The following is a 115,343-nucleotide window of genomic DNA, read 5'->3' as shown; positions in this document are numbered from 1 at the left end:
TGCCATTGCCGCACGAAACGTACTGAACTGAAACAGACTTGCTCCAGGCAGTTGGTATTCTTTTTCTAAATATTCGAACAAATAGGTTAACATTTCTTATTTCAATTCTGATTCAATCACCGAGTCCACATCAAAAAGATGGACTTTCCTGTATTTTTGAATTCTACAATTATCTTTTACTACTTTATTACTTCTAAAAACGCTGTCACAGCATTACTTGTCCATCTGATTCAATAGGTCTTTGACCATTTTAAAATCATCGAAATCCACTCTTTCCCCGTTAGTTTCCTGATAGGTCTCATGACCTTTGCCGGCAACAAGAATAATATCGTTATCCACAGCAAGCTGGCAAGCTGTTTTTATGGCCTGCTCCCTATTTTCTATGGAAAGAATCTTCTTAGTGTTTTGCGGCTCCACTCCTGCCTCCATCTCCGATATAATAGCTGTAGGTGATTCGGTTCTTGGGTTGTCCGATGTAAAGATAATTTTGTTGCTCATCTCGGAAGCGATATTGCCCATTACCGGACGCTTAGATCTGTCTCTGTCGCCACCACACCCCACAACGGTGATGACGTTTTCATTTCCAGTCCTCAATGTGTTGATTGTCTCAAGCACATTTTTTAAAGCATCCGGCGTATGGGCATAATCAACTATAGCCGTAATTTTCTTTTTCGATATATAATATTGGAATCGGCCATCTACATTGTCCAATTCACTCAATAGGCGTAGCGTTTCCAACCTTTCCAGGCCTAACAAATCTGCCGTTGCGTAAATAGCCAGGATATTATAGGCATTAAAATGCCCGATTAGCTTGGTCCACAACTCGTTATCATCCACTTTAAGCAACTGCCCATCAAATTGGTTCTCTAAAATTTGAGCCCTGTAATCCGCATAGTTCTTTAAAGCATAGGTGTTTTTTCTTGCTCTTGTATTCTGCAACATGACCAAACCATTCTTATCATCGATATTGGTCAGGGCGAAAGCTTTCTTAGGCAGATTATCGAACAGTATTTTCTTGGTGTCCCGATATTCTGCAAATGTTTTGTGATAATCGAGATGGTCATGGGATAGGTTCGTAAAAATAGCACCCTCAAAGACCAAACCTTCCGTTCTTTTCTGATGTATTCCGTGGGAACTCACTTCCATAAAGCAAAATTCCACTCCAACACTGTTCATAAGGTGAAGGTGATAGTTTATCGTCAATGCATCGGGAGTGGTGTGACTTGTATCGTACTCCTTATCATCGACCATAATCTTTATGGTAGACAACAAGCCCACTTTGTATCCTGCTTTCTTGAACAGCTGATATAGGAGACTAGAAACGGTTGTTTTTCCATTGGTGCCCGTAACACCGACCAACTTTAAATTTTTGGAAGGGTTATCATAGTAATTGGAAGCCATTATGGCCAAGGCGCTGTTTCCGTTAGCTACTTCTACATAGGTTACTTCATTCACCAAATCGTCGGGAAGCGACTCACAGATAATAGCTTTTGCCCCTAAATCAATGGCTTTTCTAATATACTTATGTCCGTCCGTGATGGTTCCTTTAATAGCCACAAAGACATCGTCCATTTGGACCTTGCGCGAATCAAAACAAACGGCATTGACACTACAATTTGTAGTGCCACTGACCGCTGTTAGGCTAACTCCAAATAATATGTCTTTTAGAAGCTTCATGAAAGTTGCAATACTATTTTTTTAACTTTTTTAATATCCGTTCCCTGAGATATGGATTGATGCCTTACCCTTCCATTACCGATAACCTCTACTTTAATGCCTAGGTTTTCCAATATTGAAACGGCGTCCATACCACTCATCCCCTTAAGGTTGGGTATTTCATTATATTCTTTTTGGGCGTTCGCGAAATAGCGTTGATACGCTTTATCTAAATCCGTGTTGAACTCTTCTTCAACATTCACCTCATCAATAAGCGGCGATGTGGCGTACACCTTTTGCGCTACTGACTTAAACACGGGGCCGGAAACATCCGCACCATAATACCCTACGCTTTTATCCGGCTTATGTATAACTACGATACAGGAGTACTTTGGATTGTCCGCAGGAAAATATCCCGCAAAAGATGAGATATACTCATATTTATCCTTGTCCTTAGATACATAATTGGTCTGCGTTGTACCTGTTTTACCGGCCATCGAGAAATTAGAGGAGTACATTCCGTGACCTGTACCGTGCTTCTTCTCGACTACGTTCTTCAAAATTTGCTGTACTTTACGTACGGTTTCCTGAGAACAGATAGCCGGGTTCAACACCTCTTTATCGAATTTTTCAATGGTCTTGTTCCACTCTTTAACCTCTTTAAGAAGTCTTGGCTTAATAAGCTCTCCATTATTGGCAATGGCATTATAGAAAGCTAGTGTTTGTAACGGCGTTAACGACACCTCATAACCATAGGCCATTTGCGCCAAGGAAAGACCGGACCAACCTTTATCTCCCGGATATCGAAGAACCGGAGTACCTTCTCCTTTTACCGGAAGTCCTAATTCTTTATGAATACCCATACTCATTAACCTGTTCACATATTTCTCGGGGTCATCCTTATACCCGTTATGAATCATCTTAGCGAAAGCTACATTAGAAGAAACCTCAAATGCCTCGGCAATGGAAAGCTCTCCATGACCACCGCGCTTGGTATCCCTTACTCGATGCCTGTAAATTTTCCAAGAACCTTTTTCCGTATCTATGACAGTGCTGGTATCAACAACTTTGTCCTCTAGGGCTGCGACTAAATTCATGAGTTTAAACGTGGAACCTGGCTCGTGAGATTCCCCAATGGCATAATTGAGACGTTCATAGTACTTGCCCTCTTTTGTTTGTCCTAAATTGGAAATTGCCTTGACCTCACCCGTTTTGGTTTCCATGACGATGACCGTTCCGTGGTCTGCCTTATATTTCTCCAATTGCCCCAACAAAGCATGGTGCGCAATATCCTGTATATTAATGTCAATAGTGGAATACACATCATAACCATCTTTTGGCTCAATGATATTATCCGTACCTGTTGGCTTCCATTGGTTTTTGGCAATCTTTTGCTTCCATCTTTTTCCGGCAACACCACTTAAATACTCACTAAAGGCACCCTCCATTCCTACACGGGTGCGGTAACCGTTCTCATCTACACGCTCATAGCCAACACTACGCTCGGCAATTTTACCTAAGGGATGTTCTCTTTTGGATTTTTGTTCTATAATGAGTCCGCCTTTGAACGCACCCTTATTGAACAACGGAAAATCCTTAACGGCCATGTAGTCGGAATAATCCAAGTTTCTGGCAATAAGCGCATACCTGTTCTTGTTCTGTTTGGCCTTGCGCAACACCTGCTGGTAGTGGGAGGAAGTCTTTCCGAATAGTTTTCCCAAGGCATCCGACAGCGGTTTTATGTTCTCCTTAAAATCTTCATCACTCACCGTAACGGCGTCAAAACGTATGGTGTATTTGGAGACGGACGTTGCCAAAAGGCTACCATCATCGGAATAAAGGTTACCGCGGTTGGGCTCAATAGTAAATAGTTTGGTGGTCCTGGTTTCGGCCAATGCTATATACTTTTGACCGTCAACAACCTGTATGGAAACCAATTTAAATAGCACGGCAGCAGCAAAAAGGACAAGGCCTCCTGCTACAAAATATAATCGCTTTAATATGCTTTTGTCAGTTGCTGGCATCTTTATTCAGAATCCTTTAATGATTTTACCCTAATTTTTTGTGGTGGCGTTTCTGACGGAAACAATCCTTTATCCTCTACCGTACTCGTAATCGTAGACTCTAACTTTAATTGTTGCAAGTCTGAACGCGCGTCTACAAATTCATTCTTCAACTCCTTTACTTCTTCGTTTAATGCCGCTATTCGATGCACTTTTTTATCGGCACTGTGCGAACTACTGATCATTACCGCAGCCAAAAAAGAAGCGAAAATGATAAACAGCCAATTCTTTGGAGCGTCGCCGCTGACCAAAAACTTACCTTTTAAAATGTCCAGTATACCTTTCTTAACCATGTTGTACTATTCTAGTTACTTTATAAGAGCGATACTTTTTAAATGCGCTCTGCAATTCTAAGCTTTGCACTTCTCGCCCTATTGTTATTTTTTATTTCTTCTTTCGACGGAACCACCAAGGGACCCACTTTCTTTAGGGGGACGTTAATGTTTCCATAAAAATCCTTTTCCGGCTCTCCTTCAAACTGTCCGGCCCTGATAAATCGTTTTACCAAACGGTCTTCTAAAGAGTGATAACTGATAACACTTAATCTTCCTCCTTTTTCCAAAAGACCGGGAACTTGGTTCAAAAACTCCTTGATTACAGCGATCTCCTGATTTACCTCAATACGTATCGCCTGATAGATCTGAGCCAAAATCTTATGCTTCTTGTGCGCTGGCAAAAATGACTTAAGCACTGTTTTCAGCTCCTCTGTGGTATTGATCTCCGCGAACGACCTGCTGTCTATGATTACTTTGGCCATCGCGTTTGCGTTACGTAAATCTCCATAGGTGAACAACACATCACGTAAATCGTCATATCTATAGGTGTTCACCACATCATGAGCGGACAAATTATTACGCTTGCTCATACGCATATCCAACTCAGCATCAAAACGTGTTGAAAAACCGCGTTCCGCCTTATCGAACTGATGGGACGAAACACCAAAATCCGCCAAGATTCCATCTACTTTCCGAATGCCATAGAACTTTAAAAATTGGGTGATATACCTAAAATTCTCCCCAATCAAAACAAACCTACTATCGCCAAGGGCATTGGACTGCGCGTCCTCGTCCTGGTCAAAAGCGAATAACTTTCCGTCTTCGCCCAATCTTTTCAATATCTCCTTGGAATGGCCTCCTCCACCAAAAGTTACATCAACATACACTCCATTTTCCTTCACCGCCAACCCATCTACAGACTGCTTCAGCAGCACTGCATTATGATACATTGCCACCTGGTTTTTCAGCATACTTTACATCATACGCCAATTGCTCCCTATCATCTGCCGTAGAATCTACCTCACCATCATACGTAGCCTTGTCCCATATCTCCAAGTGGTTATCCATGGGAGAAAGGGTTACTTCTTTCTTTATATCCACTAGGCCAATAATATCCTTAGGTATCAATAATCTGCCAGTGGCATCAATCTCTACCTTGCGTAAACCCGCAGTAAATTTTCTTTTAAAATCCCTATCCTTTCTACTGTCCCCTAAGCGTTCATTGAGTTTTTTTACTTCTGCCTTCCAAACTTCGGCGGGATAAAACTCCAGACATTCATCGTAGTAGGATTTCTTAATAAAGAAGCCATCATTAAGCATGGGCGCCATTTGATTCCTTAAGGAAACCGGCAACATTACCCGTCCCTTAGCATCAGCTTTGCAGTTGAAAACGCCTGAAAAATAGATTTCCAAAATTGTTGGTCTTTATTATATAACTCAAATATATAAATATTATTACCACATTTTACCACAAAAATCCACTTTGTTAATAAAATAAACAATTTTTGACAAATTTTAGACCTCAACTCACTAATTATGCCCTCGCACAACACTTTCCGCTGAAATTTAAAGTGAGGTGTCCATGAAGAAAAAGCTTTGTCTTAGCAGATAAAGCCCTATTATTGTATTGCATTGAAATGCCTATATTTGCGCAAATATCAGCACCATTTTGAATGGAAGACGAAATTATTAAGGACGGAAAATTCAGGTATATTGAGAAGGGCGAAGGTACCCCGATCATTATCCTGCATGGTTTAATGGGCGGATTGAGTAATTTTCACGGGGTTACCGACTATTTCCCCAAAAAAGGCTACAAAGTACTAGTTCCCGAACTTCCCATCTACGATATGCCGATGATCAAGACCAACGTAAAAAACTTTGCGAAATATCTTGAGCGCTTTATCGAGTACAAAGGACTAAAGGACGTTATTCTCTTGGGCAACTCCCTGGGTGGCCATATTGGACTCTTGCATACCAAATTATTCCCTGAAATGGTGAAAGCCTTGGTAATCACAGGAAGTTCCGGACTTTATGAAAGTGCTATGGGAGACGGTTATCCCAAACGTGGCGACTACGAATTTATTAAGAAAAAAGCACAAGATGTTTTTTACGACCCAGCCGTTGCCACCAAAGAAATCGTGGACGAGGTATTCGAAACCGTCAACGACCGCATGAAGCTGGTTAAAACATTGGCCATCGCCAAAAGCGCCATACGGCACAATATGAGCAAGGACTTACCAAAAATGCATACACCTACCTGTATTATTTGGGGAGAAAACGACTCTGTTACACCGCCAAAAGTGGCAAAAGAGTTTCACGAGCTACTACCGGACTCTGAACTTTATTGGATCAAGGAATGTGGCCACGCCCCAATGATGGAGCATCCCAAGGAATTCAATGCCATTCTTGATGCTTGGCTGGAAAAAAGAAAATTCTAAAACTCTCTTAGATGAAAATAAAGTCGGCAGACTTTGTCATGAGCAACAGCGATGTTGCCAAGTGCCCCAACGAGCCCATCCCGGAGTACGCCTTCATTGGACGGTCTAATGTGGGGAAATCTTCCCTCATAAACATGCTCACCGAGAAAAAAAGTTTAGCCAAAACTTCGGGCAGACCGGGTAAGACCCAGCTTATCAATCATTTTAAAATCAACGGGAATTGGTTTTTGGTAGATTTACCGGGCTACGGGTATGCAAGGGTATCCAAAAGGGATAAGAACATTTTTCAAAAATACATTACCAACTACTTTTTACAGCGGCAACAACTGGTCTGCTCTTTTGTATTGATAGATATTAGGCATGAACCGCAGAAAGTGGACATGGAGTTTATGCAATGGTTGGGAGAGCACGCCATTCCGTTCGCTATTATCTTCACCAAGGCCGATAAGTTGAAGCCCCAAGCCATAGAAAGACAGGTGGACCATTATATTAAGGAACTGCTTAGCGGTGCTTGGGAGGAAGCTCCGCAACACTTCGTCACCTCGTCTAGCAAGCGCATAGGTCGCAATGAAGTTCTTGGCTATATCGATGCCATTAACCTCGATTTTTTTGAGGCCAATAAGAAATAATACTATCGGCGCTGCATCTCTCTAAAGTCGCGCCTTCAACAGCGCAATCAATGCCGTTGCATCCTCTAATTGGTTTAACTCCTCCGTTTGTACAAAAATTTCTAGGTCGGTCGTGGTTTCCATCAATACAATGGGAAAGGTAAACTTATAGCCGAACTTAGAACGGTACGCCTTGGTAAATTCATCCTTATGAAGGAACTCCATTTGTACCGTATCCGCAAGTTGCAATCTAAACTTCTTCCAAACCGCATTTTCCGTAAAAGCACCAAAAGTTATATCGCATAGGCTGCAGGCATAGGTAGACGGACTCAAAATTTTGTGTGCACCATCCAGTAATAAATTCCGAAGACCGGAATCGGCATTATAGATGAAGATTAGTTTTTGTAGCGTATCTTTTTTCATAACAGCTTTCGAAAATAGTATATTTAAGGGAGTCATTGGTCCTATCCGGACACGAATACTAACAAAACCTTCCCATGAAAAAGATTATTCTGCTCGTTGTCGTTTGCCTTAGCTTTCTTAGCTGTGCCGAAAAAAAGAAAGAACAAGTACCCCCTGCAAAAGCACCCTTCTCCGATGTAGACACCTTGGCCATAAATGACTGGTGGAACAGAGCGGACAATCCTATCATCAACTTAAAAGTGAATCGGGACAGTGTTATCGCCTTTGGCATCTATACCGTTTCTGGCACCACGTTAAAACTGAGCGCACAATGCTATCCACTCTACCCGGAAGAGACCAGAACCGTACGTCTGGAAATAAAAGAGAACGGTACCTGGACGGAGGTACAGTCCCAACAACTAAACGATCTGGGGTGGTCCGCTCTTTTTCGTGTAGAAAATTGGGACAGCTCCCAAGATCTCAAATACCGACTGCGTCACGGAGAAAAGGCAAGGTACGAAGGTACCATTCGCAAAAATCCGATGCACAAAGCGGAAATCAGTCTGGCCGCACTCTCCTGCAACAGTAATCAAGATAGGGGTATGCGAGAGAATTATGTACGCAATATTAATCATCAGGACCCAGACCTTATTTTCTTTGCCGGAGACCAGTCCTACGACCATACGGAACATACCGCGGCCTGGCTCAAATTTGGGCTGCAATTCAGGGAAACCTTCCGCCATAGACCCTGCATTACCATCCCGGACGACCATGATATAGGACAGGGAAATCTTTGGGGCGAGAACGGAAAAGTTTCCGTGACCAAAGGTAGTCCCGATGGTGGTTACCGCTATCATCCGGAATATGTAAAAATGGTAGAGCGCTGCCAAACGGCACATCTCCCCGACCCTTTTGACCCTACTCCTATTGAGCAGGGCATAGGGGTGTATTACACCAATTTGGTATGGGGCGGAGTTGACTTTGCCATTCTGGAGGACCGAAAGTTTAAATCCGGGCCTGAGGGTAAAATACCGCAACAAGGCCCTCGCCCGGACCATATCCGAAACCCGGATTATGACCCCGCATCGATTGATTTGCCCGAACTAAAGTTGCTGGGCGAGCGCCAACTACACTTCTTAAAAACATGGGGAGAAACAAATACGGATGCCACCAAAGTAGTGCTTTCCCAAACCGGTTTTTGTGGTGGGGCACATATTCACGGTACTATGGACAACCGCCTGCATGCGGATTTGGATAGTAACGGATGGCCACAAACGGGACGTAAAAAAGCACTGGAACTTATACAACAAGCGAACGCCGTACATATTGCGGGAGACCAACATTTGGCCACCGTAATTAAACAGGGGATTAACGAATTCGGGGACGGCCCTTGGGCCTTTGTAGTCCCTGCCATTGTTAACGACTATTATAGCCGTTGGTGGTGGCCCGAAGATGAAAAAGCCGGAAACAATCCCAACCCCAACACCTCCTTACCTTGGACCGGAGACTACCTCGACGGGTTTCACAATAAGATTTCTATGAAAGCTTATGTAAACCCGGAAAGTCCCTCGCATGGTGGTGGCTATGGATTGATACGTTTTAATACCCAAACCCAGGACGTTACTTTTGAATGTTGGCCTCGAAATGCAGATGTTACCCAACCTGATGCCCAACAATTTGAGGGCTGGCCCATGACGGTGAGTTTAAAAAACAACTAATAGTTCCACAAGCTGAGGCGCTTATCTCCGTATTTTGTAAGTAATTACGAATAACTTATTAAGAGATTTTTTGATTCTTAAGTCCTTTTAGGCGAAATTTAGGGATACAGACTTATATACGAGTTGGCTTTAATTTCCCAAAACATCACGAAAATGGATAGTAACCCTAAAGGAAATGAAGGAGAATATTTTGTGAACACTATCGCAAACAATATTTTTCTCGAATATTGGTGCTACCCAAGTCCTCATGATGAAAAAGGGGACAAAAAAGAAATATGCGACTTACTGATAACTTTTAGAGACATCTTAATAATAATATCAGTAAAAAATTATGACTTCAAAGACAATTACGACAGGTATTTTAATAATACGATTGAGAAAGCCTTAAAACAAATCCAAGGAGCTGAAAAAAAATTATTTGGAAACAAAAAAGTTTTCATTAAACATCCGAAAAAAGGTTTGGAGTTATTTGATAAAACTAGTTACTCAAAAGTTTTTAGAATAATTGTAAATCTTGGTAAAGGTCTGAAATTTTATCATCCATCAAGCTACACCAAATCAGGAAAACATGTAACCATAATGGACGGAACAGCATGGTTTGCTATTACCAATGAAATGAACACTATTAAAGATTTGACAAACTACTTATCTGCAAGAGAAAAATTATTGAGTAGTAAGTCTGTTATAATGCTTTTCTGTAGTGATGATGAATATGATAAAAAAACTCACGAAAAATTTACTGAAAGAGTTGCAAAAACACAGTCTAAAAATGAAAAACACATTTTTATTTCAGGGAGCGAATTGGATTTATTGGCCACTTACATAAATAATTCTAATAGTTACCCTGAAAATTTGACCAGTAACAATTATGCTGGTTTATTCTACGACATAGACGGAACTTGGAAAAACTTTATTTCTAACCCAGTATTTTTTAAAAAGAAGAAAAAAGACCAACAAAGTTTCTTTATTGATAAATTCATAGAAAACGAAATCGAATATCGAAAGGAGCTTAAAAAATTAGCAGAAAAATTAATGTCCTTAAATAGGTTTGAGAGACGCATTGTATCTGAAAACTTTTTTTCGTTCTACGACAAGTATAAAAAAGGTTATGAAAAACAATTCGCAAGAGCTTTTACGGATGTTTCAGATTTTGGTTTTGTATTCGCAAAATACCCTAAAGAATTACAAGGAGAAGTGCTCGATAATGTTTTAATGTTAGCAATAGAAAGTTTTGCCGTTCACACTAAATATTTAAGAACTGACTTTATAATTATTGCTTACCACGACGATTTCAAAGGATTGAGATATAACAATTTTGAATTAGCAAGTAAATTCACAGAACAAGAAGAAAAAGAAATAATAGCCGACGCTAAATCTTTAGGTTGGTTCTCTGAATCGTTTAATTACAGAAAGATTAATGAAAGAGAATATTAAAAAACTATGCCCACCACCGACAACCGTTGCGCAAGCCTGTAATTTTCAAAATACAGTTTGAACACAAGCCCCTTTAAGAGACTTTTTTTGCTGAATGCCTATTGGAGATGTATTGTATAAGCGTTTGTAATTAGTTAAAAGATTATTGGCCGGATTTGTTGGTCGACAGCTACTTTTAGCCGAAATTTAGGGATACACATTTATACTAGAAGTTGTGCTTCATACTGAAAAATCAGACCAGAAATGGAATTTTCAGTAAATTTGAAAAAAGGGAATTGAAATGGACATCAAAACATCAAAAATAGAGCTCGTAAAATTGATATTGAATATCGACAACGATAAGTTCATCAAAAAAGTGACGGATTTCATAAACAATGAAAAATCGGACTTTTGGAACGAGTTGACCAAATCAGAGCAGGCCGAAATCAAAAAAGGAATTGAACAATTGAACAAAGGCAAGCGGACTTCTTACGAGGAAGTTCTCAAAAGGATTTCTTGATGGAGGTCTTCATTTCCGAACTGGCCGAGTACAAACTCAAAAAACTTACCGAATACTTGTTGGAACAATGGAGTTTTAAGGTCAAAAAAGATTTTTTGACCAAATTGACCAAGAAAATCCAACAAATACAATCCCAACCTGAAAGTTGCCCGAAATCAAATGAATTCGGGGGAATATATAAGTGTGTAGTTACAAAACAGACAACTTTTTTCTATCGCGTCAATTTCGAGCGTGAAGAAATAGAAATAATTACTTTGTTCGACACGAGACAAGACCCTGAAAGACTCAAGCAGCAATTGGATTAGCTTCAAAAACCGATAGTGAATGTTTGACGAATTAGATAAATATAAATCAAATGGACATTTCTTTTTTTCAGCCTATGATGAATTATCAACGGTCTGTAACGCTCCGAAAAACGGAGTTGGAATTTATATCGTTTACGCACTCAAAGGCGGTAAAATTGAATTCATTTACATTGGTTCTTCTGGAAAAATATTACAAAGCGGGCATAAAAAAGTTCGGATTGGCGGAATGTGCGACAGATTGGTAAATGGAAAACAATTTGGAATTAAAAGTTCAAAAATCTAAACACAGAACAGATAAAATTCTGAACTTTAAGTGTTAAAACATTAATTGTCGTTAGATTGGTTCGTTGTCCGATTTAAAGAAATCGAGAAATTTAAAAAAGTGAACCAATAATCAATTTTAAACTATCTTGTTATAAACTTAGATTAATAGGCAAATAGATATTTATCGATATATAATTTTTTCGGGATTATGGGTCGGACATTTTTAACGGTTATCGGATATATAACAAGACTATTCACTGGGGATTTAAAAAACAATTCCAAAAAAGACACGCTCATAGATTTCCAAGAAAATATCAACATTGCACTGCTACTATTAGCTCGTATTGGAATTTTAATAATTATAGGAATTGTTACAGTTAAAATTATTCAGAGCATCGCATAAAAAAGTAAGCGCATAACAACGGTAACCGTTGCACAAGCCTGTGATTTTCAAAATACAGATTGAATACAAGCCCCTTAAAGGGGCTTTTTTTGCTGAATGCCTTTTGGAGATGTACTGTATAAGCGTTTGTAATTAGTTAAAAGATTATTGGCCGGATTTGTTGGTCGACAACTACTTTTAGCCGAAATTTAGGGATACATACTTAGATACGAGTTGTATGCCATTTGAATGAACAGAACTTTGAATATAGAAGAAAGGAAACCAATTTGGATTGCATTATCTGATTTCTATCTTGATACGGAACTTCAAGAATCTGATTTCAGAAATATTGCATTCAAAATCATTGAAAGTCCTTATTCTCTTAAAGAGATCAAAGAAATAAACAAGTATGAGATTTTTCCGGTATTACAACCTAATTTAACGAGCGTTACAGGAGAATGGGCAGGCTTTCCAGAAAATTGGCTTGTAGAAAATATTTTAAAATCACTTAACCAACGGACAACTTTTAAAAAATTAGGAATTGAAACTTCATGGTTGACCTTTAAATGGATGCAAAAAGACTATTGGGTAAAGCTTGAAAAAACTTATTCGGAACTTAAAACCAACCCAGACTCTTTCATTTCTACTTGTAGAGAAATTTGGAAGCAAGGAATTGAGCCATTTGAGTTACAACAAAAAGACATTGAACTCTTTGAGAGATTAAAGGGAATTGCTCTGTCATTTAAGGTGCAAGATAAACAAACAGAATTTTACCAATATCTACAAGAAGGGCAGTATTGGATAGGTCTTTGGACAGCTTTCTTCCTTATAGAATTATTTGATCTAAAGAAATCAAACAAGCTAGTTGGACTAAATGATAATGAAAAGGCAATTGACTTCTGCTTGAATAAAATTGAAAGGAATCAAATGTATTTAAAGACTGAACAAGCAAGAAACAATTGCAAAAATTGGATTGAAAAGAAAAAAACTGCGTACAACACAGGTGACGGTTACACAAGTCATTAATTCTTTAAAACACAACACCATTTAAGCTATCAAAGAGGCTTTTCTTTTGCTGAAAGCATATTGGAGATGTACCGTTTAAGCGTTTGTAATTAGTTAAAAGATTATTGGCCTGATTTGTTGGCCAACAGCTACTTTTAGCCGAAATTTAGGGATACAGACTTATATATCATTACAACATAAAAATGGAAAATCTTATTAATTATATAAAATCAAAAATTACTTTAACTCAACATGATATTGATTTAATCAAAAATCATTTTGTTTCGGAGAATGTTCCAGCTCAAACTAATCTTTTAGAAGCAGGAAAAGTGGAACGATATATTTATTTCTTAGATACTGGTATTGTAAAAGGATATCAAAATGTTGACGGAAGGATTGTTGTACAACATCTTGTAGCTGATAAAGATTTTTTCACATCTTTAGACAGTTTTATGACAGAAACACCATCACTAGATTATTATGAAACTATCACAGAGTCCAGAGTTTCAAAAATATCGAAACCTGATTTTGATATTTTACAAAAAGAAACAAAATTTTGGTCAATATTAGTTAAAGAAATAACAAACGAACATTTAAGTTGCAAATTGGAGCGTGTCAAAGATTTTCAAATTTTGACCGCTAAAGAACGTTATATGAAATTTGTAAATCAGTACCCAAAACTAGCTTTGAATGTATCTATTGACAATATCGCCTCTTTTTTAGGAATGGAACCTCAATCCTTAAGTCGTATTAGAAAACAAATCACTTTCTAACAAATGTTATTTCTAGCTATATAAAGGGTTTTGAAATTTGCTCAAACAAAATTTAAGAATTATGAGCAATGAAATTTCATTGGTAACTGGCGGAAATGGACATTTAGGAAATAACCTAATTAGACATTTACTTTCCAATAACCAAAAAGTAAGAACAACCGTAAGAAACATAAATAAGACTGAGCCTTTCAAAGGTTTAAACTGTGAGGTTGTACAGGCTGACATTACAGATATTATATCATTAAAAAAAGCATTTCAAGGAGTTACCAACTTATATGCAGTTGCGGCAAATTTTAGTATGTGGGCGAAAAATCCTAAAGAGGAAATTTATGATAATAATATGCAAGGAACTCAGAATGTATTTGATATTGCTAAAGAATGTGGCATCGAAAATATCGTTTATGTAAGTTCTGTAGCCAGTTTAGATTTTACAAAATTACCTGCAAATGTTGACAATGGATATAATAAAGACCGAAGAAATTGGTATTATAACTCTAAAAACGATTCTGATAAACTAGCTTTAGAATTAGGGGAAAAATATAATATTAGAACTGTCCTTGTTCTACCTTCTGCGATGATTGGCTCTAAAGCTTATAAATTAAGTTACTCTAACAATCTAGTATTACAAGTTTTAAATGGAGAAATACCTGTAGACACCAATGTAACTTTAAATTGGGTTGATGTAAAAGATGTAGCCTCTGGTCTATATAACGCTATGCAAAAAGGCAGAATTGGAGAACGCTATATTCTATCTAATAAACAACACACTACGTTACAAGAAACAGTAAAAATAGCATCAGAACTATATCCTGAACTAAAATTAAAAATGCCTAAAAAAGTACCAAAATGTTTATTGTACTCTGTTGCAGGTTTAATGGAATTTAGCAGTAGACTTACAGGTAAAGAGCCTTTATTACAGAGACATTACTTGGATATGTTTTACGGATTAAAACAAGATTATGATATCAGTAAATCTAGAAAAGAATTAGATTTTAACCCCAAACCTTCAAGAAAAGCTTTGGAAGATGCTTTTAAATATTTGAAAACAGATTGGAAAAAAGAAAATGGTAGATAACAAAGGTAACCGTTGCACAAGCCTGTGATTTTTAAAATACAGGTTGAATAAAAGCCCCTTAAAGGGGCCTTTTTTCTCTTAGGTTCAGATGTGCAAAGACGATTTTTGATGCTTCATGAACCGACTGGCCAAGTAACCCAGGATACTTTTGACTTATGCTACCAAAGCAAGTTTGTTCCAATCACTTTTAATTCTATTCAAGATGATTTGGCATAGGCGTCCTGACAAAAGATAAGTTCATCAGACCTGCATTGACCATTTGGGCTGCTTGCTTGTTCACACGTAATCCTAGAATTTACTATATTTAATAAGAATAAGCAACATCTAAATAGACCAAGAATACTACAAAAACTAGGCATGAGCATATCTTAAATAGTGCGCATCACTAAAACAAAACATCATGAAAGTTACCGCTGAAAAAAACGAGAAAGTGGCCCAAATGATATTTGCATCCATTTATCCACTTTACCTGAACAGGTTAGAAAAAAATGGAAGAACAAAAGAAGAACTAGACCAAGTCCTAACCTGGTTAACCGGTTTTGACCAAGATACTTTGCAAGCGCTCATTAACGACAAAGTAACCTTTAGAACCTTTTTTGAAAAAGCCAACATGCATCCGAACGCACAACTCATTAAGGGTGTGGTCTGTGGCTATCGCATTGAAGAAATAGCCGATGAGTTTGAGGTATATAAGAATTGTAGGCGCATGGAAAAACTAATCGATGAACTGGCCAAAGGTCGTAAAATGGAAAAAATTCTCAGAAAAACCTGATACCCATATACTGCTCCAAGCAATCCTTAGGAGAAAATTGATATAACCCTTACGAACTTTACTTTACAGAAAGCATTATGAGAATACTAGTACTCCTTAGCATTTTTTTTTCCTTAACCGCAATACAAGCGCAGGCCTATAAGGATAGTATTATTGCCTTCCAAGACCATCTCAACGAAGAGTACCGTGACACTATTAAATCACCACTATCCCACGAGGATATCGAGAAGTTTCAAGGGCATACGTTTTTCCCCGTAGACGAGAACTTTAAGGTCACCGCGAATTTTCAGAGAGCCTTAAACCCCATACCCTACCAAATGAAAACAACTACCGACAGGGTGCCGGTGTACGATATTTACGGCATAGCTACTTTTACCATTAATGGAAAGGAAATGAAGCTAAACATCTATCAGAGTCATTACCTTAGAACAAAGGAAAAATATAAAAACCGCTTATTTCTACCTTTTACGGACCTCACCAATGGTATTGATACCTATACCGGTGGTAGGTATTTAGATTTAAAAATACCTGCTGGCGACACTATTTTAATAGATTTCAATAAAGCGTACAATCCATACTGTGCCTATAATATGGATTATTCTTGTCCTATACCGCCTAAGGAAAACGACATGCCCATTGCCATCCGAGCTGGAATACTTATGCAACCGGAGCCCGAATAAAAAGATAAGCTTACTTGCCCAATTCTAGCTTCTCGGCAAAATAATCACAGAAATCCTTCATGGTGGCGGTCATCTTTTCGTCTTGCGTGGCCTTCATAAAAGTATCGGTCAAAGAAACCAAGGTCTGATGAAAAAAAGTTTTCATTTCATCCACGGGCATATCCTTGGTCCATAAATCTATTTTAAGCGATTCTTGGTTCTTACTATCCCAAACGGAGAGTAACATCGCCTTTGCTTCCTCATTATCAATACCACCATCTTGTGCGGACCAAGATAATTTCTCCGGTACCCGGTTATCATCTAATCCTACGCGCAATGTTATTTCCGATACATGTAAATCTGCCATCTAATTTCTTGGTTTGTAGTTCGATTTTTTGAATAGTTCCTCCGCTGGCATCGCCAATAGTTGTTTGAGTTCTATGTCATTGTTTTCCATAAAAGCCCTCACAATTTGCCATCCTATGTAACGACCTAGCCTGCCCGGGGATTCATTATCCAGTTCCAATCCAAATTTTGAAAAAGGCGCTTGGTCCAAAAACCTTGGATTTAAACCATTTTCCGTGCTGTACAGATGCTCTTGCTCAATAAAGTTCCTCCAAATAGGCTCCTCATTGGCTATGGCCCAGTTAAGTTCCTCTTCCGTATACCCAATTTTTACGGTATCGTCCGCATTTGGGAGCAACTTATCCTTTAGGTATAGCTCTTTCCCAAAATAAATCATTCGCGCCAAAAAGGTTCTGTCCCTTGGCCGCGGCACCACTTTCTTGGCAAACGAACTTACGATATCACTGGCCAAATAGGCCCTATCAAGACTTTTAGCAATATAGCGCTGAAAACCGCCGTAGTATTTATGCGCTGGCCCTAGATAGTTGTCCAAACCTATGAGCAACAAGGTATCCGCTAGGATTATCCTGTTGTTGTAGTCTACATCGTTGGTAACGGTAATTATATGTGGGGTGGGCTGTTCTGGGAAATAGTATTTTACATGTTTGAACAATTGCTCCAGTGCCGCCCTTTCATCTTCAAAACTGTTAAAGGTGTTCCCTACTTGTTGCAAAAGCTCTATTTGTAGTGAATCTTGCATTTTGGCAATCCAGACACTATCTGGAGCGGGAAAAAAATAGGGATAGGTACTTCTGAGTTCTGGCAAACTTTCCGGGGTTGCGGCCGCAAACTCCCGATCAAATCTTGTAATCTTCAGGTCCAATGGAATCTTGGCTACCTCAGCAGCAACTTTATCGCCATCATTACAGGAAAAAAGAAGTACTGAAACTAACAATCCGCTAAAAATGAGTTTTTTCATACCAAGTATTTTGGAATACATTTTCTTATTCTCCAAGGACAACTTATTTTTAAGGCAAAGTTAATCGATTTATATAAATATTGATAGTCTTATGCAAACTGAAAAAGTGATAGACCACATCGTTACTTGGTTAAAAGATTATGCGACCAATGCAAAACAGAAAGGTTTTGTAATAGGAGTTTCTGGCGGTATAGACTCCGCAGTGACCTCTACCCTATGTGCCAAAACGGGCTTAGATTTGCTTTGTCTTGAAATGCCCATTCACCAAGCACCCAATCAGTCGGACAGGGCATCTAGACATATTGCCTGGCTACAGGAAAATTTCCCAAACGTAAAACGCCAGCCGGTAAACCTGACCCCTGTTTTTGACAGCCTGGTAGCTGCGTTCCCAAAGGTCGAAAACGAAGAAGAACGTTTTATGTCACTCGCCAATACCCGTGCGCGTCTGCGGATGACCAGTTTGTATTACTTTGCTGCATTGAACCGATACCTGGTGGCAGGAACAGGAAACAAAGTTGAGGATTTTGGCGTAGGGTTCTATACCAAATATGGTGATGGTGGGGTTGATTTAAGTCCGATAGCGGATTTACTAAAGACCGAGGTTTATGCTATAGCAAAAGTCCTTGGCGTTAACGAGGAGATTATTAAAGCGGCTCCTACGGATGGTCTTTGGGGAGATGACAGAACCGATGAGGACCAAATTGGGGCATCGTACCCAGAGTTGGAATGGGCCATGAAAATGAAGGATGAAGGCCGAACAATTGAGGAATTCACAGGCAGGGATAAGGAAGTCTTCAAGATTTTCAGTAGATTCAACTCGATGAACCAACACAAAATGCTGCCGATTCCCGTTTGCGTTATACCCGAAATGTTAAAATAAACCACTCACCTAACAATCAGGTAGATAAATCGAATATTTTCTGACAAATTTTAAGAGTAAGAAAAAATAGTACATCTTTGCCTTCTAATTTAGATTATTTAGTCTTACATTGCATGTACGTCTTTTTGGACAACAAAATGCAAGTAAAGACGGTCTAGAAAAATCAACATAATGATCAAAGTTTTAATCGCGGACAATCATCCCATCATAAGAATGGGAGTACGAAACGTTCTTGAATCCGCAGCTGGTTTTGAATTAGTAGACGACGTAGCTACTACTGAAGAACTTTTTGAAAAACTGGAAAAAGTTACCCCCGATGTTGTCATGTTAGAGATGGATATTCCGGAAATTAATGGAATAGCAGCGCTACGAAAAATCAAAAAAGAATACCCTGATGTAAAGGTTCTTATGTACAGCGGACAATCTGAGGATGTCTATGCTTTAAGTGCTATCAGAGCAGGTGCTTTTGGATACCTATCCAAATCTTCTGACATTGATTACATCATTGCGGCGGTAAGAAAAGTCAGTGAAGGTAGTATGTTCATCACCAACGAGCTAGCGCAGCGGTTAGCATTTGATGAAGGAACTAAGAAACCAAGGAGGTTCTTCCGTAAATTATCCACTAGAGAAGTTGAAGTTTTAAAACTTTTGGCTAGCGGAAAACGTAACAAGGAAGTAGCTCAAGGGCTCAACCTTAATGAAAAAACAGTAAGTACCTATAAGGCACGTTTAATGAAAAAGTTAAACGTTGACAATATGGTAGATTTACTACAACAAGCAAAAGCGCTAGAATTGTACTAAGCCCTTATGCTAAAAAATTTAAAGCCCGCATTAGCGGGCTTTTTTCATTTTCATGGCCATCCCGATTACGATAGCACCCTATTCAATTTTTTATTCAGAAGCTTATTGAGCTGTATGTAGTTCATAATTTCCTCCAATGTTTCCCTATGGTCTTTAGCCACATCCTCGGTTTCACTTTGTAATGATTCCATTCGTTTTTTGATCAGGAAACAACGCAGGGTCAAAATTGTTTCGCTTACCAATTGGGATACACTCTTTTCCTTGGGCTTCGGGTAAATATCCTTTCGTTCCCACGCATGTAAAGTGTAACGCTCCTCCTCCATTAAGATGGAAGAAATATCGTTTGCGGCGTCCTGTTCCAGTCCCGCGATAAAAGTATTGATAGTGAATTCTTCCGTTTGATTCAAAGCTTCAATAAGTTGATAATAGATAACCCTAAACTGCGGATTCGCCAATTCTATTTCATCCTCTTGTAAATCCAAATAAACTTTTTCATAGACCTTGACCTCTAAGGATTCTGGCTCCAATATTAGATCACCCGCCTCGTTTTCCTTTAAGATGAGGTCTTCAAACTCCTCTTTACGGTCCCCATAGACCAACAGGAGCTCTATTATTTTTTGCTCTAGAACAAACTGTACATCTACCTTTTCTTGAACCGTTTCATTACGTACAATGTTAAAGGCCTTTTGTTCCTCGCGTTCTTGTTTTTTGGCATCGGCAACATCCTTTTTACCTACCTGCGCCAAGGTATTGAACAAGACCGCTTCGGAAATATTCATAATTTGGGCACATTCCTGGATGTAGATTTCCTTTTTTATACGGTCCGGAATTTTAGCGATACTGTTGACGATATCCCTGACCGTATCCGCCCTTTTGATAGGGTCATCCGATGCCTCCTTGACCAACAGCGAAGCTTTGAACTGAATAAAATCTTTCGCATTTTCCTTAAGATAATGCTCCACCTCTTCCAGTTCGTTGTTCTTAGAAAAACTGTCCGGGTCCTCACCCTCTGGAAACGTGCATATTTTAACGTTCATCCCCTGTTCCAAAATAAGGTCTATCCCTCGTAAGGAAGCCCTTAATCCGGCCGCATCACCATCGAACAGAACGGTAATATTTTTAGTAAGCCGGTTTATGAGGCGTATTTGTTCCGAAGTCAGGGCCGTACCACTCGAAGATACGACGTTATGAATGCCCCTTTGGTGAAATTGAATAACATCGGTATATCCTTCTACCAAATAACAATTGTCCTCTTTTGCTATGGCCTGCTTGGCATAATAAATGCCGTACAACACCTTGCTCTTATGGTAAATTTCACTCTCGGGAGAATTAAGGTACTTTGCAGCCTTCTTATCATTGGTCAATATTCTACCTCCAAAGCCCAAGACCCGTCCACTAAGCGAGTGAATAGGGAACATGACCCTCCCCTTAAAACGATCGAACTTTCTAGGGTTGTTCGGGTTGTTCGCATCTTCCTTTACGATGGTAAGCCCCGTTTTCTGAAGATAATCCAGTTGATAGCCCTTGTCCAATGCCGCGGTCGTAAAACCGTCCCATTGGTCCAAGCAGTACCCCAACTCAAACTTTCTAATAGTCTCCTCCGTAAATCCGCGTTCCTTAAAATAGCTTAAGCCAATTGCTTTGCCCAGTTCCGTATCCCATAACATTTGCTTAAAATGTTGCTGGGCAAACTCTGAGACCAAATACATGCTTTCGCGCTCGTTGGCCTGCTCTTTTTGTTCATCTGACTGCTCGGTTTCCTCTATTTCAATATTGTACTTTTTAGCCAGATATTTGATGGCCTCGGGATAGGTAAAGTGCTCGTGCTCCATTAAAAATGCTACCACATTACCTCCTTTACCGCTACTAAAATCTTTCCAAATCTGTTTTACCGGCGATACCATAAAACTTGGTGTGCGCTCATCTGAAAATGGACTAAGTCCCTTGAAATTTGAACCCGATTTTTTTAACTGTACAAAATCACCGATGACCTCCTCTAATCGGGCGGTTTCATAAACTTGGTCTACGGTAGTTTTAGCAATCAATTTTTTGTCTTAAGAAGTCGATAAAGGTACTAAAAAAGGGAAAATTTAAGATACTAAAACTTTTGATTAGAACTAATGAAATACATACCGTTATGAACTACTCCTTTAATAATCCCTAACTTTAAGGTTCTTATTTCTAAATTAAAGCTACTAAACAGCCCTAGCTTGACGAAAAAAATTGGATTTTGGCCCTCTGTGGCACTTGTAACAGGAAACATGATAGGTGCCGGAGTCTTTCTACTGCCCGCTACCATGGCCGCTTATCGAGGTATCGGTATTATTGGTTGGATAATCGCATCTTTGGGCGCTTTATCCCTTGCACTGATCTTTGGCAAACTCAGTAAACTATATCCGAAGGCAAACGGTGGACCCTACGCCTATTCGCGCATAGGACTAGGCGATTTTGCCGGATTTTTAGTGGCCTGGGGTTATTGGATTTCCATATGGTGTACCAATGCGGCAATAGCAGTGGCCCTAGTGGGTTATTTGGGTGCTTTCTTACCCAATATAACGGCGCATCCGCTTTTAGCCAGTTTAACGGGTTTATTCTTTATTTGGTTCTTTACATGGATAAATTCAAAGAACATAAAGACCATAGGAGCCGTTCAAGTGCTGACCACCGTTCTTAAAATTATACCTATAGCCTTTTTGATTCTCGTAGGAATCTTTTATGTGGATTTTTCAATGGCGTTCGTTTTTCCTTTTACAACGGGTTCCATATTACCTGACATCACCGCTGTGACCACGTTGACATTTTTCGCATTTTTGGGTATGGAAAGTGCTACGGTTCCTAGCAATGCCATAAGTTCACCAGAAAAGACCATCCAAAAAGCAACACTTTTCGGTACACTTCTAACAACGGTTCTTTACCTGCTGAGCTTTATTGTCATCATCGGTATTATTCCTCCAGAGACCTTAGCGAATTCCAATGCCCCTTTTGCAGATGCAGCCTTTAGAATTTGGGGGACAACAGGTAAATACCTTGTAGCTTTTGGTGCCATCGTATCGACCATGGGTGCCTTGAACGGCTGGATTTTACTGCAAGGGCAAATACCTGCCTCCGCCGCAAGAGATAACCTATTCCCAAAAATGTTTAAAAAACTTAATAAGAACAAAGCTCCAATACGCGGAATTATCTTCTCAAGTTTCTTGGCGACCATTTTAATGGTTTGCAACTACTCCAAGACTTTGGTGGAGGCATTTTCCTATATGATGAAATTATCTACCCTGACCGTACTCTTACCCTATTTGTTCTCAATTGCAAGTTTTGCCTTGGCGGTGAAACGTGCGGACAAAAAATCCTTATTTTTAGCGGTATTGGCCTTTCTATTTTCCCTATGGATCGTTATTGGTTGCGGGGCTGAAATTGTTTTTCTGGGTTTTTTACTATTACTTTTAGGAGTGCCAGCATATGTTTACCTAAAGAAGCGACCATGAAAAAATTCAGAATAACAAAGGACATAAAAAATGCGGAAACCCTTCCTGCAAGTTTTTACCGCTCTACGGAGGTTTTTGAACTGTTAAAGGAAAAAGTCTTTTTAAACAGTTGGCATTGGATAGGCGATATGGCCACGATAGTTCCTTTATCCCAAACGGTGTACCCATTGGTGTTACACGAAAAATTCTTGGATGAACCGGTTTTGGTAATTCGAGATAAGGATGATGTGCTGCACTGTGTGAGCAATGTTTGCACACATCGGGGCAACTTGATAGTGCATCATCCGGGTAAGCAAACTGCCCTTACCTGTATGTATCACGGTAGGCGTTTTCACATGAACGGCAACTTTAAGGCCATGCCGGAATTTGAAGAAGCGGAAGATTTCCCCAGAGCATGTGATGATTTGCATAAATTTTCAATTAAAACATGGCTGAATCACCTTTTTATAAGTCTTAAGCCCAACTATAAATTCAAAGAAATTACAAAGGTCCTTGATGAACGCGTAGGTTTTTTACCCGTCCACAACTTTAAATTTGACCCAACCTTAAGCAAAGATTACATTGTTAATTGCCATTGGGCGCTCTATTGTGATAATTATTTGGAAGGTTTTCACATCCCTTTTGTTCATGCGGACTTAAACGCTGCATTGGATTATGGTAGTTATACCACAGAAATTTTCGACTATGCAACCCTGCAAATAGGCTATTCCGGTGGTGGTGAGGAAGTCTTTGATCTTCCCGAAGGGCATCCAGATCATGGAAAATCTGTCGCCGCCTACTACTATTGGGTTTTTCCGAATATGATGTTCAATTTTTACCCGTGGGGATTATCCGTTAATATCGTAAACCCCATTGCGAATGATAAAACTAAGGTTCAGTTCTTAACCTACGTCTATGACGAAACAAAATTGAATGCCGGTGCGGGGGCTCTTTTGGACAAGGTAGAACGTGAGGATGAGTTTGTCGTAGAAGGTGTTCATAAGGGTTTAAAATCCCGATTCTACTCGAGTGGAAGATTTTCACCTACTCAAGAAAAAGGAGTACATCATTTTCATTCCCTGCTCGCTGAACATCTAAACATGTAAGGCATAAAAAAGAGGTGAGCACTATAGATGCCACCTCTTTAAATCAAATACGCAATAGACCGGATTTACAAATCAAACCTAAGGCCAAGTGATATATTTCTTTGCTCTACCAACGCGTCCTTAAATATGGGATTCAAATCGTATTTCGCATATAACAAAACTCCATCAAAACCGGCATATGCACTAAGACCGTAGACGAATTCGGACGTGTTGTATCCTCTTTTCAATTTATCCTTGACACGTTCACCGTTCCTATTGTACTTTAATTTTTGACGTGTGCCTAGATTAAAACCACCATACCCTCCAATTCCGAACCGAAATTGATTATGTAAGGAATAGCGTATTTTATTCTCGGACCCCGTGAATTTTGAAGGTCCAAATTCAAAATGCAGTGGAAAAACCAAATTATCCATCCTCAGTTTAGACTTCCTAAGGTCAAACTCAAACTCTTGCAATTCCGTTTGTCCGTCGTCGCCTGCTACAAAATATTGATTGCCCTTAGGTTTTAGACCGTTAAATTGAAATGAGACCCCGTAGTTAAGTCTTAAAAAATTGGTGCTCTTAAAAACCCGTGTTCTCCATTGCCAACCCAGTTCAAAAAAACGACTCCCACCTATTCTATATGGCGTATCTTCTAAAGATTCCCCATCTACAATAGCGTTGTTTAAACCCACCGCTAAGAAGAAATCCGAGTATGTCCTTCTGTCGTATTGTATTCTTCTTACTCTTGGGTTTTCTTTAAATCGTATACCAAAAATACGCTCTTCGTCCCCATCTCTTCCTCCAAAACCTATTTCAATTTGAGAAGGATAATTAAGCGTGTCCAGTTCTAGAACATTATCCCCGTTACGTTCTGCCAACTTCATCTTGTTATCGATAATAGCAATTCTATTTTCAATATTCAAAGCGCGTTTCTTTGCGGCTTCTTCCTTTAAGACGGTGGCTTCTTCTTCATTAATGTCACCATTACGTAAACGCTCATTAATGCGCTCCACTTCCTTTTTCAAGGCCTCCTTCTCTTGATCTTTAATCTTCTCTTTGGCGCCCTCCAAAATCTTAAGCGTTGTTTGACTTTCCTTAGTTGTTTCTTGGGCTTCCATATTCTGAACATAAAGCACCAAGAAGATAGCCATTAAATACATTACAATTTTTCTCATAATAGTTTGATTTTTGATTGACCGTCCTAGACGGATAAAATTGATGAATAAACTCCTCCCTGTCCCTCTTCTATTTTAGATAGGGAAATACACTCATTAAAAAGAAATTAGGTTAATTATTACGGTCTGCGACAGCAGTCCTAACCTTTAGAAAACCGGTTTTCAATGACTCAAAAATTTGGTCTCGGAAGGATTGATCAAGTTCATCTTCGACCTCGGTCAGTAATGCCATTGCATTGACCGAATTATCTGAATTAAAAAGGTTCTCTTTTACTATAGCTTCCTGCGCCTGGAGCAGTAATGAATCTACCTCAGCATCCGTTACCGTATTCGACAGCCCTAAGGCTTCTACTTTTGCCACAACTTCAGCGATTTTACTATTAAGTATATCTTCTGGCACCGTAATAGTTTTAGCACCATCACGTATTTCCTTTTTAGGAGTATCTAGAACAATATCATCCTTAATAACGGGCCTTTTATTCTCCTCAATGGCCACCGTTGTTACAGCTATGCCTTTTTTGTAGTTGCTACTTTCTTGAAAACTATCCTCTGAGACAATAGACGTACGCTCATCGCTAACTACGATATTCGATTGCTCCACAGTTGCCCCTTCCTTTGCTTTTTCGGCAGGTTGTGTATCTAACACCACTTCTACATCACTCTTGATTTCAATTGGGGACGAATTAAAATAGAATACAGCGGTTCCGATGAGTACTAGCATGCTTGCAGCGATACCCATCCAAAGGTAATTTGGTCCTTTCGAAGGTGTATTTGCCGCTAATTCTTTCGAGAGCTTGGTCCAAGCATCTGCCGATGGTTTTATTTCGCGCTCGCTCAGTTTTGATTTAATATGTGCTTCAAATTTATCGGTTTCCATAACCTATGATATTTTGTTGTTGTAATTTTTCCTGTAATATCTTACGTGCCTTGAACAATTGTGATTTTGAGGTACTCTCACTTATATCTAGCATCTCCGCAATTTCTTGATGTTTATACCCTTCAATAGTGTACAGCACAAACACCATTTTATAACCTTGCGGCAAACCATCGATTAATTGCTGAATATGCTCCGTATCCAAATCCATGCTTTGCGATACTTCTTGGGTCTGATTTTGTTCATAAACCTCATCATCGTATACTACGAACTGTTGCTTTCTCAAATACGAAATACTCTCGCGTATCATTATTCTCCTTACCCATCCTTCAAAACTACCCTGAAACTTAAACGTATCCAGTTTAAGGAACATCTTTAAAAAGCCCCGAACCATTACATCTTCCGCAAAATGAATATCCTTGATATACTGCCTACATACTCCTAGCATTTTAGGCGCATGTTTGGCATACAATCGCTGTTGCGCATCTTTATGACCAGCAATCGCCTTTTTAATGAGCTGTTTCTCGTTTTTATATAGTGGTATAATTTTCAAAATTGTGTTTGGTCTTCTATGTATAGAGACGCAAAAACCATGACCAAGGTTGCCTGCGCACGAAAAAAAAGTAAAATTAATTTACAAATAGTTGATTATAAATGTTTTAAAAAAACAATACTATCGAAATTACGGGCATCTATGAAGTGCTATTGATGCATGGAACTCAAGAAGCAGAACTCAGGATACTACTTCTCGCGATCCACAACGTAGTTTACCATGAGCTCTAGAGCACTTCTATATTCTGATTCTGGATAGGCCTTTAAAAGTTCAAGTGCCTCGTCCTTAAAGGCCAACATTTTTTCTACGGCATACTCCAAACCACCTTTTTCCTTTACAAATGAAATGACCTCTTTTACCCGTTTTTTATTCTTGTTATGGTTTTTTATAGAATTGATGACCCAGCTTTTTTCCTTTTTAGAGCAGTGGTTCAACGCATAAATTAACGGAAGCGTCATTTTCTGCTCTTTGATGTCAATACCAGTTGGTTTACCGATACGCTCATTTCCATAATCAAAAAGGTCGTCCTTTATTTGAAACGCCATCCCACATAGTTCTCCAAATTTTCGAAATACTTCTACATCCTCGCTTTCCGGCTTAACAGAACACGCTCCCAGACTACAGCAAGCTGCAATTAATGTCGCTGTTTTTTGCCGGATAATATCGTAATAAACATCTTCCGTGATATCTAATCTCCTTGCCTTTTCGATTTGTAAAAGTTCGCCCTCGCTCATTTCCCTTACGGCTACTGAAATAATGCGAAGCAGGTCAAAATCACCATGATCAATGGAAAGCAAAAGTCCTTTGGACAACAAGTAATCCCCGACCAAAACAGCAATTTTATTTTTCCAAAGGGCATTAATGGAGAAAAAACCACGGCGTTTATTACTCTCATCCACTACATCGTCGTGTACTAATGTGGCGGTATGTATTAGCTCTATGACCGAAGCACCCCTGTAAGTCCGTTCGTTGATTTTACCGTTGTGAAGAAGTTTTGCAGTTAGAAAAACGAACATGGGTCGCATCTGTTTTCCTTTCCGGTTTACAATGTAGTGGGTAATCCTATTGAGCAGGGCAACTTTAGAACTCATCGCGTCTCGGAATTTGGATTCAAACAGATCCATTTCCTTGCGTACCGGTTCTTTTATTTGTTCTACTATTTTCAACCGTGAAAATTTAGGGCCCGAAGCGGGCACACTGTGTAAATTTACGTAAAAGACCTAAGCCATAATCGCTTCACTCCACGTATTACCCGTAATAATCGACGGGTTATGATTTATTTGCCAATTGACCACAAGCGGCGTCTATATCCTTACCTCTAGAACGCCGGACGGTTACTACGATTCCATTTTTTTCGAGCAAGTCCACGTACAGGTCTATCGCTTTGTTGGAAGCTTGTTGAAACACCCCATCATCGATGGGATTATACTCTATTAGATTTACTTTAGACGGCGCAAACCTGCAAAAATCTATTAGGGCATCTATATCCTTTCGCTTGTCATTAATTCCCTCCCAAACTACGTACTCATAGGTAATACGGCTTTTGGTTTTTTCATACCAGTAGACCAATGCCGCTCGTAAATCGCTAAGCGTAAACGTTGCGTTGAACGGCATGATGGACGTTCTAATCTCATCTATTGCCGAATGTAGTGATACCGCTAATTTGAACTTTACACCATCATCTGCCATTTTTCTAATAAGCTTTGGCACACCTGATGTAGAAACGGTTATTCTTTTGGGAGACATCCCTAAACCTTCAGGGGAGGTTATCTTGTCAATTGCCTTTAGTACGTTGTTATAGTTCATCAACGGCTCGCCCATACCCATGAATACGATATTACTCAAGGGCCTATCAAAATAGAGGCGACTCTCGTTATCAATGGCCACTACCTGATCGTAAATTTCATCAGGATTTAAATTTCGCATTCGCTTTAATCGGGATGTGGCACAAAATAAACAATCTAAACTACACCCCACTTGACTGGATACACAGGCCGTGGTTCTGGTCTTTGTAGGTATCAGGACAGATTCTACTACCAAATCATCGTGTAGACGTACCGCGTTTTTAATGGTGCCGTCGGAACTGCGCTGCATCTGGTCCACCTTAATATGATTGATCACAAAGTTGGCCTCTAGCATTTCGCGAGTATCCTTCGATAGGTTGGTCATACCCTCAAAAGAATGGGCGGCTTTTTGCCATAACCATTCGTACACCTGGTTGCCCCTAAAGGCCTTATCGCCGTTTTTAACGAAAAAGTCCCTTAACTGGTCTCTGGTTAACGCTCGTATGTCCTTTCTTTTTGCCTGCACCTTCTTTTAACTAGAAAGCCCTGCTTTATATTACAAAGTGATAAAGCAGGACTTTTATTTTAGGTATCCATCCGTTTTTACGGAACATCAATTATTTCTTATAAAATCAACATGGCATCACCATAAGAATAAAACTTATAGCTTTCCAAGATTGCCTCTTTGTAGGATTTTTTCATTAAATCATGACCCATGAAGGCAGATACCATCATCAATAAGGTAGATTTCGGCAAATGAAAATTGGTTATCATGCTCGTTGCAATACTAAATTCATATGGAGGGAAAACAAATTTATTGGTCCATCCCTCATAAGTATTCAACGTATTATTGGAGGAAACTGCACTTTCTAAACCTCTCATGGCCGTAGTACCAATAGCACAGACCTGTCTTTTATTTTTCTTCGCATTATTTACGATTTCCGTAGCTTTCTCGTCAATGAACAGTTCTTCACTATCCATCTTGTGCTTGGAAAGGTCTTCTACTTCCACCGGATTAAAGGTGCCCAGACCAACATGCAAGGTTAATTCCGCAAAATCCACACCTTTTATTTCTAAACGTTTTAAAAGATGTTTGGAAAAATGAAGTCCAGCCGTTGGTGCAGCTACCGCCCCCTCATGCTTTGCATATATGGTTTGGTACCGCTGTTCATCTTCTGGCTCAACTTCTCTCTTTATATACTTTGGAAGCGGTGTTTCTCCCAGTTCCCTTAATTTTCGTCTGAAATCTAAATAAGCGCCATCGTATAAAAATCGTAATGTACGCCCTCTAGAAGTGGTGTTGTCAATGACTTCCGCCACTAGTGTCTCATCATCTCCAAAGTATAACTTGTTACCAATACGAATCTTACGTGCAGGGTCTACCAAAACGTCCCATAAGCGTTGCTCTTCGTTTAACTCGCGTAGAAGAAAAACTTCAATACGGGCACCTGTCTTCTCCTTGTTTCCATAAAGTCTGGCCGGGAAGACCTTGGTGTTGTTCAATACCATAACATCACCTTCATCAAAGTAATCGATCATGTCCTTGAACATCTTGTGCTCTATCTTTCCGGTTTCCCTATGTATGACCATTAATCTGGACTCGTCCCTGTTTTCTGAAGGATGTTCTGCCAATAATTCCTTTGGAAGTTCAAAATTGAAGTGTGATAATTTCATGTATTCTGTATATGTTTAGCGGCTGCAAATATACAATCTGGGAAGGGGGGTTGTCAAGTAAATAGGGAATTATAATTCCGTCACCTCTATTTGAAGTAATTCCATATCGTTCCAAAAATCGGGATATGATTTGGACACCACCTCCGCATCATTCACGAACAGTCTTGTCTTTAGCGCTAGAGGAGCAAAAGCCATTGCCATTCTATGGTCATTATACGTGTCAATTGCAACGTTCTCCTTTATAGTAGTACTAGATTTTAAGGTAAGTGACTTATCCGTAACGGAGATGGATGCACCTAATTTTGAAAGTTCCGTATACAAGGCTTCCAACCTGTCTGTCTCTTTTATTTTTAAAGTGTGTAAACCATCTAAATGACAACCTATTCCTAATCCAAAACAGGTAACGACAATAGTCTGTGCAATATCCGGTGCATTGGACAGATCTGCCCTAAACTGATTCGGGTACGAAGTGGAATTTTTCTTCAGGGTGATGTTATTCCCGTGGAACGTTGTAGAAACCCCAAGTTCCTGATACAATCTTGCCAAAACACTGTCTCCCTGCAAACTATTTTCTTTGTAGGACGACAAGGTAATTTCCGTTCCGAGTTCTGCCAAAGCTGCAATACTATAAAAGTATGATGCGGAACTCCAGTCCGATTCGACCACTAAATTAACAGGGGCAACCTCTTTTTTAGGATTGACTTTGATCGTATTCCCCTCAAAAGAGGTAATTACACCAATTTCATTGAGTAAACTTAAGGTCATTTTAATATAAGGCACCGAAGTAATTTTACCCACAAGTTGCAACTCCAGACCATTTTCTAGACTTGGCGCAATCAATAACAGGGAAGAAATATACTGACTGCTAATATCGGCTGGCAGACTTACTTTATCCTTAGTTAGCTTACCACCCTTTATTCTTAAGGGAGGATAACCCTCGTTCTTTACATAGGAAATATCGGCACCTAAACTCCGTAACGCCTCCACAAGAATTTTTATAGGTCTTTCCGTCATTCGCTGAGAACCGGTCAGCACTACCTCCTTTCCTTCTTGAGAGCCAAAATATCCGGTAAGAAAACGCATTGCCGTTCCTGCATGATGGATATCTACAACACCGTTGGATTTCTGCAATCCTGCTGTCATTACCTGAGCATCGTCCGAGTTAGAGATATTATCGATTGTAATAACAGGATATAGCGATGCTAATAAGAGTGACCGATTGGATTCACTTTTTGAACCAGTAATCTTAATGGTTTTTCGTAGTAATCTATTTGATGGACCGGAAAGATGTATTTTCAAAAGTGTATGTTTTTAAGACGTGCCAAAACTACAAAAACACCCCTAAAAACTAGTATTGCTATGCCCTTATTTTGGCTTATTTAAGTTTTTCGTTGTTATGATGACGGTCATGATCACGCTTGGTTTTTAAATCTAACTTCTGATCAAAGGATTGTTGTAAATCTACACCCGTTTGGTTGGCCAAGCACAATACCACGAACAACACATCTGCTAATTCTTCTCCTAAATCCTTAGATTTATCAGATTCCTTTTCGCTTTGCTCGCCATATCTTCTTGCGATAATGCGCGCTACCTCCCCCACTTCTTCGGTAAGCTGTGCCATATTGGTGAGCTCATTGAAATAGCGAACACCGTGTTCCTTAATCCAATTATCTACAGCCTTCTGTGCGTTTTGTATATTCATTATTCTTTATTTTTAGAATCGATAGTTATCGTCACGGGACCATCATTTACCAAAGCAACTTTCATATCTGCACCGAATATGCCGGTTCCAACCTTTTTGCCTAAGGCGTTCTCTATTTCTGAGATAAAGGACTCGTATAAAGGAATTGCAATAGTCGGCTTAGCTGCCTTGATATAAGAGGGCCTATTTCCTTTTTTAGTGGAGGCGAAGAGCGTAAATTGACTAACCACAATGACGTCTCCCTCGACATCAACTACAGATTTATTCATGACACCTGCACCATCATTAAAAATACGCAGATTGGCTATCTTGTTTACAAGCCATTTGATATCTTCCAAACCATCGTCCTCGGTTATTCCAAGTAATATCAGAATACCCTTCCCTACGGAGGAAATGGTCTTCTTATCTACCGTTACACTAGCTTCGGAAACACGTTGTAGAACTACTCTCATTTCTTTTCATCATAAATATCTACCCTGTAGTTTTCATCCTCTCCCTTTATCATCTGCAAGTAACTATTGTATCTACTCCATGCAATTGCTTCTTCTTCCAAGGCTTCCTTAACGGCACATTTGGGTTCATCCGTATGTCTGCAATTATTGAACTTGCAGTGCTGTTTTAATTCGAAAAATTCCGGGAAATAATCTCCTATCTCCTCCGGCTCCATATCCACGATTCCAAAACCTTTGATACCGGGGGTATCTATAATACGAGCGTCAAAAGTTAAGTCGTACATCTCTGCGAAGGTTGTGGTATGTTGGCCTTGCAAATGTTGCTCCGATATTTTTTTGGTCTTTATGTCTAGATATGGCTCAATAGCGTTGACCAATGTAGATTTCCCCACACCGGAATGACCCGAAAACATGGAGGTCTTTCCTTTCATCATCGCCTTTACCTTATCAATATTCTTACCGGTCAAAGCAGAGATACCAATGCAGTCGTACCCAATTTTTCGATATAAGGCTGCTAAATACTTCACCTCACCTAGCTCATCGTCATTATAGGTATCCACTTTATTGAATAGGAGCGTAACGGGTATATCATAAGCCTCTGCGGTGACTAAAAAACGATCTATAAAAACGGGATAGGTAGTAGGATTATTCAATGTTACCAATAAAAAAACCTGATCTAGATTAGAGGCAATGATATGTGTCTGCTTGGATAGATTTACAGACTTCCTGATGATATAATTCTTTCGGTCTTCTATTTTGTGGATAATACCGATGGTGTCATCTCCAATAGTTTCTACCTCAAAATGAACTTTGTCCCCTACAGCAATAGGATTGGTACTTTTTATTCCCTTTATTCTAAACTTACCTTTGATTCTACATTCGTAAAAATCTCCCTTTTCAGATTTTACAAAATACCAACTCCCCGTAGATTTATATACTGTTCCTATCATTTGGTTTTCTAGAATTCAGCTACTAGAACAACAAAGAAACAATTTTATAATTTTATGCCCGTTGTGATAGGCAATAGTTTTAATTCTTTTAATCATTTAAACCAATTAACCCATTATGAAAAAATTTATTTTTATCGCTTTCATCGCCCTAGTATGTAATCTTGAAATGAACGCTCAAGAATATAAAGTCATTACCAGTGTAGAGTCTATTGTTTCCAGTGGACTTGGGCGTTCAAGGATTATTGATGGTAATGAGAAAAAAGATTATACCGAATTTACATCGACCCAAACGGAGGATGACAATACCCGCAACAAATCAAAAAGAGGTGAGATTAGGGTTAAGGATTTTGACGAGACCAAATTATTGAACTTCTTTAATATAGCGGGTATCCGTTTTCAGAACATTGCGGCCAATGATGCTGTCATTACCTCTAAAATTAATAGTATGGTGGCCGACGGTTGGGAACTTGCTTTTGTAACGAGTGCTGTTGAAAGTGATAGTGGCAAAGGTGACGGATCAGGTATTTTTATTACCCGCTACATCTTTAAGAGATAGTATTTTTAGATGCAAGCCAGTAGTAGATAGCATTTTTGTTTACTACTACGTATAAAAAATCCCGACTCATAAAGTCGGGATTTTTTTTGGTTGTGTTATGCCTTTACAATTTTCTCTTGGTGGTTTATGGATTCTTGATGAATTGCTTTGAACATTCGCAGCACAAACTCTTCACTTAATCCTTTGGATTCACCCTCGAGAATCATTTTACCTAAAATCTCGTTCCAACGATTAGATTGTAGAACGGCGACATTTCTCGACTTTTTTAAGGTCCCGATACCATCGGAAATCTTCATGCGCTTTCCTAAAGTTTCTATCAACTGATTGTCGATAACATCTATTTGCGCCCTTAGATTGCTTAATTGACTGTTATACTCCGCCTCCGGGTCGGATTCTTTTCTAATTTTTAAATCCTTCATAATCTGCACCAACCTATCTGGGGTTACTTGCTGAGCGGCGTCACTCCAAGCATTATCCGGGTCATGATGCGTTTCTATCATCAATCCATCAAAGTTTAAATCCAAAGCGGTCTGTGAGACATCAAAAATCATATCCCGTTTACCCGTAATGTGCGATGGATCGTTTATCAATGGTAGATCAGGGAATTTATTTTGAAATTCTATCGCTAGCTGCCACTCTGGAATATTCCTGTATTTTGATTTCTCATAAGTTGAAAAACCTCTGTGAATAGCTCCCAGTTTTTTAATCCCTGCCGTATGCAAACGCTCAATACCGCCCAACCATAATGCTAAATCAGGATTTACCGGGTTTTTCACTAAAACAATTTTATCCGTCCCTTCAAGGGCGTCGGCCAATTCTTGCATTATAAAAGGGCTAACGGTAGAGCGTGCTCCAATCCATAATAAATCTACATCATGCTCAAGCGCTAGCTCTACATGTGCCCTGTTCGCCACCTCAGTGGCCGTTTTTAAGCCTGTTTCGGCTTTAACTTTTTGCAGCCATTTTAGCCCCAAAGCTCCCACTCCCTCAAAATTACCGGGACGTGTTCTAGGCTTCCAGATTCCCGCACGGTAATAATTAACATCGGTATCCTTAAGGCTATGCGCAATACGCAATACTTGTTCCTCGGTTTCCGCACTACATGGCCCTGCTATTACTAGTGGATGATCTAAACCCATATCATCCAACCATGTTCTCATTTCTTTTGTATTCTCCATTACTTTGTTTTTGGGCGAAGGGCAAAAAGCTGAAGGGTAAAGGTTTTCAACATCTCACTTCTTCTTCTATTTAAATATTAATTGTTTATTTTAAGTACACCTTAATAATTCTTTTGTCTCTCTATAAAAATCACTTTTTATTCAGCGGAATTCCCTGTAATATTTCTTTAATCTTGTTCGTGCTGTTCATTTCATTGTAAATACCTTCAAAATCGTTTTCCACCAATAATTTCTTAAAAGCGGATAGGTTCTGAATATACTCGTCCAAGGTTTCTATTACATTATCTTTATTCTGTTCAAAAATAGGTGTCCACATCGCTGGTGAACTCTTCGCCAAACGCACCGTGCTTTCAAATCCACTGCCCGCCATGTCAAAAATATCACGTTCATTTTTTTCCTTCTCAATAACTGTCTTTCCTAACATAAAAGAACTGATGTGTGACAAATGGGATACGTACGCAATGTGCTTATCATGCGCTTTAGGATTCATATAGCGAATTCTCATTCCCAATAGCTGAAATATTCCCAAAGCCTTTTCCTGTAATTTAAACGCCGTTTTTTCTACCTCACAGATAATATTCGTTTTACCATTGTACAGACCGTTAATAGCCGCGGACGGACCGGAAAATTCAGTACCTGCAATGGGATGACAAGCCAAAAAATTTCTTCTTTTAGGATGATTTTCCAAGGCCTCGCAGATCAACTCCTTTGTAGAACCGGCATCGCACACCACGCATTCCTCATTTACTTTATCTAGAATTCTAGGAAGTTCTTCCACAGCAACATCAACGGGAATACTCACGATTACAAAATCTGCAAGGTGCAATGCGTCGTAACTAGATTTCACATCAATAAGATGTAGCGCAAAAGCCTCTTCTAGATTGGCTTCACTGGCGTCTATCCCGTAAATGGTAACCTCTGGCATTTTGGCCTTGATATCTTTGACGAACGACCCCCCTATTAAACCGATTCCTATTACAAATACGTTCATATATTTTTAGATAATGGATATTTGATTTGAGATTTTAGGCGGATAACCTTTATCTCTTTTCTTATATCTTACTACTCAAATCTATTAATCGCCTCTTTAATTTTTTCTTCTGTTACACAGAGCGAAAACCGTATATACCCTTCCCCATTACTACCAAAAATAGTCCCTGGAGTTATGAATATATCTTTCTCATACAGTATATCATCTATAAAGTCTTCTGCGGATGCAACTCCGTCCGGCAATTTTGCCCAAACAAACATTCCCACTGCTTTAGCATCGTAAGTACAACCTAATTTTTCCGCCAACTGCCAGATAAAGTTCCTTCGTTTTCTATATGTATCATTTAAATTATGATACCAATCGTCTGTACTCTGCAACGCTTTTATCGCTCCTTTTTGAATGCCATAGAACATGCCTGAATCCATGTTGCTCTTTACTTTCAATAGCGCATTAATATGGTCTGTACTACCTAATACGAACCCAACACGCCAACCAGCCATATTAAACGTTTTACTGAGTGAATTCAATTCTAGACACACATCCTTTGCTCCCTCTATTCCCAGTATACTTGTGGGCGTTTCATTTAGCACAAAACTGTACGGATTATCGTTTATTAAAAGAATGTTATTACGCTTTGCAAAGGCCACCAGTTTAGAAAACTGTTCCTTGGTAGCGACCGCCCCCGTTGGCATATGCGGGTAACTCACCCACATTAACTTTACTTTGGATAAATCTTCTCTTTCAAGAACTTCCAAATCAGGGAACCAACACGTGGCTTCCGTTAGGTCATAATATTTTGGAACCGCCCCAACTAATTTCGTAACCGAAGTATACGTTGGATATCCGGGGTTAGGAATCAACACTTCATCTCCTACATTCAAGAAGGCTAGGCTTATATGCATTATCCCTTCCTTGGACCCCATTAACGGAAGTATTTCACTGGCAGGGTCGCTGATTACGTTAAATTTCCTTTCATAAAAAGAAGCTATGGCATTACGCAATTCCGGTAAGCCTTGATAACTTTGATATTGGTGAGCACCATTGTCCAGTACCGCCTGTTGAATGCTTTCTACCACCACCGGTGAGGGCGCTAAATCCGGACTTCCTATACCCATATTGATAATGGGTTTCCCTTGGGCTAAAAGCGCTCGAACTTCCCTTAACTTCTTTGAAAAGTAATACTCCTGTACCGTCTGCAACCTATCCGCCGTCCGTATCATAACATGGCATTTTTATATTCCCCTAAAACTTTAAATTCCTCCGTCATAATATCCAATAATGCTTTTGCCTTACTAAAGTCTTCATAGGCCGTAAAGGTCACATCTACAAAGAACGCATACTTCCAAGGTGTCTCGATTACGGGCAATGACTGTATTTTGGTTAAATTCAATTTACAATCGCTCATCACATTCAATACAGTGGCTAAACTACCTCTCTTATGGTCGGTTATAAAGCGTAGGGATGCCTTATTGATATGGGCTTTTGACAACTCATTTTCAGCCTCTCCGTCACTCTGGTTTTTAGTCTTCACGATAATGAACCTCGTAGAATTATTTGGGATGGTCTGTATTTCGGAAGCAATAATATCTAAGCCATACAATTCTGCCGCCGCTTTTGGAGCAATGGCCGCAATACGCTTTAACTGATATTTTTGAATTCGTTCGGCCGTTTCAGCTGTATCAACAGCCTCTACCAATTTAATTTTAGGATAAGACCTTAAAAATTCCTTACACTGTAGTAATGCCATTGGATGCGAATGTACTTCCTCAACGTTTTCTATAGCCTGCCCTTTGTAAACGATTAAATTGTGATGAATACTAAGGTAATATTCGCCGATAATGGCCAAGTCGTTCTTAAAAACTAGAGCATAGTTGGGTATGATAGAACCTGCAATTGAATTCTCAATGGCCATTACTGCCTTATCCGCCGTATTATCCAGCAACTGGTCCACCAAACTATCAAAAGAAAGACATTCCACTAAGTCGATATCTTCTCCAAAATAATCTAAGGCCACCTGATGGTGATTAGAACCTTTTACTCCCTGTATGGCTATTTTTAAACTCATTAACCGCTATATAAATCTTGTTCCCGTTACCCCCTCGATTCCTCTCGGGGCAAATTCTTTCTAAACCCCGTAATGGGATTTGAATTGATTTCAAAAAAAAAGCCCCGTTTTTCACGAGACTTCAATTGTTTATATCCTAACATATACTACAACAGTCTCGTACCTCTCTTAAAAAAGAAGTAAAAGGTAAAACCGTTCCAGAAATATTGTTTTGTCATTTTTCTTGTAAAACTTCGGCTAATGTACTAATTAAATTTAAAAATCAGGGTTTGATAGAATTTTTTTATGATTTATTAGACTTCTGATGATTTCACTAACAATTACAAACACAAATGAAAATCTTATTGCGAAAATCTTAAAATCGTGACGCTATACCAAACCCGCCCCGCCTGTTATTTGGCATCGTGAGAAGTTCTCTCCTTAAAATTCACAACCTCTCCATAAGAATGGCAATCATGGTCTTTACACCCTCCCTGTAGTTGCCAATCCTTAAATTTTCATTTGGACTATGTTGATTATTATCTCTATTGACCGTAGGTACGGTTACCGCAGGAATGCCCAGAGTGGTCACAAAAGGAGCTATGGGAATGGAACCCCCACTCATACGAATGCGTATAGGGTCCTCTCCGAATGCATTTTTTAGCGCGCTTGTCAACCATTTTCCCACTTCCGAATCAAAGTCGGTCCTAAAGGATTGATATGATATTTCCGAGGTGAATGTGGCTATCTTATGATGAGCTAGTCGCTCTTCTGCTGTAGGAACCGTATCCGTAACATAATATCCTTGGGAAGCGATGTGATTTTTCACCAATTGTATTAAACGTTCCGGATTTGACTCTAATACCAACCTAACATCAAGCTCCGCTCTAGCCCAACCTGGGATAATCGTACGTACTTTTTCATTTATCCAGCCAGACTGCATTCCCCTAATATTCAAAGAAGGATACTGAATTGCCTCCTGATAGTATGACCCCACTTTATCCGAAGAAACAATCTGCAGTCTTTTCTTTATTTCGCCCTCGTTATCAGGTACATTCTTCAAAATGCGCTCTGTCGCTTTATCTATCTCTACACCATCGTAAAAGCCCGGGATAACAACACGTCCATCATCATACTTCATTGATGCCAATAGCTTGGACAAGCGTAATGCGGGATTAGGAGCGTAATTGCCAAAATGACCACTATGCTGTGGAACTACAGGTCCATAAGTAGTTAAGGTTATCGTTGCTATTCCCCTAGCTCCAAAGGTTAAGGTGGGTTTATTGCTAATATGACGTGGACCATCAAAAATAATCAACATATCCGCTTTTAATAATTCAGCGTTCCGAGTAACGGCTTTAGGCAATCTAGGTGAACCCAGTTCCTCCTCAAAGTCCATAATCACCTTTATATTGTAGTTCGGAACTATTTCCTTGGAAGCGGCCGCATCAAGAGCTGCAAGGAACATGGCAACGGGACCCTTTGCATCGCTAGCAGAACGGGCGAATATGCGCCAGTCATCCTCCTTTGGTTCTTTAGAATCCCACGATACTGCTACCCATTCATCATTACTGTTCTTTTTTTTGATAACAGGTTGATATGGATTCTCTTGAAACCAGCGCGTACTATCTACAGGTTGCCCATCTAGCTGAAGATAAATTAATACTGTTTTCTGGGCTTTCGGGTGTTCGCGTTCCGCTAGAAGAAGAGGCGCATGGGAAGTGCTCATACGCTGTGTCGCAAAGCCCCGACTTGAAAATTCTCTTTCACACCACAGCACGTTTTCCTCTATATCCTCTGGATAGAACGCATCATTAGGTATGCTTAAAAGCTCTTTTAACAAAGGGAGACTCGCATCTGCGTAGGTATCGGACAATTCATCCAATACTACACCCTGTTGAGCAACACCGATAAAAGAAATAAATAAAAATAAGTAAGGGATATGCTTTATCATGATAAGGAGATTATATTACGCTCCTTAAAAATAAAACATATCCCTTTAACCTTCTGAAGGGTTATTAAATAATTAAAACTTCAACGCCAAACCAACCCCTTGTTGCGATGGCACAAGCCTATATGTTGTCTTACCTAGGCTATCGTTAAATTCTAAAATAGCGTTCTTTTTATTTTTGCTCGCCAAACAATAGAATATAGAACCAACTACGGCCGTACTAGCAAAACCAACTATTGGCGCCGTGGTACTCTTATCGGCATTATCATTCACTAAATACCATATACCGAAACCTAGATTGGCCGTGGCCGCAGCAAAGGTTACGCCATATTGCTTTTTAGATTTTGACCAGTATGCTTCCGAAGCGGGATTGGAATCCATGGCCATACCAAATTCCTTCCAAGAGATTTTTTCCTTATCCTTATAAAATTCATCGCCCCACATTCCTTGGAAAACAGTTATTTCCTGTGCTGTAATGTTCGATGAACAAAACGCGATTAAAACTAATACTAAAAGTGGCTTACCTATTTTCATATTTTAATTTTTGTTTAAAGTTAAAATATTTTGATTAAACAAAAATGAAATAAGACCAGTTTAATAAATTTTTAGGATTTTAAAAAAGACGCGTTATTACTATTCGCAGCATTATGCAGAACTAGCATATATTGAGACCAATGTTTCTATTACCTCGTCTAACTGCCCTTGAACTTTAGGGTCGGTACAATTTATTAAAATGGCGAATACCATCTGCTCTTCCGGGTACACATAGAAATTAGCGTAGCCGCCCACTCCATTTCCTACATGGCCGAAGTAAGGCCTGCCCTTTTTATCTTGACTTACCTGCCAGCCCAACCCGTAATAAGTGGGTGTTCCGTTAATCGTTTCCATGGTAGTAAATTGAGATAAAATTTCACTATCCATGACCGTGCCTTCCAAATACGCTTGCCCCAATTTTGCTATATCCTCCACAGTGGACAAATAACCGCCTCCGGCCAGTTTATAGAAATTATTTACTTCTATAGCTTTTCGAAAGCCAAATCGGTTCTTGGAATAAAAGGAAGTTACCCGCGCCTCGTCCGGAACAGTTAAAACCTTGTTATTTGATGCATGATCTGTTGTATGTTTTTCCCCTTGCTGCCGTTCTGGAATATAGGTATTGGTCATTCCTAAGGGACCCAAAACCTTTTCTTGCACGTAATTCTCAAAAGGAATGCCACTGGCCTCTTGCATTGCAAGGGAAATCAACACCCAGTCAAAGCTGTTATAATGATAGGCCGCTCCCGGTTTAAACTGTAATGCATCATTCTTGAAAATCTCCAGGCTCTCTTTTATGGTAAAGGGTTTATTCAGTGCATATTCCATGCCCCGATAAGAACGTAACCCAGCGGTATGTCCCGCCAATTGCCTTATGGTAAAATCCCATTCTTTTTTGGGAAAATAGGGTACATATTGGTAAAACGACTGGTCCAAATTTATGTGTCCGTCCTTGACCATGTGGGCAAGAGCTGTTGCAGCTATTGGTTTTGAGACACTTGCAATTCGGAAAATTGTCGCCTTTGGGTCAACATAAACTTTGTTATCCAAGTCCGAATAGCCATAGCCTTTTTGCAGTATTGGTTGTCCTTCTTTGCGCACCGAGATTGCTAAACCGGGAATCTTTTTATCGTCAATTAAATCCTGCAGTAGACCGTCCGCTTTTACCAGACCATTGAGCGCGGATTCATTGCCTAATATGCGTTGGCCAGCAAAAAGATGCTTCAGGTATTTGAGGACAGGATTCATTCCCTAAACACTAATCGCCCATTAAAAATCTCTTCTACAGCAACTGTAGCCGGCCTGTTAAAACTAATGACATCACCCGTGCCACGGATGATTCCACGTAGCGCCAATTGCGGATTTACCAACATATCGTTGGTACCCCTATGATTAACATTTACATTTTGGGCAACTAAGTTTTCTGCCTCTATTCTAGAATCTCCCGCAGCTATATTGAGGTTCAAATTTTCTGCCGTACCACTTAATTTGAAATAGGCAATTCCGTTGACCACCACACTAACGCTTGTAGCGTTCAAGTCCAAATCAAAAGAACCATCTGTAGTTTCCGTTTCAGGGTTTAGAAAGCTTTCGGAGAACAAATTCAGATTTGGATAGCTCAGGGTACCATCGCTACTGATCAACAAACCGGTACTACTCCGTATCTCTGTAATGTTGGGCGCCGTAACGTAAACCGTAGTTAGGCCATACTCGCGAAATAGGTTGCATCCATTATCATTTCTCACTATTAATCTATCTCCTTCTACCCTTGCGCTAACTTCGTCTAAAAGAAATTCCCCCGTTTCTATCTCCACCTTCTGTTCTGTACCTTGTTTCAATACCAAAGCCACCTTTTCAAAAACCGTTATTTTATCAAATCCCGGAAGTGAGACTTCTACCCGGACCAAATCGCCCGAATTTTGCAAGCAATCCGGAGCATTTTCAGTATTACATGAAAATAGTAAAATTATCAAACTTAAAAACAGCACATTAGCCTTCCAATTGAAGCTTAACACCTTTCTAAATAAGATTATGTTCTCGTTTAGCATCTAAAATTCTTATCGCTATTCCTAAAATCTAATTCCCAAACCAAACTCCACCGCTTCCGCTGCGGCTCCGTGCGACTTTAAAGTTACGGCTCCAAATACCTTGTCTCCAAAATACCTCTTTAGCCCTACTCTATTATATACCCGTCCTTCGAAATCAAAAGGATAATACACATAGTAACCTAACTGCGTTACAATACTCATACTATTAATGAATAGTTCATGGCCTACGAACAGCCCTATGCGTTTATAGTCATCATCCAAATTTACATCCATCTCCGGAAAAGAGGTCGCCTGAAAGCGAATCAACTCCTTCAAGAAATTTGAGAAAAAAATATCTGCCCCGAATTGTACAGCACTTTTTCTACCCAGCCTTTTATCTGCGTATCCGGATAGTATTAAAAATCCGTATTGCCCGGAGCCTATGACATCGCTTTCGTTAAGTCCACCACGTAAAACCAAATTATATTTAACAGGCTCCTTGATTTTTGGTTTATCTTCACTTTTCAAATAGGCTATTTCCTTTCCACTGTCCAAATCATAAGTAACACCTGCGTTTAAAGCAAACGTATTCGTAGATGTATTAGGTGCCCTAAAATTAGCATTGGAATAATGGATTACGGCAATTCCCGTCTTAAAACCAAGACCTTTGAACACGTTTTCTTTATGATAGTTCAGCATTAAATAGGTGGAGCTTAAGAAGTCCGAACCATAGGCATTATTTCTAAAATTCGTTTCTCTATCGTAAGGATTTGTCGTGTAAGCAATTCCCTGACCCACTCTAAACTGCACATTGCGTTTTAAGAAATAAAAGTTATAGTGCGCATAAATACCATAGTTTTTTCCCAAGGTCTCATCGTTCATATCCTGATATATAAACGAAGCGCCATAATCGGGATAATTATATAACTCCTCCCACTCTTTAGCACCATAGGTCTTCCTATTATAACTTAAAATGACCCCTCCGGGGTGGTTGTTAATGAGGTGAGAAATATCTGGGTTGTGTAATAATATGGAACCATAGAATTGATTGGCATCTAAGGTGTATTTCTTTAACTCCTTGTTATCCTGAGAAGAACAAAAAACGACACATAAAAGTAGGCAGCTAAAGAGTTTAGACTTCATGGGATGTAAAAGTAGAAAAAAGAAGGCATTAGCGGTCAGGAGTTTCCATTTTAAGTTGGCCGTATCAGCAACATACATCCAACCCCTTAAGGAATTTTACCATTATCGCGTTACAGTCTATTAAAATATGGTCTTAGCTATTGCCTTAATATTATCCGATTTACCCATCGAATAGTAATGCAATACCGGCACCCCAGCTTCCTTAAGTTCCTTAGACTGCTGTATGGCCCATTCAATCCCTACCTGCCGTACTTCTTTATTCGTACCACAATCTTCCACGGCATCTATTAAATCTTGCGGCAAATCTATACGGAAAACCTGGGGCAATAGCTGTAAATGTCGCTTTACGGCTATAGGCTTTATCCCTGGAACAATAGGCACATCAATACCCATATTCTTTGCTGCCGCTACAAATTCAAAGTACTTCTTGTTATCAAAAAACATTTGGGTAACCACATAATCCGCGCCAGCATCCACCTTTTCCTTTAGCCGTTTTAAATCCGTTTTTAACGACGGGGCTTCTAGGTGTTTTTCCGGGTACCCCGCTACACCAATGCAAAAATCGGCACAGTCGTCCGTTTCTATGACCTCGTGTAAATACTTTCCACAATTCAAATCCTGAATCTGCTTAACTAAACTGGTTGCGTACGGATGTCCCCCTTTTGTTGCCTCGAAATACTTTTCCTCGCGCATAGCATCACCCCTTAACGCCATAACATTATCAATACCTAAATAGTGACAGTCCACCAATAAATATTCCGTTTCTTCCTTTGTAAAACCTCCGCAAAGCACATGGGGTACAGTATCCACATCATACTTATGTTTAATGGATGCACAAATACCAACTGTACCCGGGCGCATACGTGTCAATTTTTTATCCAAAAGACCATCCCTGTCGATGTACACATACTCTTCCCTAGAAGTAGTAACATCAATAAAAGGTGGCTTAAATTCCATTAACGGGTCTATATTATTATACAACTCTTGTATATTTCGCCCTTTGACAGGTGGAATAATTTCAAAACTGAAAAGCGTCTCTCCTTTTGCTTTCTTTATGTGGTCTGTTACTTTCATAGGCCTTGCCCCCTATCCCCCAATGGGGGAACTTTAACACGGGCGGTTTTATATGATGTTATTTCTTTTATTTATTTGGGCGTTACCTAAAGGTCGGGCTTTCGATAGTCGCTTTTCAGTTGTTCACTTCGACTTTGCTCAGCGAGCCACTAAAAGAGCTCCAACAATACCTCAATCCCTAACGCAAATCATTTTCTCATTTTTAAATCTATTCAAAAACTTCCTTTTAACAGAAAGTACTTCCCCCTTTGGTGACTAAGATGCGTCATCTGCTATATTCGGAGCCAACCATTTTGTTGCTTCCGCAATAGACATCCCCTTTCTAGTTGCAAAATCTGCCACTTGGTCTTCTTTTATTTTTCCCAGTCCGAAATAACGAGCCTCTGCATTCCCAAAATAATATCCGCTTACCGACGCTGCAGGCCACATGGCTAAACTTTCAGTTAATGCAACTCCTATCTTTTCTTCTACTTTGAGAATTTCCCAAATGGTCAACTTTTCTAGATGGTCTGGACAAGCAGGATACCCTGGCGCAGGGCGAATTCCTTTATAAGATTCTTTTATTAAATCTTCATTACTTAAATCTTCATTTGCCGCATAGCCCCAATGTTTGGTTCTAACTTCTTTATGCAAATATTCTGCAAAAGCTTCTGCCAAACGGTCGGCTAAAGCTTTTATCATAATTGAACTATAATCGTCTAAATCTTTCTCATATGCTGTAGCCAGTTCGGCCGTTCCAAATCCTGTGGAAACACAAAAACAGCCCATATAATCTTGCTTACCACTTTCTTTTGGCGCAATAAAATCTGCTAGGGCAAAATCTGGAACACCTTCTCTTTTTTGGAGTTGTTGGCGTAGGGTTCTAAAAGTTCCCTCTCTCGCTTCGCCTCCGCTCAGGGATCCATCGCTATTTTCATCGAACCTTGAGCGTAGTCGAAGGGCAATGTCATCGTCATTTATAGTATTTACTTCAAACAATCCAAAAATGGCCTTTGCCTTCAGTTTCTTTTCTAAAACTATTTCTTTTAACATCTTTTGAGCATCAGCGAATAAGTCAGTGGCTTGAACGCCTACTACGTTATCTGTTAAAATATCGGGGTATTTTCCATGGAGTTCCCAACTTCTAAAAAAAGGTGTCCAATCTATAAACGGGACCAACTTTTCCAAATCCATATCTGCTATGATTTGAATTCCCAATTCATTAGGTTTTACAATTTCAGTGGTATTCCAATCTATTTTAAATTTATTGGCTCTAGCCTTTTGTATCGATTTATATTCTCTCTTTTTAGTTCGCGCTAAGAACTTCTCTCGGAATACATCGTAATCTTCTTTGATGGTCTTTTTATAACCGTCAGATGTTTCTTTTTGTAGCAAATCACCCACTACAGTTACCGCCCTAGAGGCATCATTTACATGCACTACCGCTTGGCTATATTGGGGGTCAATCTTAACAGCAGTGTGCGCTTTACTAGTTGTAGCACCTCCTATTAATAAAGGCACTTTAAAGTTTTTGCGCTCCATTTCTTTTGCCAAATGCACCATCTCATCTAAAGACGGTGTAATTAATCCGCTTAAGCCTATGACATCTACGTTATGTTCAATAGCTGCTGTAATTATTTTTTCGGGCGGTACCATGACCCCTAAATCAACAATCTCGTAATTGTTACAAGCCAAGACAACACTTACAATATTTTTACCAATATCATGAACATCTCCCTTAACAGTCGCCATTAGTATTTTACCATTCCCTTCCGTGTCCCCTTCTTGTGGGTTGGCTAACTTCTCCTCTTCAATATATGGAAGTAAATACGCCACTGCTTTTTTCATCACACGTGCGGACTTCACAACTTGAGGCAAAAACATTTTTCCGCTACCAAAAAGGTCTCCTACCACATTCATACCCTTCATTAAATTGCCCTCGATAACCTCAATAGGTTTGTTAGCAGCTTGCCGAGCTTCTTCTACATCTTCGGTAATATATTGGTCAATACCTTTGACCAAGGCTCTTGTAATTCTATTTTGTAAAGGCTCTTCACGCCAAGATAAATCAACCTTACTCTCCTTTGCTTTCCCCACTACGGACTCAGCAAAGTCTAATAGTCGTTCTGTAGCATCATCACGTCTATTAAGCATTACGTCTTCAACGTGTTCTAGTAAATCTTTAGGAATATCATCATAAACTTCTAACATGGTCGGGTTAACGATACCCATATTCATTCCCGCTTTTATAGCATGATATAAGAATACCGAATGCATGGCTTCTCGTACTGGGTTATTCCCTCGAAAAGAAAACGAAACATTACTTACCCCACCACTTACACTACAATGTGGTAAGTTTTCGCGAACCCATTTGGTGGCGTTTATAAAATCGAGCGCATTCCGTTTATGCTCGTCCATTCCTGTAGCTACCGGAAAAATATTTAAGTCGAAAATAATATCCTCTGCTGGTAAACCAACTTTGTTTACCAAAATAACATAAGAGCGCTTAGCGATTTCTATACGTCGTTCATAATTATCTGCCTGACCCACCTCATCAAAAGCCATAACAATGACTGCCGCGCCATACCTTTTAATCAGTTTTGCTTGATGAATAAATTCTTGTTCGCCTTCTTTGAGACTTATTGAATTTACAACGCATTTACCTTGCACCACTTGCAATCCCGCCTCAATGATTTCCCATTTAGAGCTATCAATCATAATAGGAACTCTAGCAATATCAGGTTCTGCAATGACTAGGTTTAAGAACTTGACCATAGCTTCTTTACCATCAATCAAACCATCATCCATATTAATATCGATGATTTGCGCTCCTCCTTCTACTTGATGCCGTGCCACATCTAGCGCTTCCTCGAACTTCTCTTCTTTGATAAGCCGTAGAAACTTTTTTGAACCCGCGACATTGGTACGCTCACCTACATTAATAAAATTTGTTTCAGGGGTAACCACAAGGGGTTCTAGACCAGAGAGTTTTAAAAAACGTTGCCCGTTGTTCGTTGTTGGTTGTTCGTTGAATGCGCTCATAATTTCTTGTGATAATTAATGAATCCGTTCAACAATTTTTTAACTCTTTCAATTTCCTCTAGAACTGTTTTCAAATCAGAAGAAATATAATTCAAATCGTCAGCCAAAATCAACTGGGTTTCTAACTCAAAAAGTGAGCCTCTCGCTATGTGTAAAAAATGTATTGTTTCTTTATTAGATTGCCTACCGCATCCCTCAGCAATATTAGACGGAACAGAAACTACGCACCTTCTAATCTGAGAAGTAAGTGAAAATTGTTCATCCTTAGGAAAAGACTTCGTTAAAACGTAGACCGTTTTTACCAATTTCCTTGACTGAACCCAAATATCTAATTCTTTATAATCCAATTTTAATTATTTAGTAATCAACGATAAACTATTAACGAGTAACGAACAACGACCTTGGTTCATATTCTCTGACCAATTCAGCAATTGCAGCGATATGCTCCGGAGTGGTTCCGCAACAACCACCAACGATATTTACCAATCCTTTTTCTGCGTATTCTTTAATCTGTGCTGCCATCTGTTGGGGAGACTCATCATACTCGCCAAAAGCATTGGGTAATCCTGCATTTGGGTGTGCCGATATGGCATAATTAGACTTATTGGAAATGACCTCTAAATGGGGCACCAATTGACTAGCTCCTAAAGCGCAATTAAACCCGACAGATAAAATAGGAATGTGTGATATGGATATTAAAAACGCCTCCGCAGTTTGCCCTGATAAGGTTCTGCCCGAGGCGTCGGTTATAGTGCCGCTGACCATTATGGGCACATCGATGTTTCGTTCTTCTTTTACCTCTTCTATGGCGAACAAGGCTGCCTTTGCATTTAATGTATCGAAAATGGTTTCTACTAAAAGGATATCTGAACCTCCATCTAGCAACGCTTCTACCTGTTGTTTGTAGGCAATGCGTAAGTCATTGAAAGATACGGCCCTGAACCCTGGGTCGTTTACATCTGGAGACATACTTGCCGTTTTGTTCGTGGGACCAATACTACCGGCGACAAAGCGTGGCTTGTTCGGTTCTTTTAAAGTAAATTCGTCTGCCACTTCTTTGGCGATTCTAGCTGATTCGTAATTGAGTTCATATACCAAATCTTCCATATAATAATCTGCCATGGCGATGGTTGTACCTGAAAAGGTATTGGTTTCTACTATATCTGCGCCAGCGGCAAAGTATTTTCGATGCACCTCGGCAATAGCCTCAGGTTGTGTTAAAGATAACAGGTCATTATTTCCTTGCAGTGGATGTTCCCATTCTTTGAAACGTTCTCCGCGAAAATCATCCTCAGTAAACTTGTAGCGTTGCAGCATTGTGCCCATGGCGCCGTCTAGCACTAAAATTCTTTTATGTAGTAAATCTTTAATCATAGTAAAAGTATGCTCAATTGGCGCTGTTATATAGTTGTATGATCAAGTAAGGGAAAGAGGGAAAGTCTTTTTCGTTATCCTTCTCAAATAACCATTGATATAATTTCAATGGGCTCCCCGTTTCGCTTTGGAGTGAGTAGAATGTAGCACCTTCTTTACAAATAAAGGGTTGCTAAGGCTTCATAGGGTCCATTCCCTCCGCCTTTCTTGATAACAATTTCAGTGTATTAATGAACGAATGGCAAAGTAACATCAGAGTTACGGTTTTACCAAATTTAAACCACAATTTCTTACCCGATTTTTGATGCAAAAATCCTCTGAAATGTTAGAAAAATCAGAGGATTATTAGCTAATAAAAATATAGGGGAAAATTTTAAGAAATACTTTGTACTACTTCTTTTTTGGCTTCTTTTTTAGAACCATCAAAACCTTCTACTCCGCCAACTGTGGTATATTTCATTACAAAACGTTTGTTAGGATTAATGACCTTGTATGCATATTGGCACATTACCGCTGCCTCATGAAAACCGGATAAAATCAATTTTAGTTTCCCCTCATAGGTATTAACATCGCCAATAGCGAATACACCGGGAATATTGGTCTGGTAATCTTTGGCATTATTTACCTTAATGGCGTTCTTTTCTATCTCTAGCCCCCAGTTACCAATCGGTCCTAACTTTGGAGATAGACCGAACAGGGGAATAAAGTTATCGACCTCTAAATATGTTTCACCCTTATTCGCATCGTTATGCTTAATAACGACCGCTTCCAATTTTTCATCTCCGTAAAGTTTTTTTACCTGTGCTTCTGTAAATAATTTTATCTTACCCCGCTTGGCCAATTCGGATGCTTTCTCCACAGAATCAAGAGCACCTCTAAATTCGTTCCTACGGTGCACCAATGATACCTCAGCGGCTACATCTGCCAAAAAGATGGCCCAGTCCAAAGCGGAATCACCGCCCCCTGCGATAACAACTTTTTTGTTACGGTATATTTCTGGATCCTTAATAATATAAGCCACTCCTTTTTCCTCGAAATCCTGTATATTTTCGATAGGTGGCTTTCTTGGTTCAAAAGAACCAAGTCCACCAGCGATTACAACAACTGGCGCATGATGTTTGGTGCCCTTATTGGTCGTTACAACATAGGAGCCATCATCTTGCTTGTCTAAAGTTTCCGCCCTTTCACCTAGCGTAAATCCTGGTTCAAAAGGTTTTATTTGTTCCATCAAATTATCGACCAAATCTCCTGCTAATATTTCTGGAAATGCAGGTATATCATAAATAGGCTTTTTAGGATAGATTTCCGAACATTGCCCTCCCGGTTGTGGCAGGGCATCAATTAAATGACACTTTAGTTTAAGTAATCCTGCTTCAAAAACGGTGAACAAACCCGTGGGTCCGGCACCAATGATAAGTATATCTGTTTTAATCATTTTTTTCTAGTATTTCAAATTCTTGATTTTGGGCTATTGTTGTGATAACCGCTCTATGATTTACGACCGCTCCGATGATGATTATCGCCGGATTGGACAATTGTTGTTTCTTTACCTCTTTACTGATGGTAGCTATGGTCGCCACAGCAATTCTTTCATCATCTCGTGTACCGTTTTGAATTATAGCTATAGGCATTTGGGCTTTTCCTTCAGCCAAGAACAAGGCTATAATCTCATCTAATTTGGACATCCCCATAAGAATGACGACCGTTGCGCTAGACTTTGCCGCCAAGGTTACATCGCTAGATAGTTTGTGCGCTTTAGTCGTGCCCGTAATTACCCAAAAACTCTCTGCCGACCCTCTTTTGGTAACCGGTATATTCTGTGATGCCGGTACAGATAAGGAAGAGGAAATACCCGGAACAACAGCAACGGCGATACCGTGTTGTGCAGCAAATTCCATTTCCTCCGCCCCTCGACCGAAAACAAATGGGTCACCACCTTTTAGTCGGACTACGTGACTATGGGTTTTGGCCCTACTTACAATCAGGTCGTTTATTTGTTCTTGCTGATACGCATAGCAACCTTTACGCTTCCCCACAAATATTGTTTCCGCGTTGGGGGCGTATTTCAAAAGTTCTGGGTTGACCAAAGCATCGTAGAGTATAACATCCGCACTTTGTAAGACCTTAACTGCCTTTAAAGTGATGAGCTCCGCATCTCCAGGACCTGCACCAACTACAGTTAATTTTCCAGCTCTCGCTAGCTCCCTAAAAGGCAGGGAACTCTTTCTCTGATGGCTTCTTAAATTTGTCATGCTATGCTTCTTGAAGTTCTTGATTTCTAAAAGCTTCTATATTTTGAAGGAACGCTTTCGCATCCTCCAAATAGCTTTTGGAGAAAGCCTCGGTAGGTTCATTTTGATTCAATTGTAATACCAGATTTTCAAAACTTCCGTCAAGTTTAAGACGACCCTCTTTCACAAACTTTTCATCGAAATCTTTGATAATACTGGCATGCGTATTCACTTTTGTTTTTTCCGCTGTTAACATGGCTTTCGCTGTATTCACCATTGAGGTATAGGCATAATAAATGCTTGCTGCCCATTTTCCCTCTGCATGGGCTTCCAAAGCTTTTTGTATTTTTTCTTCACTTTCATAAAGCAAGGTGGCGATCAAATCAATTACCACTCCCGCACATTCTCCAATACCAATGGCTTTCTCATAACGTTTATCACTACCCCAATCGATAAAATCTTCTTGCGTAAGGTGCGCTATATCCGTTAATGGTTTAAGAAAATCATAGAAATAATGTTCCCCTTTTTCCTGATAGTAGTCAGCATAGGACAATCCGTTGCCGTTCTTATCAAAATCGTCCAAAATTAAGCGCAAAGCTTGTGGGCCTCTTTTACTGGGTATCTTAACCACTTTATCGGCGAAACGGCCTTCACCATTACCCATATTACCACCGCCCAACAATACTTGTAATGCCGGAGCAATTAATTTGTCCTTTGTTCGGATGGACATCCCTTGAAAGCCGATATTGGCCATATTATGTTGTCCACAGGCATTCATGCAACCACTGATTTTTATGACTACGTCCGAATTACTGACGTACTGTGGATAATCTGCCTTGATAATACGTTCTAATTCTTCAGCTATTCCTGTACTACTGGCAATGCCTAAATTACACGTATCGGTTCCGGGACATGCGGTAATATCCAAAGCGGTGTTATAGCCTGCTTCCACAAAACCTAATTTTTCCAATTCCAAATAGAAAAATGGAACCAATTCTTCCTTTATATGAGGAATTAAAATGTTCTGCCGAAGCGATAGTCGTAACTCACCCGCAGCATATTTTTGGACTAAATCTGCAAGTGAACGTGCCTTATCCGTGTAGAAATCACCAAGTAGCACCTTAATGCCGATCGCTACAAAGCCAGCCTGTTTTTGGGGAACGATATTGGTACGCTTCCAAAGCTCAAAAGCTTTCTCATTAGACACCTGTACACTGGGAACAGGAGCCTCCGCTACCTTAATTTTAGGATATGCCTGTGCATCTATTGCAACGGTAGCGTTAGGAACTGCCTTCTGTTCTTGAGCCAATAACGCTTTAAAGCCTTCTAAACCAACATCCTTTATCAAAAATTTCATCCTAGCCTTTGCCCTGCTCTTGCGTTCCCCATACCTATCAAATACCCGGACAACACCATCCATTAGGGGAATAATACGGTTAGAGGATAAGAATTCAAAAAGTACGTCCGCATGGCGCGGTTGTGAACCTAGACCACCACCGAGCATTACCTTAAAACCTTTTACGCCATCTTGTATTTTAGCGATAAAACCTAAATCGTGCATGTAAGACAATCCGGTATCGGCGTCACTGGCAGAAAAAGAAACTTTGAACTTTCTACCCATTTCCTGGCTAATAGGGTTCCTTAGAAAATAACGGAATAATGCATCTGCGTACGGAGAAACATCAAAAGGTTCGTTTACGTCTATACCGGCTGTTTCACTAGCTGTTACATTTCGTACCGTATTACCACAAGCCTCCCGTAGGGTAACATCATCCCTTTCTAATTCTGCCCATAACTCCGGGGTTCTGTTCAAATCCACATAATGAATCTGAATATCTTGGCGTGTCGTAATATGCAAGCGACCGGTTGAGTATTCGTCGGAAACATCGCATATACGTTTTAATTGTGTGGAAGTAACTTTTCCATAGGGTAATTTAATACGAATCATTTGAACGCCCTGTTGGCGCTGACCATAAACGCCACGTGCCAAACGTAAACTTCGGAATTTCTCCTCATCTAATTTGCCATCATTGAACTCATGGATTTTGCGTTCCAATTCTAGAATGTCTTTCTCAACAACGGGATTCTCTATTTCTGTTCTAAAACTTTGCATATGTTGCCCCTACTAACCTCCCCAAAGGGAAGGAACACTTTCTTGGGTATGAGAGTGTTTTTTATTAATATTTATCCTATAGATTTACTAGATTTTAAATCTATTTCAATTCAATCTTTCTTTAAATGAACGTCAGTATTCTTTAACCTTTTAGAAACCAGGGATTATTTATAGTATAAACCCTGCCCCAACGGTACTATTTGTTTGGGTATCTATTAAAATAAAGGAACCATTTGTTCTATGGTCCTTAAATTTATCATAGAAAACTGGCTTGTTCAACCTGAAACTCACTTGTGCTATATCATTCATTCCCAAAGCATCTACTGTGGTATCCACTCCAGAATAATCCGGTGCAATTTTATGCTTCACAGCTTCTACTTTGGCCAAGACCTTATTTACGCCGTGCTGTACGATATACTTATTTCCGGCCGTTAGTTTTTGAGAATCCATCCATGAAATGGTTGCCGTAAACTGTTTTTCAACAGTGGGCAAATCATCAACCTTTACCAACATGTCTCCCCTACTTAGGTTAATTTCATCCTCTAATGTTATGGTTACCGACGATCTTCTGGACGCCGTCTGACATTCTTTGTCATAAAAATAAATTGCCTTGATTTTGGATTTTGTGCGCGACGGTAGTGCTACCACCTCATCCCCTACGCTCAACTCGCCTCCATAAACCTTACCTGCAAAACCTCTGAAATCATGATGTTCCTCAGTTTTTGGACGAATTACATATTGTACGGGAAATCTAGGTGTTCCTATATTGGACACCGCTTTTAAGTCTAAGCCCTCTAAATGTTCCAATAAGGTTTCTCCATCGTACCATGGAGTATTTTCAGATTTATGTACCACGTTATCACCTTTCAAAGCACTTACCGGAATAAAGGTTATTCGTTGTTCTGCATAATCACGCTTACCCATCAATTTCTGGAAATCTTCTTTAATTTCCTTGTACCGTGCTTCTGAAAAATCGACCAAATCCATTTTATTGATGGCCACTACAACCTCTTTTACCCGCAGTAGATTGTTGATGAAAAAGTGACGATTGGTCTGCTCGATAACTCCTTTTCTGGCATCAATGAGAATAATAGCCGCTTGCGATGTGGAGGCGCCCGTTACCATGTTACGGGTATATTCTACATGACCCGGTGTATCCGCAATGATATAGCTTTTCTTTTGTGTAGAAAAATAGATATGGGCTACATCTATCGTAATTCCTTGCTCACGCTCCGCAACCAGACCATCTGTAGCTAGGGAAAAATCCAGATAATCATACCCTTTTTGCTTGCTGGTTTTTTCTATCGCCTCCAACTTATCCGTGGTCAACGATTTAGTGTCGTATAAAAGTCTTCCTATTAAGGTACTTTTACCGTCATCTACACTACCTGCTGTTGCTATTTTTAGTACTTCCATAAGTTCTTCCTAGCCTCCCCGAAGGGGAGAAACCCTTACTCGGAGTAATTTTAATTATTACTATTTTTTTAATTTAGATGCCACCTATTTTGTTCCCCTTTTTGGGGTTAGCGAACCTAAAAATAACCCTGTTGTTTCCTTTTTTCCATTGCCGCCTCTGAGCGTTTATCATCGATACGCGCACCTCTCTCCGATATGGTGGAGTCGCGAATTTCCTGAACCACGGCTTCAATATCCGTCGCTTCCGAATATACCGCAGCCGTGCAGCTCATATCCCCGACCGTTCTAAACCGGACCATTTTCTCTAACATCTCTTCATCTTCTTCTTGGTACACGTAGTCAGAATGCGACCAGATAAGACCGTCCCTTAAAAAGACCTTTCTCTTATGTGCAAAATAAATGGATGGTATTTCTATATTTTCCTCTTTGATATAAGACCAAACATCTAACTCTGTCCAATTAGAGATGGGAAATACCCTAACGTTTTGCCCTAACTCAATCTGCCCATTAAGCATATCGAATAACTCCGGACGTTGATTACGTTCGTCCCACTGTCCAAAATCATCACGTACCGAAAAAATACGCTCCTTGGCCCTGGCCTTCTCTTCATCTCTACGAGCACCACCGATACAGGCATCAAACTTAAATTCCTCAATCGCATCCAATAACGTGGTCGTTTGCAAGGAATTTCTGCTGGAATACCTTCCAGATTCTTCCTTTACCTTTCCTTGGTCTATAGAATCCTGAACGTTTCTAACGATTAATTCCAAGCCCAATTCTGCAACGAGTTTATCGCGAAAAGCGATTGTTTCGGGAAAATTATGCCCCGTATCGATATGCATTAGCGGAAAAGGAATCTTTGCCGGCCAAAAGGCTTTTTGAGCCAAACGGACCAAAGTAATGGAATCCTTACCTCCTGAAAACAACAACACCGGCTTTTCAAACTGCGCAGCCACCTCCCTAAAAATATAAATGGCTTCGTTCTCCAAGGCATTCACATGTGAGGTATCTTTCAGTAGCGCTGTTTTAGGTGCTAAAGGCAAATCCAATGCTGTACTACTTATTTCCATAATTATTTATCTATTATCTAAATTCTAACTTGTTACGTCTATTGCCTAATTACGTATGTAGGCCGCACTCTCTATTTTCCAAGACCTTTGTAGGGTCAAAATAGGTATGCTCGTTCGGTAAATCTCTCTCCTTTAAATAAGCATCCAAGTGTGTATCGTTCCAGTGATAGAACGGACTCACTTTAAGAACACCGTCCTTGCTTAAACTCAGTATATCTAATGAATCTCTATGTGCCGTTTGTCCTTTTCTAAGGTTGGTAAACCACACATCGGGTCGGTGTGCCTCCATTGCCCTTCTAAACGGCTCTAGTTTTACCTGCTCGGTGAACAAGGGGTGCCTCTCATCATCTATCTGCGGAATACCCATTACGGCATCCCTGTGCGCCGTGGTTTGCTTGGGCACATATAAATCAATGTTCAAATTTAATCGTGCAATAAGTTCTTCCGCGTGTTTATAGGTATTGGGCGTGTTGTAACCAGTATCGCACCACACCACAGGAATATTATCCTTTACTTGAGATACCGCATAAAGAATGGCTACCTCGTAAGGCCTAAAATTAGTTGTGACCAATGCCTTATTGGCATGCTCGATAGCCCATGAAATAATTTCCTCTGGCGGAATTCCCTTGAACTGAACATTCAGATTTCTAATATCTTCTTGTGTAAACGCCATACTGTATATTATTTACCCCAGTTTATTTTATTCCATAAACGTTCATGGAAAAAGTATAAAAACATCTTTGTCACAAAATCTATGGAGGCTATGGAAGCCGCTATAGCAACCTCGCCTGTTAGCAGGTAGGAAATCAACAGGGTATCCAAAGTACCTATAATGCGCCAGCTAACAGCCTTGGCAACACTTCGTATAGGTCGTTCGGATTTTTTGTCCGAGCCAAACTTACTTTTAGTCGTTTTTCTATCTAAAATCAATTGATCTACAATCATACCTCTTATACAACTTTTATTATCCTAGTGATTTAATAGGATAACAAAAATAGAATTATTATTTAGATAACAACTATAGAAATTTTAAAAAATTATAATTACCCTATAGATTTAATAGATTTTTAATAAAAAGAAAGGAATTTTAAAGAATCGACAAGAATATCTACTGAAAACCAGTTGCTATTTAGACCAATAAATCTGCAAGGGTATTGTGGCGGTATACGGATAGGTTAGCATCGCGTACCTTTAGCATTAGCTTATGAACGGCACAGGCGGCCTCGTCGGGGCAATCATCGCACTGCTCGTAAAAATTAAGACTTACACAAGGCACCATGGATATAGGCCCTTCCAATACGCGCATAACATCCGTCATTAAAATTTCGTCCGGATTTTTGATTAGATAGTAACCACCACCCTTTCCTTTCTTAGAACCCAGAAATCCGGTTTTTCGTAACGATAGTAAAATACTCTCCAAGAATTTTTGGGAAATGTTCTCCTGCTCGGCAATTTCCGCAATCTGAACGGGTTGCTTGTCCTTTCTGCCACCGAGATAAGCCAATGCTTTTAAACCGTATTTTGTCTTTTTGGAGAGCATAAGGCTAATATAAGAAAATTAGGAGAGGGAATTCAGTAACTAAAACGCTTTATTTATATCAACCATCGGACTTTATCCAAAAACCGAAACCTTTAACCATAGCAATATATCCGCTTGATAAAACAGTACCCGATAAGCCATGCACTTTTTGGCAACCAATCATTATTATTATAACTTACCCTTTCAAATTATAATTCGAATCTCATCAAACTACAAAATGACCCTATCTAAAACCACATTACAACGCACCAGCATACTTGTCGTATCCTTTTTATTGTTAGCAGCTGCGTCCTGTAAAGAAAAAACAAACACCTCAAAAGTTACTGACAATAAAGAAAATACTAATGCTGATGCTGTGGCTATTAGTACTACAAAATTTGGTGGCCTAGCGCTGTACACCGTAAGGGATGCCATGGAGGTGGATACTAAAGCCACTTTAAAGACCATCGCCGAAACCGGATACGTAAATATTGAAGCTGCAGGTTATAAGGACGGCACTTATTATGGTATGGCTCCTGAAGATTTTAAAGCGTTCTTGGCAGAAGTGGACCTGACCCCAATCAGCACCCATCAAAGCAGCGTAACGATTGATAATGCCGATGAGGAAATGGCTGCTGCCAAAGCCGCTGGTTTCGAATATTTTGTGGTTCCGATTCCGCCAATGGGCTTATTCAATTATGATGCGACTACCAATACCATGAGTATGACCGGCGGTGCCGAAAATTTAGCGAATATACTTGACGAACTTGGAAAAAAAGCCACAGCTGCTGGACTCCAACTGTTATACCACAACCACGATTTTGAGTTCAAAACGGATGCGGACGGTATCGTACCCATTGACTATTTGTTGGAAAACTGCGACCCTGAATTCGTAAATTTTCAAATGGACTTATTCTGGGTGACCAAAGCAGGGGCCGACCCATTGGCCTATTTTGAAAAGTATCCGGGGCGTTTTAAAATGTGGCATGTAAAGGATATGGATACGGAAGGTAAGTTTGCTCCCGTAGGGAATGGTACTATCGATTTTTCTAGAATTTTAGCCAAAAAAGAGCAATCCGGTATGCGATACTATATGGTTGAGCAGGATAAAACGTTTACCATGGAACCTTTGGAAGCCATTAAAATAAGTCACGAGGAGATTAAAAAAATCGGGTTTCAGTAACACTTGCCATATGAAAACGTTATAGTACATGCCGGTATTCAGTTTAAATTAAAATGAATATCTACGTTTTGTATCTAGTAATCTTTAACTTATAAAAAGGGTATCAAATAAATTAACTAGTCAATTACTAAGCCATAAAAGCTGATTTTCTTTTTTGAGATTGATATGAATTCTCTCCGTAAAGACTCCTTAGCATACTTTATATCATATCGCTACACTAAATAGAACTTCACACCTTTTATACGCAGAAAGCAGTCGACTCAATACAACCCACTCATTATCAGTGTTTATTTTTCTTAGACCCTTACATCCCTCATCAATTTTGCAAAAATTAAAAGTAATACTATTGAATTATAATACTTTAACTATTATTTATGATAAGTAATACTTTTATGTCTGATTTGGTGACTTATATTTGTCTCGAATTTTAAATTAAGTATTATGAGAAGGAATATCATTGCTTTAGCCAGTGCAGTATTATTGACAACAACGATACAAGCACAAGAGCCACAAGATGGAACCATTGAAATAGATAAGAGCCGTATTTTAGTTGAATCCGTATTATCTGCAGAAGAACAGGCTGCTCTTACGCCCCTAGATGTTTATAATAGCTTGGCCGCCGGAAATGAACGCTTTGTGATGAGCGACCTTACCGCGCGTGACCACTCCATGCAGATTAGGGAAAGTGCAGATTCGCAATATCCAAAGGCCATTGTGCTTTCCTGTGTAGATAGCAGGGTACCCGTTGAAGATGTTTTTGACAAAGGTATCGGGGACATCTTTGTAGCACGTGTTGCAGGGAATTTCATTAACACCGATATTCTTGGCAGTATGGAATTTGCGACCAAAGTTGCCGGGGCCAAACTCATCTTAGTCTTAGGTCACGAGAACTGTGGAGCCATACATGCGGCCATTGATGGTGCAGAATTAGGAAATATTACTGCTATGCTAAAAAATATTGCTCCTGCAGTGGCCATGTCCACTAAGTCCGAAGGACCGAGAACTTCCAAGAACAGACTACTTGTTCACGAAGTAAGTGAGAATAATGTGCGTGTTGCCATGGACCGCATCGTAAAAGAAAGTACCATTCTGAAAACAATGAAGGACAATGGCGAAATAGATATTAAAGGTGCCGTATATGACATGGATACGGGAGTAGTAAACTTCCTTTAAGAGATTACCATATAAGCTATGCCCTTCCTTCCCAGGAAGGGCTTATTTTGTGGCACTGTTTTTATACTAAATCATTTTCCTGCTTACCCTAATGCCTGACAAATATCATTTATAATATCATCAATATGCTCTAAACCTACGGAGATGCGTACCATACCGTCCGTAATACCTGCTTCGGTTCGTTCCGTTACAGACAACTTACTGTGGGTGGTAGATGCTGGATGGGTAACAATACTCCTAGAATCTCCCAGATTAGCGGAGAGCGACAATAGTTTTATCCGATCAAAGAATTGTTTCCCAGCTTCCAAGCCGCCCTTTAATTCAAAAGCCACCACGCACCCGCCGGCTTTCATCTGTTTTTTGGCGATTTCATATTTGGGATGCGATTTTAGGAACGGATATTTCACCCAATTCACATTATTATGCCTTTCTAAAAATTCCGCTAGTTTCAGCGCGTTCTCGCAATGCCTATCTACCCGCAGCGCTAGGGTTTCTAAACTTTTGGAAAGCACCCACGCATTGAAAGGAGATAGTGCCGGGCCCGTAATTCTTGAAAAACGGTATACCTTATCAATTAAATTGGCCTTACCTACCGTAATTCCTGCCAACACACGGCCTTGACCATCCATTAACTTAGTTCCTGAATGAATCACCAAATCCGCTCCGAATTTTATGGGCTGTTGCAAATAGGGCGAAGCGAAACAATTGTCTATTACTAATATGAGCTTATGTTTCTCAGCAATTCTTCCCAAAGCCTTCAAATCTAGGATATCCACTCCCGGATTGGTGGGCGATTCCGCATAAATAAGCTTGGTCTTAGGTGTTATTAGGTCCTCAATACTATCCAAATCATCAATCTTAAAATAACTATGCCCTATATTCCATTTGGGAAAAAAGTTATTGAACAACGAGTGGGTAGAACCAAAAATACTCCGTGCGGAGAGGATATGGTCGCCACTATCCAGAAGTGCCGCCAAGGTCGAAAATACCGCCGCCATACCACTAGCAAAGGCAAAACCAGCCTCCGCACCTTCCATTTGGCAGACTTTCTCAATGAACTCCGAAGAATTTGGATTGGAGTAACGGGAATAGATATTGCGTTCTTTTTCTTCCGCGAAAGAGGCGCGCATATCCTCGGCGTCCTCAAATACAAAACTGGAGGTAAGGTATAGGGGCACTGAATGCTCTAAATGTTCCGTTCGTTTTACCTGCGTACGAATGGCGTTGGTCTCAAATTTGTTGTTCATTTATGCTATTATAATTTCAGAATAGTGGCTTCGACTCCGCTCAGCAACCAATAATGTTTATTCTTATTTACATGACTCCGCTCAGCCACCTATATTCTTTCTTTTTTCTCTTTAGTTCCGCTCAGCCATCGATGTTCTTTATTTTTCTCTACATAACTTCGCCACGCTTCCAGTGCTTCCGGTCGTTGAGCGGAATCGAAATGACATTTTTCAGCTATCATCCTTCTCTTTAAAATATTTATAATGCGAATCATTCTTACACTCCGAAAGATTCGGCAAGCTCGCCATTTCACCCTTGATCAAAGCTTCTTTCTTCGACCTTGACCAACCTTGAATTTGCTTCTCCCTATAAAAGGCTGTATCAATTCTTTGGTATTGTTCTACATAAACCAATGTGATGGGCAATCTTTTTTTCGTGTGATTCGCGCCTTTGCCCTCTTGGTGTGCCACAATCCTTTTTTCCAAATCGTTGGTACTCCCTGTATAATAGCTTCCATCGGAACATTCTAAAATATACAGATAACCTTTCATTATACTTTTCGCTCATGTGGCTTCGACTCCGCTCAGCCACCAATAATGTTTATTCTTCTTTACATGACTCCGCTCAGCCACCAATAATGTTTATTCTTCTTTACACGACTCCGCTCAGCCACCGATATTGTTTATTTTTCTCCTTAGTTACGCTTAGGCTACACTATTCTTTCTTTTTCTCTACATAACTTCGCCATGCCACCGATGCTTCTCGGTCATTGAGCGAAGTCGAAATGACACTTGGCTATCGTTTTCTTGGCTTCGACTCCGCTCAGACACCAATAATGTTTATTCTTCTTTACATGACTCCGCTCAGCCAACCATATTTAGTTCACTGCCGCCAGTCTATCAAAACTACCCTTTCTCCGCTATTCTTAAAATATCTCCAAAAACACCTCTGGCCGTTACGGCCGCACCAGCACCAGCACCTTGTATCACTAACGGGTTTTCCCCGTAAGACTCCGTATAAATCTCAATAATGGAATCCGACCCTTTTACTTGACCCAATGCGCTGGACTTTGGAACGGAAACTAATTTTACGTCGAGTAGGCCCTTTTCCTTTTGCAGGTTACCATGCAAATCACCTACGTAACGCAACACATGATTCGGTTTTTGGTTCTTTTTTATTTCATTAAACTTTGCATCCAAAACCTCTAAGTTTTTCATAAAGAAATCGGTTTCTACCGTTTGCAAACTCTCAGGAATTAAATTTTCAATCGCGATATCAGAGAACTCATTACTCAAATCTAGCTCACGTGCCAAAATCAATAACTTGCGACCCACATCGTTACCCGATAAATCTTCCCTTGGGTCGGGCTCTGTATACCCTCGCTGCATCGCATCCTTTAAAATGGAAGAAAAAGGTGCATCCACCTCAGAAAAGGTATTGAAAATATAACTTAACGAACCGGAGAACACCCCATTTATACGGGTTATATTCTCACCCGAAAGATGTAATAGTTTTATGGTATCTATTAAGGGTAATCCAGCGCCTACGTTAGTTTCATACAGGTATTGTTTTTGATATTTTACGAGTTCTTCCCTTAGTAACTGGTAATAGTCGAAGCCCAAGGTGTTGGCAATTTTATTGGAAGAGACCATATCAAAACCGTTCTCAACAAAATCAAAATAATGCGCAACAAAATCATTACTGGCGGTATTATCCACGGCTATTAGATTCTCTAAGTGATGGGTTTGCGCAAAATCAAAAATATCCTGAACGGTATAGGACCTCCCTTTTCTCTTTAGTTCACTCTTCCATGTTGCCCCTAAACCCTCTGGATGCAGCACTACCTTTTTAGAGTTGGCGATGGCAAAGACCCGTAAATCGATTCCTTTTCTTTTTGCTATTTTCTTGGTGGATTTTAAAATCTGGTCAATAAGCGTACCACCAACATTTCCATGCCCAAAAATAGCCAGGTTCACTTTTTTACTTATCCCAAAAATCTGACCGTGCATCACGTTCAAAGCCTTGGTCAAATCCGATTTTTTAACCACCAGACTAACGTTCTTTCCAGAGGCCGTATTATTAAAAAGCAACGGAATAATCTGGTTTTTTATAAGTGCATTGTATGGTTTGTGAAAGGTGCTTAAATCTTGACCCACAATGGAAATAACGGATACATCGTCCATGACCGTAATCATATTGATGTCTTTAGCCTGAAAGTCTTTGGAAAATTCATTTTCCAAGGCCTGCTTGGCTTTTTGGGCCTTAATGCGCTTCACGACCAATCCAATACCACGTTCCGAAGAACCTTGGGAAATGATACTAACACTAATGTTATGGTTTTCTAGTGTTTTAAAAATACGGGCATCGATACCGACCTTACCTAGCAAGCCCCTACCCTCTAGATTTATAAGGGCAACGTCTTCAATGACGGATAAGCTCTTAATCCCCTCTTTACTAGATTGGGCGCTAATGAGCGTTCCTTCGTTATCGTTGTTATAGGTGTTGAGTATTCGTAGCGGAATATTTTTCTCTATCAACGGAATTATGGTCTTTGCATGTAAAATAGTTGCCCCAAAATTAGCCAGTTCATTGGCTTCTGCATACGATAGGTGTGCAAGTCTTTTGGCTTCCTTAACGTAGTCTGGGTTAGCAGTAAAAATACCATCGACATGGGTATAGTTCTGGAGCTCTTCGGCATCTAGAAAATTTGCTATCAGGGCAGCGGAATAATTACTACCGTTTCTGCCTAGCGTCGTCGTTTCTCCACTCTCGGCAGCAGCTACGAAACCCGTAATTACGGGCACTGACCCATTGGGAAGTTTACTTAACAGCAGCGTTAATTTCTCTTTGGAAATTTTTTCTAAAATCTTTGCATCGCCAAAGGCAGCATCTGTGGTCAAAAAATCTCTTGAATCTATAAAAACTGCTTTGATTCCTTTACCGATAAGCAATTTGCTGACTAATTTACCAGAGATGAGTTCTCCATGGGCCAACACCTCGTCTTTTATCTTGGCGCTATAATCCCCTAATAAGGATACGCCTTCAAACAGTTGCGCCAGACATTTAAACTCTTTGGATAAATCGATATTGGCAAAGGTGTGCTTCTGGTATTTCTCAAACGCCTCAAAATCCGAAAAATAATTTTTTCCCTGAGCGGCCTTCTCCAAGATATCCTCTAGCTGGTCCGTAGCTTTTTCTCTGGCGGACAGGACTACCGCAATATGTTCTCCCGATGACACCTTATGGGACACTATATCCAAAACCCGCTCTAGTCCTTCTCCATTACTTAAAGATTTCCCGCCAAATTTCAGGACCTTTAATTTACCGGATTTTCCATTAGTATTGAAAACACCGTTCAGCAGTTTTTCCAACTGTTCAAATTCTATTAAGAAAGCATCATGACCATGCAAAGACTGTATTTCGCCATAAGTAACATTGCTATTGGCCTGTGCTATTTGTTTGAAAGTATCCTTGTTTTCTTTAGCCGTAAAGAACAGGTCAGAATCTACACCGACAATATGAATATTGGTATCGCTATTTTGTAATTTTAAGAATCGCTCATTTCCATCTCGGGTAACGTCGATAGTCTTCAGCAGCTGATTCATGAGTTTGTAGGCTGATAATTGAAAACGCTCCTGTAATTTTTTACCGTGATGGGTAAGCCAACTTTCTACATTGAAAACCTGAAGTTCTTCGTTAGTGCTCCTTTTAAAACGCTCCTTAAAGGATTCCGGGGTACGGTAGCACAACATCGCGTGCATACGTGCATCATGAACCGGTTGTTTTGAATTCACCAAGAACTGTTCCTGAATCTGACAGTTAGCAATGAGCCAATCGGTAGATTTCCAATCGGATGCCACAGGAATGAGATGTTCGGTGAGCTTTGGATTGAGCACAGCCATTTCCCAAGCAATACCGCCACCCAAAGAGCCACCGATTATTGCGAATAGCTTCTTTATGGACAGTTTCTCCAAGCCAAGTAAAAATATTTTAGCCATATCACCGGCCACAAAATCCTTATAATTCTCTATGACGAATTTATCATGACCGTTCCCAGGAATATTGAAAGCGAGTATGGTATACTTTTGCGTATCGATACACTTTTTATCCCCAATTAAAGCGGACCACCAACCTTCTGGCCCGGTAACATTGGAATTGCCGGTTAAAGCATGATTGACTAAAACAAGGGGAGCCGAGTGTAACGCTCTTCCGAACAACTGATACGAAAGCTCAATATCCTGAGTTACTCCGCTGAGGGTGGTATAATTTTTAAGTGTTATTTGGTGTAGCATGATAAAAAATTACTCCCGGTTAAAGCATCTCGACTGCGTTGGTGATGCACCACCAATCAAAAATTGGCATAGCGCATCCCTAACACAGTTGAAAACCTTAATGTAAGAGAATGTTAGACAAGAATAGCCTTGTCAACTTTAGCAAAAGCGTTCTCTAAATCAGTTTTTAAATCTTCAATATCTTCCAGACCTACGGATAAACGAATTAGGTCTTGGCCAACTCCCGCTGCAGTTTGTTGCTCAGCAGTAAGTTGTTGGTGGGTGGTACTGGCCGGGTGTATAATCAATGATTTGGTATCACCAATATTGGCCAACAGCGAAAAGACCTCGGTGGCATCCGTTACCTGTTTCGCTGCTTCGAAACCTCCTTTGATACCAAAAGTTACCAAACCGCTTTGTCCTTTAGGAAGGTACTCTTGAGCTAAATCGTAGTATTTATTACTTTTTAATCCTGGATAGTTCACCCAAGCAACTTCTTCCCTAGCTTCCAACCAAGTAGCCAGTTCCAAGGCATTGGCACTATGCTGTTTTATACGTACCGGTAAGGTCTCTAATCCTTGTATAATCTGAAAAGCATTGAACGGGCTTAAAGCACCGCCAAAATCTCGTAACCCTTCTAAAATTAGTTTAAAGGTAAATGCCGCCGCTCCCAAAGCTTCGCTATACACCAACCCGTGATAACCTGCGGAAGGTTCGGTAAATTCCGGAAACTTTCCATTTGTCCAATCGAATGTGCCTGCATCTATTATGGCACCACCCAAAGAACTTCCTTGCCCACCAATATATTTAGTAAGTGAGTGTATCACAAGGTTTGCCCCATGCTCTATAGGATTCAACAAACCTGGCGTAGCTACGGTATTATCTACTATGAAAGGAACTTTTGCCGCATTAGCCTCTTTGGATATCGCTTTTAAATCTAAAACATCCAATTTGGGATTTCCTAACGATTCCACGAAAATCGCTCGTGTATTTTCCTGTACGGCCTTACCGAAATTCGTTGGGTCCGATGCATCGACAAAGGTAGTAGTGATACCCAATCTTGGTAGGGTTACATTCAAGAGGTTAAAAGTACCTCCATAAAGACTGCTTGATGCCACGATGTGGTCTCCTGCCTTTAAGAGCGTTAATAGACCTGTAGAAATTGCAGCCGTTCCCGAAGCGAACACTACCGCACCTACACCGCCCTCTACAGCGGCCAAACGGTCTTGTAAAATTTGATTTGTTGGGTTGTTCAATCTCGTATAGATAAAGCCCAGTTCTCCCAAAGAGAAAAGATTGGCAGCATGGTCCGTATCATTGAATACGTAGGACGAGGTTTGATAAATAGGTACAGCTCTAGTTCCTCCCGTTTGTTTTGGGTCGTGACCTGCATGTAAAGCGTTCGTTGCTAATTTTTGATTACTCATGATTTTGTTTTTTAAATAATTAATAAATTGATAAAAAAGCCAAACCCTAGCCAGCCGACATTGCGGATAGGTAAAATCAAAAAGTTATAAGAAAGTGACTCAATTGCGAAGGCAACTGGTTTTTGGTTATCTGCCAGATATTGTAAAAACAATACTAGTAGAATTTAGCACCTTCTTTGTATGGAACAAAGGGTTGCTAAGGCTTCAAAGGGTCTAATCCCTCCACCTTTCTTGATAACTATTCAATACGTGTTTGAACTTTGTAAAGCACAAATTAAGGTTAGAAACTTTTAATAACCTAATATTTTCGAAAATTTTCACAAAAACCTAGTACTATGATAGATTAATAGCTATGTCAGCGCAAAGTGTGCCTTAATCGTTCTTAAAATTAAAAACCGTATTTCTAATATAGAGCTTTGCCTTACCTCCTCTTACGCGGTACGCACCGTAACGGATGCCCGTTTCCGTTGCCCGTTGGGGGTCTGGAATATCATAATCAAAACTTTCGCCGTTTATGATGGCATTGGAATAGTGCGACACCACCACGCCGTCCTCTTCCTCGAAACCTGTTTTTAAATAAAAGGTGAAATCTTCGTTCTTGGCCACACGAGTTAGATAAACGTTTTGTCTGCCGCCATCCTGCAGCGTGCCCCCACGTTCGGTTATTTCTTCCCGATAAATATCAAAATGGGTAACCTCCCCATCAGTGACAACGGATTGTGCTATAAATAAGCAAATAGCTGGATCTGGCGACCCTCCCCCGCCAGTGTGTTTCCCTTTGGTCTGGGCAAAATAAGAACCGGTATCACCTACTTCCGCTATACGGTAAATCGCGGAAAACTCGGAAAAATTACCGCCCGTAGGTTTTACTCGGGGTGTCAACGCCCGTTCCATTCTTGGTTGTAGTCCGTTGGTGTCTTTATGATTGGAGCCGTCCGCTATTTCATATACACCGTAAACGTTACCGTCCATACTCAACTCCACGTAATTGGCATAACAGGTCCGGTCATCCAACCTACCTACATTGATAGGATTTTCTGGCTCATCGTCCATTGCGCCGCCCTCGGTACAATTGAGTCCCGCTAAAGGGTCTGGAAGCGGATTGGGTTCTGCGGTGTCGTCCTCAACCATATCCACTATCTCCATTTCCGGCTCGTCCCTATTTTCGGCTTCATTTTCACAGGCCGTTACACAACATATAAGGAGTACCCAACCAAATGTTTTCGACATTAAAGCGTAAGAACTGATTTTCATTTTTTCTTTAAAATTAATTTTAAGAATCGACAACGCCATACTGGACTGTTATGGTCCGATTCTTTTACCATTAAAAATTTATGGGCTTATGAGGACTTATTTATGGTAAACGAATTCACTGGAATCCTTATCCTTAACTATATTTGAAATCTTAAACAAACGATTATGGCTTCAGGTTTTTTTGCGGTTTTAGATGACGTAGCGGCTTTGCTAGATGATGTTGCGGCAATGAGCAAAATTGCTACTAAGAAAACCGCAGGTATACTTGGTGACGATTTAGCGGTGAATGCGGAAAAAGCTTCTGGCTTTGTTTCCAAAAGAGAACTTCCGGTGCTCTGGGCTATCAGTAAAGGCTCCTTATTGAATAAAATTATTATTCTACCAATTGCCTTTTTACTAAGTGCTTTTTTACCCTGGGCAGTTACGTTGGTGCTTGTTCTGGGAGGTTTATACCTTGCTTTCGAGGGTGCCGAAAAAATTTATGAGTTCTTTGTTCCCCATGCCAAAGCCCATATTCCGGCCCAAGCGGAAGCTCCTAGTAAAAGTGATATTCTTGAACTGGAAAAAGCGAAAATCAAGTCGGCCATCGTGACGGATTTTATTTTATCCGTGGAAATTGTCATCATAGCGCTTGGAACCGTTCTAGACCAACCTTTGGCTACACAAATTGCAGTAGTATCGGTAGTGGCCTTGATAGCCACCGTAGGCGTTTATGGTATCGTAGCACTTATTGTGCGTATGGACGAATTTGGCGCAAGCCTGATTAACCTCACTGAAAGTGATAACAGTATCTCGGATTATATAGGCAGGTTTTTTGTAAATGCCTTACCCAAGGTAATCAAAGCCCTGTCCGTTATTGGAACGATCGCACTATTGCTCGTGGCCGGAGGTATCTTTGTGCATAACCTGGATTTTCTTCATGGGATATTTCCTACCATCCCCAGTATCATTATAGAATTTGTCGTAGGTTTGCTGGCGGGATTCCTAATGTTGCTTTTGTATAAAGGCGTTAAAAAAGTATTTAAAAAGAAATAGGCTTTTTATTTGAAAAGCATATCCCTTAACTTCATGTTTAGGAAAATGATAAATCGTCATTTTTCAACCCTCATCCCTTATTTTAGGCCATTAAATCTATAATTGAAGTGCCACGGATGTTCATACCAAATATCCCAATCTTCGAGATTAGTCTCTTCTCTTATGGCAGAAGTTGCACTAAACCCCTGACTATTGCATAATTCCGAATGATTTTCTGTGTTACCATGGGAACCTGTATTTATTCCCAATGACTCCCCATCTACCAAGAAGTAAGAAAAGTAATAGAGCACATCTTTCTTTAAGATTAGATTTAAATCTGAAAAATCGAAAGTTATCCAAAATAATTCCATTGGATTACTGAAAGTATTATCAACCGATGCTATTTCATTGCCTTCAGAATCTCTCAATTGTAACCTGACAGTTGAATCCCCAGCGTAAACCCTTTCCACACCGTTCTCATCATAAAATCTGAAATAATTACTGAAACGTATAGCATAACTAGTAATATAAAAATCTTCCTGCGGAGTTAGCGAGTTACCAGTTCCAACATTTCTTGGTGGAAAAAACATATTTGGATCAACAGCATAGCTACGACTATCACCTCCAAACCATTTACTAGCATTTTCTACATCACAATTAAGAAATACGGCATCTACCATTGTTTCAAAAACTACTGTATACGTTGTCAACTCGTTACTTTCTGAAGTAACCATAAAATCTACCGGTTGAGAATAATCCGTAATATCTGCAGGATTGGGTTCAATACTAGCATTTTCAGAAATTTTACACTCGATATTTAAGTGACTAAGGTCAATATTGGGTGGAAGCCTTTGGTTAATCTCTTTAGTTTCCATATCGATATTCGCATTGACCGAAAATGCATCCTTAATAACAGTGAACGAAACGATATCACTACCTTCAAAAGGTAATCTTGATAAAACTACCTCGTATGTTCTTGTTGTTTGATCTTCCGATTTTACCGTGTAAACTATAGGACTGGTATAATCTGTAATGGTGTTAGGGTCAGGTTCTATAGTTGCATAGTCGGAAATCGTTACGGCGGTAGTTAAATCTGTTAGCTTCCAAGTCTTAGGAAGCTCTTTTGAGATGGTGTTCGACACACTATCAATAGTTGCCTCAAGTACCTCGTCACCGTCAGTAATTGAAAAACTAAGGATGCTATTTTCTGGACTTTTTTCTCGCAGAACGGTAACCGTATATACTTTTTCTTCTCCATTTTCAGCAGTTATGGTAAACTGTACGGGTTCAGTTAATGATTTAATGCCCAGGGGGTCAGGAACTATGCTTGCATTTTCCGAAAAAAGTATTTCTAACGAGATTTCGTCAGCAAACGAAATATCATAAGGAGCAATTACTTCAACATTCGTACCATCAATATTGACACTTAATTCAACACCACCCACAGTAACAATAAACGAAGTAATACTATTTCCAGACAATAATTCTTTTGTCATACTGTCCTCCTCGCATGAGGAGAATAAAATTCCAAAAAAGAATATTAGCGCATAAAACTTTTTCATTAGTTTAATTTTATTCGATAATGAGTGCTTTCACTCTGACTTATATTACATAATTAACTATACCAAACTTTAATCTAGACATTTGAAAATAGCATAAACTTAAGCGAGAGATAAATACTTCAAACGATGTAGGAATGGAAATAGTATATTCTGAGAAAGAATCGTACATGATGAGTAAACTTCAACAATACCTTTTGACTGGCGTAATCCCTAAAAGCCCTTCCTATTAGGGCTTAGATAATAAATTTTTTCTTGGAATAGGTATAACCGTCAGTTGTAGATTAAATTAGCGAGCATTTTCGGTTAAGCACAGGCGTTAGCAATTCCGAGTGGATACGGACATAGTCGAATCCGCCGTAATTACGGGTATATTGTTGGCAATAGTACTTTTTAAAAAGAAACACCAGTGTTTTCGTTATATTCAAGTTTTACATCATAGTCTGATTTTTTCTCATTGTATTCATAAGACCAAGTATTTATTTTACAATTTCCAACAGACTCATAAATCTTGATCAAATCATTCACTTTAATTTCATAAATGAATTCATTTCTTTTATCATCAGAAGTAAATAAAATAGATTCTAATTCTCTTTTAGAGTTTTCATATATAACTTCCAATTCCTCGTCCGTAACATGATGTTCAGTCAAATCTGTAAATTTTAGACCACCTTCATCCGCAAATGATAAAACAGGATAGAAAATATAACTATGAACAAATTGATTAACTAAAAACCTTAAATCAAATTTTAGCTTTATTGGATTTTTAAAGTCAAATAATTCAGGTATTCTATGGTCATTTAGTAGGTTTACCTTAATTCCAGAACTCTTATATTTTCTACCTCTTATGTTTGTTGATATAATTTTGTTTGTCACTTTCTTTCCATCTATTAATTTTCTGATGATGTAAAAAGCGAGCATTGTATCTTTCTCAAAAGAGGTATAATCTTTAGTAGTCCAATCTTTTTCTGGATTAACTCTTTTTTTCGTTCGTTTTGAAATTTTCAAAAGCTCTTTTTTCCAAATTTCTCCAAATGATATCATTGAGTTTATTTTCCTGCCAACAATCCTATATAGTCAATACCAATGTCCTCCTTTTAAAAAATTTACTCCAACACCGAAAACTCCACACTAGAATCGGTAAAAACGGTATGGGTCTGGGTTTTGAAATCGGCCTCATCGGCTTTAAATATATTGTCCACATAAGTCTGTGGATTCAAGTCTATTAGAGGAAACCACGTGCTCTGAACCTGCACCTGCAGTTTGTGCCCTTTTTTGATGGTGTGAAACACGTCCTGTAGTTTAATGTTCACCTCCGTTTTTTCGTTAGGTACAAAGGGCTCTGGATTAGAAAAACTGTTCCTGAACCTACCACGAAGCACCTCGCTACGCACCATTAAGTGGTAATTACTCATCTTTAAATGGTCTTGCATTTCCTCATTGGTCTCAACATCGGCTGGGTGCACGTCAATAATCTTGACAATCCAGTCCGCAGCGTCTCCCGTAGTGGCTACTTTTAGTTTGGCCATTATGTCGCCCGCCAAGGTAAAATCTTCTTCCATCACTTCGGTTTCAAAAACCAGAACATCGGAACGACGCGCAGCAAAACGCTGATCGTCCGTCATATACTTACGCGGCGTAAATATCGATTTAATATCCTCCGAATACGGAACAGGTTTCTTGACATCACTAACGAATTTAATTTCGGAAGCACCTTTTAGCTCTGTAGTCAACTCTTGGTTTTCCGAAAGGAACATAGCTTTCTTTGTAGTGCCTTCAGGAGGCCAAGCATTGTACTCTTTCCATTCTTTTCTGCCAGAATCGTACACATAGGCTTCTGGTAGACCGCTATTAGCATCACCTTTTCCTTTAAGGAAATGATTAAAAAATTTAGTTTCTATTTTCTCTTGGAAAAATTCGGAGATAGAGTCCCCAAAATAATAGTTCCCTACCAAGTTCCTGCCATTTCTTCTTGCCCAGCGTCCATGGTCCCAAGGACCAAAAACCATAGTATTATAACCGTCGGAATTCTTCTCAATATTTTTATAGGTTTCTAAAGGGCCATAAAGGTCCTCAGCATCAAACCAACCACCAACAATCATGGTGGCTACATGGGATTTTGACTTGTCCAAGTGCTGTATTAGCCCGCGACTTTGCCATAACTCATCATAATTGGGGTGTTCCTTTAATTCGTTCCAGAAGTAATCGTCCGTCATACCATCTGGTGCTATGCTCATTTCATCCTTGATATCATATTCAAAGAAGGAATTCAGGTTCTTCAAAGGCCCCTTGTCCAAGAAAAACTGGTACTGGTCTTCGGTCTGCAAATCAGGTAGACTGTACCAGGCCGTGTCTATAGGTTGGTCTCCATTTGGTCTTGGCGTACCGAACAAAGAGGTAGCCCTAAAATAACTCAACAAATAGGCTCCGTTATGATGAAAATCATCGAAGAAAAAATCTCCGATACACGCTTGGGGTGATGATGCTTTTAAGGCCGGGTGCGCGTCTATAGTGGCATAGGTGGCATAATAACCTGGATACGAGATTCCCCACACGCCTACATTACCGTTATTATGCTCAACGTTCTTTACCAGCCAGTCAATAGTGTCATAGGTATCCGTGCTCTCGTCTACATCTTTATCCGATGTCTTGTTCGGTATATAAGCCCGCATATTTTCATAGTGACCTTCGCTTAACCACCTACCGCGTACATCTTGATAGACAATGATATTACCCTCTTTCATGAGATGAATATTTGGACCAATTTGTGTCTTAAACTCGCCTTCACCATACGGCCTTGAACTGTAGGGGGTGCGTTGCATAAGAATTGGATATTCTTTTGAAGTATCTTTTGGTGTGTATATGGTAGTATGCAAAGTGATGCCATCTCGCATCTCTATATCCACCTCCTTTTTAGTATAATTATCCGAAACGTAAGTTTCAGAGATTTCTGCTTTAGCGGTCTTACTTGTTTTAGTACAAGCAACCAATAAGAATAGGGAAATTAGGACAATACTATAACGGTAAGCGAATTTTGACATGGCTTTAAATTTTAAGTCTTAAAGCTACTAAATTTTATAGCTTTCAAAAGCGGAATGACATAAAATAGAGAAACTAAAACCTTGTCCGACACCTAAATTCCCTTATTTGTGTTTCATTTTGTGTGAACTATTCTAAAACAAAAAAGAGGAGATTCTTAGTACGTTCTATTGATAGCAATTGTTTATACATTTTTATTTCGGTTTCTTGGCCAATGTATCGGTGCTTAACCTTTAAGCAACCTTTTTTTACGGGCATTTTATTAAGGAATTATGAGCATATCTTACACAAAAAAGAGCGACTTGTAGGTGAGTCGCTCTTTTGATGTATTAAAACTAGTAGGTTTTTCTTTTTAAGCGTATCTGCTCAAAAATCAATCAATCTGCACTTGAGACCTTTGGGTCCCAACACCACTTTAAGGTGTAACGCTATTCTCAATTTTAACGGTATGCGCCTCAGAAATGGGGGTATGTTGTAACGCATGATTATTTTCAACAGATTCTACATTTCTAATGACAAACTCGGATATGAGGTCAATATCCTTCGCACAGGAATTAAAAACAATACAGATTAAAATAATCAAAGACAATTTGGGGAATCTTGGATAACGATACATAGTTGGGGTAGGTTAAGGTTTCAATATATTTTTGATGAATTTTAAACATCCGTGGAGCAGGCCATCTAACCCTCCTTCAGGAGCTTCAACAATAATTTGTTTTTGTCCGTATTTGGTTTGTACTATTGCTATATATTTCATCATTTTATTTTATGGCGATTTGGGCATCACTCTAATTACATTTCAAATATATGTAGTATTTTTCTTACAAAATAATTATTGTGGTGTATATAGCTAAATGTGTGGTGTAAGCCTAATATTTATGCAATTGTGGTCCTTTTAGAGGTTTTAGGACGAATCGCCTTATGGGCTTGTAAATGCTCCGCATATGCAGCAATCAACTTTTTGACGTGCTATTCAACCAAATAAAAAAGCAACGCTATAGCGTTGCTCCTTAAAAATTTTTCAATGCCGCGGCAGAATACCTTACGGGTTCCCTATACGACCTTACACATTTAAACGATCTGCTCAGTTAGATTAATTAGATTCCAAAAACTTTTTTTACTTCCACTACGCTATCCAGTTTTTCCCAAGTAAATAGTTCCACTTCTTTCTCTACCTTACCGTTATAAGGAGATTCAAACACCTTGGTCACCGTAGTGGGTTCCTTGCCCATATGTCCATAGGCCGCTGTTTCCAGATAAATAGGGTTTCTTAGTTTTAATCTTTCTTCAATGGCAAATGGACGCATATCGAACAGTTTAGCAACTTTCTCGGCTATAGCACCATCGCTTAGGCCAATATTAGAAGTGCCATAGGTATCTACATAAATAGATGTTGGCTCCACTACCCCAATGGCGTAACTAACCTGTACTAGAATCTCATCTGCAACGCCGGCTGCAACCAAATTTTTGGCCGCATGTCTAGCGGCATAAGCAGCACTACGGTCTACCTTGCTTGGGTCTTTTCCACTAAAGGCTCCGCCACCGTGCGCACCTTTACCACCATAGGTATCCACAATAATCTTGCGACCGGTAAGTCCCGTATCTCCATGAGGGCCTCCGATAACAAATTTACCGGTAGGGTTAATATGGTAGGTAATCTGCTCGTCGAACAGCTCTTGGATACCTAAAGGCAACTGCGCTTTTACCCTAGGAATTAGAATAGAAACAATATCTGACTTTATCCGAGCTAGCATTTTTTCATCATCCCCATCAAAAGCATCATGTTGTGTAGAGACCACTATGGTATCTATACGTTGTGGCACGTTATCATCAGAATACTCAATGGTTACCTGGGCCTTGGCATCCGGTCTTAAATAGGTAATCTCTTTATTTTCCCTGCGTAAATCCGCCAAAACCTGTAGCAGCTTATGTGAAATATCCAGCGCCAAAGGCATATAGTTTTCCGTTTCTTTTGTAGCGTACCCGAACATCATCCCCTGGTCACCAGCACCTTGCTGCTCTTTAGCACCTCTATCTACACCTTGGTTAATGTCTTGCGACTGTTCATGTATCAACGAGATAACCCCACAAGAGTCGCCACTAAATTGATATTCCCCTTTGGTATACCCAATTTTATTGATGACCTCCCTGGCGATATTCTGAACGTCCAAATAGGTATCGCTCTTCACTTCTCCCGCCAAGACCACCTGCCCCGTAGTTACCAAAGTTTCACAGGCCACTTTACTTTCTGGGTCAAAAGCTAAAAAATGATCGAGAAGTGCATCACTGATTTGGTCCGCTACTTTGTCCGGATGTCCTTCACTGACCGATTCCGAGGTAAATAAATATGCCATTGTATTTCTTAATTATTGGACGATTTGACGGGATGGTTCAACCTTGCTTACAGATCTAGCGAGAAGATTCCGGAGAATACCCGGAAAACTGCTTTAGCATTTTTAACGAGGTTGCAATCAGTCAAATCCTTCCTCCTTATTAATGGCGTAAAAGTATGAAAATTGTTAAGCTTCTAAAAACTATTGGCACTCATTTTATACCGTTTTTGGATAACAAAACAAGCCCATGAAATATTCGTGTATTTCATCTACATTTTTTTCTAGTAGCTAATATACTTTGTATATTGTGCGGTACAACTTTTGTTTTAACTAACCATTAAAAAACTTCGAAATGCACATTGCCGTTGCCGGAAATATAGGAGCAGGAAAAACCACCCTGACAAAATTGTTGGCAAAACACTACAAATGGGAATCACATTTTGAAGACGTTGTGGACAATCCTTACTTGGACGATTTCTATAACCAAATGGAACGTTGGAGTTTTAATCTTCAGATTTATTTTTTGAATAGCCGGTACCGTCAAATTTTGCAAATACGGGAAAGTGGTAAAGACGTGATACAGGACCGCACCATTTATGAGGATGCACATATTTTTGCTCCTAACTTACATGCCATGGGCCTAATGACCAACAGGGATTTTCAGAACTATTCGGATTTATTCAATTTGATGGAAAGTTTGGTTGAGCCCCCTGAACTCTTAATCTACCTTAGGAGCTCTATTCCCAATCTGGTAAAACAAATTCATAAGCGAGGGAGGGAATACGAAAATACCATTTCCATCGATTATTTAAGTCGGCTTAACGAAAGGTACGAAGCTTGGGTACATGGTTACGAAAAAGGCAATCTTTTGGTTATTGATGTTGACCAACTGGATTTTGTTGACAACCCGGAAGATTTGGGAAGTATAATCAACAAGATCGATGCTGAAATCAACGGTTTGTTTTAATCGGCTTTAATAAAGCTGTGCTTTTGAGCATGCACTATGGCATCTTCCGTTTCCTTAACCAATAGAAAGGGCACCTCTTTAAACTCCTTGAACAAGCTAGTTACCCGTTCTATTCTTTTTGTGTCATTGACACTTCTAAGATAGATAGCCTTTACCTGATTTGGATATCTTTTGGCTATTTCTATATAAATATCACCATCTTTTTCTCCACTATCCCCGATGAGCACAAAGGGTAATTCCGGGTACGTTTCTAGAATATTTACAATTTCGTGCTGCTTTTGTGGCGCAGCACTTTTTCTATTTCTAGCCCTAAAACTGGCCATACTTCTTAGTAAAATAGGCCCTTTGGGAAAATCGTTGGTTTTTAGAAATAATTCCAAATACCTATATAAATTCCATGGACTATGACTTACATAGAATATTGGGTTCGCCGCTGTCCCGGATTTTCCCAGGTGCAACCTATGATAAAAAGATGCCGTACCCTCTAGAGCAGCCCTCTTTGTAGCTCTTTTGAAAACCGTATTTACCAACACCCTCCATTTTAAGGAAGAAACCACCCCCGTATGTAGAATAGTGTCATCTATATCACTAATAACCCCGAATTTTGCCGTATTACTCGGAATAAGCATTTCCGTAGGGAATCTGTTCTGATGAAGAATTTCCCTTTTAAGATTGGTATCCGTATAGGAAAGCTCAAGATTTACCCACCCTTCTGTATTTGCCATTTCATCAAGTTGCTTCACCTCTTCTTCAACCAAAAAATACCCGTCCTTATCCGTAGTTGCCGTGTAGCTAGAGGCATCGGGAAGTTTAACAGTAATGCTGGTATGTTTTATTTCATCGGTCTCAAAGCGTTTCCACGTATTCTGTATTAATTTAAAGAAACCTTTTTCCTGTAAATCTATCTCTTCATCCTCCAAAGCCCGACCTCTTACGTACAATTTATTCAGCTTTCCATAACCTTGGAATCCTAAAATTTGAAGCTTATCTTTTTTAAATATTCCCATAAACCAAAAGTAGTATATCTCCTAAACTATAGTATCTCATATGATAAGGGAAATAACGTAAACACTTTAATGCACGCTTCCCTAACTCAACTTGGGGCTTTACTCATTACCCCTTCCTTATGCGCTTCTTGACTTATAACTTTAAGAGAAATTCAGAAAATAATGTATAACCCAATTTGCTGTAACGGCAATTTTAAACTTTAGAATTATGGAACTTAAGAAAAATCCTAGAAAAGACATCAACAAGAGAAGTGGTCTATATTTTGCCTTTGGACTGGTCTTGGTAATGCTCCTTTCCTATGTGGCATTGGAATGGAAAACCTATGATAAAACCGATATTTATGCGAACAGGTTTGATGTTGAAGACAGTATCGACGAAGAAGCCCCTATATTTCAATTACAAACACCACCACCCCCTCCCCCACCACCGGTTGCACCTGTTAAAATTGAAATAGCAGAAGATGATTCAAAAATCGAAGAAACGATTATTGAAACTACTGATACAAATCAAGACAATGAAATCATTGATGTTGACAGTATTGTGGTTGATGAATTTATTGATGACGAACCGATTCCTTTTTCGGTAATTGAACATGTTCCCGTATTTCCGGGATGCGAAAACGATAAGGATAAACGTGCTTGTTTCAATAAAATGATACAAAAACATATTGTCAAGAATTTTAGATACCCAGAAATTGCGCAAGAGATGGGTATTCAAGGAAGAGTAAATATTATGTTTGTTATCCAAAAAGATGGAAGCATAGGTCAAATTCAACTTAGAGGTCCAGATAAAAACCTAGAAAAGGAGGCAAAGAGAATCATTGATAAACTCCCTAAAATGACACCGGGAAAGCAACGCGGAACCGCAGTGAAGGTTCCTTTCTCAATACCTATAAATTTTAAACTACAATAATTAAAAAGCCCTTCATGGAATCCATGAAGGGCTTTTTTAATATGAAGTAAGAACTTGGTCTAGTTCATTTCCTCTTTTACTTCTTCAACCACTTTTTCTATTTGAACTTTAACGTCTTCAGAAGTAGCATTAAATGCCGCTATTTTAGCTTTTACCTCTTCTTCCGTTCCCTCAAAAACTTGTTCCGAAACAGATTCCTCTCCGTTTTCTGTTAGAGTAGTCACCACTACAGCTCTTGAAGTTCCGTCTTCGTTATTGGTCATAGAAACCTCAACACTTCTTTCTGTTTGACTGGAAACTACTTCTGTAGCAGTTTTAGATTCGTTGTAGGCCGTCATGGTATCTCCGCTCATGGCTATACTAGGTGCAATCACCAAAGCAACAACGGACATTAATTTTAACAAGATGTTCAAAGATGGTCCTGAGGTATCCTTGAAAGGATCACCAACGGTATCTCCCACTACAGCCGCCTTATGGGCATCTGTTCCTTTACGACCGTCCGACTCAATCATTTTCTTGGCATTATCCCATGCACCACCTGCGTTAGATTGGAAAATAGCCATTAGAACACCACAAGTTGTGACACCGGCCAATAGCCCGCCTAACATTTCAGCACCACCGATGAACCCAACGGCAACCGGCACGGCAATCGCTAATAAACCTGGCAACACCATTTCCTTAATGGAAGCTTTGGTAGAAATATCCACACATTTGTCATATTCTGCATACCCATCCGCAGCATCGAAGATTTCTCGTTGTGCAGGAGTAGCTTTGGACATATCCGAATCTACCGCTCTCATTACTTCAAGTGCCGCCTTTAATTGTGGAATATCCCTAAACTGACGACGAACCTCTTCAATCATTGCCATCGCAGCTCTACCCACGGCATTCATGGAAAGTGCAGAGAAAACGAACGGTAACATACCACCAACTAAAAGACCTGCCATTACGGTAGGTTTAGAAACATCGATTGAAGTTACGTTAGCTACCTTCATAAAAGCGGAGAACAAGGCCAATGCCGTTAAAGCAGCGGAAGCAATGGCGAAACCTTTGCCGATCGCTGCAGTCGTATTACCAACCGCATCCAATTTATCTGTACGCTCTCTTACTTCTGGTTCTAATTCTGCCATTTCTGCAATACCACCAGCATTATCGGAAATTGGTCCGTAGGCATCAACGGCCAATTGTATTCCCGTATTCGCCAACATTCCTACAGCAGCAATCGCAATTCCGTAAAGTCCAGCAAAATGATGCGAAATTAAAATTGCCGCAGCAATCAATAGAATAGGAATCATCGTAGACATCATACCTACACCTAAACCAGCAATGATGTTAGTTGCAGCTCCTGTTTCTGATTGTTTTACTATAGAATTCACTGGTTTTGTACCCGTTCCTGTATAATATTCTGTAATCTTACCAACACCTAGACCAGCAATAAGACCGGCCAAGGTAGCATAGAAAATACCCATAGCTCCACTCGGAAGGCCTTCTACAGATTCTGGTATCAATGCGTTGATGATAAAGAAAGACGCAATCACCATTAAACCTGCGGAACCAAATTCTCCGATGTTCAAAGCTGTTTGTGGGTTACCACCATCTTTCACCCTAACAAAGAAGGTTCCGATAATAGACATAATAATACCCACTGCCGCCAGTACCAATGGAAGATATACTGCACCCAACCCTGCAAAATCAGGAGTAATAATGAATGCTCCAAGAACCATAGTTCCTATAATAGAACCAACGTAGGATTCAAATAAATCTGCTCCCATACCCGCAACATCACCTACGTTATCACCAACGTTATCAGCAATCGTAGCCGGGTTCAAAGGATGATCTTCTGGAATACCTGCTTCTACCTTTCCTACCAAATCGGCACCAACATCAGCAGCTTTTGTATAGATACCTCCACCTACACGTGCAAAAAGTGCAATGGACGAGGCACCCAAAGAGAAACCAGAAAGTACATTAAGTACCAGACCAAGATTATCAGGCCCAGACCAAATATTCTGATAAATCATGAACAAACCGCTGAGTCCTAAAACACCAAGACCAACAACACCTAGTCCCATAACCGCCCCACCAGCAAAAGCGACCTCTAGTGCTTTTCCTAAAGAGGTTTTAGCCGCTTGGGTAGTCCTTACATTTGCCTTGGTAGCTACTTTCATTCCAATAAATCCTGCTAGTGCAGAGCAGATAGCCCCAACAATAAAGGATACGGCCACCATACCGTGCGAACCTGCCTCATTACTTCCCTTGAAATACAACAGAGCGGCCACTGCCACTACAAAAATCGAAAGGATTTTATACTCGGCCTTTAAGAAAGACATTGCACCGTCTGCAATATTCTTCGCAATACGCGCCATTTTGTCGTTTCCGACTTCTTGTTTACCTACCCAGGCATTTTTGATCGCTACGAATACGAGCGCTAAGACACCAAATACCGGTAGAAATTGTACAATTAATTCCATTTGTTCAGTTGTTTTATAGTTTTTTAAACGGCTGCTAATGTACTAAAATCAAATAGAATAAAAAAAGCCACTTTTATTGCTAAAAGTGGCTTTTTATGATATCATATTTATCTATATCGTAAAGGTGCGTTTCTTCTTATGTTCACTTTCGTCATAGCGCTTCACACATTCATGGTATATTGCTATGGCCTCGGCCGCATTACCCCAACCACCGGTATCTACTTTCTTTTCCTCCAAATCCTTATAGACTTTGAAAAAATGTTTGATTTCTTTTTTACGATGCGGATTTATGTCGCTTAAATCATATTTGTTGTTCCAAACGGGATCACTAACAGGAACACAGATTATTTTTTCATCGGGCCCTTTTTCGTCCGTCATGTGAAAAACACCTATGGGCCTAACCTCCATCACCACCATGGGATACGTAGGTTCCGTACCCAAAACCAATACGTCCAATGGGTCTTGGTCCAAGGCCAAGGTCTCTGGGACAAAGCCGTAGTCTCCAGGATACATCATGGACGAGAACAACATACGGTCAAATCTTATTTTATGAAGTGTAAAATCGTATTCGTATTTATTTCTACTTCCCTTTGGTATTTCTATTAATACATCAAAAGTTACTTCTTCATCTTTACTCATACTATTTAGTTATTTATGCTATGAACATTAGTTGAACGAAAGCCTGTGCACTAAATTGTTAGACTGCCGTATTTATTAAAAACTAAAACCGAAGGTCCCTGTGATCCCAAAGGGCCTTGCCTCCGGGTTATCCAGATAGTTCCCTCTAAAATTAAAATCAATTCTAAAGATTTTAAAAATATTACCGATACCAAAAGTATACTCGTAGTATATGGTTTCTGAAGGAGCCCTTAACGGTGTATTTATGGTTGCCGGTGCACTCAAAGCCCTGTTGGCATCGGACAAATCTCCCCATACTCCTCTGAGTCCCACAATTTCCCTTAAGTTCAATTTACGCAAAAACGGTATCCTGGAGAAGAGTCGCCCATTAAAATTATGCTCAAGATGTACAGCGGCATAGGTATCCGTTACGAACTCATAAAAATCAAGATTGGGAAAAGTGCCGTAATTAGAGAAAAAGGTCTGGTTACCAGGGACTACACTCAACAGCCCTAAAGGCACTTCTCCAAAGGTTTTTCCAAGTTCTATGGTACTCATTAATCTACCAAACCCTCCGAGTTGCCATGGCTGATTATAGGAGAATTGAAGTTTACTATAATTAAAATCACTATCCAAGAATCCATTTGTGCCTTTGGTGAAGTTAAGCAGCAATGTGCTGTAAGTATCGTTTACATCCCTTCTTTCAACACCATAACCAATAGTCTGTTTGCCCGGTGTAAATATCAACAAAGTATTAAAATCGAATTGTCTTATCTCCGATGCCACCCCTGTAGGAGATGTTGCATCAACATAGTCCAAACTAAAATCATTGGGCAGAGCAGAACTGAGCGTTCTAAACGTACCTCCGACCGAAACCCGTAAATTGGTAATGGGTTCTATTTCAAAATTAAGCGCGCTCAAATTTATGTTCGTTAACCTGTTATTGGCTCCAACGGTTAGTAGTGACGAAGATGCGACGCTCCTTCCCAAAACATCGTTCGTAGCGGTTAGACTAACTCCCAGTTGTTCAATATCCCTTCTATTTCCACCGGATACGATTAACCTGCTCTTTTGATCTAGCAAGAACTTTCCCGAAATTCCGTGCTTAAATTTTTTATCGGTAAAACCGTAGGCTCCGTAACCCTCAACACGCCATAGATCGTTTTGCCCGCGATAAGTCCTTGCACCAAGCCGAACTCTGGGTCCTTCCGCATCGTTAAAACCGAAAAAATCATAGATGGTGCCTATATCCAGGTTCCATTTATCAATCTCCACATACCCAGAGCCTAGGACGCTCACTATATTGTAGTAGGACTTAAACTTTGGTACTGTTTTTAGCGTATCGAGCAACTTGTAAATTCCGGCCTCGTCTTTATTAAGGGATTCCAGCCTATTCTCTTCCCAAAAAGCATCATCCTTTACGATGAGTTTAGGGTCTAAAGGATTTCCTTTGCTTCGGTAAAACTCTTTTGGCTGTGCCTTATCAAATTCATAATTATCAAAAACCGTCGTCCGTTTACCATAAACACCCCTTGATTCCTCTTTCTTTTTAAAACTAAAATCACTTAACATATAATCCCGCTTAAGTAAAAAGACGGAATCGTTCATCACCTCAAAATCTTGCTCTATGTAAATTTCCTTGACCCAATTGATATTGGCACTTTTGGTCACTTCCAAGTTGATGTTCTTTATGGCCCAAGTAGAATCATTTACCCAAAAATCTCCTTTGAACGTAAGTTCATTCTTTCGACGCGGATAATAGACAATATTATAACACCATTTGTTATCGATAAAGGCACTATCCCTTAATGCATAATTATAGGTATCTACTCCCGTTCGTGACAATGGACTGGTAAAGCTCTTATCAAAAAACTTTAGGTAATTATCATAAATGTCATAATTCTGGTAAAGGTCCTTTACAAAAGCGATGATGGCCTGATTATTGTCAAAACCCGAATTCTTGTTCCCCAAGACTTCCTCTATCTCTTCTTTGAGATTATTATCGCCATACACCTTGGAAAAGGTTTCGTTCAAAAATATGGGCAGATAGGTTTTGCCGGTAATCCTAGACGTATCCAAATCCTGAAACACGAACTCGAGTCCCTTGAAAATTTTTCGTTGCATTAGGGCACTATCAATCGTATTGAGGTCAAACTCTACTTTTTCATACTTATCAAAAGCGTACTGTTTAAATTTCCGTACCCCGTTCTCTCGTTTCTTGGCCCATATTTTTCGAAGTATGTCTACGGCCGGATTATTCTTTTTAGACTGCTTTCCGGAAATTAACACCACCTCGTTTAATTGTTCTGCTGCTTCCGCGAGAACAATCTCCATCTCATAATTGACCCTAGATTTTAAAGTTATTTCCTGATTTTCGAACCCGATGAAGGATACGATCAAAATCTCATGATTATTATCCGACTCTAAGTAAAATCTACCATTATCATTGGTGATCGTTCCTTCGGTAGAGTTCTTGAACAATACGTTGGCAAAAGCTACAGGCTCGCCCGCATCATCCAAAACCATACCGCTAACCTTGGTTTGAGCACTACTTATAGCAATAAAGAAAAGAAAAAAGGAAAATATGATTTGTTTCATGAATGATGATGTTCTCAAAAGCTACGCTGCAAATAACATACCAACAAAAAAGCTTCTTTGACCTTGGTCGAAGAAGCTAAGATACTTTTACAAAGTTTGATAATTATTTATATAATACTTTTTTAACCGCATTCACCACATCCTTATGGTTTGGTAACCACTCCTCCAATAATACGGGAGAATAGGGAGCAGGAGTGTCCGCAGTGTTAATTTTAACAATTGGAGCATCCAAATAATCAAACGCATGAGCCTGAACGTGATAAGTGATTTCCGTAGCAATATTACCAAAAGGCCAAGCTTCTTCTAATACCACTAAACGATTGGTTTTCTTGACCGACTTTAAAATTGCTTCATAGTCCATTGGTTTAACGGTACGTAAATCAATAATCTCACAACTTATACCCTCTTTCTCTAACTCGTCGGCAGCCTTGTCCGCTTCCTTTATAATTTTACCGAAAGACACAATGGTAACATCGCTGCCTGTTCTTCGCATATCTGCAACGCCCAGGGGGATGGTATATTCTCCTTCGGGAACCTCACCCTTATCTCCGTACATCTGCTCCGATTCCATGAAAATGACCGGATCATCATCCCTAATGGCCGCTTTTAAAAGTCCTTTGGCATCTGCGGGATTAGATGGAACCACCACTTTAAGACCTGGACAGTTGGCGTACCAACTTTCAAATGCCTGTGAATGCGTAGCTGCTAATTGACCCGCCGAAGCAGTAGGTCCCCTAAAAACTATAGGACAAGGAAATTGCCCACCGGACATTTGCCTGATCTTTGCAGCATTATTTATTATCTGGTCAATACCGACCAACGCAAAATTAAATGTCATAAATTCTACTATGGGTCTGTTCCCTGTCATCGTAGACCCTACGGCAACGCCCGCAAAACCCAATTCGGAGATAGGCGTATCTATGACCCTTTTCTCTCCAAACTCATCTAACATACCTTTAGAAGCTTTGTAGGCACCATTGTACTCAGCAACCTCCTCACCCATCAAATAAATGGATTCATCTCTTCTCATCTCTTCTGACATGGCTTCGGCAATAGCCTCTCTAAACTGTAATGTTTTCATGTATATGGATAATTATATAGATTCTATTCGTATGAAAGCAAGCAAAAATAGCAAATATTATGTCAATTTAATGAATGCTGGAATCAAAAAAAGTTATAAAATTTACTATGCATGCATAATAAATTTGGAAATTATTAGCTATCTTCGTTGCCATCATTTTAAAAGCATTTCATAAATGAAAATATTAGTTTGCATAAGTAATGTTCCAGACACTACTTCAAAGATAAATTTTACTGAAGGAGATACTAAATTCGATACGAACGGGGTTCAATTCGTAATCAACCCTAATGATGAATTTGGATTGACCAGGGCAATGTGGTTTAAAGAAAAACAAGGCGCTACCGTTCATGTTGCCACGGTCGGAGGTCCTAATGTAGAACCCACAATGCGCAAGGCTCTGGCTATTGGCGCCGATGAGGCCATACGGGTTAACGCAGAACCTACAGATGGTTTTTTTGTTGCCCAGCAACTTGCGGATGTTGTTAAAAACGGAGCCTATGATTTGGTTATAGGAGGTAGAGAATCTATTGATTATAATGGCGGAATGGTGCCGGGTATTTTGGCATCGTTACTGGATATGAACTTTGTAAATACCTGCGTACAACTTGAGGTGGACGGGAGCACCGCGACTGCAACAAGAGAAATAGATGGCGGTAAAGAAACCTTAAGCACTAGCCTTCCTTTAGTGGTTGGCGGACAAAAAGGTCTTGTTGAAGAAAGTGATCTTCGCATCCCAAATATGAGAGGAATAATGCAAGCGCGCCAGAAAAAATTAACTGTTGTTGAACCCGTTGATACTGCTAACACAACGGAAGATGTTAAGTTTGATAAGCCCGCACCAAAGGGAGCCGTAAAGCTTGCTAACGATGTAGACGAATTGGTGAACCTACTTCACAACGAGGCCAAAGTAATATAGGTAGTTAATCTAAAAAGAAAGAAAAATGTCAGTTGTTGTATATACAGAATCCGAAAACGGAAAATTGAAAAAAAATGCCTTCGAAGTAGCTTCTTATGCGGCCGAAGTTGCAAAGCAGTTAGGCACATCCGCCACCGCGGTAACCATAAATTGTGATGAGAACGAGCTGCTTGGAGATTACGGAATTACGAAGGTCTTACACGTAAAAAACGACGCCTTAGGCACCTTTAACGCTAAAGCTTATGCGCAAGTGGTCGTTAGTGCAGTCGAAAACGAAAGTGCTACGGTCACCATCGTTAGCTCTAGTGCGGACACCAAATTCATGGCACCACTGCTAGCGGCATCTTTAAATGCAGGTTATGTACCTAATGTCGTTGCGGCACCAGAGAGTACCAGCTCTTTCACAGTAAAAAGAACAGTTTTTAGCAACAAAGGTTTTGCCCATACGGCCATAAATTCCGAGAAGAAAGTGATCGGTGTTTCCAATAATGCTTTTGGTGCTATTGAGAATAAGACCAGTGCTACCGTTGAAGATTTCGCCGTGTCCCTATCCGATAATGCCTTTAGTACCAAATCAACGGAAATAGATAAGGTAGTCGGTAAAGCAACTATTGCTGATGCCGATATCGTCGTATCCGCGGGAAGAGGTTTAAAGGGGCCAGAGAATTGGGGAATGGTAGAAGAATTAGCCGATGTACTCGGTGCCGCGACGGCATGTTCCAAGCCCGTTTCCGATTTAGGCTGGAGACCTCACGGAGAGCACGTAGGACAGACCGGGAAACCTGTAGCAAGTAATCTTTATATCGCAATAGGAATCTCTGGAGCCATACAGCACCTAGCAGGTGTTAGCGCATCAAAAACAAAGGTGGTTATTAATACGGACCCTGAAGCTCCATTTTTTAAAGCCGCGGATTACGGCATCGTGGGTGATGCTTTTGAAGTGGTGCCACAACTCATCGAAAAATTAAAGGATTTTAAAGCTCAAAACAGCTAAATTTTGTTAATTTGTGCCCCGAAAGGGCTGTTCAAATAGTTGGAGTCCCAAGTATCTGAACAGCCTTTTTTATTTTAAACTATCCAATGAGTCTAGTACGATTGAAAATAAAGGGTATTTCCTATAGCCAAACGCAGAATGGTGCCTATGCCCTTATATTGAACGAAGTTGAGGGAGACCGAAAATTACCTATCGTCATAGGGGCTTTTGAAGCGCAATCCATTGCCATAGCCTTGGAAAAAGAGATAAAACCACCGAGACCGCTTACCCATGACCTATTTAAAAATTTTTCGGATAGGTTTGAAATTGTCATTAAACAGGTGATCATACACAAACTGGTGGATGGTGTTTTCTATTCCAGTATTATATGCGAACGAGACGGAATAGAGGAAATCATTGACGCAAGAACAAGTGACGCGATTGCTTTGGCATTGCGGTTTAACGCACCCATCTTTACATATAAGACCATTCTGGACAAAGCGGGTATTTTCTTGAAATTCTCGCCTAAGGACGGCGACAAGAAAGATACTGACGACAGCATTATGGTAGATGAGATTCTTCAAGAGGGGGAAACAATTTCCATAGACCAAGGTGCAACCGATGGATATACTGAATTAAGTATAGATGAACTAGAAAAGGAATTGGCCAAAGCAGTGGCCAATGAAGATTACGAGAAAGCCGCAAAGCTAAGGGATGAAATATCCAAAAGGAATTAATGGACAAACCCCTATTTATGAAAAAAGGTACTTGGTTGCTTACAACATTCTGCCTACTTGTAACCCTTAGCCTTTTTTCCCAGACCACAGCTCCAGTTACCGAATCCCTTAGTAATCCTGTAGACACGACCATCATAAACGATGTAGCTTCGGATACCATGAATTCTGCTATTCCCAGTGAAGGTTTTTCACTAAATAGCCTCTGGCGAGGTATTTTGGGCATGATAGTGCTACTTTCCCTAGCATTCTTGTTCAGTTCCAATCGTAAGGCGATTAACTGGAGAACCGTAGGTATTGGTCTTTGCCTGCAACTATTGATAGCCATTGGGGTGCTTAAAGTGCCCTTTGTACAGTTGATATTTGAACAAATCGGTAAAATATTCGTGAGCATTTTAGAATTTACCCGTGCCGGCAGTAAATTTCTCTTTGAAGGTCTTGTCGTTGACACAGGCACCTTTGGGTATATTTTCGCTTTTCAGGTACTACCTACCATAATTTTCTTTTCCGCCTTAACATCTTTACTTTTTTACTTGGGAGTAATACAAAAGGTGGTAAAGTGGCTTGCTTGGTTGTTATCTAAAAGTCTGGGTATTTCAGGAGCGGAAAGTCTTTCCGTAGCCGGTAATATTTTTTTGGGCCAGACCGAAGCTCCATTATTGATCAAGGCTTATTTGGAGAAAATGACAAAGTCGGAAATTCTCTTAGTCATGGTTGGAGGCATGGCTACCGTGGCCGGTGCTGTCTTAGCGGCTTATATAGGATTTTTAGGAGGAGAGGATGAAACTTTACAATTATTATTCGCAAAACACCTTTTAGCAGCCTCCGTTATGGCCGCGCCAGGTGCTATTGTAATTTCTAAAATGTTGTACCCACAAACGGAGGCGGTCAATACTGACGTTACTGTTTCTTCAGAAAAAATAGGATCTAATCTCCTTGATGCTATTGCCAATGGCACAACCGAAGGTCTAAAACTAGCTGTGAATGTTGGCGCCATGCTCTTAGTTTTTGTTGCTATTATTGCCATGGTAAACGGTATTTTGGAATGGACGGGAGATTTTACCAATCTCAATGGCTGGATGGCAGAGAACACCTCTTATCAAAAATTTTCTTTGGAAGCTATTCTAGGAACCATATTTGCCCCTTTAATGTGGCTGATAGGTATTGCCAAAGAAGATATTATGCTCATGGGGCAATTACTAGGTATTAAATTGGCCGCAAGCGAATTTGTGGGCTATATTCAATTGGCAGAATTGAAGGACATGACCAGCTTGCCACACTTAAAGTTCAACAAATCCATTATCATGGCCACTTATATGCTTTGTGGATTTGCCAACTTTGCTTCAATAGGTATACAAATTGGCGGAATAGGCTCACTAGCCCCCGGCCAAAGAAAGATCCTTTCAGAGTTTGGAATGAAAGCTGTTTTGGGCGGATCATTAGCATCACTCTTATCTGCAACAATTGCCGGTATGATTTTGGGGTAAAAGCCCCTCCCCTAAATCCCCTCCCCAAAGGGAAGAGGACTTCTAAATACTAGTTGATAAATAGTTTATAATCAAATTTGTTTTTAATAGCTAAACAGCTCCAATACTTTTATTTTAGTATTCTTAAAAAGTATCTCTCCCTTTGGGGAGACGGAAGAGGGGCCTATGAAACAATACCACGACTTATTAAAACACGTACTGGCTGAAGGTAACCAAAAAGGAGATCGCACGGGAACAGGTACAAAAAGTGTTTTCGGTTACCAAATGCGATTTGACCTTAGTAAAGGGTTTCCCATGGTAACCACAAAAAAATTACACTTAAAATCCATTGTATACGAACTGCTTTGGTTTTTAAAGGGAGACACCAATATTGCATACCTGCAGGAAAACGGAGTTAGAATATGGAACGAATGGGCAGACGAAAACGGTGATTTGGGTCCCGTTTACGGGCATCAATGGCGTAATTGGAACGATGATGAAATAGACCAGATAAAAGAAGTCGTCCATTCTCTGAAAACCAACCCAAACAGCCGAAGAATGCTGGTATCCGCTTGGAATCCCAGTGTGCTTCCAGATACTTCAAAATCGTTTTCTGAAAACGTAGCGAACAACAAAGCGGCATTGCCCCCTTGTCACGCATTTTTTCAGTTTTACGTGGCCGATGGTAAATTATCTTGCCAACTCTATCAAAGAAGCGCGGATATTTTCTTGGGCGTTCCTTTTAATATCGCCTCTTATGCATTATTTACCATGATGATGGCCCAGGTCTGTGGCTACGAATCAGGTGATTTTATTCACACTTTTGGTGACGCCCATATTTACAATAACCACATGGAACAGGTTGAACTGCAATTGAGCAGGGAACCTAGACCGCTACCTAAAATGGCGCTCAACCCAGAGGTGAAAAATATTTTTGATTTTAAGTATGAGGATTTTACTTTATTAGATTATAATCCACACCCTCATATAAAAGGGACGGTAGCGGTATAATTGCAATCTCTTATCCTTATGCATTAATTACCAAAAACCTATTTTATTTATCTTTATAGAAAATTGTTTGCATGATTCTTACCCATACGCTTCTGGATTTCTTCATTGAAACACGGAAGCATTCAGAAACTATTTGTTTTCCGCTTGAGACAGAAGACTATGTAGTTCAACCCATTGTGGACGTATCTCCGCCAAAATGGCATCTGGGACATACTACTTGGTTTTTTGAAGAGTTCATACTCAAAGTCTATCAACCAGACTACAAGGTCTTCAATACTGATTTCTCATTTGTGTTCAATAGTTATTATGAGACCGTAGGTAAGAGAGTGATCAGAGCCGATAGAGGTAATATGTCCAGACCTTCCGTACAAGAAGTTTACGATTACAGGAAATATGTAACCTCAGCACTCACCGAATTATTGTCCGAAGTACAAAATACCACATTACATGAAGTACTGGAAATAGGGATACACCATGAAAAACAACATCAAGAATTATTGTTGACGGATATTAAATACATCTTAGGCAACAATCCGCTACTGCCTAAATATTCCGATACTTTTCAAGAGCATGTTCCTGAAAAGCATGCCCATGAATGGATACCCATTACGGAAGGAATTTATGAAATAGGTCATGCCAACGAAGGTTTCTGTTATGACAATGAACTAGGGAGACACAAGGTTTATCTGAATGACTACTCCATAGCCAACCGTTTGGTGACCAATGGAGAATTCATAGCCTTCATAGAAGCAGGAGGTTACCAAAGGTTTGAACTTTGGCATGCAGAAGGATGGGATTGGGTGAATAAAGAAGCTATTAGTGCTCCCTTATATTGGCATAAAATTGATGGTGAATGGCACCATTACACACTAAACGGTTTACGAGAAATAACCTTGAATGAACCCCTGACCCATATTTCTTATTTTGAGGCTTTTGCCTATGCCCAATGGAAGGATTGCAGACTTCCCACTGAATTTGAATGGGAAGCGGCACAGCATTTGTTTTCATGGGGACAGCGTTGGGAATGGACTGAAAGTGCCTACCTCCCCTATCCCAATTATAAAAAAGCCGATGGAGCCCTAGGGGAATACAATGGTAAGTTTATGGTAAACCAAAAAGTTCTTAGAGGTAGTTCCGTAGCTACCCCAAACAACCATTCTAGACCCACCTATCGCAATTTTTTTCAAACGAACTTAAGATGGCAATTTACCGGTTTAAGGTTAGCCAAATAATTACGACATAGCATCTATGCAAAACGAAACCGAACCAAAGTTTACTTCCCAATTTCAAAGGGAGGTCTACCAAGGTCTTACAGCCTATCCCAAGTATTTATCCTCAAAATATATTTACGACAAAGCCGGAGATAAGCTTTTTCAAGATATTATGGCTATGCCCACATATTATCTTACGGATACCGAATTTTTAATTTTAGAAAAGCACAAGGAAGAAATAGCTTCTTATTTTTCCAACGGAGATAGTTTTTTCCACCTCATTGAAATGGGTGCCGGTGATGGTAAGAAAACAAAGATATTACTACGTCATTTTACAGAAAAAGACATCAACTTTACCTTTAGACCAATAGATATAAGCCAAAACGCGCTAGATTCCCTCAAAAAGAATTTAGAGATAGAAATACCAGGTCTTAAAACAGAACCGCTGCAAGGAACTTATTTTGAAACGCTGGAAACACTTCATTTTAATTCAGAGGAAAGAAAAGTGATTCTATTCCTAGGCTCAAACATTGGTAACCTCTTACATGAGCAGGCCATTGAATTTTTATCCAAAGTGCAAAGTTACATGCAACCAAACGACCTTTTATTTATAGGCTTTGACCAAAAAAAGAACCCCCAGACGATACTGAACGCTTATAATGATCAAGAGGGAATTACCGCAGCTTTCAATAAAAATTTATTAGTCCGTATCAATAGAGAACTACATGCCAATTTTAAACTTGACAAGTTCATCCATTGGGAAGTCTATGACCCTGAAACGGGCACGGCAAAAAGCTTTTTAGTGTCGAAAGAAAATCAAAAAGTGCATATTGCTGATTTAGGTCTGAATCTCTCCTTTGAAGCTTGGGAAACCATTCACACGGAAATTTCTCAAAAATATGACGACCAAACAGTGAAATGGCTGGCTGAAAAATCGGGACTGCAAGTTATTACAGAATTTACCGACTCAACGAACTATTATAAAAATTATCTTTTTAAAAAGTCAGTTTAACAACTAAAATAAAAGCCATGAAAGCTATTTGGAACAATACCGTAATTGCAGAAAGTGATGATACGCTCATAGTAGAAAACAATCATTACTTCCCAGCAGAAAGTATTAAAAAAGAATATTTTAAAAGTAGTGACACTCATACTTCTTGTCCGTGGAAAGGAACAGCCTCTTATTACACCTTAGAAGTTGATGGAAAACAAAACCCGGATGCGGCCTGGTACTACCCAGAGGTAAGTGAATTGGCCAAAGGAATTAAAGGAAGAGTGGCTTTCTGGAAAGGTGTCACAGTAGAAAAATAATTGGTTATAAAGGCTTAAATGCAAAAGGCATGGAGAATATCCATGCCTTTTTTACAACTTTTCCTGACTATGTTATACTTCTAGAACAGCGTTCTCAGAACCTGCATAATCATTCCACTGATAACGATCAGCTTCAGTTTCGTTAACGTAAGTACCATCAACGATGTACTTAAACTCAAAAGAATTTTCTTTTGGTAGATCAAACGTACCTTTAAAAGTTCCGTTCTTCAATTTTTTTAAAGTGCTGCCTTTTGGGCTCCAATTATTGAAATCTCCAACTACCGCTACTTTTTTTGCTTCTTCAGCAGGCACGGTAAAAGTTACCTTACATACTGGTTTTGTTTTTAAATATTGTTTTGCAATTGCCATGTTAATTCATTTTTAGAATATACGGCAAAACTACTGCATTAAGATGCTCATTTACAATGACTAACATCATTTTTATCATTTTGATAAAAATTTAGCAACATTTAACGTCAATTTTAAAATTAGAACCTCCAAAAATTAGAAGTAGTTAATAGCTATAAGGCTGTCTTTAAGATTTTTACAATAGCATCTATCTCATTTTCTGTATTGTAAAAGTGAAAACTAAGCCTAACACCGTCTCCTCGTTGTGCACAACTCACATTATTCTCTAATAAATGATTGAAAACCCTAGTATCTACCTTTATATTAAAAATAGTACTGTGCGCTTTTCGTTCCACAATTCTATCTTCAAGTAACCCAAGGGAATTAAACTGTTGTTTTGCTTTTTCAGAAAGCAATTGATTATACTGTGATATTTTATCCATTCCTATGCGCTGCATAAATTCCATCGAAAATTTAAGACTTCCAAAATTTAGGCATGACAAATGTCCTGGCTCAAATTGCTTTGCAAAACGTATTGCATCTTTTTTACCGAAATCGCCATTGGCCGCATTGAAACCAATAGTGGACAAAGAAAATAGTTCCTTTACACTGTCCGAGAATAACATAAAACCATTTCCATAACCGGCCAAAAGCCATTTATAGGCACTTGCCCCCAAAACATCTATCCCAGAATCTGCAAAGTTAAATTGCCTTGTGCCGCAAAATTGTGTCCCATCTGCAATGATTATTAAATTAGGATAGGTAGTTTTTAATTTCTTGATAAAAGCCAAATCAATTAAAAAACCATCTAGCCATTGCACAACACTTAGCGCCAAAACATCGATATGTTGAGCGCCTATTGCTTTTTCTATTTTCTCCTCAACGGTAGCACTCGTTTTTACATAAGAGATGTCAAAGTCTCTGTTTTCAAAAGACCAATTGACGGAAGGATAGTCGTTCTCCAGAAGTAAAATCTTCTTTTTGGGATGAAGACCTTCTAGCAAAACATTGAGTCCTGTGGAAAAATTGTTGATCAAGGCTACATTCTCCCTTTTGCAGTTAAAGAACTGACCAACAGTCTTGCGGGTATCAGAAAGTATTTGAAGTGATTTTTCCCGCATTCCGCTTCCGTGCAGCAGAAAATCTAAATCGTGCTCTTGGCGCCAATCTATAAGAGAATCGTACAAGGGCCCATACACTGCTGTGTTCGCGTAAATACCTTTTCGCGTTACCGGAAATTCCTTTCTTACTTTATCCATCTATTCTTTATATCTATAATGCCCAATTATCTTAAAATCAAAAAGCATATCCTCAAGAACTTGTCCGGCGCCAATGTTATGAACAATAAGGTTTCTCTTTCCATCTTTTGATTTTTTATCCACCACTATACCAATATGTGTTAGTCCATGACCTAAATCCCAACAAACAATATCCCCGGGTAGATAATCTGTTGCCAGTTCTGAATTAACTTTTACCTCGCCATGTCGTTCAAAAAACCTCATCAAATTAGGAACCCTACGATGATCTATATTCTTATCCGTTGTTGTTAAACCCCAATTATTTGGATAAGCCTCAAAATTGGACCTCATGTCCTCATGCACTTCTTTTTGTAAATCTATTGCCAACTTTCTATAGGCGCGAATAATGACATCTGTACAAACACCCTTATCGCTCGGAACATCACCGTTGGGATATTTTAGTGCAAAATAACTGGGGTCATAACTTACCCTTTGGTTCGTGAGCTCAAGAGCGTAATCGGATAATGTAGCTGATTGTACTGTAGTTTGAGACGTACAAAAAAGACTGCTAAGAACTATGAAGCATCCTATGATATACGTTAGCCGGTTATTATACATCTTATGACTAGAAATTAAGGCAGCAATGAAAAAAGACAATTCTGAATAAAAGAACAAATTAAACCAGAAAATCCCAATTAGCTTATCTTTAACCTAAAGATAGCCATAGTCCTATTTACTTGGTCCGCTTTTTGCATTTGATTAAGATATATTTAAAAATACTTAAGTGAACAGTATTACCATAATTGCCGCCGCCGCGGAGAATAACGCCCTTGGAAAGGACAACGACCTTTTGTGGCACCTGCCAAACGATTTTAAGCGTTTTAAAAAATTAACAACGGGACATAAAATCATCATGGGTCGTAAGACCTTTGAAAGCTTTCCTAAACCACTGCCTAACCGCATCCATATTATAATAACTCGGGATAAAAATTATACGGTGCCCTTTAAGGATTGTATCATAGTCCACGGGCTTGAAGAAGCTTTGAAACTGGCGGAAGACGAAAATGTTTTTATTATTGGTGGAGGTGAAATTTATCGTCAGGGACTACCTTATTCCAACAAGATTGAACTTACAAGAGTGCACAGTAATTTTGAAGCGGACACTTTTTTCCCTAAGATCGATACAGAAAAATGGGAACTTGTCTCCGAAAAATATCACCCAAAAGATGAAAAACACGCATATGCTTTTACGTACCTAACGTACCATAAAATTTCAGGTTCTTAAAAGTCTAAAAAGCTTACTTCTTGCTGAACCGATTCCTTGAGGACAAAACGCTGCAAAACAGCTACATCCCCATTGGTAAAAAATTGGTGCGTTCCTTTTTCGCTGGCCCTATTTAAATTTCCCACTTTTTTCAAAATTGCTTTGGTCTGCCTAGCCACTGCTTCGCCCGAATCGATAATTTGCACATGCTCCGGCAACAACTCCTTTAATACAGGTATTAAATAAGGATAATGCGTACATCCCAATACAAGGTAATCTATATCCTTAGCGATCATCGGTTCTAAAAATTCTTTTAAAAGCCCTCTGATAGCCTCACTTTGTAATGCCCCTTTTTCTATAAGCTCCACTAAACCTTTACCCTGTTGCTCAATAATTTCTATTCCTTCGGCGTGGTTTTGAGCAGTACTATGAAACAAAGTGCTGGACAAAGTTCCTTTAGTCGCCAATACACCAACCCGCTTTGATTTTGAATTTAATGCTGCCGGTTTTATCGCCGGTTCAATGCCGATAAGAGGTATTTTGTACGTTTTTCTTAAATAGTCAATCGCATTGGTGGTGGCCGTATTGCAGGCTACAACTATCAGCTTACACCCTTTATCTAAGAGAAATTCAGTATTCTTGATACTTAACCGTAGTATTTCCTCAGGTGATTTTTCTCCGTAGGGAGCATTTCTACTATCCGCTAAATATATACAATGCTCGTTAGGCAAAAGGTTATGGATTTCTTTCCATATGGATGTACCTCCCACGCCCGAGTCAAATATACCTATTGGAAGTCTACTCATAATAATAATTACTGTAATACCTCTGGAATAGGCTTTCCCGTGGTACCGCTTGGAAAGGAAATTCCCAACAAGGCGGCCACCGTAGGGGCAATATCGGGAATTTCTGTCCGTAGTACTGTATTTCCTTTTTTGATGCCTTTCCCGTAGAAAAGTAATGGCGTATGTGTGTCATATATTTGAGGAGAACCATGAGTGGACCCTGTCATAGGATAGCTAATAGTGTTAGGCTTTAAGACCACCAAGACATCACCGGACCGTTTTTGGTTATACCCCTTTTGAAGTATGTACGGGATACCAGAAGTATACTGATATTGCCACATTTGATACCCTGTATATACCTTATCTACATAATCGTAACCCAGAAATTCTTTCGCAATCTCCTCTTGTACATCTTTTAAACTTAAATCCAAGTTCTTTATAATCTTATGATCTAAAAACAATTGCAGATTTGAAAAATTCTTTACTATATCTTCCGTTCCGTACTTATATTTTAAAAAATCCGAAAACTTGTCTTTCGTAGTGTTATAATCTACATGACCTGCCGGTATCTTAACATCCTTCAAATAAGCAGGCACTTCTATGGCACCATGATCAGCGGTCAAAAAGAGTGTATATTCCCCTTCGCCAACATTTTTGTCCAATGCTTTGAACAAACGCGCCAGGTCTTCATCTAGTCGCAAGTAAGTATCTTGAATTTCTTTTGAATTGACCCCGAATTTATGTCCTACATAATCGGTGCTAGAAAAACTTATTGCCAAAAAATCCGGTATATCATCCTTTCCCAGGTTTTCATTTTTTAATGCTTCAATGGCAAAATCAGCGGTAATACTATTCCCATAAGGCGTGGCCTTAATAAATTCAAAATCCCTTGTCTTATCCAATAAGTTTGGAGTGCTATGGGGAAAGGTAGGTGTCATTTCCGTCTCAAACAGCCCTTCGTACTTATTGTCATCCGTTCCACTTTCCGTGTAGCTGGTGATATCCCTTAAAGTATTCCAAGGTTTTTTGTAAGACTGTGCCGCACCAGAAGAATTAAAATCGTTCACCCATTTTGGCAACGTGGTCATATAATATGAACTAGTTATCCATTTTCCCTCGTCGGCACCATGAAACCAATAAGCAGCATTGGCCGTATGCCCCCCTGGAAGAACTGCACCTCTATCCTTTAACGCTATAGCAATGGTCTTACCCCTCATCTGTGTATGTAGGCGCAACTCATCGGTAATTGTTGTACCCGTCATACGATGTGGTGACATTTTTCCGGCATCAGACATGGTACCCACAGAACTATAGCTATCATCGGACGCACAGTAGACTTCAATATCCTGTTCTTTGTCATACCAATTGTTTCCAATAATACCATGCGTAGCAGGAGTGGTACCGGTATATACCGAGGTATGCCCTGGCCCTGTGCTAGTAGGCGCATAATTAAAGTGGTTATTCTTACAGTTAAAACCTTCTTCCACCATTCGCTTAAACCCGTCATCTCCAAAATCATTATAAAAACGGGTCAAATAATCATAACGCATTTGGTCTACAACGATACCCACTACCAATTTTGGCGAAGTCCTAAGATTACTCTCATCTACCATTTTGCCTTTCTTTTGTGCCGATAGGTTGAACACAGTGAAAATACCTGCAAAAAGGGTTAAAAAGGAAATTCGATTTCTTTTGTTCATGCTGCGAATGTTGATGCGTAAAAGTAAATAAAATCCTTCTTAAAAGTTTAATTGGAAGTTAAATGAAGTCCTTTATTCTTATTTTTACGTTAAGAAATATATTCTTAATATATGAACTACTTAGCGTCTATTGGCAGCTACTCAATTATGGTTCGGGAGGTTTTTAAAAAACCGACCAAATGGAGGATAATGAAATCGCTCATTTTAAAGGAAATAGACGAGCTCATATACGGCTCTTTGGGTATCATCGTTTTTATCTCTTTTTTCATCGGTGCGGTCGTTGCCATACAGACGGCCTTAAACCTTACCAATCCTATTATACCGAGAAGTCTTATAGGTTTTGCCACTAGGCAATCCGTTATCCTAGAGTTCGCGCCCACTTTCGTATCGATAATAATGGCCGGCAAAGTAGGTTCTTACATTACCTCGAGTATCGGTACCATGCGGGTAACGGAACAAATAGACGCGCTTGAAGTCATGGGTGTAAACTCATTGAATTATTTAGTCTTTCCTAAGATAATCGCCATGCTTTTCTATCCCTTTGCTATTGCCATTTCTATGTATGTGGGCATTTTTGGAGGATGGATAGCGGGTGTATTCGGTGGCTTTTTAACCAGTGCCGATTTTGTATCGGGGCTTCAGACAGATTTTGTCCCCTTTCACATTGCCTACGCTTTTGTAAAAACTTTAATCTTTGCCTTTGTCATAGCTACAATTCCGTCCTTTCATGGCTATTATATGAAAGGTGGAGCTTTAGAAGTGGGGAAGGCCAGCACCACTGCATTCGTGTGGACAAGTGTGGTGATCATTATCTTAAACTATTTATTAACGCAACTTCTCTTAGGCTAATGATAGAAGTGAATGACATACAGAAATCGTTTGGAGAAGCACATGTTCTTAAAGGAATATCCACAACTTTTGAAAATGGGAAAACCAATTTGGTCATCGGACAAAGTGGATCGGGAAAAACAGTTTTCTTAAAATGTCTTCTAGGTCTCTTTAGTCCTGAAGAAGGTTCCATTGTCTACGATGGCAGACAATACGCTAAACTAACCGAAGATGAAAAGAGAGATTTGCGCCAAGATATGGGTATGGTCTTCCAGGGCAGTGCACTTTTTGATAGTATGACGGTTGAAGGAAATGTAAAATTTCCTTTGGAAATGTTCACTAAACAGTCTGCCTCGGAAATGGAAGATCGCGTAAACACGGTATTAAAGAGAGTGAATTTAATTGATGCCCATCACAAATACCCATCTGAAATCTCCGGTGGAATGCAAAAACGTGTCGCCATTGCAAGGGCCATTGTTATGAACCCAAAGTATCTTTTCTGCGACGAACCTAACTCCGGACTAGATCCTAAAACGGCTATTTTAATTGACAACTTAATCAAAGAAATTACGGAAGAATACGATATTACCACAGTGATAAACACACATGATATGAATTCCGTGATGCAAATAGGGGAAAAGATATTATTTCTTAAAAATGGTCTTAAGGAATGGGAAGGCACTAAAAATGAAATATTTAAAACGGACAATGAAGCCGTAACGAATTTTGTGTACTCTTCCGATCTGTTCAAAAAAGTTCGCCAGATGTATATTGAAGAGCGAAACTAGTCACTAATAACTTCTTTTATCTTGATATTTTCATCTTTCAAACGAAGTTTAAGCCATTCGAAAAGTTTTTTTGCATCTTTTTCTGTTTGAAAACGCTTAGCTTCCTTTTTCCAAGTCACCTCAAAAACTGGTATGGTATCCGTCTTAGTAAAATCAGTAGAAATGAGGTAAGAATACCCTAGGCGGTATAAATTTTCGTAATTGGTCTTGGCCTCAAGACTTATCTCTGCAAATGGTATTTGACCTACCGCACTTTTATTTAGGCGCGTCAGCTCCGATTCCAACAGCGCTATTTTTTCGTCTTTACTCGATAATTGATTTTTTTGAGATTCGTAAAGTTCATTCACATATTTGAGTTCATTCGCCGCTCCACTTTTTGAGCCCTGAACTACGTTTAGCGCACTTCCCTTTAATTTAGGGTATTCGTTCATTTGGTTTTCCCAGGTAGCAATAATGTTATCCGGAATAGTCTCACTTCCCATAAAAACTATTTCAATGGAAGGGTCTAGGCCGTCATTAAATTCTATATCTGTAAAATCCTCTAAAAATCTACCCTCTCCGGAAAATTGATACAGCGCAATTTTTTCGTTTATAAAATTGTTTGCCTCTCTTCTAAAAAGTGATTCTTGAAATACACTGTAGAAGGTTATTCCCGCAGGTATCATTACGGCGACCGCCACTAAGGAAGCCAGTCTAGCAATGAGTCTACGCCTTTTAGAATTGACATAGCGCACCATTGGAAACCGCAACAACTTTATGATTAGAAAGGTAGCCAGGGCAATGAAAATCGTATTTATCGTAAATAAATACATAGCACCCATGGCATATTCCCAATTCCCGATAGCCAATCCAAACCCCACGGTACAAAGTGGAGGCATCAACGCGGTAGCAATGGCCACACCGAATATAACACTTGCGATAGTTCCTTTTTTAGCTCTGGCGATAACTAGGGCCAGACCACCAAAGAAAGCGATTAAAACATCCCTTATATCTGGTGCGGTTCTTGCCAATAACTCGGATGATTCATTTCGAAGCGGAAAAAACTTAAAGAAAAGAAAAGCGGTTAAAACACTTAGTATAACCATTACCGCAAAATTCTTAAGAGAACGCTTTAAAGTATCAATATCGTTTATGCCAATAGACAAGCCAATTCCTAAGATAGGGCCCATTAATGGCGAAATAAGCATCGCACCAATGACAACAGCGGTAGAGTTCGCGTTTAACCCGATAGAGGCTATAAAAATAGAACAGATAAGAATCCAAGACGTGTGCCCTTTGAAAGGAATGTCTGCAATAATAGCTTCCTTGGTGGCATCCTGATCCGTGTTAGTTCGTATATCCAACAGCTCGGATAAAAACCTTTTTACACTACCCGCTAAACCCTTCAGGTCTTTTTTTACCTCCTCACCACTTTCTTGAGGTTTCTCTGTAGGGGTGATATTATCTTGATTTAAACCTTGACTCATATCTTATGCATGTTCGCTTCCAAACTTGTCCTTGACCTTCGTCAGGACTTTTTTAATGTCTTGCTCCTTCGATTTTGGATAGATTAAAAGTACTTCTTCCTTATCAACTATAATATAATCTTTTAAGCCATCTACGACTACAATTTTATCTTTCGCCGCACGTATCATATTTCCTGAGGCATCCTCGGCCAAAACTTTGGCGTTTACTACTGCGTTACCGTCGGAGTCCTTATCCAGCTTATCGAACAATGAACCCCAAGTGCCCAAATCGTTCCAATCAAAGGTTGCTGCTAAAACATATATGGAGCTACTATGCTCCAAAATAGCATAATCAATTGAAATATTTTCGGCCTTTGGGTAATTTTCTGCTATAAACCCACGCTCTTTCTCTGTGTTGTAATATGCAAAACCTGACTCAAATAACTGGTATTGCTGGGGCTGATAGGCCTCAAAAGCTCCCACAATGGTTTTTACACTCCACATAAATATACCACCGTTCCACAAAAAATTACCTTGTGCCAAGAAATCCTTGGCGGTTTCGTAATCCGGTTTTTCCCTAAATTGATTTACCTTTTTTATTTGATTATCGTCTGATTTATTATACTCTATATATCCAAAACCCGTGTTGGGAAAAGTGGGTTTAATCCCCAAAGTACATAACACATCCTCCCTTTCACATTTTTGAAAGCAAGCGGTAACATCTTCTGCAAATGCTTGTTCATCTTCAATCCAATGATCACTCGGGGCCACTATCATAACCCCATCGGGATTCATCTTCTTAATTTTAAGTGCTGCATAAAGAATACACGGTGCCGTATTTCTCATTGCGGGCTCTAGAACTACTTGCTCCTGTTTTACCTTGGGTAATTGTTCCAACACTAAATCATTATATCTTTCATTGGTCAATATCAAAATATTCTCTGTTGGAACAAACTTGTTTAAGCGTTCAAATGTTTTTTGTATCAAGGTTTTACCCGTACCCAACATGTCATGAAATTGCTTTGGATATTCACCAGTGCTTATTGGCCAAAATCTTGACCCTACTCCACCTGCCATCAAAACCGCATAATAATTTTTATTCATCTTAATTACGTATTAATTCTACTTCTGCATTGGGCTGAAAAAGGTACATTTTACCAGATTCCACCTCAATACATTCATATCGCTTTACTCTTCTATTCCCTTTTTTAAAAAGCTTGCCATTGTACATTCTGAAAATGCTTCCTAAAGGCAATTCAAAAACGTAGGATTTTTCGGATTGTTGCGCATCATAGGTTTTTAAAGCTATTGACAATCTGGCATCAGTGCTGCTGCTTGCCTTTGGATTTCTAAAATGTGAAGCTAAAAGGGGCAAAAGCATGGATGGGAATATTTCTGGCCGTATAAAGGGAAGCATCAGATGTTGAAAAGTTTTTTTCCATTCCAAACCATGAGGTTTTATGCGCCTTCCAAATTTCTCAAACGCCACCAGATGGGCAATTTCATGAACAAGTGTAATCAGAAACCGATATTTATTCAGTGTTGCATTTACGGTAATTTGATGCTGGCCGTCCGCTGTTCTTCTATAATCGCCATGCCTAGTAACCCGTTCATTCACTATTTTTAAATGAACATTATTTACTCGTATAAGCTCCATGCAAGAAGGCACTGCTCTTTCGGGTAAATATTTCATGAGAACATTATCCATCACAACAAAAATACCTGAAAAAATACTATTGGTTTATTTTAAATAAGTAATATCTTCAAAATCATAAGATTCTTGTTATGAAGAAGTACTTAATAGCCATAGTAACACTAATTATTGTGAGCTGTTCCCCTAAAATATTCTCTAAAAAATGGACTACAGAAATAGCTCCTAAAAATTTTACGGTAGCATTTAATACCTCAAAAGGAGACTTTGATGTGATGATAACAAGGTCCTTATCTCCTAAAGCCGCAGATAGGTTCTATCAACTTGTTAAACATCGTTATTTTGATAATCAACTTTTTTATCGTGTCAATCCTGGTTTCGTAGCACAGTTTGGAAGCACGGACAGCGTAAATTACAATTATTGGAACAGTGTAAAAGTTCCTGATGAAAAAGTGATTCTGGGAAACTCAAAAGGCACGATAAGTTTTGGTAGAGGCGGACCAGAAACAAGAACTACAGATCTTTATATTAATTTAAGTGACAATCATCGCCTAGATACTATTATATACAATAACGTTAAAGGTTTTCCTGCTTTTGGAAAAGTTGTGAATGGTATGGACGTCGTTGAAAGCCTACATTCTGGCTATGCAGACACCACGATGGATACTCTAGACTTGATGTATACTGATAGAAAATCTTTTTTAGCATTATTTCCAAAACTAGACACCATACATAAAGCCTATGTGAAGCTATAGATTAAGGTGTACTACTACTCACTTGCAATAGCTTACCGTTGTACAATTTATTACCGGTCAGCGCAAAATCCTTAATATACCCCGCCATTTCCAAAGCGGTTATTGGTGCCTCATATCCAGGGAAAGCCTCCTCTAACATTTCTGTTTGTACCGCACCCAAAGCAAGCACATTGAAGGATGGACCAGCCTCCTTGAATTCTTCCGCCCATAGCTCCGTCATCGTGATCACTGCCGCTTTGCTTGAGCTATACGCGGAAAGACCTGGGAATTTCATGCTTCCTTGAACCCCACCCATAGAACTGATAGTAACAACATGGGCATTTTTGTCCATAAACGGTATGACCAATTTAGTTATGGCGGCCACACCAAAGACATTTACATCATAAACGGCTTTGAATTCTTCTTTACTGGTTTCTAGAAAAGGTTTGTTCAAAAGCGCTCCCGCATTATTTATCAACACATCAACCCTCTTCCAATTCTCGTTCAAAAAACGCTCTAATTTTACTAGGTCCGTATCGCTTGCAATGTCAAAAGGAAAGGTATGAATATTCTTTATACCCAAGCTTTTAATCGGATTTTCGTTTCGAGATAAGGCCAACACTTCATGGCCTTCTTTGGCAAATAATTGTGCTAGTTCAAAACCGATACCTCTACTTGCTCCTGTAACTATAATTTTGGCCATTAGTTATATTTTATTTCTTTAACAGGTGCATTCGATATTCCTTCAACAACAGGTATCATCCTATTCACCACGCGCGCCATATGCTCAAAGTCCATTAGATCAAGCTCATCGCCAACCTTGTGATAATATTCAAAATTGGTAAAATCGAAACTACTAAAGGTTTGTGACGGCACATTAAAAGCCTTATGAAACGCATAGTTATCCGATCGCTTGAACAAATTAAAGGCCTTAGCTTTTGGCAAAAACCCTGTCAATTTTTCTTTGGCATATATATTACTTACTTCCGATAAATTTGAGAGTTCATAACCGGTCAGGTATAACAAATGATCTTTATTGACCATTGGCACGCCGACCATTTCAAAATTGAGCATCGTATAAAGCGTAATATCTTCACCTTTCAGCTTTTCAGCTAAATGTTTGGAACCAAGTAGTCCTTTTTCTTCAGCACTAAATAGCGCAAATATAATACTCCTCTTATTTGATTTTGTTTCACCAAAATACCTAGCCAGCTCTAGTACAACACTAGTTCCGGAGGCATTGTCGTTTGCTCCGTTAGCAATAGCATCACCATTATCGCTACCCATGATACCTATATGATCATAGTGGGCACCAATAATTATAAATTCCTCTTTTAGTTGTGGGTCGGTGCCTTCCAAATAACCTACCACATTAGAAGTTGGTTTCTCAAAATTACTCAGTGTATCCCTATACGTTTTAAAATAGGGCGATACATCGTTATTTTTAAAAATACCCGCTATAAAATCAGCAGCTTTTTCTATACCCATACTTCCAGAATCTCTGCCCTCTAAATCATCTGATGCCAAAAAGGCCATGAGACCTTCCATTTTTTCTGCCGATGTAAAGGACATTTGAGTGGTCGCATTTAAGGCTGACCCCTTTACTACCATTGGTTTCTCTTCTTTACCAATTGCTCCCACCAAAGCACCAGTGGCTTCATTGGTAGTATTCATCGTGTTACTGGCGTTTCTGTTCTGAGCACCACATGCCATTAGCAAGAGTGTTTGAGCTAAAATGATCAGTCTTTTCATTTTTCCACTTTATTTTAAAGATAAAAAGCATCCCGAAAAGAGGATGCTTTTTTACTGTTTTATTTAAAATTTGGCTTATGCCAACATCGTTACCGGGTTTTCAACGAAATATCTCAGGGTCTGTAAAAATTGGGCTCCGACTGCCCCATCTACCGTCCTATGGTCACACGCAAGTGTCAGTTTCATGGTATTACCCACAACAATTTCTCCATTTTTAACTACCGGTTTTTCTACAATAGCACCGACTGAAAGTATGGCTGAGTTAGGTTGATTGATGATAGAAGTAAACTCCAATATACCGAACATCCCTAAATTAGATACCGTAAAGGTACTACCCTCCATCTCCGATGGTGCAATCTTTTTGGTCCTAGCCTTACCGGCCAAATCCTTAACGGCAGCACCTATTTGTGTAAGACCTAATTGGTCCGCAAACTTAACTACCGGCACAACTAGACCTTCGTCTACGGCAACCGCAACACCCATATGTATATGTTTGTTATAGCGCGTAGTATCTCCGTTCCAGGAAGTATTTACTTGTGGGTGCTTTCTTAAAGCCATCGCACAAGCTTTCAATACCATATCATTAAATGAAACCTTAGTATCTGGCAGACTGTTTATTTGTGCTCTAGAAGCCTTTGCATTGTCCATATCTACCTCTATGGTAAGATAAAAGTGTGGTGCAGTGAATTTTGACTGTCCCAATACTTTCGCAATTACCTTGCGCATCGAAGAATTCTTAACTTCCTCCGAACCTTCCTCGCCTACGGGCAAGCTGATAGGTGCTAGGCTCGGCGCAGCTTCTTGTTTCTGTTGAGCAGCAGGGGCAGCGGTAGCCTGTGATGGTTGGTAATTCTCGATATCTTTTTTAACAATTCTTCCGTTATCCCCAGAACCGGAAACAGCAGCCAAATCTATTCCTTTGTCCTCGGCTATTTTCTTTGCTAAAGGCGATGCAAAAATTCGCTTACCATCTGCAACAGCTACTTTTTCCGTACTTGCATCGGCCTGAACTTTTTCTTTTGACTCCTCCTTTTTTGTTTCTGTTGCTGTAGTTTCAGATTTTGCGGTTGCAGGTTTAGCATTTAAAACGGCATCTACATCCGTTCCTTCAGGCCCGATTACGGCCAACACCGCATCCACTGGAGATGATTCTCCTTCTTGGATTCCTACATAGAGCAGCGTACCGGAGTAAAATGACTCGAACTCCATTGTAGCCTTATCGGTTTCTATCTCAGCTAAGATATCGCCCTCTTCAACCGTGTCACCGACCTTTTTTAACCATGCAGCAACCGTACCTTCTTCCATGGTATCGCTTAAACGTGGCATTTTAACCACCTCAACACCTTCTGGAATTTCAGTAGTCTCCGGAGCAGCAGCCTCAGTCTTCGCCGCTGGTTCAGGGGTTTCCGACTCTTCCTTCTCTGCTTCGGGCGCGGTATTACCATTAAGCAAACCGGAAATATCCTCTCCTTCTTCACCAATAATGGCCAATAACGAATCTACTGGAGCCGTGTCGCCTTCAGCTATGCCGATGTGCAATAGTGTTCCTTCATTAAAGGACTCAAACTCCATCGTAGCCTTATCGGTTTCTATCTCGGCTAATATATCTCCTTCTTCAACCTTATCCCCCACATTTTTCAACCATGTGGCAACGGTACCCTCTTCCATGGTATCGCTTAATCTGGGCATATTTACAACTATAGCCATTTACTTATAATTTATGTTGAACAAATGGAAAATCTTCTTGTTCGTAAACCATATCATACAATTGGCTTACTGGTGGATAATCTGATTCCTCCGCAAATTTCTCACATTCAGAAACTAAAGCTTTCACCTTTTTGTCAATGCTCTTTATTTCATCATCAGTAGCATACTTTTTCTCTTTGATGACATCCAATACTTGAGTAATCGGGTCTATCTTTTTATACTCCGCTACTTCATCTTTAGTTCTATAATGCTGTGCATCGGACATAGAATGACCTCTATACCTATACGTCTTCATTTCTAGAAAAGTTGGTCCACCACCAGACCTTGCCCGCTCAATTGCCTTACTCATTTCCTGAGCAACCGTAACAGGGTTCATTCCGTCAACAGGACCACAGGGCATTTCATACCCTAATCCAAGTTTCCATATATCTGTGGAATAGGATGTTCTTGCTACCGAGGTACCCATGGCATAACCGTTATTCTCACATACAAAAACCACAGGTAGTTGCCAAAGCATAGCTAAGTTGAACGTCTCATGAAGCGACCCCTGTCTAACGGCACCATCACCCATGTAGCAGAGTGTTACCGCATCACTACCATTATATTTATCTCCAAAGGCCATCCCGGCACCTAAGGGAATCTGACCCCCTACAATACCATGACCTCCGTGGAATCTATGTTCTTTTGAAAAGATGTGCATGGAACCTCCCATACCTTTTGAAGTTCCGGTAACTTTACCATAAAGCTCCGCCATTACTTTCCTTGGGTCAACTCCCATTCCAATGGGTTGAACATGATTTCTATAGGCGGTAATCATCCTATCCTTCGTTAAATCCATAGCATGCAAAGCTCCTGCTAAGACTGCTTCTTGGCCGTTGTACAGGTGAAGAAATCCTCTTACCTTTTGTTGTATATACACAGCAGCAAGTTTGTCCTCGAATTTTCTCCAGAAAAGCATTTCCTCATACCATTTCAAATACGTCTCCTTGGTAATTTTTTCCATCAATCTATTATCTAAATTAATATTTACTCGATAATCGAGATTAAAAATGCTCCGAGGCTAACCTCGAAACCACGTGTTATTTTCTATTAGAATACCTTATGGGCTCGTCCCTGAGGTATTTTATTTTTCGGGCCACAGAGCAAAGGCTCTTATCTATGCCGAAAGAAAACAAAAATACACATATTAATGAATGGATAAAAAAAATAGAAACAAAAGGAGAAAGAAATTATAGGCTTAACAAAAATTATGTGCTGCGTGTGTTTTAGCAACTAAAATCACGCTTATTTTAAGAAGGTGCTATTAAATCCCAATGGAAGTATGTCCGCAACGGAATTGCACTGAATTATCTTGCCTACTTCACCCATCAATAAAAGCTTTATAGGTTCTTTTTGTTTAAACTCGTACTCAAGAATAGCCTGTCTACAATTGCCGCATGGTGCTGCCGGAGTTGCAACTTCATAATTTTTGGATGCCGCTGTAATCGCTATTGTTTTTATTTTAACTCCAGAAAACTGAGCTCCGGCATAAAACACGGCTACTCTTTCCGCGCAAAGACCGGAAGGATAGGAGGCATTTTCTTGATTATTTCCAGTTACAACTTCCCTATTTTCCAATAATACCGCCGCCCCAACATTAAATCTAGAATAGGGTGCATAAGCATTTTCTCTAGCACCAATAGACTGCATCATTAAAGACCTATCCAATTCATTTAGTTCCTCTAGAGAATCATAAATGGTAATGTCAAAACTCAAACTCTTTTCTAAAGGCATCTAAAATGGGTATAAAACAATACGGAGTTACTTATCAAAAATAAGGTATTCTCAAAAATAAGAACCACTTCCAAAGGGTTAAAAATCAAAAAACCTGCCGTGTAGCAGGTTTTTGATACTATATTTTTAGTGCTACTTAATCATTATAAAATTCCTCTCCTAAACTAAACGTAAGTGAAAAACGCAATGTGTTTTCTAGAGGATTTCTAACTTGAGAAGTGGAGAAAAGATAGGATAAATCTATCTGGGCCGCCTTGAACTTGAAGCCAGCTCCTAACGTAAAGAACTTTCTAGAACCCTTTTCCTCGCTTTCGTTGAAATAACCCGTACGCACCATGAAGGCGTCTTGATAGGAATATTCTGCACCAAGTGCCCAAGTGAATTCTTTTAACTCCTCACTAAAACCATCTGGTGCATCGGAGAAAGAACCTAGTATACCACTAAAACCACTTTCGTTTTGATAAATGTCATTATCCTCAGAATCTATATCGCCATCGTTATCAAAATCTTGAGGTGTTGGAACCAACAATTTACTGAATTCGGTGGTTAGGCCTATAACATTGTCTTGATCTAGGATAAAATCAAAGCCTAATCCCGCTCTTAAATTAGTTGGCAGAAAATTTTCCTGTCCACCTTCGTCATATTGAATCTTGCCCCCAACATTGGAAATATTGAAACCAGCCCTCCATCGACCATCAAAATTATTATAGGCGACTTCTCTGGACCTGTAAAAACCAGCTACATCAACAGCAAAAGAACTAGCCGCTTGCGAATCTTCTGTTCCATTTTGAGGCAATCTTAAGTTAGACCTTATATATCTACCCGCAACGGCCATCGAAAAAGTCGGGCTTAATTTAAGGGAATAAGAACCATCTAAAGCAAGCTCGTTAGGTTTCGCCAGGGTTCCCGGGTCATTTGCAAATTGCCGGAGTTCTATCTCTCCCAACGTGAAGTACCTAAGACTTACCGCAAATGCACTTTTTTCATCTAACTTATTATAAACACTGGCATTAAGTAAAGAAATATCCGTTATTATACTTTCTAAATAAGGTGTATAACTCAAACCAATACCTGTTTTCCGTTCTGCAAAAGCGAATTTTGCCGGGTTCCATTGTTGGGAAAAGGCATCTGTGGAAGTGGCCACACCCATGTCACCCATTCCTGCGGAACGTGCATCTGCTGCAATAGTCAAAAATGGTACTGCGGTAGTTATCACTCTCTGGTCTTCCTGTGCCACTGATTTTATAATAAAAGCCAGCATGAAGAATATTGAAATCTTTCTCATTTAATTTATTGTTGATTTAGGAATAAAATATAGCGTGTTACTTTTAGGGTGATATGATGTATTTTACATGTAAACGACCGTTTTACAATAATCTTGTATGAAGCCGTTACTATTTTTAGCGCTCTACATCTAAAAAAGATAGAGCTAACTGGAAAATTCCCTAACACTGACCGCTTTGGGCTACGTATCCATTAAAAGAAAACAAAATACCCATACTATAATAGTTTTTGCCACGTTATGACTGTTAGTAATGCTGTTTATTGCATTATTTACTAGTTATGGCTAAAAAAAAAATAGCCAACAAAATATTATGATGAAAACATCGTTTTAAACAGCGAAAGTGACATCAAATTAATCAAAACCCAATACACAAATTCGCCAAAAGTTAGTTTGTGAAGATTGAACTCAAGTCCTAATTATGAAAAAACAGTTTACAAAGTTTGTACTCTCATTAACCGTTATAGCGGGAGGTTTTACAGTAACCAGCTGTTCTAAATCCTCATCTTCCTCTAAAAATACGTCTAGAGCTACAGGTTGGAAAATCAATGCTAAGGAAGGCGGCTTCCAATATAATACCGATTTTAAGGAGCAAGAAACCGCTCCTGGATTAGTATTTGTCGAAGGCGGAACTTTTACTAAAGGTAAAGTACAAGATGACGTTATGCATGACTGGAACAACACGCCCACCGCACAGCACGTACAATCTTTCTACATGGATGAAACAGAGGTGACCAATGTTATGTACCTAGAGTATTTAGATTACTTGAAAAGTGTTTATCCTCCGGAAAATCCTAAGTATACCAATATTTACAAAGGAGCCTTGCCAGATACCTTGGTTTGGAGAAACAGACTAGGTTTTAACGAGACGATGACCAATAACTACTTAAGACACCCTGCTTACGCAGAATATCCCGTTGTAGGTGTAAATTGGATACAAGCCACACAATTTGCAGAATGGAGAACTGACCGTGTTAACGAAGTAATGTTAGAGAGAGAAGGTTATTTATCCGAGGATGCTAAATACCAAGCCGCCAGCGGTGAAGTAGCCGGTACTTTTAGCACGGAAGCATACCTGAACAGACCAGAATCTGTTTATAACGGACAGATAGATTCTCTACAGGGTAAAAAGAAAAAGGACAGTGTTTCTACTTTTGCCAAAAGAAGTAGTGGTGTTATTATGCCGGAGTACAGATTACCAACGGAAACGGAATGGGAATATGCTGCTCAAGCTCAAGTGGGATCAAGGGAATATAACAACTATAGAGGTAGAAAAAAATATCCTTGGGAAGGTGACTATACCAGAAACGGACAACGTGTAGGTAGAGGAGACCAATTAGCAAACTTTAAGCAAGGAAAAGGAGACTACGGCGGAATTGCCGGTTGGTCTGATGATGGTGCGGACATCACAGCTCAGGTTATGTCCTACAAGCCTAATGACCTAGGTCTTTATGACATGGCAGGTAACGTAGCTGAATGGGTAGCTGATGTATACAGACCAATAGTTGATGACGAGGTGAGTGATTTTAACTACTACAGAGGTAACATTTACATGAAAAGTGCTATTGGAGAGGACGGTAAGGTAAACATCCTCAGAGATTCTGTGCTTTACGACACGCTTCCTAATGGTAAGGTCGTGGCAGTAAACCTACCCGGTGAAATTAAGCAGGTACCTGTAGATGAAAACGAAACTTACCTAAGAACTAACTTCTCCTCTAGTGACAACAGAGGTTATAGAGACGGTGACCCAGGTTCATCTAGATTCTTCGATAGATTCAGCGATGAAGATGAGGAAAGCGATAAGGCAAGTATGTACAATTCTCCCCAACATAAAGTTGAGAGAGATGAAGACGGGAAAATTACAAGACAGTACGATCAATCCAATACTAGAACTTCTTTGATTAACGATGAGGTAAGAGTATACAAAGGAGGTTCTTGGAGAGATAGAGCTTATTGGTTAGATCCTGCGCAAAGAAGATATATGCCACAATATATGGCCACGGATTATATCGGGTTTAGATGTGCAATGTCTAGAGTTGGATCAAAGTCTAAAACAAAAAATAAGACCGTAAGAGGTAAGAAAGCAAAATAATTTCGCTTATCTAAAGTATTAAAAAGCCCTTTTCTTAAAGGGCTTTTTTTTATCTTCGATTTTATGAAAATTGCAGACCTCCATAAAATCTTTCTCAAGCACCCGTCGGTATGCACGGATACCAGAAAACTTTTAAGTAACGATATTTTCTTTGCACTAAAAGGAGAAAATTTCAATGGTAACACATATGCAAAAAAGGCTATTGAAAGTGGGGCTTGCTATGCCATCATAGACGAGGAAAAATTCGTTGTTGATGATAGAACTATTTTGGTAAAAAACGTGCTTACTACTTTGCAGCGTTTAGCTACTTTCCATAGAAATTATTGCAAAGCAAGAGTCGTAGCCTTAACAGGTAGTAACGGAAAAACGACAACCAAAGAACTGATCAATGCGGTTCTTTCCAAAAAATATAGGACCATTGCCACGAAAGGTAATTTAAACAACCATATCGGAGTTCCTTTGACCTTATTATCTATTAAGGAAGAGACCGAAATTGCCATTGTAGAAATGGGTGCCAACCATCAAAAAGAAATCGAATTTCTAAGTAATCTTGCACAACCAGATTTTGGGTACATCACTAATTTCGGGAAAGCACACTTGGAAGGTTTTGGCGGAGTCGAAGGAGTAATCAAAGGAAAGAGTGAGCTTTATACACATCTAATTGCCGAAAACAAAGGCATATTCATGAATGCCGATGACCCCATTCAAAGAGAAAAGCTAGCTTCCTATATTAACAAATATGGTTTTAGTACCAACGACCTGGCTTTTACCATTATTAAAATGCCAAAGGCAAATCCTTTTGTTGAAATCAAATTCGAACAAGCACATATTAAAACACAGCTTATAGGGTCTTATAATTTTCCTAACTGTTGCGCGGCCATCCTTATGGGCAAATACTTTAATGTGCCAATTGACCATATAAAATTAGGTTTAGAATCTTATGTGCCAGATAACAATAGGTCCCAAGTAATCGAAAATAACGGTCATAAAATTATTCTCGATGCCTATAATGCCAATCCTACAAGTATGAAAGCGGCACTAGAAAATTTCTCACAAATGCAAGGCGAGCAAAAATCCTTATTTCTAGGGGATATGTTCGAACTTGGAGATCAAGCAGAGGAGGAACATCAAAATATTGCAGCGCTAGCTCAAGAGCTTGGGTTTGAAAGTGTTTTTTTGATTGGTGAGCACTTTTATCAGGTAAAAAGCAACTTTAAAAAATTCAGGTCTTTCAATGACCTGAAAAGCCACTTACTTGCTGAGGAGCTAAATCCAAACAGTACTTTGCTCATTAAAGGCTCTAGGGGTATGGCTTTAGAGCGAATTTTAGAAATACTACAAACTCATTGAATCGTTCGAGCTACTGTTCCACAAGTCAACATTTTGTCCCCGAAGTAGGGATTTTTGATATCACTATCAAAACTCAACCAATTGGCTCCGCTATTATTATCTGCCATAGGACAATGTTGCAGGTATATTGGCTTACTTAGGCCTCCTATCTTATCCACTATGATAATCATCTGTTGAGATAAATTTTTAAATTGAACTCTTTGTTCTTCTAAACCCTTAGCGACAGCTATAGCATTATTGTACTCTTTAAAGTTTTCTAAGTCCGCCTTCAAGGATTCATCCAAATGATTAAAATCTATTCGACCTAGAATAGCTTGGAGTTTTAAGGCTTCTGCACTGCTCTTTTTTGAATCGGATTTCACCAATTGATCCTTTAAGTCAAAGTAAGCGTGTACTAACTTTGAAATATGTGGACTCTCCTTTATTTCTAGTAGGACCTTAGTTCCTTCTAAATTTAATGATGACACGTTACCTTCTTCTCTTGAATTCATCATTGATTTTTTACCCTGGAGCTGGGCAGCTGCATCTACGGTAAAGGTTCCATTGGTTACCACTTCTGCCCCTGGACTTAAGCCGTCTAAAATAAAATAAGAATCACCGACACTCTCTCCAAGGCTAACCTGAGTCATCTCAAAAGTTGGTGCGTCCGCGTTCGATTTAACGTAAACTACTGAACGTTCCCCAGTCCAGAGCACAGCACTTTTTGGTACTGTTAATTGCTGACTCTTATAATTAACTGTGGCACTTCCCTGCACAAACATTCCCGGTTTAAACTTTCTATCCTTATTATTCAATGTAACCCTCACCGATACCGTTCTTTTATCCTCATCCATTACCGGTTCTATAAAAGAGATTTTAGCCTTAATCGGTTCTCCTTTAAAAGCACTAGAATTAATTATTATGTCCTGGCCCACTTTTAAGAACGGTAATTGATTTTCATATGCATCAAAAACGGCCCATACCGTATATAGATTACTTACTTTATAAAGCGGATCTCCTTGCTTGTAATAATTACCTTCTGCGGCCATGATATTCGTAACGGTGCCAGAAACATCTGCGTAAAGCGGGAAATTCATCATAGGTTTACCAGTCTTTAAAACCTCATCTATCTGAGCGTCTGTCATTTTCCATAGACCTAGTGTATTTCTAGCTGCAGCATATAGCTTTTGATGTGTATCCTTATAAGATGCAGAGGTGAGCAGTTTATCTTGCGCCAAATACATTTCGGGCGAATAAATAAGTCCAATTTTATCCCCTTTCTTTACGTATTCTCCAACAAAATTCACGTCCAACTTATCAATTCTACCATCAAATAATGTGGTTTGAACAGCATTGGTCCTATCATTGGAAGTTATTTTTCCCGATAAGACCATAGTAGTTCCGTTATTGTCCTTATTATCATTGAAACCAACGACAGTGGTCTGGACATTCGCCAATGCCAAGGCGTTTTCACTCATGGAAAATTGATTTACCCCTAAGGTCGTGCCATCTGACATTATGTTCTTAGCCACTAAATCCATACCACACATAGGACATTTTCCATGTTTATCCTTAGAAACCT

The 115,343-nt window shown here is 39.6% G+C and carries 107 protein-coding genes and 2 riboswitches (2 of these 109 cut by a window edge); of the genes, 36 read left to right on the top strand and 71 right to left on the bottom strand.

Annotation, left to right across the window (positions count from 1 at the left end):
• From mraY to EJ994_RS00785, 6 genes are all read right to left on the bottom strand, one after another.
• Nucleotides 1–93 carry the start of a phospho-N-acetylmuramoyl-pentapeptide-transferase gene (mraY, locus tag EJ994_RS00810; protein ID WP_126590783.1) on the bottom strand. 1,128 nt of this gene lie to the left of the window's left edge, so 93 of the gene's 1,221 nt are visible here — the first part of the coding sequence; the start codon lies at nt 91–93; its stop codon lies beyond the left edge, outside the window.
• Between the two features lie 120 nt (nt 94–213).
• Complete coding sequence (locus EJ994_RS00805; protein ID WP_126590782.1) at nt 214–1,677, bottom strand: UDP-N-acetylmuramoyl-L-alanyl-D-glutamate--2,6-diaminopimelate ligase; 1,464 nt, start codon at nt 1,675–1,677, stop codon at nt 214–216.
• The gene (locus EJ994_RS00800) at nt 1,674–3,680 is read right to left on the bottom strand and encodes a penicillin-binding protein (protein WP_126590781.1); all 2,007 of its coding nucleotides are present in this window, start codon (nt 3,678–3,680) and stop codon (nt 1,674–1,676) included. The genes EJ994_RS00805 and EJ994_RS00800 overlap by 4 nt, the downstream gene beginning before the upstream one ends.
• 2 nt (nt 3,681–3,682) lie before the next feature.
• Nucleotides 3,683–4,012: an FtsL-like putative cell division protein gene (locus tag EJ994_RS00795; protein ID WP_099573525.1), complete on the bottom strand. Its 330-nt coding sequence runs from the start codon at nt 4,010–4,012 to the stop codon at nt 3,683–3,685.
• 38 nt (nt 4,013–4,050) lie between these two features.
• The gene (gene rsmH / locus EJ994_RS00790; RefSeq protein WP_241240821.1) at nt 4,051–4,965 is read right to left on the bottom strand and encodes a 16S rRNA (cytosine(1402)-N(4))-methyltransferase RsmH; all 915 of its coding nucleotides are present in this window, start codon (nt 4,963–4,965) and stop codon (nt 4,051–4,053) included.
• Nucleotides 4,934–5,407 (bottom strand): division/cell wall cluster transcriptional repressor MraZ, encoded by a 474-nt coding sequence (locus EJ994_RS00785; RefSeq protein WP_126590780.1) that lies wholly within the window; start codon nt 5,405–5,407, stop codon nt 4,934–4,936. The genes rsmH and EJ994_RS00785 overlap by 32 nt, the downstream gene beginning before the upstream one ends.
• A 260-nt stretch (nt 5,408–5,667) precedes the next feature.
• On the opposite strand from EJ994_RS00785, the gene EJ994_RS00780 reads away from it, so the two are divergent.
• Both EJ994_RS00780 and yihA read left to right on the top strand, forming a co-directional pair.
• A complete protein-coding gene (locus EJ994_RS00780) occupies nt 5,668–6,432 on the top strand; it encodes an alpha/beta fold hydrolase (RefSeq protein WP_126590779.1) in 765 nt (254 codons plus the stop codon).
• A gap of 11 nt (nt 6,433–6,443) precedes the next feature.
• Nucleotides 6,444–7,061: a ribosome biogenesis GTP-binding protein YihA/YsxC gene (yihA, locus tag EJ994_RS00775; RefSeq protein ID WP_126590778.1), complete on the top strand. Its 618-nt coding sequence runs from the start codon at nt 6,444–6,446 to the stop codon at nt 7,059–7,061.
• Nucleotides 7,062–7,082: 21 nt separating this feature from the next.
• Here yihA and EJ994_RS00770 read toward each other — a convergent pair whose 3' ends face one another.
• Complete coding sequence (locus tag EJ994_RS00770; RefSeq protein ID WP_126590777.1) at nt 7,083–7,463, bottom strand: GTPase; 381 nt, start codon at nt 7,461–7,463, stop codon at nt 7,083–7,085.
• A 74-nt stretch (nt 7,464–7,537) separates the two neighbouring features.
• Here EJ994_RS00770 and EJ994_RS00765 point away from each other — a divergent pair, with 74 nt between their 5' ends.
• The 10 genes from EJ994_RS00765 to EJ994_RS00720 all read left to right on the top strand — a co-directional run bounded on the left by EJ994_RS00765 (nt 7,538) and on the right by EJ994_RS00720 (nt 16,349).
• Nucleotides 7,538–9,160 carry an alkaline phosphatase D family protein gene (locus tag EJ994_RS00765; RefSeq protein ID WP_126590776.1) on the top strand — a complete coding sequence of 541 codons (1,623 nt, stop codon included), beginning with the start codon at nt 7,538–7,540 and terminating at the stop codon, nt 9,158–9,160.
• Nucleotides 9,161–9,313: 153 nt separating this feature from the next.
• Entirely contained in the window at nt 9,314–10,594 is a 1,281-nt protein-coding gene (locus EJ994_RS00760; protein ID WP_126590775.1) for a hypothetical protein, read from the top strand.
• Nucleotides 10,595–10,874: 280 nt separating this feature from the next.
• Nucleotides 10,875–11,093 carry a hypothetical protein gene (locus EJ994_RS00755; RefSeq protein ID WP_099573534.1) on the top strand — a complete coding sequence of 73 codons (219 nt, stop codon included), beginning with the start codon at nt 10,875–10,877 and terminating at the stop codon, nt 11,091–11,093.
• A complete protein-coding gene (locus EJ994_RS00750; RefSeq protein WP_126590774.1) occupies nt 11,093–11,398 on the top strand; it encodes a type II toxin-antitoxin system RelE/ParE family toxin in 306 nt (101 codons plus the stop codon). The genes EJ994_RS00755 and EJ994_RS00750 overlap by 1 nt, the downstream gene beginning before the upstream one ends.
• Nucleotides 11,399–11,417: 19 nt before the next feature.
• A complete protein-coding gene (locus EJ994_RS00745; protein ID WP_126590773.1) occupies nt 11,418–11,681 on the top strand; it encodes a hypothetical protein in 264 nt (87 codons plus the stop codon).
• Between the two features lie 612 nt (nt 11,682–12,293).
• Entirely contained in the window at nt 12,294–13,070 is a 777-nt protein-coding gene (locus EJ994_RS00740; RefSeq protein ID WP_126590772.1) for a hypothetical protein, read from the top strand.
• Between the two features lie 182 nt (nt 13,071–13,252).
• Nucleotides 13,253–13,822 (top strand): Crp/Fnr family transcriptional regulator, encoded by a 570-nt coding sequence (locus tag EJ994_RS00735; protein ID WP_126590771.1) that lies wholly within the window; start codon nt 13,253–13,255, stop codon nt 13,820–13,822.
• A gap of 61 nt (nt 13,823–13,883) precedes the next feature.
• Complete coding sequence (locus EJ994_RS00730) at nt 13,884–14,897, top strand: NAD-dependent epimerase/dehydratase family protein (RefSeq protein ID WP_206507163.1); 1,014 nt, start codon at nt 13,884–13,886, stop codon at nt 14,895–14,897.
• Between the two features lie 400 nt (nt 14,898–15,297).
• Nucleotides 15,298–15,669, top strand: a complete 372-nt coding sequence (locus tag EJ994_RS00725) for a DUF2200 domain-containing protein (protein ID WP_126590770.1) — start codon at nt 15,298–15,300, stop codon at nt 15,667–15,669.
• A gap of 77 nt (nt 15,670–15,746) precedes the next feature.
• The gene (locus EJ994_RS00720) at nt 15,747–16,349 is read left to right on the top strand and encodes a DUF1684 domain-containing protein (protein WP_126590769.1); all 603 of its coding nucleotides are present in this window, start codon (nt 15,747–15,749) and stop codon (nt 16,347–16,349) included.
• Between the two features lie 10 nt (nt 16,350–16,359).
• Here the strand turns inward: EJ994_RS00720 and gldC are convergent, their stop codons facing one another.
• Together gldC and gldB are read right to left on the bottom strand one after the other, a co-directional pair.
• Entirely contained in the window at nt 16,360–16,695 is a 336-nt protein-coding gene (gldC, locus tag EJ994_RS00715) for a gliding motility protein GldC (RefSeq protein ID WP_099573542.1), read from the bottom strand.
• Entirely contained in the window at nt 16,696–17,652 is a 957-nt protein-coding gene (gldB, locus tag EJ994_RS00710) for a gliding motility lipoprotein GldB (protein ID WP_126590768.1), read from the bottom strand. It abuts the gene before it with no gap.
• Between the two features lie 91 nt (nt 17,653–17,743).
• Between gldB and nadE the strand changes: the two genes are divergently transcribed.
• Both nadE and EJ994_RS00700 read left to right on the top strand, forming a co-directional pair.
• Entirely contained in the window at nt 17,744–18,532 is a 789-nt protein-coding gene (gene nadE, locus EJ994_RS00705; RefSeq protein WP_126590767.1) for an NAD(+) synthase, read from the top strand.
• Between the two features lie 171 nt (nt 18,533–18,703).
• The gene (locus tag EJ994_RS00700; RefSeq protein ID WP_099573544.1) at nt 18,704–19,333 is read left to right on the top strand and encodes a response regulator transcription factor; all 630 of its coding nucleotides are present in this window, start codon (nt 18,704–18,706) and stop codon (nt 19,331–19,333) included.
• Nucleotides 19,334–19,398: 65 nt separating this feature from the next.
• On the opposite strand, the gene dnaG is transcribed toward EJ994_RS00700, so the two are convergent.
• Nucleotides 19,399–21,378, bottom strand: coding sequence for a DNA primase (gene dnaG / locus EJ994_RS00695; RefSeq protein WP_126590766.1), 1,980 nt, complete (start codon nt 21,376–21,378; stop codon nt 19,399–19,401).
• 165 nt (nt 21,379–21,543) lie between these two features.
• Here dnaG and EJ994_RS00690 point away from each other — a divergent pair, with 165 nt between their 5' ends.
• Nucleotides 21,544–22,815 carry an amino acid permease gene (locus tag EJ994_RS00690; protein ID WP_206507161.1) on the top strand — a complete coding sequence of 424 codons (1,272 nt, stop codon included), beginning with the start codon at nt 21,544–21,546 and terminating at the stop codon, nt 22,813–22,815.
• On the top strand, nt 22,812–23,900 hold the full coding sequence (locus tag EJ994_RS00685) for an aromatic ring-hydroxylating oxygenase subunit alpha (RefSeq protein WP_126590765.1): 1,089 nt from the start codon (nt 22,812–22,814) through the stop codon (nt 23,898–23,900). The genes EJ994_RS00690 and EJ994_RS00685 overlap by 4 nt, the downstream gene beginning before the upstream one ends.
• A gap of 65 nt (nt 23,901–23,965) precedes the next feature.
• Here the strand turns inward: EJ994_RS00685 and EJ994_RS00680 are convergent, their stop codons facing one another.
• From EJ994_RS00680 to rsgA, 10 genes are all read right to left on the bottom strand, one after another.
• Nucleotides 23,966–25,057 carry a hypothetical protein gene (locus EJ994_RS00680; RefSeq protein WP_126590764.1) on the bottom strand — a complete coding sequence of 364 codons (1,092 nt, stop codon included), beginning with the start codon at nt 25,055–25,057 and terminating at the stop codon, nt 23,966–23,968.
• A 112-nt stretch (nt 25,058–25,169) separates the two neighbouring features.
• Nucleotides 25,170–25,934 carry a hypothetical protein gene (locus EJ994_RS00675; RefSeq protein WP_126590763.1) on the bottom strand — a complete coding sequence of 255 codons (765 nt, stop codon included), beginning with the start codon at nt 25,932–25,934 and terminating at the stop codon, nt 25,170–25,172.
• On the bottom strand, nt 25,921–26,484 hold the full coding sequence (locus EJ994_RS00670; RefSeq protein WP_126590762.1) for an RNA polymerase sigma factor: 564 nt from the start codon (nt 26,482–26,484) through the stop codon (nt 25,921–25,923). The genes EJ994_RS00675 and EJ994_RS00670 overlap by 14 nt, the downstream gene beginning before the upstream one ends.
• Nucleotides 26,485–26,672: 188 nt before the next feature.
• The gene (locus EJ994_RS00665; protein WP_126590761.1) at nt 26,673–27,650 is read right to left on the bottom strand and encodes a polyprenyl synthetase family protein; all 978 of its coding nucleotides are present in this window, start codon (nt 27,648–27,650) and stop codon (nt 26,673–26,675) included.
• 103 nt (nt 27,651–27,753) lie between these two features.
• A complete protein-coding gene (rlmN, locus tag EJ994_RS00660) occupies nt 27,754–28,794 on the bottom strand; it encodes a 23S rRNA (adenine(2503)-C(2))-methyltransferase RlmN (protein ID WP_126590760.1) in 1,041 nt (346 codons plus the stop codon).
• A gap of 98 nt (nt 28,795–28,892) precedes the next feature.
• Entirely contained in the window at nt 28,893–29,942 is a 1,050-nt protein-coding gene (queA, locus tag EJ994_RS00655) for a tRNA preQ1(34) S-adenosylmethionine ribosyltransferase-isomerase QueA (protein WP_099573550.1), read from the bottom strand.
• 69 nt (nt 29,943–30,011) lie between these two features.
• Nucleotides 30,012–31,241 carry a 3-phosphoshikimate 1-carboxyvinyltransferase gene (locus EJ994_RS00650; protein WP_126590759.1) on the bottom strand — a complete coding sequence of 410 codons (1,230 nt, stop codon included), beginning with the start codon at nt 31,239–31,241 and terminating at the stop codon, nt 30,012–30,014.
• Between the two features lie 76 nt (nt 31,242–31,317).
• Nucleotides 31,318–31,644 (bottom strand): nucleotide pyrophosphohydrolase, encoded by a 327-nt coding sequence (locus tag EJ994_RS00645; RefSeq protein WP_099573552.1) that lies wholly within the window; start codon nt 31,642–31,644, stop codon nt 31,318–31,320.
• A complete protein-coding gene (gene dtd, locus EJ994_RS00640) occupies nt 31,644–32,096 on the bottom strand; it encodes a D-aminoacyl-tRNA deacylase (protein WP_126590758.1) in 453 nt (150 codons plus the stop codon). The genes EJ994_RS00645 and dtd overlap by 1 nt, the downstream gene beginning before the upstream one ends.
• Entirely contained in the window at nt 32,093–33,046 is a 954-nt protein-coding gene (gene rsgA, locus EJ994_RS00635) for a ribosome small subunit-dependent GTPase A (protein ID WP_126590757.1), read from the bottom strand. Before rsgA ends, dtd begins: the two co-directional genes overlap by 4 nt.
• A gap of 115 nt (nt 33,047–33,161) precedes the next feature.
• Here rsgA and EJ994_RS00630 point away from each other — a divergent pair, with 115 nt between their 5' ends.
• Entirely contained in the window at nt 33,162–33,602 is a 441-nt protein-coding gene (locus EJ994_RS00630; RefSeq protein WP_126590756.1) for a hypothetical protein, read from the top strand.
• Between the two features lie 95 nt (nt 33,603–33,697).
• Here the strand turns inward: EJ994_RS00630 and EJ994_RS00625 are convergent, their stop codons facing one another.
• The 21 genes from EJ994_RS00625 to EJ994_RS00525 form a co-directional block, all read right to left on the bottom strand.
• Nucleotides 33,698–34,780: a bifunctional 3-deoxy-7-phosphoheptulonate synthase/chorismate mutase type II gene (locus EJ994_RS00625; RefSeq protein WP_126590755.1), complete on the bottom strand. Its 1,083-nt coding sequence runs from the start codon at nt 34,778–34,780 to the stop codon at nt 33,698–33,700.
• Nucleotides 34,781–34,910: 130 nt separating this feature from the next.
• A complete protein-coding gene (locus tag EJ994_RS00620) occupies nt 34,911–35,771 on the bottom strand; it encodes a prephenate dehydrogenase (protein ID WP_126590754.1) in 861 nt (286 codons plus the stop codon).
• Between the two features lie 71 nt (nt 35,772–35,842).
• Nucleotides 35,843–36,991 (bottom strand): pyridoxal phosphate-dependent aminotransferase, encoded by a 1,149-nt coding sequence (locus tag EJ994_RS00615; protein ID WP_126590753.1) that lies wholly within the window; start codon nt 36,989–36,991, stop codon nt 35,843–35,845.
• Complete coding sequence (locus tag EJ994_RS00610) at nt 36,988–37,836, bottom strand: prephenate dehydratase (protein WP_099573559.1); 849 nt, start codon at nt 37,834–37,836, stop codon at nt 36,988–36,990. The genes EJ994_RS00615 and EJ994_RS00610 overlap by 4 nt, the downstream gene beginning before the upstream one ends.
• A 427-nt stretch (nt 37,837–38,263) precedes the next feature.
• On the bottom strand, nt 38,264–39,769 hold the full coding sequence (locus tag EJ994_RS00605) for a M20/M25/M40 family metallo-hydrolase (protein ID WP_126590752.1): 1,506 nt from the start codon (nt 39,767–39,769) through the stop codon (nt 38,264–38,266).
• Between the two features lie 72 nt (nt 39,770–39,841).
• A complete protein-coding gene (locus tag EJ994_RS00600; RefSeq protein WP_126590751.1) occupies nt 39,842–40,300 on the bottom strand; it encodes a hypothetical protein in 459 nt (152 codons plus the stop codon).
• A 111-nt stretch (nt 40,301–40,411) separates the two neighbouring features.
• A complete protein-coding gene (locus tag EJ994_RS00595; RefSeq protein ID WP_126590750.1) occupies nt 40,412–41,548 on the bottom strand; it encodes a serine hydrolase domain-containing protein in 1,137 nt (378 codons plus the stop codon).
• Entirely contained in the window at nt 41,545–42,348 is an 804-nt protein-coding gene (locus EJ994_RS00590) for a head GIN domain-containing protein (protein WP_126590749.1), read from the bottom strand. Before EJ994_RS00590 ends, EJ994_RS00595 begins: the two co-directional genes overlap by 4 nt.
• Nucleotides 42,349–42,369: 21 nt before the next feature.
• A complete protein-coding gene (locus tag EJ994_RS00585) occupies nt 42,370–43,470 on the bottom strand; it encodes an acyloxyacyl hydrolase (RefSeq protein WP_126593617.1) in 1,101 nt (366 codons plus the stop codon).
• 120 nt (nt 43,471–43,590) lie between these two features.
• Complete coding sequence (metF, locus tag EJ994_RS00580) at nt 43,591–44,544, bottom strand: methylenetetrahydrofolate reductase [NAD(P)H] (protein ID WP_126590748.1); 954 nt, start codon at nt 44,542–44,544, stop codon at nt 43,591–43,593.
• 255 nt (nt 44,545–44,799) lie between these two features.
• Nucleotides 44,800–47,565, bottom strand: coding sequence for a methionine synthase (metH, locus tag EJ994_RS00575; protein WP_126590747.1), 2,766 nt, complete (start codon nt 47,563–47,565; stop codon nt 44,800–44,802).
• Nucleotides 47,562–47,912, bottom strand: coding sequence for a four helix bundle protein (locus EJ994_RS00570; RefSeq protein WP_126590746.1), 351 nt, complete (start codon nt 47,910–47,912; stop codon nt 47,562–47,564). Before EJ994_RS00570 ends, metH begins: the two co-directional genes overlap by 4 nt.
• 31 nt (nt 47,913–47,943) lie before the next feature.
• Nucleotides 47,944–48,939, bottom strand: coding sequence for a homocysteine S-methyltransferase family protein (locus tag EJ994_RS00565; protein WP_126590745.1), 996 nt, complete (start codon nt 48,937–48,939; stop codon nt 47,944–47,946).
• 71 nt (nt 48,940–49,010) lie between these two features.
• A riboswitch (SAM riboswitch) is annotated at nt 49,011–49,156 on the bottom strand.
• Nucleotides 49,157–49,312: 156 nt separating this feature from the next.
• A complete protein-coding gene (locus EJ994_RS00560) occupies nt 49,313–50,374 on the bottom strand; it encodes an NAD(P)/FAD-dependent oxidoreductase (protein WP_126590744.1) in 1,062 nt (353 codons plus the stop codon).
• A complete protein-coding gene (gene cobA / locus EJ994_RS00555; protein WP_126590743.1) occupies nt 50,367–51,191 on the bottom strand; it encodes a uroporphyrinogen-III C-methyltransferase in 825 nt (274 codons plus the stop codon). The genes EJ994_RS00560 and cobA overlap by 8 nt, the downstream gene beginning before the upstream one ends.
• A gap of 1 nt (nt 51,192) precedes the next feature.
• The gene (locus EJ994_RS00550) at nt 51,193–53,283 is read right to left on the bottom strand and encodes a HEPN domain-containing protein (RefSeq protein WP_126590742.1); all 2,091 of its coding nucleotides are present in this window, start codon (nt 53,281–53,283) and stop codon (nt 51,193–51,195) included.
• Between the two features lie 168 nt (nt 53,284–53,451).
• Nucleotides 53,452–54,699, bottom strand: a complete 1,248-nt coding sequence (locus tag EJ994_RS00545) for a sulfate adenylyltransferase subunit 1 (RefSeq protein WP_126590741.1) — start codon at nt 54,697–54,699, stop codon at nt 53,452–53,454.
• Between the two features lie 116 nt (nt 54,700–54,815).
• Nucleotides 54,816–55,769 carry a sulfate adenylyltransferase subunit CysD gene (gene cysD, locus EJ994_RS00540; protein ID WP_241240820.1) on the bottom strand — a complete coding sequence of 318 codons (954 nt, stop codon included), beginning with the start codon at nt 55,767–55,769 and terminating at the stop codon, nt 54,816–54,818.
• A 49-nt stretch (nt 55,770–55,818) separates the two neighbouring features.
• Nucleotides 55,819–56,442: a phosphoadenosine phosphosulfate reductase family protein gene (locus EJ994_RS00535; protein ID WP_126590740.1), complete on the bottom strand. Its 624-nt coding sequence runs from the start codon at nt 56,440–56,442 to the stop codon at nt 55,819–55,821.
• Between the two features lie 8 nt (nt 56,443–56,450).
• Complete coding sequence (locus tag EJ994_RS00530; protein WP_126590739.1) at nt 56,451–56,714, bottom strand: DUF2061 domain-containing protein; 264 nt, start codon at nt 56,712–56,714, stop codon at nt 56,451–56,453.
• 184 nt (nt 56,715–56,898) lie between these two features.
• Nucleotides 56,899–57,309 carry an RrF2 family transcriptional regulator gene (locus EJ994_RS00525; protein ID WP_126590738.1) on the bottom strand — a complete coding sequence of 137 codons (411 nt, stop codon included), beginning with the start codon at nt 57,307–57,309 and terminating at the stop codon, nt 56,899–56,901.
• A gap of 217 nt (nt 57,310–57,526) precedes the next feature.
• Between EJ994_RS00525 and EJ994_RS00520 the strand changes: the two genes are divergently transcribed.
• Both EJ994_RS00520 and EJ994_RS00515 read left to right on the top strand, forming a co-directional pair.
• On the top strand, nt 57,527–58,471 hold the full coding sequence (locus EJ994_RS00520; protein WP_126590737.1) for a sugar phosphate isomerase/epimerase family protein: 945 nt from the start codon (nt 57,527–57,529) through the stop codon (nt 58,469–58,471).
• Nucleotides 58,472–58,912: 441 nt separating this feature from the next.
• Nucleotides 58,913–59,644 carry a carbonic anhydrase family protein gene (locus tag EJ994_RS00515; protein WP_126590736.1) on the top strand — a complete coding sequence of 244 codons (732 nt, stop codon included), beginning with the start codon at nt 58,913–58,915 and terminating at the stop codon, nt 59,642–59,644.
• Between the two features lie 83 nt (nt 59,645–59,727).
• On the opposite strand, the gene EJ994_RS00510 is transcribed toward EJ994_RS00515, so the two are convergent.
• The 5 genes from EJ994_RS00510 to EJ994_RS00490 form a co-directional block, all read right to left on the bottom strand.
• The gene (locus EJ994_RS00510) at nt 59,728–60,891 is read right to left on the bottom strand and encodes a trans-sulfuration enzyme family protein (protein ID WP_126590735.1); all 1,164 of its coding nucleotides are present in this window, start codon (nt 60,889–60,891) and stop codon (nt 59,728–59,730) included.
• 210 nt (nt 60,892–61,101) lie between these two features.
• Nucleotides 61,102–61,422, bottom strand: a complete 321-nt coding sequence (locus EJ994_RS00505; RefSeq protein ID WP_126590734.1) for a GIY-YIG nuclease family protein — start codon at nt 61,420–61,422, stop codon at nt 61,102–61,104.
• Nucleotides 61,423–61,776: 354 nt separating this feature from the next.
• Entirely contained in the window at nt 61,777–65,163 is a 3,387-nt protein-coding gene (thrA, locus tag EJ994_RS00500; protein WP_126590733.1) for a bifunctional aspartate kinase/homoserine dehydrogenase I, read from the bottom strand.
• Nucleotides 65,164–65,276: 113 nt separating this feature from the next.
• Nucleotides 65,277–66,569, bottom strand: a complete 1,293-nt coding sequence (locus EJ994_RS00495; protein WP_126590732.1) for an O-acetylhomoserine aminocarboxypropyltransferase/cysteine synthase family protein — start codon at nt 66,567–66,569, stop codon at nt 65,277–65,279.
• Between the two features lie 123 nt (nt 66,570–66,692).
• A riboswitch (SAM riboswitch) is annotated at nt 66,693–66,810 on the bottom strand.
• A 131-nt stretch (nt 66,811–66,941) separates the two neighbouring features.
• Nucleotides 66,942–67,862, bottom strand: a complete 921-nt coding sequence (locus EJ994_RS00490; protein WP_126590731.1) for a hypothetical protein — start codon at nt 67,860–67,862, stop codon at nt 66,942–66,944.
• Nucleotides 67,863–67,988: 126 nt separating this feature from the next.
• Between EJ994_RS00490 and EJ994_RS00485 the strand changes: the two genes are divergently transcribed.
• The gene (locus EJ994_RS00485) at nt 67,989–68,858 is read left to right on the top strand and encodes a DUF808 domain-containing protein (RefSeq protein WP_126590730.1); all 870 of its coding nucleotides are present in this window, start codon (nt 67,989–67,991) and stop codon (nt 68,856–68,858) included.
• Between the two features lie 77 nt (nt 68,859–68,935).
• Here the strand turns inward: EJ994_RS00485 and EJ994_RS00480 are convergent, their stop codons facing one another.
• From EJ994_RS00480 to metK, 5 genes are all read right to left on the bottom strand, one after another.
• A complete protein-coding gene (locus EJ994_RS00480) occupies nt 68,936–70,399 on the bottom strand; it encodes a DUF5018 domain-containing protein (RefSeq protein WP_126590729.1) in 1,464 nt (487 codons plus the stop codon).
• Nucleotides 70,400–70,789: 390 nt separating this feature from the next.
• Nucleotides 70,790–71,440, bottom strand: a complete 651-nt coding sequence (locus EJ994_RS00475) for a hypothetical protein (protein ID WP_126590728.1) — start codon at nt 71,438–71,440, stop codon at nt 70,790–70,792.
• 62 nt (nt 71,441–71,502) lie between these two features.
• Entirely contained in the window at nt 71,503–73,437 is a 1,935-nt protein-coding gene (locus tag EJ994_RS00470; protein WP_126590727.1) for a CocE/NonD family hydrolase, read from the bottom strand.
• A gap of 413 nt (nt 73,438–73,850) precedes the next feature.
• Nucleotides 73,851–74,051 (bottom strand): hypothetical protein, encoded by a 201-nt coding sequence (locus tag EJ994_RS00465; protein ID WP_126590726.1) that lies wholly within the window; start codon nt 74,049–74,051, stop codon nt 73,851–73,853.
• Nucleotides 74,052–74,532: 481 nt separating this feature from the next.
• Entirely contained in the window at nt 74,533–75,789 is a 1,257-nt protein-coding gene (gene metK / locus EJ994_RS00460; protein ID WP_126590725.1) for a methionine adenosyltransferase, read from the bottom strand.
• A 331-nt stretch (nt 75,790–76,120) separates the two neighbouring features.
• Here metK and EJ994_RS00455 point away from each other — a divergent pair, with 331 nt between their 5' ends.
• Complete coding sequence (locus tag EJ994_RS00455) at nt 76,121–76,735, top strand: deoxynucleoside kinase (protein WP_099573587.1); 615 nt, start codon at nt 76,121–76,123, stop codon at nt 76,733–76,735.
• Here the strand turns inward: EJ994_RS00455 and EJ994_RS00450 are convergent.
• Entirely contained in the window at nt 76,732–77,742 is a 1,011-nt protein-coding gene (locus tag EJ994_RS00450) for an App1 family protein (RefSeq protein ID WP_126590724.1), read from the bottom strand. The two genes, EJ994_RS00455 and EJ994_RS00450, sit on opposite strands and share 4 nt — an antisense overlap.
• 208 nt (nt 77,743–77,950) lie before the next feature.
• On the opposite strand from EJ994_RS00450, the gene EJ994_RS00445 reads away from it, so the two are divergent.
• Nucleotides 77,951–78,655: an energy transducer TonB gene (locus EJ994_RS00445; protein WP_126590723.1), complete on the top strand. Its 705-nt coding sequence runs from the start codon at nt 77,951–77,953 to the stop codon at nt 78,653–78,655.
• A gap of 59 nt (nt 78,656–78,714) precedes the next feature.
• Here EJ994_RS00445 and EJ994_RS00440 read toward each other — a convergent pair whose 3' ends face one another.
• The 4 genes from EJ994_RS00440 to EJ994_RS00425 form a co-directional block, all read right to left on the bottom strand.
• Entirely contained in the window at nt 78,715–81,126 is a 2,412-nt protein-coding gene (locus EJ994_RS00440) for a sodium-translocating pyrophosphatase (protein ID WP_126590722.1), read from the bottom strand.
• A 111-nt stretch (nt 81,127–81,237) separates the two neighbouring features.
• Complete coding sequence (locus EJ994_RS00435) at nt 81,238–81,765, bottom strand: inorganic diphosphatase (RefSeq protein ID WP_099573591.1); 528 nt, start codon at nt 81,763–81,765, stop codon at nt 81,238–81,240.
• A gap of 75 nt (nt 81,766–81,840) precedes the next feature.
• Nucleotides 81,841–84,342, bottom strand: coding sequence for a DUF5686 family protein (locus EJ994_RS00430; protein ID WP_126590721.1), 2,502 nt, complete (start codon nt 84,340–84,342; stop codon nt 81,841–81,843).
• Between the two features lie 103 nt (nt 84,343–84,445).
• Entirely contained in the window at nt 84,446–85,423 is a 978-nt protein-coding gene (locus EJ994_RS00425) for a pyruvate dehydrogenase complex E1 component subunit beta (RefSeq protein ID WP_126590720.1), read from the bottom strand.
• 175 nt (nt 85,424–85,598) lie between these two features.
• Here EJ994_RS00425 and EJ994_RS00420 point away from each other — a divergent pair, with 175 nt between their 5' ends.
• The 8 genes from EJ994_RS00420 to EJ994_RS00385 all read left to right on the top strand — a co-directional run bounded on the left by EJ994_RS00420 (nt 85,599) and on the right by EJ994_RS00385 (nt 93,045).
• Nucleotides 85,599–86,339, top strand: coding sequence for an electron transfer flavoprotein subunit beta/FixA family protein (locus EJ994_RS00420; protein ID WP_126590719.1), 741 nt, complete (start codon nt 85,599–85,601; stop codon nt 86,337–86,339).
• A 25-nt stretch (nt 86,340–86,364) separates the two neighbouring features.
• Complete coding sequence (locus EJ994_RS00415; protein ID WP_126590718.1) at nt 86,365–87,333, top strand: electron transfer flavoprotein subunit alpha/FixB family protein; 969 nt, start codon at nt 86,365–86,367, stop codon at nt 87,331–87,333.
• 86 nt (nt 87,334–87,419) lie between these two features.
• On the top strand, nt 87,420–88,049 hold the full coding sequence (locus tag EJ994_RS00410; protein ID WP_099573596.1) for a bifunctional nuclease family protein: 630 nt from the start codon (nt 87,420–87,422) through the stop codon (nt 88,047–88,049).
• A gap of 17 nt (nt 88,050–88,066) precedes the next feature.
• A complete protein-coding gene (locus EJ994_RS00405; protein ID WP_126593615.1) occupies nt 88,067–89,533 on the top strand; it encodes a NupC/NupG family nucleoside CNT transporter in 1,467 nt (488 codons plus the stop codon).
• Between the two features lie 165 nt (nt 89,534–89,698).
• Nucleotides 89,699–90,523 carry a thymidylate synthase gene (locus EJ994_RS00400; protein ID WP_126590717.1) on the top strand — a complete coding sequence of 275 codons (825 nt, stop codon included), beginning with the start codon at nt 89,699–89,701 and terminating at the stop codon, nt 90,521–90,523.
• 71 nt (nt 90,524–90,594) lie between these two features.
• A complete protein-coding gene (gene egtB, locus EJ994_RS00395) occupies nt 90,595–91,755 on the top strand; it encodes an ergothioneine biosynthesis protein EgtB (RefSeq protein ID WP_126590716.1) in 1,161 nt (386 codons plus the stop codon).
• Between the two features lie 16 nt (nt 91,756–91,771).
• Nucleotides 91,772–92,746 carry an L-histidine N(alpha)-methyltransferase gene (locus EJ994_RS00390; RefSeq protein ID WP_126590715.1) on the top strand — a complete coding sequence of 325 codons (975 nt, stop codon included), beginning with the start codon at nt 91,772–91,774 and terminating at the stop codon, nt 92,744–92,746.
• Between the two features lie 17 nt (nt 92,747–92,763).
• Nucleotides 92,764–93,045, top strand: coding sequence for a DUF427 domain-containing protein (locus EJ994_RS00385; RefSeq protein ID WP_126590714.1), 282 nt, complete (start codon nt 92,764–92,766; stop codon nt 93,043–93,045).
• A gap of 72 nt (nt 93,046–93,117) precedes the next feature.
• On the opposite strand, the gene EJ994_RS00380 is transcribed toward EJ994_RS00385, so the two are convergent.
• From EJ994_RS00380 to EJ994_RS00370, 3 genes are all read right to left on the bottom strand, one after another.
• Complete coding sequence (locus EJ994_RS00380) at nt 93,118–93,414, bottom strand: isoamylase early set domain-containing protein (RefSeq protein WP_126590713.1); 297 nt, start codon at nt 93,412–93,414, stop codon at nt 93,118–93,120.
• Between the two features lie 152 nt (nt 93,415–93,566).
• Complete coding sequence (locus EJ994_RS00375) at nt 93,567–94,652, bottom strand: aminotransferase class V-fold PLP-dependent enzyme (RefSeq protein ID WP_126590712.1); 1,086 nt, start codon at nt 94,650–94,652, stop codon at nt 93,567–93,569.
• Nucleotides 94,653–95,249, bottom strand: coding sequence for a DUF1287 domain-containing protein (locus EJ994_RS00370; protein ID WP_126590711.1), 597 nt, complete (start codon nt 95,247–95,249; stop codon nt 94,653–94,655).
• 166 nt (nt 95,250–95,415) lie between these two features.
• Between EJ994_RS00370 and EJ994_RS00365 the strand changes: the two genes are divergently transcribed.
• Complete coding sequence (locus EJ994_RS00365; RefSeq protein ID WP_241240819.1) at nt 95,416–95,916, top strand: dihydrofolate reductase; 501 nt, start codon at nt 95,416–95,418, stop codon at nt 95,914–95,916.
• Here the strand turns inward: EJ994_RS00365 and murI are convergent.
• Complete coding sequence (murI, locus tag EJ994_RS00360; protein WP_126590710.1) at nt 95,913–96,701, bottom strand: glutamate racemase; 789 nt, start codon at nt 96,699–96,701, stop codon at nt 95,913–95,915. The two genes, EJ994_RS00365 and murI, sit on opposite strands and share 4 nt — an antisense overlap.
• A gap of 8 nt (nt 96,702–96,709) precedes the next feature.
• The gene (pafA, locus tag EJ994_RS00355) at nt 96,710–98,380 is read right to left on the bottom strand and encodes an alkaline phosphatase PafA (protein WP_126590709.1); all 1,671 of its coding nucleotides are present in this window, start codon (nt 98,378–98,380) and stop codon (nt 96,710–96,712) included.
• A 111-nt stretch (nt 98,381–98,491) separates the two neighbouring features.
• Between pafA and EJ994_RS00350 the strand changes: the two genes are divergently transcribed.
• Nucleotides 98,492–99,229, top strand: a complete 738-nt coding sequence (locus tag EJ994_RS00350) for an MlaE family ABC transporter permease (RefSeq protein ID WP_099573607.1) — start codon at nt 98,492–98,494, stop codon at nt 99,227–99,229.
• Nucleotides 99,229–99,996: an ABC transporter ATP-binding protein gene (locus tag EJ994_RS00345; protein WP_126590708.1), complete on the top strand. Its 768-nt coding sequence runs from the start codon at nt 99,229–99,231 to the stop codon at nt 99,994–99,996. Before EJ994_RS00350 ends, EJ994_RS00345 begins: the two co-directional genes overlap by 1 nt.
• Here EJ994_RS00345 and EJ994_RS00340 read toward each other — a convergent pair.
• Genes EJ994_RS00340 through EJ994_RS00330 form a run of 3 tightly spaced genes read right to left on the bottom strand, consistent with a single transcriptional unit; the run spans nt 99,993 to nt 103,149 of the window.
• On the bottom strand, nt 99,993–101,462 hold the full coding sequence (locus tag EJ994_RS00340; protein ID WP_126590707.1) for a DUF389 domain-containing protein: 1,470 nt from the start codon (nt 101,460–101,462) through the stop codon (nt 99,993–99,995). The two genes, EJ994_RS00345 and EJ994_RS00340, sit on opposite strands and share 4 nt — an antisense overlap.
• Before the next feature lie 3 nt (nt 101,463–101,465).
• The gene (locus EJ994_RS00335; protein ID WP_126590706.1) at nt 101,466–102,545 is read right to left on the bottom strand and encodes a mannose-1-phosphate guanylyltransferase; all 1,080 of its coding nucleotides are present in this window, start codon (nt 102,543–102,545) and stop codon (nt 101,466–101,468) included.
• A gap of 1 nt (nt 102,546) precedes the next feature.
• The gene (locus tag EJ994_RS00330; protein WP_099573611.1) at nt 102,547–103,149 is read right to left on the bottom strand and encodes a SprT-like domain-containing protein; all 603 of its coding nucleotides are present in this window, start codon (nt 103,147–103,149) and stop codon (nt 102,547–102,549) included.
• 77 nt (nt 103,150–103,226) lie between these two features.
• Here EJ994_RS00330 and EJ994_RS00325 point away from each other — a divergent pair, with 77 nt between their 5' ends.
• Entirely contained in the window at nt 103,227–103,847 is a 621-nt protein-coding gene (locus EJ994_RS00325) for a peptidylprolyl isomerase (protein ID WP_126590705.1), read from the top strand.
• 1 nt (nt 103,848) lies between these two features.
• Here EJ994_RS00325 and EJ994_RS00320 read toward each other — a convergent pair whose 3' ends face one another.
• The 6 genes from EJ994_RS00320 to porV form a co-directional block, all read right to left on the bottom strand.
• The gene (locus tag EJ994_RS00320) at nt 103,849–104,529 is read right to left on the bottom strand and encodes an SDR family oxidoreductase (RefSeq protein ID WP_126590704.1); all 681 of its coding nucleotides are present in this window, start codon (nt 104,527–104,529) and stop codon (nt 103,849–103,851) included.
• A complete protein-coding gene (locus EJ994_RS00315; RefSeq protein WP_126590703.1) occupies nt 104,529–105,578 on the bottom strand; it encodes a M28 family metallopeptidase in 1,050 nt (349 codons plus the stop codon). The genes EJ994_RS00320 and EJ994_RS00315 overlap by 1 nt, the downstream gene beginning before the upstream one ends.
• A gap of 75 nt (nt 105,579–105,653) precedes the next feature.
• Nucleotides 105,654–107,285, bottom strand: a complete 1,632-nt coding sequence (locus tag EJ994_RS00310) for a pyruvate dehydrogenase complex dihydrolipoamide acetyltransferase (RefSeq protein ID WP_126590702.1) — start codon at nt 107,283–107,285, stop codon at nt 105,654–105,656.
• 4 nt (nt 107,286–107,289) lie between these two features.
• The gene (gene pdhA / locus EJ994_RS00305) at nt 107,290–108,288 is read right to left on the bottom strand and encodes a pyruvate dehydrogenase (acetyl-transferring) E1 component subunit alpha (RefSeq protein WP_099573616.1); all 999 of its coding nucleotides are present in this window, start codon (nt 108,286–108,288) and stop codon (nt 107,290–107,292) included.
• 281 nt (nt 108,289–108,569) lie between these two features.
• Entirely contained in the window at nt 108,570–109,058 is a 489-nt protein-coding gene (locus EJ994_RS00300) for a cytidine deaminase (protein WP_126590701.1), read from the bottom strand.
• 136 nt (nt 109,059–109,194) lie between these two features.
• Complete coding sequence (porV, locus tag EJ994_RS00295) at nt 109,195–110,343, bottom strand: type IX secretion system outer membrane channel protein PorV (protein WP_126590700.1); 1,149 nt, start codon at nt 110,341–110,343, stop codon at nt 109,195–109,197.
• A gap of 418 nt (nt 110,344–110,761) precedes the next feature.
• Between porV and gldJ the strand changes: the two genes are divergently transcribed.
• Together gldJ and EJ994_RS00285 are read left to right on the top strand one after the other, a co-directional pair.
• Nucleotides 110,762–112,432 carry a gliding motility lipoprotein GldJ gene (gldJ, locus tag EJ994_RS00290; RefSeq protein ID WP_126590699.1) on the top strand — a complete coding sequence of 557 codons (1,671 nt, stop codon included), beginning with the start codon at nt 110,762–110,764 and terminating at the stop codon, nt 112,430–112,432.
• A 63-nt stretch (nt 112,433–112,495) separates the two neighbouring features.
• Nucleotides 112,496–113,782: a UDP-N-acetylmuramoyl-tripeptide--D-alanyl-D-alanine ligase gene (locus EJ994_RS00285; RefSeq protein ID WP_126590698.1), complete on the top strand. Its 1,287-nt coding sequence runs from the start codon at nt 112,496–112,498 to the stop codon at nt 113,780–113,782.
• Here EJ994_RS00285 and EJ994_RS00280 read toward each other — a convergent pair.
• Nucleotides 113,776–115,343, bottom strand: partial view of an efflux RND transporter periplasmic adaptor subunit gene (locus EJ994_RS00280; RefSeq protein ID WP_126590697.1) — the 3' portion only. Its footprint extends 178 nt past the window's final position; the window shows 1,568 of its 1,746 coding nt (coding positions 179–1,746); its start codon lies beyond the right edge, outside the window; it ends in the stop codon at nt 113,776–113,778. The genes EJ994_RS00285 and EJ994_RS00280 overlap by 7 nt on opposite strands.

Source organism: Maribacter sp. MJ134 (assembly GCF_003970695.1).
Taxonomy (GTDB): domain Bacteria; phylum Bacteroidota; class Bacteroidia; order Flavobacteriales; family Flavobacteriaceae; genus Maribacter.
Note: the sequence above shows the minus strand (reverse complement) of the source record. Positions and strands in the feature narration are given on the sequence as shown.

Excerpts from the sequence above, each read along its gene's own strand:
- EJ994_RS00345 (WP_126590708.1), top strand. The coding sequence starts at position 99,229 with ATGATAGAAGTGAATGACATACAGAAATCGTTTGGAGAAGCACATGTT.
- EJ994_RS00750 (WP_126590774.1), top strand. The coding sequence starts at position 11,093 with ATGGAGGTCTTCATTTCCGAACTGGCCGAGTACAAACTCAAAAAACTT.
- EJ994_RS00450 (WP_126590724.1), bottom strand. The coding sequence starts at position 77,742 with ATGGGAATATTTAAAAAAGATAAGCTTCAAATTTTAGGATTCCAAGGT.
- EJ994_RS00480 (WP_126590729.1), bottom strand. The coding sequence starts at position 70,399 with ATGAAAAAGTTTTATGCGCTAATATTCTTTTTTGGAATTTTATTCTCC.
- rsgA (WP_126590757.1), bottom strand. The coding sequence starts at position 33,046 with ATGATAGGAACAGTATATAAATCTACGGGGAGTTGGTATTTTGTAAAA.
- EJ994_RS00565 (WP_126590745.1), bottom strand. The coding sequence starts at position 48,939 with ATGATTAAAGATTTACTACATAAAAGAATTTTAGTGCTAGACGGCGCC.
- EJ994_RS00415 (WP_126590718.1), top strand. The coding sequence starts at position 86,365 with ATGTCAGTTGTTGTATATACAGAATCCGAAAACGGAAAATTGAAAAAA.
- EJ994_RS00430 (WP_126590721.1), bottom strand. The coding sequence starts at position 84,342 with ATGAAACAAATCATATTTTCCTTTTTTCTTTTCTTTATTGCTATAAGT.
- EJ994_RS00390 (WP_126590715.1), top strand. The coding sequence starts at position 91,772 with ATGCAAAACGAAACCGAACCAAAGTTTACTTCCCAATTTCAAAGGGAG.
- EJ994_RS00795 (WP_099573525.1), bottom strand. The coding sequence starts at position 4,012 with ATGGTTAAGAAAGGTATACTGGACATTTTAAAAGGTAAGTTTTTGGTC.
- EJ994_RS00425 (WP_126590720.1), bottom strand. The coding sequence starts at position 85,423 with ATGAAAACATTACAGTTTAGAGAGGCTATTGCCGAAGCCATGTCAGAA.
- EJ994_RS00405 (WP_126593615.1), top strand. The coding sequence starts at position 88,067 with ATGAAAAAAGGTACTTGGTTGCTTACAACATTCTGCCTACTTGTAACC.
- EJ994_RS00375 (WP_126590712.1), bottom strand. The coding sequence starts at position 94,652 with ATGGATAAAGTAAGAAAGGAATTTCCGGTAACGCGAAAAGGTATTTAC.
- EJ994_RS00440 (WP_126590722.1), bottom strand. The coding sequence starts at position 81,126 with ATGGAATTAATTGTACAATTTCTACCGGTATTTGGTGTCTTAGCGCTC.
- EJ994_RS00765 (WP_126590776.1), top strand. The coding sequence starts at position 7,538 with ATGAAAAAGATTATTCTGCTCGTTGTCGTTTGCCTTAGCTTTCTTAGC.
- EJ994_RS00600 (WP_126590751.1), bottom strand. The coding sequence starts at position 40,300 with ATGAAAATAGGTAAGCCACTTTTAGTATTAGTTTTAATCGCGTTTTGT.
- EJ994_RS00325 (WP_126590705.1), top strand. The coding sequence starts at position 103,227 with ATGAAGAAGTACTTAATAGCCATAGTAACACTAATTATTGTGAGCTGT.
- EJ994_RS00745 (WP_126590773.1), top strand. The coding sequence starts at position 11,418 with ATGTTTGACGAATTAGATAAATATAAATCAAATGGACATTTCTTTTTT.
- metF (WP_126590748.1), bottom strand. The coding sequence starts at position 44,544 with ATGAAAGTAACAGACCACATAAAGAAAGCAAAAGGAGAGACGCTTTTC.
- gldB (WP_126590768.1), bottom strand. The coding sequence starts at position 17,652 with ATGAAAAAACTCATTTTTAGCGGATTGTTAGTTTCAGTACTTCTTTTT.
- egtB (WP_126590716.1), top strand. The coding sequence starts at position 90,595 with ATGATTCTTACCCATACGCTTCTGGATTTCTTCATTGAAACACGGAAG.
- EJ994_RS00740 (WP_126590772.1), top strand. The coding sequence starts at position 12,294 with ATGAACAGAACTTTGAATATAGAAGAAAGGAAACCAATTTGGATTGCA.
- EJ994_RS00590 (WP_126590749.1), bottom strand. The coding sequence starts at position 42,348 with ATGCTAAACGAGAACATAATCTTATTTAGAAAGGTGTTAAGCTTCAAT.
- EJ994_RS00490 (WP_126590731.1), bottom strand. The coding sequence starts at position 67,862 with ATGGCGTTGTCGATTCTTAAAATTAATTTTAAAGAAAAAATGAAAATC.
- EJ994_RS00505 (WP_126590734.1), bottom strand. The coding sequence starts at position 61,422 with ATGAAAGGTTATCTGTATATTTTAGAATGTTCCGATGGAAGCTATTAT.
- EJ994_RS00475 (WP_126590728.1), bottom strand. The coding sequence starts at position 71,440 with ATGATATCATTTGGAGAAATTTGGAAAAAAGAGCTTTTGAAAATTTCA.
- EJ994_RS00285 (WP_126590698.1), top strand. The coding sequence starts at position 112,496 with ATGAAAATTGCAGACCTCCATAAAATCTTTCTCAAGCACCCGTCGGTA.
- EJ994_RS00410 (WP_099573596.1), top strand. The coding sequence starts at position 87,420 with ATGAGTCTAGTACGATTGAAAATAAAGGGTATTTCCTATAGCCAAACG.
- pdhA (WP_099573616.1), bottom strand. The coding sequence starts at position 108,288 with ATGGAAAAAATTACCAAGGAGACGTATTTGAAATGGTATGAGGAAATG.
- rsmH (WP_241240821.1), bottom strand. The coding sequence starts at position 4,965 with ATGCTGAAAAACCAGGTGGCAATGTATCATAATGCAGTGCTGCTGAAG.
- EJ994_RS00605 (WP_126590752.1), bottom strand. The coding sequence starts at position 39,769 with ATGATAAAGCATATCCCTTACTTATTTTTATTTATTTCTTTTATCGGT.
- EJ994_RS00300 (WP_126590701.1), bottom strand. The coding sequence starts at position 109,058 with ATGCCTTTAGAAAAGAGTTTGAGTTTTGACATTACCATTTATGATTCT.
- EJ994_RS00315 (WP_126590703.1), bottom strand. The coding sequence starts at position 105,578 with ATGAAAAGACTGATCATTTTAGCTCAAACACTCTTGCTAATGGCATGT.
- EJ994_RS00755 (WP_099573534.1), top strand. The coding sequence starts at position 10,875 with ATGGACATCAAAACATCAAAAATAGAGCTCGTAAAATTGATATTGAAT.
- EJ994_RS00610 (WP_099573559.1), bottom strand. The coding sequence starts at position 37,836 with ATGAGTTTAAAAATAGCCATACAGGGAGTAAAAGGTTCTAATCACCAT.
- EJ994_RS00680 (WP_126590764.1), bottom strand. The coding sequence starts at position 25,057 with ATGAGAAAAATTGTAATGTATTTAATGGCTATCTTCTTGGTGCTTTAT.
- EJ994_RS00445 (WP_126590723.1), top strand. The coding sequence starts at position 77,951 with ATGGAACTTAAGAAAAATCCTAGAAAAGACATCAACAAGAGAAGTGGT.
- EJ994_RS00805 (WP_126590782.1), bottom strand. The coding sequence starts at position 1,677 with ATGAAGCTTCTAAAAGACATATTATTTGGAGTTAGCCTAACAGCGGTC.
- EJ994_RS00510 (WP_126590735.1), bottom strand. The coding sequence starts at position 60,891 with ATGAACAACAAATTTGAGACCAACGCCATTCGTACGCAGGTAAAACGA.
- EJ994_RS00485 (WP_126590730.1), top strand. The coding sequence starts at position 67,989 with ATGGCTTCAGGTTTTTTTGCGGTTTTAGATGACGTAGCGGCTTTGCTA.
- EJ994_RS00630 (WP_126590756.1), top strand. The coding sequence starts at position 33,162 with ATGAAAAAATTTATTTTTATCGCTTTCATCGCCCTAGTATGTAATCTT.
- EJ994_RS00340 (WP_126590707.1), bottom strand. The coding sequence starts at position 101,462 with ATGAGTCAAGGTTTAAATCAAGATAATATCACCCCTACAGAGAAACCT.
- EJ994_RS00560 (WP_126590744.1), bottom strand. The coding sequence starts at position 50,374 with ATGATTAAAACAGATATACTTATCATTGGTGCCGGACCCACGGGTTTG.
- metK (WP_126590725.1), bottom strand. The coding sequence starts at position 75,789 with ATGGCATATTTATTTACCTCGGAATCGGTCAGTGAAGGACATCCGGAC.
- EJ994_RS00520 (WP_126590737.1), top strand. The coding sequence starts at position 57,527 with ATGACCCTATCTAAAACCACATTACAACGCACCAGCATACTTGTCGTA.
- metH (WP_126590747.1), bottom strand. The coding sequence starts at position 47,565 with ATGAGCGCATTCAACGAACAACCAACAACGAACAACGGGCAACGTTTT.
- nadE (WP_126590767.1), top strand. The coding sequence starts at position 17,744 with ATGCAAACTGAAAAAGTGATAGACCACATCGTTACTTGGTTAAAAGAT.
- EJ994_RS00620 (WP_126590754.1), bottom strand. The coding sequence starts at position 35,771 with ATGAACGTATTTGTAATAGGAATCGGTTTAATAGGGGGGTCGTTCGTC.
- EJ994_RS00530 (WP_126590739.1), bottom strand. The coding sequence starts at position 56,714 with ATGATTGTAGATCAATTGATTTTAGATAGAAAAACGACTAAAAGTAAG.
- gldC (WP_099573542.1), bottom strand. The coding sequence starts at position 16,695 with ATGGCAGATTTACATGTATCGGAAATAACATTGCGCGTAGGATTAGAT.
- pafA (WP_126590709.1), bottom strand. The coding sequence starts at position 98,380 with ATGAACAAAAGAAATCGAATTTCCTTTTTAACCCTTTTTGCAGGTATT.
- EJ994_RS00685 (WP_126590765.1), top strand. The coding sequence starts at position 22,812 with ATGAAAAAATTCAGAATAACAAAGGACATAAAAAATGCGGAAACCCTT.
- EJ994_RS00770 (WP_126590777.1), bottom strand. The coding sequence starts at position 7,463 with ATGAAAAAAGATACGCTACAAAAACTAATCTTCATCTATAATGCCGAT.
- EJ994_RS00525 (WP_126590738.1), bottom strand. The coding sequence starts at position 57,309 with ATGCTCTCCAAAAAGACAAAATACGGTTTAAAAGCATTGGCTTATCTC.
- EJ994_RS00465 (WP_126590726.1), bottom strand. The coding sequence starts at position 74,051 with ATGTATCGTTATCCAAGATTCCCCAAATTGTCTTTGATTATTTTAATC.
- EJ994_RS00735 (WP_126590771.1), top strand. The coding sequence starts at position 13,253 with ATGGAAAATCTTATTAATTATATAAAATCAAAAATTACTTTAACTCAA.
- EJ994_RS00730 (WP_206507163.1), top strand. The coding sequence starts at position 13,884 with ATGAGCAATGAAATTTCATTGGTAACTGGCGGAAATGGACATTTAGGA.
- EJ994_RS00720 (WP_126590769.1), top strand. The coding sequence starts at position 15,747 with ATGAGAATACTAGTACTCCTTAGCATTTTTTTTTCCTTAACCGCAATA.
- EJ994_RS00800 (WP_126590781.1), bottom strand. The coding sequence starts at position 3,680 with ATGCCAGCAACTGACAAAAGCATATTAAAGCGATTATATTTTGTAGCA.
- EJ994_RS00385 (WP_126590714.1), top strand. The coding sequence starts at position 92,764 with ATGAAAGCTATTTGGAACAATACCGTAATTGCAGAAAGTGATGATACG.
- EJ994_RS00320 (WP_126590704.1), bottom strand. The coding sequence starts at position 104,529 with ATGGCCAAAATTATAGTTACAGGAGCAAGTAGAGGTATCGGTTTTGAA.
- dtd (WP_126590758.1), bottom strand. The coding sequence starts at position 32,096 with ATGAGAGTAGTTCTACAACGTGTTTCCGAAGCTAGTGTAACGGTAGAT.
- EJ994_RS00380 (WP_126590713.1), bottom strand. The coding sequence starts at position 93,414 with ATGGCAATTGCAAAACAATATTTAAAAACAAAACCAGTATGTAAGGTA.
- EJ994_RS00700 (WP_099573544.1), top strand. The coding sequence starts at position 18,704 with ATGATCAAAGTTTTAATCGCGGACAATCATCCCATCATAAGAATGGGA.
- EJ994_RS00780 (WP_126590779.1), top strand. The coding sequence starts at position 5,668 with ATGGAAGACGAAATTATTAAGGACGGAAAATTCAGGTATATTGAGAAG.
- EJ994_RS00470 (WP_126590727.1), bottom strand. The coding sequence starts at position 73,437 with ATGTCAAAATTCGCTTACCGTTATAGTATTGTCCTAATTTCCCTATTC.
- EJ994_RS00725 (WP_126590770.1), top strand. The coding sequence starts at position 15,298 with ATGAAAGTTACCGCTGAAAAAAACGAGAAAGTGGCCCAAATGATATTT.
- EJ994_RS00495 (WP_126590732.1), bottom strand. The coding sequence starts at position 66,569 with ATGAGTAATCAAAAATTAGCAACGAACGCTTTACATGCAGGTCACGAC.
- murI (WP_126590710.1), bottom strand. The coding sequence starts at position 96,701 with ATGAGTAGACTTCCAATAGGTATATTTGACTCGGGCGTGGGAGGTACA.
- EJ994_RS00370 (WP_126590711.1), bottom strand. The coding sequence starts at position 95,249 with ATGTATAATAACCGGCTAACGTATATCATAGGATGCTTCATAGTTCTT.
- EJ994_RS00350 (WP_099573607.1), top strand. The coding sequence starts at position 98,492 with ATGAACTACTTAGCGTCTATTGGCAGCTACTCAATTATGGTTCGGGAG.
- thrA (WP_126590733.1), bottom strand. The coding sequence starts at position 65,163 with ATGCTACACCAAATAACACTTAAAAATTATACCACCCTCAGCGGAGTA.
- porV (WP_126590700.1), bottom strand. The coding sequence starts at position 110,343 with ATGAGAAAGATTTCAATATTCTTCATGCTGGCTTTTATTATAAAATCA.
- EJ994_RS00595 (WP_126590750.1), bottom strand. The coding sequence starts at position 41,548 with ATGAATCCTGTCCTCAAATACCTGAAGCATCTTTTTGCTGGCCAACGC.
- EJ994_RS00645 (WP_099573552.1), bottom strand. The coding sequence starts at position 31,644 with ATGAATATACAAAACGCACAGAAGGCTGTAGATAATTGGATTAAGGAA.
- EJ994_RS00335 (WP_126590706.1), bottom strand. The coding sequence starts at position 102,545 with ATGAATAAAAATTATTATGCGGTTTTGATGGCAGGTGGAGTAGGGTCA.
- queA (WP_099573550.1), bottom strand. The coding sequence starts at position 29,942 with ATGAAATTATCACACTTCAATTTTGAACTTCCAAAGGAATTATTGGCA.
- EJ994_RS00550 (WP_126590742.1), bottom strand. The coding sequence starts at position 53,283 with ATGCAAAGTTTTAGAACAGAAATAGAGAATCCCGTTGTTGAGAAAGAC.
- EJ994_RS00615 (WP_126590753.1), bottom strand. The coding sequence starts at position 36,991 with ATGATACGGACGGCGGATAGGTTGCAGACGGTACAGGAGTATTACTTT.
- EJ994_RS00330 (WP_099573611.1), bottom strand. The coding sequence starts at position 103,149 with ATGGATAATGTTCTCATGAAATATTTACCCGAAAGAGCAGTGCCTTCT.
- EJ994_RS00420 (WP_126590719.1), top strand. The coding sequence starts at position 85,599 with ATGAAAATATTAGTTTGCATAAGTAATGTTCCAGACACTACTTCAAAG.
- EJ994_RS00585 (WP_126593617.1), bottom strand. The coding sequence starts at position 43,470 with ATGAAGTCTAAACTCTTTAGCTGCCTACTTTTATGTGTCGTTTTTTGT.
- yihA (WP_126590778.1), top strand. The coding sequence starts at position 6,444 with ATGAAAATAAAGTCGGCAGACTTTGTCATGAGCAACAGCGATGTTGCC.
- EJ994_RS00760 (WP_126590775.1), top strand. The coding sequence starts at position 9,314 with ATGGATAGTAACCCTAAAGGAAATGAAGGAGAATATTTTGTGAACACT.
- EJ994_RS00535 (WP_126590740.1), bottom strand. The coding sequence starts at position 56,442 with ATGGCGTTTACACAAGAAGATATTAGAAATCTGAATGTTCAGTTCAAG.
- EJ994_RS00455 (WP_099573587.1), top strand. The coding sequence starts at position 76,121 with ATGCACATTGCCGTTGCCGGAAATATAGGAGCAGGAAAAACCACCCTG.
- EJ994_RS00675 (WP_126590763.1), bottom strand. The coding sequence starts at position 25,934 with ATGGAAACCGATAAATTTGAAGCACATATTAAATCAAAACTGAGCGAG.
- EJ994_RS00400 (WP_126590717.1), top strand. The coding sequence starts at position 89,699 with ATGAAACAATACCACGACTTATTAAAACACGTACTGGCTGAAGGTAAC.
- gldJ (WP_126590699.1), top strand. The coding sequence starts at position 110,762 with ATGAAAAAACAGTTTACAAAGTTTGTACTCTCATTAACCGTTATAGCG.
- cobA (WP_126590743.1), bottom strand. The coding sequence starts at position 51,191 with ATGACAAATTTAAGAAGCCATCAGAGAAAGAGTTCCCTGCCTTTTAGG.
- EJ994_RS00310 (WP_126590702.1), bottom strand. The coding sequence starts at position 107,285 with ATGGCTATAGTTGTAAATATGCCCAGATTAAGCGATACCATGGAAGAG.
- EJ994_RS00515 (WP_126590736.1), top strand. The coding sequence starts at position 58,913 with ATGAGAAGGAATATCATTGCTTTAGCCAGTGCAGTATTATTGACAACA.
- cysD (WP_241240820.1), bottom strand. The coding sequence starts at position 55,769 with ATGGAAATAAGTAGTACAGCATTGGATTTGCCTTTAGCACCTAAAACA.
- EJ994_RS00545 (WP_126590741.1), bottom strand. The coding sequence starts at position 54,699 with ATGGAAGTACTAAAAATAGCAACAGCAGGTAGTGTAGATGACGGTAAA.
- EJ994_RS00625 (WP_126590755.1), bottom strand. The coding sequence starts at position 34,780 with ATGGAGAATACAAAAGAAATGAGAACATGGTTGGATGATATGGGTTTA.
- EJ994_RS00435 (WP_099573591.1), bottom strand. The coding sequence starts at position 81,765 with ATGAGTAAAGATGAAGAAGTAACTTTTGATGTATTAATAGAAATACCA.